The following is a 115,343-nucleotide window of genomic DNA, read 5'->3' as shown; positions in this document are numbered from 1 at the left end:
GCTCGTTTTATTCACATCAATTCTGTTGCGCCATTTAAATCGTTTAGATCGAAAATCAGAAAGTGGAAAAAACTCAACAATCCAGTTTAAAAGTAACTTAATATTAAATATAACTATATAACCTAATAGGATGAATATGGCTTTTTCAGAAACCGAACGCCAGCAATTATTAGAACTAAAATTTGTTGGCACTAAAATTATTGAAAGACTTGAAGAAATGCAACTTGATTCTTTTGATAAATTACGCAATGCTTCTTTGGATGAAATTCTTAACAAGGGTGCATTATTAACAGGCTCAACTTGTTGGAAAAACAGTCATCAAGCAAAAACCGCAATACTCAATATTTTGCATTTAGTCCAACAAAATTAATTCAATTTTTTAACATATTGATATGGTATAAGTTAAAACTAAAATATAACAAATCAGGTGTAATTAATAATTTTAATAATAAAATGGTATAGACTCCTGAATATTTTTTACAAAATAAATTATAACTTACTAATATAATTAATTTTTTAAATAAAACTCGACCCTATTATTTATTCAAACTAAAATCCTATTCACTATCCTATCGATAGGTTAAAAACTATTTTTTATCGTTGTGCAATCAGTTATTTTGTCGAAACATTTCAGATGATGGATATATTTAAGTATAAAACTAAGAAAAAAATTGTTAGAGTTTTTAATTGATTATTTTAATTATTTAATAAGTAGTTATAATTAAATTGTTTCTTATCCCTATATATAGTGATAAATCGATACTATACCAATACAAGCTTATAAACGTTTAGTGTTTCCTATATACATAAAGTTAAATTTGTCTGTTAAGGAGCAAATCAATTTTAGTAACCTTTACTGGTAAATAAATTTATTATTTAAAGGCGATACAGTAATACATATGATTTTTAATACTATTCTTTAATAAATTCATTAAATCTAAAAGTTGACCTATTTATTTTATGGATAGAATATCTATTTTTTTAATCCTCACGCTAATTAGTAATTAAACATATCCCTCATTTTGATAAATTTAATGTGATCAAAAACACAATTTTACTATTATCGGTGAGTTTATACACAAAAAAGGTAATGCGGATAACTTGTTGAGAATGTTAAGATAACTTATAGCAAAAGGTTTTATGACTTTAGCTTTTATATTATGATGTATTTTCAAATTAAAAATTATAGTTTTATATCATGTTATTAACAAAAGAATATTTGTTAAATAACTAAATTGTTGTAAAGTAAGCAGTCTTTTTTAATAGTCAATGGATTAAGGATTTTTATGAAAACATGGCAGAGAGTTTTAGCTTGGTTTTTGGGTGGTTGTTTGATTGTTGGCGCATTTTGGTTTTTTACACAAACTTCATTAAGTGATGGCGATAATCAGATAGACAAAGATAAGAAAGCGCTCATTTCTGAGTTCAATTCAAATAAAGATAATATTTTTTCACAAATTAATCAGTTAATCACAGAAAAAAAATATGATGAAGCAATTTCTTTAGTCAATAAATACCAGGTTACAGAAGACGAAGCATTGTTAAAATTGAAAGATCAGGTTCAAGCCGAGTTGACAAAGACTAACACTCAGAAACAAATTACAGATTTGTCAAATGAGCTTAGTGCAACCCCTGAATCTGAATTACAGAAACGATTTGATTTATATAGTAAACTATTAGAACTTGTTCCTGATAATTCAGAATATAAAACTAAACACGATGAGTTACAGACAATATTAGAAAGACAGCAAATAATTAGCGCTCAATTCTCGGGTGAAGATGGTGCTCACCGTAAACTTGAAAAATTAATAAAATTTAAAATAAAAGATGTAAGTACTTATAAACATCTTGAAACTAAATATGTCGAAAATGACGATAATACGTTAACAATTACCACCACATTTTACGGTAAAAAGAGTAATAGTGGTAAGATTACTAAAAATACTGTCACAGCAATTGTTGATTCAAATGGTAATCCAATTCGTATTGTAAGTTGGAAATAAAAGGAGCAATAGCTCCTTTTTTAAGTTGATTTGATACCGAGCACCACATTATAACAATGCGATCTTTCTTCACTTTCTTGCTTTTTAATTATTTTTTTGCTGCATTTCATCTTTGGTTTAAATCAGTTAATTTTACTGATTATTTAATAGTTAGAGTTTCGATCAATTAGCATAAAAACCTAATAATTTTGAGTAAAAGGATGAAGATTTTCCTTTTTCTAGTAGAACGATGATTGCTTGTGGTCTATGCAGTTGTTGCCTAATTTTTTCTAAACTTATTGGATCAAGTTGTGGAATGGTATTTTTTATTCTTTGCCATTTTGATAGGCTGATTGAAACTCGGCTTTGTTCCCATGCATATTCATTATTAACACTGTAAGGGATTATTTCTTCTTCTTCATTATAAGCTAAATACAGATCGATATTATCTTTAGATAATCGGGTAGATAATTCAACATTCTTATCCCAATAGCTATAGATGTCTCGTCTATAACCATTGTTAATGTTTAGTACACTTTGTTTGGCAATAGAGGATTGACTAAGCGACTTTCCTTTTTCCTTATAGTAAACTTCTGATAATCCTGAAGGAAGCTCAATATGTTCGGTATAAACAGAATCAATCAATAAACGTGCCTCTTGGGGCATTTTGATATATGTTTGCTTGAGTAGGATTTTTTGAGTAAACCATAAATACGCGTGATTAGGGTATACATAACTGGTATTGCGAAAAGCAGGATTATCCAGCCAATCTTTTTGTGGTTCATCATGCCAAGGTGGCGCAAACACAGTAAGAACTGGTGGGGCTCGCTCATCTTTTGGTTGATTCTCTTTATTATACGGTTTGATATTACCATTTTTATCTCGCACATGCCGTTGTAAACGTCCAGCACGTTGTATCAATAGATCGATAGGGGCTATGTCACTTATCATTTCGTCAAAATCAAGATCTAAAGATTGTTCTATGACTTGAGTTGCAATGATCACCTTTGCTTGGCGAATTTCACTATTTGAGGATTTTCCTGCCCATGTTAAGGCTTTTTCTTCAATTTGTAACCGATCACAAAAAGCAAATCGACTATGAAAAAGTAAAATATGATCAGTGTCTATATTTAAGGTAAGTTGTAGTTGCTGATATAAGTCAATGGCATCAATTACACTATTTTTAATCCAACAAATAATTTTACCTTGTTTTATTGATTGTTCAATTTTACTTATACCAGTTTCAATATCGGCAATCCATGCTATTTCAACCTGACGTTTTACTTCTTCTCGGGTATCTATTGGTTGTTCAGTCAGACCATGATAATTAAGTCTCGTTATAAGCGGAAACGGTAATGACTGATTTAAAGATAATGTTTGCTGCTTATTTATTAAGCCATTATTAAATGCATTAAGTAACTTTTCACGTAAAAAAATAGGTAATGTGGCAGTTAGAATAATGGCGCTTCCGCCTTGTGTGGCGTGATAATGAAGTAATGCTTCTAGTAGTTTTACCATGTAGCTGTCATAAGCATGAACTTCATCTAATATAAGTAATTTATGTTGTAAACCTAATAAACGCAATGATTGATGTTTAAATGGCATAACAGCCATTAAAACCTGATCTAGTGTACCTACGCCAACTTCAGCTAATAAGGCTTTTTTACGAGTATCAACAAACCATTCGTTACATTCAGCACTGACAGATTGTTCACCTTTAGAATATTTTTGTTGGCTGATGTGATCTTTCTTTAAAATGGATTGTGTAAAATTTGAATTCATATAGCTAGCGCCGTGTGCCAACACTAATGATGGATGACTGCCTGCTTGATATAATTTTTCGTAGACATTTGCTGTGCGTTGATAAATGGCATTAGCCGTTGCCATAGTTGGTAGACCAATATAAATCCCTTGTGCTTTTTGGGCTGACATTAATCTGTTTGCTAAAATCATTGATGCTTCGGTTTTTCCTGCGCCTGTCACATCTTCCATAATAAACAATTCAGGGTTCTTATCAGATAATTGACAGGATAATGCATACTCTTGTAGTGGTGTTGGTTTTTCAATAAAAGGGAATAGACTTTTGACATTCTTAAACTGAGCAACAGAAGATAATTTGGGTAGAGTTGCTATGGCATTTTCAGCTTGAATGATTGCATGATTTTGCCAATATTCCGATAATGGCATAACTTGCCAATTAAATGAGAATAACTGCTCATTTGATCCTAACCAATCGCTGATAACGGTTAATCCAGCAATCAACCAACTTATTTGGTTCAGTTTTTCTTGATGTGTTTTATCGAAAAAAAATTGCGGATAATGTTGTAATTTATTATCTTTAATAAAAAATTGATTAATTGCTTGAATATAATCGGATGCATTTTTTTTGTCTTGTTGATTAAATGATGAATTACCTTTTATATCTTTTAGTAGTTCAGGAGGCTTTCCATGATGCCCAGTCATAATTAATAACCAAATATCATATAAATTCATAATTCTTTGATTATATTGGGCTAGTTGAATTTCTGGATTGAGCGATAATGATTCATGCCATAACCACCAACCCAGTGAATCATGTCTTGATAAATATTCTTTTGAGGGATCAGGTGCAACAAGTTGAGGGTTATTGTGCCTAAATAGTTTTTGAAATCCATTAGCAAATTTACCAATATCATGCCAAGCTAAAAAATAGGCAAACCAAAGTGCAGCTTGTTCTTTGTCTTTTGATAAAAAGCCTATTTTTTGAAATAATTCAAAAGAATTGAAATAATTGTGTTTGACTATCTGATAACCACATGCCGCTACATCCAAATTGTGATAAGCAAGCAAATGATAGGAAGAATTATTGGCATTTTGTCTACATTTCCCCCAATATTGATAAAAAGATTCCGCCATTATATTCATTGTCCTTTTTCAATTATCCATAGATGGATTCATTCATTCTTCTTTATTGGATAACAAAGCTAAATATATAAAAAACAAATAATTTCATATAATTAATTTTATTATATTCCCTATCGTTGTGCTAAATAGATATTGTGCTAATAAATCGATTTTTTGTCGTTAATTGTTTTGTTAAGGTTGTTTACTAATCTATTTAGATTCTAATGAATAGAAAGCTTAAATTTATTTTGATATTAATATAACTGGTTTAATATAAAAATACAGATAATAACTTAGCATTTTATGCTGAAACGTTATGCTAACCTCAAACTTTTTTACAAAAAACTTAGTTTTTGAAAAGGATAAATGAATTTAGTTTTATGTTTATCTACTCATAAAGACAGCTATTAATGAATGTTATATCTGTATTAATGTTAACGATTGTATTTATTCTTGAATTTATGAATTAGGTTTTGCTCATTTAGTTGAAGTTTGGCAAAATAGATGAACTATTATAGGTGGGATAATTGTATGGAATCATGATGAAAATAATTTCTATGCTACTCACCAAAATTGATATGAGTAATTAAACAGGAATGACATTAGGATGATTAACCAAATCAAACAAAAAATAAACGCAATACTTATAACAAGCTGTATAAGTGGGTTAGTTATTTGTTCTATGACGGTTAATGCTCAAGAAACTCAGCCAGAACAATCACCAACGGCAATAGAGATTAAAACTGATACAGATTTATCAAATCAACCATTAATAAATGATGAAGCTAATTTTGTTGGCCCTGTTCAAATTACTGAAAAAATCTATCATAAAACTATTTTTTCTTTATTAGGTGAGCCTAAATATCCTGAAAATTTTGATCATCTTGATTATGTAAATCCAAAAGCACCAAAAGGTGGAACAATTAAACTCGCCGAAATAGGCACTTTTGATAATTTTAATCGTTATGCAAGTCGAGGTGCGCCAGAAAAAAACTCAGGGTCATTATACGATACCCTTTTTACTAATTTAGCGGATGATATTACCAGTTTTTATCCACTAATTGCGACATCCGTTACTTATTCTGACAATTATCGTTGGGCGGAAGTTGCCATTAATCCCGATGCTCGTTTTCAAGATGGCAAACCGATTACGGCACATGATGTTGAATTTACCTTTCAAAAATTTATGACTGAAGGCGTACCACAATATCGTGTATATAATCAGGGTATTACGGTTAAAGCGCTGGATGATTACCATGTGCGCATCGACTTACCAGAAACGGATAGGGAAAAGTTATTATCTTTTATTGGTAATATGCCTGTTATACCTAAACATTTTTGGCAAAATCATAATTTTGCAGAGCCAATTGCTACACCTCCTGTGGGCAGCGGACCTTATTATATCAGTAATTATAAAATGGGACATTATGTGGTTTATCGACGCAATCCTAACTATTGGGCAAGCGATTTACCCGTTAATAAAGGGATGAATAATTTCGATGAAAAACGCATTGAATACTATATGGATAGTAGTATTTCGCTAGAAGCTTTTAAAGCGGGTGAATATGATCTTCGTGGTGAGGGACAGCCTAAAAACTGGTTTACCCAATATCAAGGCCAATATTTTGATTCAAATAATATTATCAAACAGGAAAAACCGATTCAAACGGCTGTAGATACCAAATGGTTAGCGTTTAATTTTCAAAAAGATTTGTTTAATGATGTTAAAGTTCGTGAGGCAATTACTTTAGCGTTTGATTTTCAATGGTTAAATCATGCATTTTATTATGATAGTTACAAAAGACCTTACAGTTTTTTTGAAAACACTATTTATGCGGCGATAGGTACGCCAAGTGAACAAGAGTTAAAATGGCTTAATCAATATAAAGATATTATTCCTGAACGGGCGTTTGATAATGCTTTTTACATTCCTAAAAGTGATGGCCTTGGATTTAATCGTGATAATTTATTAAAAGCGACTAACTTACTTCAACAAGCTGGATGGATTATTAAAGAAGGTAAACTCGTTAATGCTAAAACCAATCAACCTTTTGAATTTGAACTTGTTACATATCTTGGGGATGATATTAAATATGCGATACCTTTTCAGCAAAACTTAGCTCGTTTAGGTATCACCATGAAAATCGTGTCACTTGATTATGCTCAGTTTACACGTCGTTTGCGTGAGCGTGATTATGATATGATGCCACGTACTTATGGCGCTGAAAATTATCCTTCATCAGACTTAATGATCCTTTGGGGAAGTGAATATCTTAATTCATCATGGAATGCATCAGGATTACATAATCCAGCAATTGATGGAATTATCGCTGAAATTACTAAAAATTTAGATAATCAAGCTCAGCTCATTCCTCTTGGGCGCGCTCTTGATCGCATCTTAACTCAAGAATATCCTATGATTCCAATGTGGTATAACAGCAATACTTACTATGCATATTGGAACAAATTTGGGCAGCCAGCTGTTCAACCCGCTTATGCTATTGGCGTAGATAGTTGGTGGTATGATGCAGATAAAGCAGCTAGCCTGACTAAAAATCGGAAACATTAATATGCTTAATTATCTTATTCGACGATTATTACTCATTATTCCTACGCTGTTTGTTATTTTAACGATTAACTTCTTTATTGTACAAGTAGCGCCAGGTGGCCCAGTTGATCAAGCATTAGCACTGATTGAAAATGGTCCAGAAGCAGGACAAGCTATTTTGCCGGGAGGTGATAATAGCGCTCTAAAATTGCAGCAATCTAAAAATGAGTCAACTTATCGAGGATCGCGCGGGCTTGATCCACAGATTGTGGCTATGATCGAAAAACAGTACGGTTTTGATAAACCAATAATAGAACGTTATTTTGAAACATTAAAAAAATATGTCATGTTCGATTTTGGCAATAGTTTTTTTAAAAGTGAATCTGTAATAGGTTTAATTATTAAAAGTTTACCTGTTTCGATTTCACTCGGCCTTTGGAGTACCCTCATTGTCTATCTTATTTCGATTCCTTTAGGGATCCGCAAAGCGGTTAAAGATGGATCAGCTTTTGATTTTTGGTCAAGTACGTTAATCATTATTGGCTATGCGATACCCGCTTTTTTATTGGCGGTGTTACTCATTGTGCTGTTTGCGGGTGGAAGTTATTGGGATATTTTCCCATTACGAGGATTAGTCTCCAACCATTTTGAGCAGCTCGATTTTTGGGGTAAGGTAAAAGATTATGCTTGGCATATCTGTTTACCGACTATTGCAATGGTGATCAGTGGTTTTGCATCGTTAACCATGCTAACCAAAAATTCATTTTTAGATGAAATCCGTAAACAATATGTTATAACCGCTAGAGCCAAAGGTCTAAGTGAACGACAAATTCTTTATAAACATGTGTTTCGTAATGCGACTCTACTTATTGTATCGGGCTTTCCAGCTGCATTTGTCGGTATCTTATTTACCGGTTCGTTACTGATAGAAATTATTTTTTCACTCAATGGGCTTGGGCTATTGGGGTATGAGGCGATCATTCAACGAGACTATCCAGTTATTTTTGGTTCGTTGTATATTTTTACGTTAATCGGACTAATTGCTAAACTATTATCCGATTTATCTTATATGATAATTGACCCACGCATAGACTTTGAGGCTCGCAATTGATGACTAGTAATTACTCTATTAATCAGCAACGTTGGCAACGATTTAAACACAATCGGCGTGGATACTATTCGCTTTGGTTGTTTATGATTTTTTTTGTAATTAGCCTATTTTCTGATTTTATTGCTAACGATAAACCGATTTTTATTAAATATCAGGATAATTACTATTTACCTATTTTTCATTTTTATCCTGAAAGTGAATTCGGTGGACAATTTGATACTCAAACTAATTTTTTAGATCCGGCTGTGCAGCATAAAATAGAAGCAGATGGTTGGATTTTATGGCCTCTATTTCGTTATAGCTATAATACGTTAATTTATGATACGCCAAGCACTTTTCCTACTTCGCCATCACTTTCTCATTGGTTAGGTACGACCGATGCTGGTTTTGATGTATTGGCAAATATATTATATGGCTTTCGTATCTCTATGTTTTTTGCCATTTTATTAACACTCTTTACCACGATTATCTCAGTTATTATCGGTGCTGTTCAAGGTTATTATGGCGGCAAAGTTGATTTGATTGGACAACGTTTTATCGAAATTTGGTGTGGATTACCTGAGCTATTTGTGATTATTTTACTGGCGAGTATTTTACCCCTTGATTTTTGGTGGTTACTCGGAATAACAGTACTATTTGGTTGGATGGCTTTATCAGGTATTGTGCGTACTGAATTTTTGCGAACCCGTAATTTTGATTATATCCGTGCTGCCAAAGCAATGGGTGTCGGCGACAGCAAAATTATGTTTCGTCATATTTTACCGAATGCAATGGTTGCAACATTAACATTTTTGCCTTTTATTTTATGTGGTTCAATTACGACATTAACTTCTCTGGATTTTCTAGGTTTTGGTTTACCGATTGATTCGCCATCTCTTGGTCGTTTGTTGCTACAAGGTAAAAATAATTTGCAAGCACCTTGGCTTGGTATTAGTTCATTTTTAATTATTGCAACTTTGTTATCATTGCTCATTTTTATTGGTGAAGCAATCAGAGATGCTTTCGATCCAAACAAGGGAGTGTATCGATGAGTTCTACTTTATTATCTGTTGAGGATTTAAGTATTGCTTTCAAACGTGATACACAATCACAATCGCGTGTTGTAAGCAATGTTAGTTTTAATATTGATGAACAAGAAACACTTGCTTTGGTTGGTGAGTCAGGTTCAGGCAAAAGTGTAACTGCGTTATCCATTTTACGTTTATTACGTAAAGAGCAGGTGAGTTACCCAACGGGTGATATTTTATTTGAAGGGCAATCCTTGCTGCATGCACCCGATAAAGAGCTTCGTAAAATTCGTGGTAATCAAATCAGTATGATTTTCCAAGAACCGATGGTATCGCTCAATCCATTACATACCGTTGAAAAACAGCTTTATGAAGTACTTTCGTTGCATCGTGGTATGCGGTCTAATGCTGCCCGTAGCGAAATTTTGCAATATCTCGATCGTGTTGGAATTAAAGAACCAAAAAATAAATTATCTGCTTTTCCTCATCAGCTATCGGGTGGAGAGCGACAGCGAGTTATGATTGCTATGGCAATTCTTACTCATCCTAAATTATTAATTGCTGATGAACCTACTACCGCATTAGATGTATCCGTACAGGCTCAGATTATTCAATTACTTAAAGAGCTTAAAAATGAATTGAATATGAGTATGTTATTTATTTCGCATAACCTTGGTATTGTCAAAAAGTTAGCTGATAAAGTAGCCGTTATGCAACAAGGTAAAATTGTTGAATATAACAGTAAACAACGTATCTTTTTGCGTCCTGAACATGAATATACTCAAACCTTGCTAAATTCCGAACCAAGTGGTGATCCGGTTGTTTTGCCTCAAACGCCAGGAATATTGCTTAGCGTTAACCATCTTAATGTTGATGTAATAACTAAAAAAAGGCTGTTTAGTCACGAACAAAAAAGAATTGTTGATAATATTGGTTTGACGATACACCAAGGTGAAACAGTGGGTATTGTCGGTGAGTCAGGTTCAGGAAAAAGTACGACAGCTTTGGCTATTTTACGATTGATTAAATCTGAAGGTGAAATCTTATTTGATAGCCACCCAATACAGAATTTAAAGGGTAAAAAACTGTTACCATTTAGGAGCCGTATCCAAGTTGTGTTCCAAGATCCGTTTTCGTCACTCAATCCTCGTTTTAATGTTGAGCAAATTATCAGCGAAGGTTTAGTTGCTCATAAAAAACTGAGTAAAAATGAACGTGAAAAAGCGGTAATTGAAATCATGCAAGAAGTCGGTCTCAATCCTGATTTACGTTTTCGCTATCCAACCGAATTTTCTGGGGGGCAACGACAACGTATTGCTATCGCTCGAGCATTAATTTTAAAACCAGAATTATTAATTTTAGATGAACCAACTTCATCTTTAGATCATACTATTCAAAAGCAAATCATTGAGTTACTCAAATTGTTACAGGAAAAACATCGGCTCAGTTATCTCTTTATTAGTCATGATTTAGCACTAATATATTCAATATGTCATCAAGTCATAGTTATGAAAGATGCACAAATTGTTGAGCAAGGTTCACGAGAAAAGATCTTTTATTCTTGCGAACATGAATATACCAAAGCGTTACTGTCATTTTTAGATAAACCTCATCGCAGAGGAAGCCGAACCCTAATTTATGCCGATAAAGCTGAAAAAATAGAAAAGGGTGATCATAAAAATGATAATTCACAAAATCAAAAACAAGAAAAAAAGGTCGATTGGGAAAATGCGTTATTAATGCGCAAAAAATAGTTGTACGTAAAGCTATGGTTTAAGTTAGTTCACTGTTACCAATGGATGAATATTTATCTCTATTTATAGGTTAGTCATGAAAAAACAAACATTACCTTGTTCTATAACACTCTGCACGTTATTACTTTCACCTACTGTAATGGCTTTAAGTTGTAGTGAAAATTCTACTCAAAATAGGGTTCAAGCAAATAATTATATTTTTCAAATTTTGGATTTTATTGATTTACCTGCTCAAGGTATTAAACAAGAAGTTAGAACATCAACAACAATAATTAATAATCGTCAAGAGTCAATGGCTAAACATATCCTCAATTATGATCAAAATGGATTAATTACTCAAAGCCAATACATTTTGTTCTCAGATGATCATAAACGTGTTTATTCCGAAAATTTGCAAAAAACAAACGTCGGTTGGGAAAACTTTATTGAAGATCTGGAGTATAAAACAAGCAGTATCATCCAATTTAAAACTGATGAACAAGGTAAAATCGTTGAATCACAACAAGTAAAAAAAGCGTTAGACTTTATCTTTACTGAAACGGACAGTTATCAATATGATAGTAACAATTGTCTGATCAGCAAACAGGTACAGTGGAAAGTTAAAGGGGTTGATGATGAGGGTAAATTTACCGGTGTTGATCAAAATGGTGCGTCAGCTTATACCTTTAATTATCAACAACAGCAATTAGCTAAAGTTTTATATCAGTTTAGTAATAATACCCAAAATGAAAGTAACTTTTCATATCAATACGATAATCATTTTCGCTTAACTACAATGCAATCAGCTTATTTATCGGCAAGCAAAGATGCAGTGAATTATACCATTCAATTCTTAACCTTTGATGACAAAAATGATTGGCTCACCGCGACTAAAATAAGACAAGATCGAACAAACAAACAAACTAATATTGTTAGAGAAATGACGTATTACTGATGTTTAACATTAATCAGCGTTACCCAACTGGATAACGCTTTTTATCGTTTAATTATATCAAACTCTATTTTCGTTAACTTCGGACAAACAAAATATAAACTGCATGCATAGTCCATGCAAGGGCTAGTGCAACGGTTAGTATTTTTTCCCGTTTTGGATAGATTTTATGATGATGTAAAATCGTGATAATCTTTTGTAATGCGCACCAAATCGGCAATGAAATCATTAAAAATAAAAATAATTTACCAGTTTCTGTATTTGCCACTTTAAGTATATAAGAACGCGTTGTTGCATTACCAAAAGGAATAATGAATGCAATTATTATCATGATGGCTGGCAAAAATATCGCAGCCCATGTGCCACCTAAAACAAATAATCCTTTTGCAAGATTTCCCTTTGAATGTGTAGTTTGAATTTCTTGATTTTTCATCGGATAAATACCATTTATTTTAAAACAAATAACACTAAGCAAATTGAAATAGCGATTGTCACTAACCATAAACCGGCAGTGAATAAATAATCTTGTGCTCTCTTATTTGACTTTGTTGAAAAAATAACTTTAGGGACTAAATTAAACCAACTTATTGAATGATAAATAGCAACTAATAATGCTAGGCAATTGAGTACAACAACAAAAGGACTGCGTAAAAAAAAGATAAAGCGGTAAAACTCATCTTGTCCCATACTGTTGATATACATGCATATTATGCCATACATCAACATTAAACTGCCCCAAATCATCGCAAAGGGGATTAATTTCTGCATAATAGCAATCACTAAAGGACGCTTTGTTTCAGGTTGAAATACATCAAAATGATTAATGTTTATTTGTTTGTCGTTAATGGGATAGTTATTGTGTTTTTTGGGATTCATAAATCTCTCAATATTGCATTTAAACTCATATAATGAATAATACTTATGATGGTTAACTTTAACTGCTCAATTATAAAGGCAAATCTGCTTTATGTCGCTAATTTATGGCTAGCTATGATATAAGCTTTAACTCAGTCAATGCTTGGCATTATGTGCGTCATCAATATCAATGATTTGATAGCACTAATATAAAAAAATATTGATATTTTATAAAAAATTAAATATAGATCTCATTTTATCAAATATTTACTAGAAAAAATCATAAAATTCTGTTTAGATATGTTGTATATGATTAAAAATTCCACAATAGTGGAGTAATTAATTATAGATACTATTTGCTATTTTTTATCATTTTATTTTTAAAATTGGGCCATTATTCAAAATGATAATGCGTCATTCAACAAAATAATAAAAACTTTATCTAATAAATTCTGGAATTATACAATTAATTGAAAAAGAATAATTTTGTTCTTATCTTTCCGTTTTAGGTTAGCAAATATGTATAAAAATGTATAAATAATTTAAGTTAAAACAGATAATCGGTTTGATGTAATTGGCTGATTATTGATGGAATTAGGGAGTATAAATTGTCTTCTTTATCACTGTTAGATCATGAATGGATTCCTGTTGTCTATTTTGATGGTCATATTAGTAAAATTAAACCCAGTCAATTAGTTGATGAAACCATTTCCGACTTAGCCTATTTTAGACCTGACTTTCAAGGTGCTGCATACCAATTTCTTATTGGTTTACTGCAAACCACTTTTTCTCCTAAAGATAATGATGAATGGTTAGACTATTGGCATGAGGGTATACCCCAATCACAGCTTGATAATGCATTTGAACAAGCTAAACCTGCAATGCAATTTGGCGCAGCTAAACCTGCTTTTATGCAAGACTTTACACCATTAAATGGTAATAAAGTGCTAATATCGAGCTTATTGGTTGAGGCACCTGGTGAAAATGCATTAAAGAAAAATACGGATCATTTTATTAAGCGGGATTTTGTTAAAGCTATCTGTCCACATTGTGCAGTTATGGCATTATTTACTTTACAAACTAATGCCCCGTCAGGTGGACAAGGGCATCGAGTCAGTTTACGAGGTGGGGGACCGATTACCACTTTAATAATGCCTAAATTGAATTCATCTACCCCATTATGGAAAAAATTATGGTTAAATATAGTGCCGCTTAATGATGATGAAAAACCGCAACGCTATGATGAAACCGTCTTTCCATGGTTAAACAAAACCATAACCAGTGAACCGCCAAAAAATTTAAGTGTATTTCCTGAACAAGCTAATTTTTGTCAAGCATTTTGGGGCATGCCTCGCAGAATTGAGTTGGATTTTGAAAATATAACGCAAGGTAATTGTGATCTTTGTGGTGAAGCGTCGTCCGAGCTTATTAGCCATTATCAAACTAAAAATTATGGTGTTCAATATCAAAACTGGCAGCATCCTTTATCTCCTTATCGAACGGACAATAAAACGGGTGCACCGATTGCCATCAAAGGTCAACCCGGTGGGTTAATTTATCGAGATTGGTTAGGTATGGTTACTACTAATGGTGAGAATCAGCCAGCTCAAGTTGTCATCGTTCATAATTATCGTAGATTGAGATCATCCGAAAAATATCACCTTTGGTGTTTTGGTTATGATTTTGACAATATGAAGGCTCGCTGCTGGTATGAACATAACTTTCCTGTTTATCCAATATTTGCTGACTCAGATAGCGATATTAAAGAGTTAATAGCACGAGCGCTCGAGTTTAGTCAAGATACTCTATCATTACTGCGTAAAGCATTGACTAGTATCAATAAACAATCATTTTCCGTTGATATTGCTTATTGGAAAGAAACTGAAATATCTTTTTATCAATTTGTGAAACAACTTATTAAAGAAAAAGATAATCCAAATGGTCGTTCTCATTTGTTGTTGGATTGGGCTGATTCGTTATTGAAATATATCATCCAAGTTTTCGATAAAGCTGCTTTTTCAGACCCATATCAACAAATGATCAGTTCCGAAAAAATCAGTACAAGAAAAAAATTACTTAACAATTTTAATAAACTTAAAAATATCAAAAAAAATTAAAAATAACAAACCGTCTTGATAGCATGTAAGGAGAATAACATGTCAGACACTATCCAAAAAAAACTGATAATCCTAAATGATAATCATAAAAAGATTATTGATGAATGGTTTTCTATGTTGCAGCAATGGCAAGGTAAATTCAATGGTATTAGTTACAATGGGCGCAAATTGCGTGCTGAATTACGCCGAGATTCATTATCTGAGTTTATAGTTTTACAAGATGGCTACAGGATTTTAGCTAATAAACTTATTAATAACGACAGTAAATTAGCTCAAACGTATGTACATTATCTTGCATTACAGATATTTGTTAATGTGGCTGCTTTTGCAGAAAAGAATAATGATAAGTCGCCATTTGCAGCACAATTGAGTGAAAAAATAAAAGGCGGCGAACGCAATTATTTATCTGAATTGCGATTTGAACGTCTTCTTACCAGTGAAACCCCAAAAGAATTTTGTCAGCGTTTAATTCGTGCCGTCAAGTTGCGAGGTGAAAAAGGGGTTAATCTAATTTCCATTGCTGATGGCATCTTTTTATGGATGCAAGAGTGGGATGCACGTGAACATAATTGGCCAGCCGATACTAATCCGTTTAAACGCCTTTCTGTTCGTTGGGCAATGGATTACTTTTCAACTAAAAATAATACTAAGGAATAATCATCATGACTACATTTATTCAATTACATCTATTAACCGCTTATGCCCCCTCAAACTTAAACCGTGATGATTTAGGTCGACCAAAAACAGCTAAAATGGGTAATACTGACCGTTTACGTATTTCGTCACAAAGCTTGAAAAGAGCTTGGCGAACCTCTGACTGTTTTTATCAATCATTGAGCGATCATATTGGTGTTCGTTCACGTCGCTTTGCTCGAGATTGGGTATATAAACCAATGATTGATAATGGTATATCTGAAAAAGTAGCTAAAGAGAGTACAATTAAAATTGCGGGTCATTTTGGTAAAGTAAAAGCTGAAAAATCACCAAAAGATCCATTGAGTAATTTAGAAATCGAACAATTAGTACATATTAGTAATAATGAACAACAAGCAATTAAACAATTAGTTGATTTATTAATTACTGAAAAACGCGAGCCTACCGACATTGAAGTTAAATTATTGCGTAAAGAAAATAGTAGTATTGATATTGCATTATTCGGACGAATGTTAGCAGATAGTCCGGCATTTAATATCGAAGCTGCGTGTCAAGTTTCTCATGCATTAGGCGTAAGTACCGTGACTATTGAGGATGATTTTTTTACTGCCGTTGATGATTTAAATAATTATGATGTTGATGCAGGCTCAGCACATTTGGGCGAACGCGGATTTGCCTCTGCATTGTTTTATACTTATGTCTGTATCAGTCGTGATTTATTACTAGAAAATTTAAATGGTGATGAAGTATTGGTTGAAAAAACCTTAAAAGCTTTAACTGAATCAGCCACCAAAGTAGCACCAACAGGTATGCAAAATAGTTTTGCTTCACGGGCATATACTTCCTACTTATTGATAGAAAAAGGTAGTCAACAACCTCGATCTTTAGCGGTAGCTTATTTTAAGCCAATTCATAGTCAAGATCTGGTTAATGATGCCATTACCCGTTTAGAAGATCAACGTGATAAATTTGATAAAGTTTATGGCCAATGCGCCGATAGTCGCTATGTTCTCAATAGTGAAACCGGAGAAGGAACCCTTAGCGCGGCCTTAGATTTTGTTGCACAAAAATAGGAGAGCGGACAAGATGACAGACCATCTTATTTTTCAAGTTTATGCCCCTTTTACCTCTTGGGGCGAACCTGCTGTTGGCGAAGTTCGCCACAGTAATATTATTCCCTCTCGTTCTGCTTTATTGGGATTAGTCTCGGCGGCGCTCGGAATTCGTCGTGATGATAATCAAATTGATCATTTTAATCAGCATTACCATTTTGCGATTCGTCCTTTTATTGCTAATAATAGCTGGTTTAGAGATTTTCATACTGTTCAAGCTCCGAGAGCTAACAAAAAGCAAGTCTGGTATACGCGTTTTGATGAAATCCGACAAACCTCCCATGAGCTGGAAACTTTATTATCACAGCGTGAATATTATAATGATGTTTACTATCAAATTGTAATGTCTGAAACTGAAAATGCACCCTATAGTTTAGCGCAAATACAACTAGCATTACTTAATCCCATTTTTCCATTATACGCCGGAAGGAAAAACTCACCTTTATCGTTGCCGTTATCACCTATCTTGTATCAAGGAACATTGAGTGAGGCTTTTATTTTTGCAGATAAACATTATCAAGAGTGTCATCGTCAAAATCCAGTTATCATTAAATTATTAAAAAGCACTGCTGATGAATATTATTGGGAACAGGCCAATCAAGAAGATCACTTTGATTTAATTAAGATTCAGCTTCGGCAAGATCAACCAATAAGTCGTGAGCGCTGGCAATTTAGTTGTCGTCAGCAGTTTTCCGGCAATTTGAAAGGGAGTGAATAGATGTATTTTTCTCGAGTTACTTTAAAACTAAACCAACTTCCTTATGTTATACAAAAGAAAATGCAAAATTCGGGACCTTATGCAATTCATCAATGGTTATGGCAACTCTTTCCTAATCAAGAAAAACGAACTTTTTTATTTCGTGAAGAGCGAATTAGTAAAGATTATCAATATTATCTATTATCGGAAGTAGCACCACTCTCAAATCATCAACTATTTTTAATAGAAACTAAACCGTATCTACCAAAATTAACAATTGGAATGAGATTGTTTTTTTCACTACGGGCGAATCCAGTGGTGTTTAAAAATGGTAAGCGTAGTGATGTAATGATGAATGCTAAATATCTGATTAAACAACAAGGTTTAAAGACTAATGAGATAAAAATTTGCCAAAATCAAGCTGCAATAAATTGGTTAATTAAACAGAGTGAAACCAGAGGATTTTCACTATCAACAACTAACGATCAACAAGTGAATTGCAGAGTAATTAATTATGCCCAACAGCAATTTATTAAAAAAAGTGATCTTAAACCAATTCATTATAGTAGTGTTGATTATCAAGGCGTGTTAACGGTGACTGATGTTGAATTGTTTTTAGAAACCATCTATCAAGGAATTGGCAAAAGTAAAGGATTTGGTTGTGGTTTATTCTTGATAAAACATTATCAATAGGATAAACGGTTATGGTTTATATTCCACTTAATCCCATTCCTTTAAAAAATAGAACTTCAATGATTTTTTTACAATATGGACAAATTGATGTTCTAGATGGAGCGTTTGTATTAATTGATAAAACAGGCATTAGGACTCATATTCCAGTGGGTTCTATCGCTTGCATAATGTTAGAACCCGGAACTAGAGTTTCTCATGCCGCTATCAAACTAGCGGCAATGGTCGGCACTTTGCTTGTTTGGGTCGGTGAAGCTGGCGTCAGAATGTATTCATCGGGGCAACCAGGTGGAGCAAGATCAGACAAATTACTATATCAAGCTAAATTGGCTTTAGATGATGATTTACGTTTAAAAGTGGTCAAAAAAATGTTCGAGTTACGATTTGGTGAACCTGCACCTAGTCGTCGTTCAATTGAACAGTTACGAGGTATTGAAGGATCGCGCGTACGTGAAACTTATTCATTACTGGCTAAACGTTATCATGTTAAATGGCACGGAAGAAAATACGACCCTAAAGATTGGCAAAAAGGAGATATGGTTAATCAATGTATAAGTGCAGCCACATCTTGCTTATATGGGATCACTGAAGCGGCTGTTTTGGCGGCTGGCTATGCTCCAGCAATCGGATTTGTGCATAGTGGAAAACCACTCTCATTTGTTTATGATATTGCTGACATTATTAAGTTTGATACAGTTGTTCCCAAAGCATTTGAAATAGCTGCAAAAAACAAGATTGATCCCGATCGGGAAGTTCGTGTGGCCTGTCGTGAAATTTTTAGAAGCCAGAGGACATTAGCAATATTAATTCCGCTTATTGAAGAAGTTTTGTCCGCTGGTGGTATCGAACCGCCTCTACCACCTGATGATGCCCTGCCACCCGCTATCCCAGAACCTCAATCTCTAGCCGATAGTGGCTTTAGGAGTCGCTAATATGAGTATGTGTATTGTGGTAACTGAAAATGTTCCACCACGATTACGTGGACGTTTAGCAATTTGGTTACTTGAAATTAGAGCCGGAGTTTATATTGGTGACATATCAAAACCAATAAGAGAAATGATATGGCAACAAATTGTTAAACTAGCAGAAGAAGGCAATGTTGTCCTTGCTTGGGCGACTAATACAGAATCAGGATTTGACTTCCAAACTTATGGCGCTAATAGAAGGGTTCCGGTAGATTTAGATGGACTAAGATTAGTCTCTTTTTTACCTATTGAAAATCAATAGGTTAACGTTCTTTAAAAAATTAAAAAAATTGGTAGATTTTTGGGTCGCCAATAAATCTAAATAAAACAATTATATATATTTAGAGTGTTCCCTGTATACACAGGGATAAACCGCTATTGAGCGTGAATTCGAACTGTGGGCTAACGTGTTCCCTGTATACACAGGGATAAACCGGGCTCGTGCAGTCAATGTCTATGACCCTAAATGTGTTCCCTGTATACACAGGGATAAACCGCACGAAAATCCGCAAACCTAACCCAAAAACAAGTGTTCCCTGTATACACAGGGATAAACCGATTTTAGTCTCGTTGTAGATGAAAGCGAAAATGTGTTCCCTGTATACACAGGGATAAACCGACACGGATATTACCATAGGCGGAGATTTCGGTGTGTTCCCTGTATACACAGGGATAAACCGGCTTGTATCGAGGTTTTGCAGGACATTATCAGGTGTTCCCTGTATACACAGGGATAAACTGGGCGTATAATTGATCGCCCTTAGTTAATAGGTGTGTTCCCTGTATGCATATGGATAAACCAAAAATGAAATCGATTACAGTTTTTGTGAAATCGTGTTCCCTATATACACAGGGATAAACCGCTATAGTAATGGTACGCACAGATAATGCGTACGTGTGTTCCCTGTATAGACAGGGATAAACCGGTTATATATTTGCACTAAATTACGCCCTTCGGCGTGTTCCCTGTATACACAGGGATATATAGTTAGATTAATTAGGTAAAGTAATGAAAGGCTTTTAGCTACAGGGTTATAAGCATATCTTCTCCTTAAAGTCTTAATAACGTTTTAACTTTATTTCTTTACCAATAATAGACATATATTTACTTTTATATTTTCATTAACATAAAAAATCGAATAATATTTATTAAAAATCTTGGATAGCTGTAAAATTCGTTTTAAAACACTAAAAATAAAGGTAACAGTTAACTAACTAAACTAATAATCAAAAATAGCGTACAATAGCGCGATATTAAACATATGATCATCATAAATAGTTTAGGAATTTAGCATGACAGGCAAATTTATTGTCATTGAAGGTATTGAAGGTGCGGGTAAAACGACAGCAGTCAATACCGTTGCTCGTATTTTAAATCAATATCATATTTGCGATTTACAATTTACTCGTGAACCAGGTGGTACACCAATTGCTGAAGCATTACGCAATCTTATTAAAAATGGTTTAGATGATGAACCTTTGACGGATAAAGCTGAATTGCTGATGTTATATGCCGCTCGTATTCAATTGATTGATAATGTGATTAAGCCTGCTCTTAATGCCGGTAAATGGGTTATTGGTGATCGGCATGATTTATCAACGCAAGCTTATCAAGGCGGTGGTCGCCAGTTAGATAAAGTTTTTATCACTACATTAAAAGAGCAAGTTTTAGGTAATTTTAAGCCTGATTTAACTTTATATTTAGATATTGAACCACAAATTGGTTTAATGCGTGCTAGAGCAAGAGGTGAACTCGATCGTATTGAACAACAGTCATTACCCTTTTTTGAGCGAATTCGTCAACGTTATTTAGAGTTGGCAAATCAAGATGAAACCATTTTTACCATTGATGCATCTAAATCAATCAATCAGGTGACAATGCAAATTGAACAGATCCTAACAACATGGTTAACACAACAGGTTACTAATGTATGATTTTAAATGATTATCCTTGGCTGATATCGCCTTATCAACAATTTGCCGAAGGAATTATGCATAAAAAGACTCATCATGCGTTATTGATTAATTACGTGCAAGGAAGTGGTGAAGATGAGTTCATTAATATGGTGGCTAATCGTTTATTATGTTTGTCTGCAGAGCAATTAGAACCTTGTTCAAGTTGCCACAGTTGTAAGTTATTTATATCCCATCATCACCCAGATTTTTACGTCATAACTAATGAACAAGATAAACAATCTATTGGTATTGATCAAATTCGAAAAATTACCACTAAAGTGTACGAGAAATCCCAACAAGGTGGCAATAAAGTTATTTGGATTAAGCGTGCCGCTTTAATGACAGAAGCTGCAGCTAATGCATTACTTAAAACATTAGAAGAGCCACCAGAAAATACCTATTTTATTTTAAGTGATGAACATAATAGCCATTTATTACCAACAATTCATAGTCGTTGTTTTTCTTATTTTTTATCTTTACCTAAATTGGAACAATCCATTGAATGGTTAAAAAAGAGACATTGTCAGCAAAGTAACGATAATGAGCTTGCCTCTGCGCTATTATTGAGCGAAAATGCGCCATTAGCAGCACTAGCTTTATTAAAACCAGAAAAGTGGCAGCAAAGAAAGGCATTTTGTGACGGTTTATTACGCGTTGTATCTCATAATGATTATTGGCAACTTGCAAAAACATTCGATAATGAAGAATTTATTGAATGTATTATTTGGTTTTGTGCTTTATTAAGCGATGCATTAAAGGCAAAGCAAAAAGCTGGTCGTTTTATTGTTAATCGTGATCAAGTACCATTAGTAAGATTATTAGCGACTAAAAGCAATGAAAAAATTTCTGCACTGTATGAATTATGGCTGCAGGCTAGGCGTTTATTATTATCTGTAACAGGGCTAAATAAAGAATTAATTGTTTATAATGTGCTAGCTCAGTCTGAGATAATTAGTGATTAAAACGTTAATATACTTTTAAAGAACTTTCAGGTTCGATATATGTTTATATAAAAAAGGAATGTAGTGAGTTATTTATCTATTGAATTTGGACTAATCTTTATCGTTTTTTTTGCGTTATATTGGCGGTATCGTCTTTTTCCTAAATTACAAAATAAATTACTTTTAGTTTCAAGTTATCTTATTGTGGCCAGTTTTAGCTTGCAGTTTGCGTTAATTCTTTTTATTTACACTTGTGTAATTTATTTTTTCTCAATCATGATTGCCCGATCAGATGAAAATGATAATAAATGGTTAATTTTGGCATTATGTTTATCAATAGTTAATTTGTCGCTGTTTAAATATTTTGATTTCTTCCGTTATGAGTTGCAGGCCTTACTTAATTTCTTTAATTTACCAATCGCTCTACCAGTTGTAACAGTACTTATTCCTATTGGAATATCATTTTATACCCTTCATTCGGTTAGCTATATTGTTTCAGTAAAAAAAAGTGAATTACCAGTAGCTAAATTTTGGGATTTTGCACTGTTTTTATCTTTTTTTCCGAGTGTTATTGCTGGCCCAGTTAATCGCGCTAAAGGTTTTTTACCTCAAATAACAACCCGTCATCCTCGCAAAATTTTACAACCTTTTAGAGCTTTTACTCTAATAATTTTATCTGTAATTAAAGTCTATTGTTTAGGCGGAATCATAAGTGAAAACTGGGTTACGCCAATTTTTGCTAATCCTTTAGAATTTAGTGTTATTGATTTGTTAGTAGGACTTTATGGTTATGCCATTCAAATTTACTTAAATTTTTCAGGCTATACCGATTTAGTTACTGGTATTGCTCTTTTATTAGGTTTCCGTTTACCAAGTAATTTTAACTTCCCTTATTTAGCCTGTAATTTGCGAGAATTTTGGAGCCGTTGGCATATTAGTTTATCGCACTGGATTCGTGATTATATCTATATCCCTCTGGGTGGTAATCGAAAAGGACTTATTCGTACGCAGATTAATGTGATGTTGGCGATGCTAATATCGGGTTTGTGGCATGGAGCTGGAATTAATTTTATTATTTGGGGTGCATGTCACGGAGTTGGTATTATAGTGCTTAATATTAGTGAACATTATTTTGGCCGTGGTTGGATAACTGAGCGTTCTCCTACATTAGCTAGATTTCTGACTTGGCATTATGTGTGTTTTTCATGGCTATTTTTTAACAGTGAAAGTTTGTCTGATGCATTAGATTATTTAACCGCATTAACACATAACTTTTTGATTGAACCAAAATATATTGTTACTTTTTTAAGTATTTACGTAGTATTTTTTATTTATCCGATATTAAAAAATATTCCAGATTGGTTTACTTTACTGATAAGTAGAATAAATCTGAATTACTTACCTATCATTTTTATTTCAGTATTGTGGTTGACAATATATATTGCACCCTCTGGTGTGCCAAACTTTATTTATGCTAACTTTTGATTATGATGATAACTTATTATGGAATATAAAAAATCGGTAACGAAAAATAAGAAAAATACTTACTTGAATCTGAAATGGCAATCTCCTAATGCATTGAATAAAGCTGCTTTCAAGAGATCAAGAAAATTTGTTAAAAATCATATTATTTCTGAAATTGTTAGAAGTACTTTATCCGCTCGTTATATTTGTGTGATTTTGCTTTTGACAGCAATTGTATTGATGTCAATTTATTACAAATCAATACTAATTTATTGGCAACAAACTTATCATTCAGAACTATTGGATTCCGATACGCTTGCTGAAGATACCAACCCAGAAGAGTTGGAAAAAGATATAAGCGAAGACATTACCGCCCCTGAGGATGATTTAATCTCTGAGGAAAAAATGGTTACTGATGAATCTAATCAATCTGATGAACCTGATGAATCTACTGAATCTATAGAAGCTATTGAAGAAAATCGATCTGAATCAAAAGAAATTAAGCTTGAAACAAAAGAAGATATTCTAAGATTATTTACAGAGGATAAATCACTAGAGGAAGAATCATCTGAATTAGAGATTGTTGATCCAAATACTAAGTCAGAAACTACACAACAAACAAAGCAAGAAACAATAAGCAATACTGAAGATAAACTTGGTGCTAAAAAGAAAGTTGAAGCTGAAGATAAAGTTGAAGAGAAAGTTCAACAATTATCTACAGATATTAAAACAATAGAAACGCAAGTGACTCCGATAGATAAAAATGATCAACTAGAGATTTTGCCTGATGATGCGTCATTAATCGATGATCCAATACCAATCGTATTGACTCAAAATGATAAAGTTTTTTTTGCTGGTGACTCTTTAATGCAAGGTGTTGCACCATATGTTAAAAAAATGCTATTCAAACAATATAAAATTGAAAGCATTGATTTAAGCAAACGTAGTACTGGACTAAGTTATCCTAAAGCTTTTGATTGGCCAAAAACGATTAATGATAAACTATCTGAAGATCCTTCAATTAAATTACTTGTCGTTTTTTTAGGAGCTAACGATCCATGGGATTTTCCTGTTAAAGGTTATGCAACAAATGCAAGATTTAAATCTAAACTATGGGAAAAACAATATCGTTTACGTATTGCCAGTATTTTAGATCATGTCCAAAAACATCGTGTACAAGTCCTTTGGCTTGCTCCACCTTGTATGCGTAAGCAAAAACTAAATGATGGTATGGTTTATCTTAATAAATTATATCAGTCAGAGCTTGAAAAAACTCAACAACATTTTCTAACAACTAATGAATTGCTCGGTTGTTCATACGAAAAATTTAATAGTTTTGTTGAGACGAATAAAGAGAAAATCAGGGTAAGGGTTGATGATGGGGTTCACTTTACACCTTCAGGTCAAAAAATTCTGGCAAAAGCTATTATGGAAAAAATAATTTTCAAAAAATTAGAGGATGTCCATAGTGAATAAGTTTTTAAAGTCTTTTCTGACTGTTATTTTTGTTACTTTCACTTTTGGATATAGTGTGGCTGAAAGTGAAGCAACTACGGGGTCTGGAATTATTGATTTTGGTGATCCAAATGCAAAACAATTTGCTACCCGATTGAAATCATTAATGACCAATAAAAGAGCAAATAATGTTGTTAATATCACTCAATTTGGTGATTCGCATACCGCAGCAGATTTTTTTACTGGTGAATTTAGAACATTGATGCAGGGAAAATATGGTGATGCAGGTATTGGCTGGATAACACCAATTGCAATAAAAGGTCAAAGTCATGCAGCAGTTACTTGGAAAAGTAAAAATTGGGATGTGTTAAGTAGTAGAACCTTGAGTAATAGAGATTTTCCTATGGGTGGCTTTATTGCTAGGCCTAACCAAAATTCTGCGGTATTACAGATTCAACCTAAATCAGATTATAATACAGATTGGCGGGTTCAGTTAATTTTTAAACCTCTAAAAAACACGTCTAATTTATTTGGGCTTTATGATAATAATAATAAAAGAATTAAATTTGACTATGTCCCTAAAGCCAATATTTGGCAAAGTGTATCTGTTGTTGCTAAAATGCCACTAAAAATAACAGGACAAAGTACAGTTGAACTTGGGGGTATTTGGTTAACTCGTTACCAGCAACCTGGAGTTATTGTCTCAGCAATTGCCACAAATGGGGCAAGGCAGGCTATATGGCAGAAATGGAGCCCAAGTTGGTTTAAAGAACTATCTTTATCAAAAAGTGATTTAATTATACTCGAGTATGGAACCAATGAAAGTTTTGATGAAACTTTAGATCTCAATGCATACCGAAAAAATTTAATTAATAATATACGGCTCATTCGTAAATCATTACCCAATGCCACTATCTTAATAATGACGCCACCTGATACAATGGTTAATCAAAAAGATATACCTAAATCATTTTCGGCAATAATGAATATTCAAAAACAAGTGGCTAGAAGTGAAAAAACATTATTTTGGGATTGGCAAAAGGCGATGGGTGGTAAATTTGCCATTAAAGAATGGCGTAAACGCGGTTTAGCTCGCCCAGATTTAGTTCATCAAACTTTGAAAGGTTATAAAGAAAGTGCACGAATATTTTATAATGATTTAAATGAATTTGTACAAAAAAGATAGATAAAATTTAAGATAAAAAAGGGATAAATGAGTTATGTCATCACCAATTATTGTTGCTGTTGATTTTGCTGATGTTAAGTCAGCTTGGAATTTTATTGATCGGGTTGAGCCGAAAGATTGTCGTTTAAAAATTGGTAAGGAATTATTTACTCATGCTGGACCTGAATTCATAAAACAGATTATGAATAAAGGCTTTGAAATTTTTTTAGATCTTAAATTCCATGATATTCCAAATACCGTGGCTAAGGCAGTAGCAGCAGCGGCTGATTTAGGTGTTTGGATGACTAATGTTCATGCTAGTGGCGGAATTCGTATGATGGAGGCGGCAAAAGATGCACTTTATCCTTATGGTAAAGATGCACCACTTTTAATTGCTGTAACAGTATTAACGAGTATGGAAGCGGCCGATCTTAAAGATATTGGTATTAATGTTTCACCTTTAGAACAAGCAACCAAATTAGCTATACTCGCGAAAAATTGTGGGCTTGACGGAGTGGTTTGCTCAGCTAAAGAAGTACAAAGTTTTAGAACTAGACTTGGTAGTAATTTTAAATTGATCACACCAGGTATTCGTCCTGTAGATTCAGGACCTGATGATCAGCGCCGTATCATGACTCCACAACGTGCTCAAGCGGCGGGCTCCGATTATTTAGTCATTGGCCGACCAATTACGAGAGCAGAAGACCCTGCTAAAGCATTAAAATCTATTTTATCTACCCTTGATTTAAGTAAGAGTTAATTTAATTATGTCCGATAATCCTCTTGTTTATTCGACTGAACAAGGACGAATTAAACCAATAGAAGTAAAGTTATCTCGTCCTAAAGGTGATGGTATCATACGTATTCAACGACAGACTTCGGGTCGTAAAGGGAAGGGCGTATGTGTTATTTCTGGTTTTGATTTGGATGATAATCAATTGTCTAAATTAGCTGGAGAACTAAAAAAACGTTGTGGATGTGGCGGCTCTATTAAAGATGGAACGATTGAAATTCAAGGCGATAAACGAGATTTGCTAAAGTCGTTGTTAGAAGATAAAGGCTTTAAAGTTAAACTTGCTGGCGGATGATTTAACTGATAAAACATAACTCCCATGTATAACATTATGGGAGTTATATATTCAAAAATTAATTCGAACGATATGTGCGCATTTTTTTGCTGATATCACGACGTTCTTTTGATATTTCAGCATTCTTAATAATATAATCATCAACTCGATCATCATAATCGCTTTTCATATTAGCAATAATTGCTTGAAGTTCTTCATACGTCATATTTGGTTTAATGTATTCACTTAGGTTTTCAAGTAAGAGTACACGTTTTTGGTTATCGCGAATTTTTTTCTCATTATCTGAAATTTCGCGTTTTAATTTATTTAAACGACGTGATAGGCGAATGTATTCTAATACATCTTGAAACGATGGTGCACTTGCTTTTTCCTTGTCCATCTAAAACCCCTTAATTGTAAAAAATTGAAAAATAAACCTTGGCTAATTATATACTAATAATTTTTTAAGATCATATTAATTATATTTTTAAATATCATCAGATTTTGTTGCAAAATTCAATAATTAATTGCCTTTTTATGATTTATTTATCGGCATTTGGCATTATTGTTGAATTTAGTCATTAATTTTATACTTAAACGTATGCTCTTCCTCAGATATTTTTACAAAAAAGAGAAAAATTAAAACAACTATTAAGAATTATTACAAAATATTATACAATAGCCCAATATTTATAAAGAGTATCTAATGAGAGAATCATAATGAGCTGGATTGAAAAAATTCTAAGTAAAAATAATATATCGTCAGATCATAAAAAGGCGAATATTCCTGGTGGTGTTTGGACCAAATGTAGTAATTGTGAACAAATCATTTATCAAGCTGAACTAGATCGTAATTTAGAGGTGTGCCCGAAATGTGATCACCATATGCATATTGCTGCAAGAGTAAGATTATACCGATTTTTAGATGAAGGTTCGGATGTTGAAATCGGTGCAGAACTTGCACCAAAAGATATCTTAAAATTTAAAGATACTAAAAAATATAAAGATCGGTTAACCGCTGCTCAAAAAGATACCCGTGAAAAAGAAGCTATGGTAGTTATGAAAGGAACACTACTTGGCATTCCTGTTGTGGTCGCTTGTTTTGAGTTTGCATTTATTGGTGGATCAATGTCTTCAGTTGTTGGCGCATTATTTACCCGTGCTGCTGAGCAAGCTATTGCCGATAAGTGTCCATTAATTTGTTTTTCAACTAGTGGTGGTGCACGAATGCAAGAAGCGCTCTTTTCATTAATGCAAATGGCAAAAACGAGCGCTATTTTAGCTAAAATGCAAGATGAAGGTTTACCTTATATTTCAGTTATGACTGACCCTACAATGGGTGGTGTATCAGCAAGTTTAGCGATGCTCGGTGATATTAATATCGCTGAACCAAAAGCATTAATAGGTTTCGCAGGTCCTCGGGTTATTCAACAAACAGTTCGAGAAACGTTACCTGAAGGCTTTCAACGTAGTGAGTTTCTGCTAGAGAAAGGCGCACTTGATATGATTATCCATCGCAAAGACATGCGACCAAAAATTGCTGGTTTAATCGCGAAATTAATGAAACTTCCAGCACCTTTTGATGATGCGACCAATAATGAAACAATGTAACTAATCATGCAAGTTGAAAAACCTAATGCCTTGTCTGACTTATCAGCATGGCTTTGTTATCTAGAACAACTACATCCTTCAACAATTGATCTTGGTTTGGAGCGTGTCAAAACTGTTGCTCAGCGCCTTAATTTATTGCAACCAGCACCTTATATATTTACGGTTGCTGGTACTAATGGTAAAGGCACAACTTGTAAAACACTTGAGATGATATTACTTGCAGCCAATTTGCACGTTGGTGTTTATAGTTCTCCTCATTTATTACGTTTTACAGAACGAGTGCGAATTGATAATCAAGAATCAACAGAGCAAGAAACGATAAATGCATTTACACAAATTGAGAATGCGCGCGGTGAAATCTCACTTACCTATTTTGAATATGCTACTCTCGCTGCACTGTATCAATTCAAACAAGCTAAATTGGATGTTGTTATTTTAGAAGTCGGTTTAGGTGGTAGGCTTGATGCAACTAATATTGTCGATGCTGATGTTGCAATTGTGACAACGATTGGTATTGATCATGTTGATTATTTAGGTAATACACGTGAAAGTATAGGTCGAGAAAAGGCAGGTATCTTTAAGTCTAAAAGTATTGCTATCGTGGGAGAACCAGATATCCCTATGTCAATTTTAGATGCAGCTAAGTTAATCAATTGTCCTATTCATTGCATTAATCATGATTGGTCTTATGAGCAAAAGAGTAACGATAAGTGGGATTTTTATTCTAGTCGAAATCAATATCAATCTTTACCAATTCCTAAAGTCCCCTTAGCTAACGCTGCAACAGCAATTGCAGCTTTGAGTTATTCATCGGTGCAAGTTGAAACAAGACAAATAATTGACGGTTTATTGAATTCAAGTCTGGTTGGACGATTTCAGACAATAAATACAGACCCACTTGTAATAATTGATGTCGCCCATAATCCTCATGCGGCTGATTATTTAATAAAGCAATTAGCATTCTTGCGGTCAGAAAAAAAACATTTAGGTAAAGTTAGATTTGTTATTGCTATGCTTAAAGATAAAGACATTAAAAGTACTTTGTCTATATTGAAAGGGGATGCTTGGTATTGTGCCTCACTTTATGGCGAACGAGGATGCCGTAGTGACGTATTAAAAAAACATTTAATAGAGGATAATAAGCATAATGTATCAACATTTGATAACGTTTTCGATGCTTATCAAATGGCTCTACAAGATGCTAAAAAAGATGATATTATAGTAGTATGTGGTTCGTTTTATACGGTATCTGATGTTTTAGCTAATTTAGCGGATTAAGTTTAATTAATCATGATGAAAAATAAAAAAAGTAGCAGCACTAATCAAAATAGAATAAGAAATCAACTCGTTGGTTTTGCAACATTATTGTTAATTTTAGCTATAATAGCACCATGGATCCTAATAGATAAATCTAATCAACGAACTTCAGCTACTCCAATTTTACAACCAGAAATAGTTAATCAACAAAATCAACTCATAAACTCACCTAATGAATCAGGTGATGATTTTGACAATACCAATAATATACCTAACACTTCATATATTTCGGGTGTAGATCAAAATTCAAACCCATTGACGTTACCGGATATTTCCGAAAATGACGAGTCAGATTCGAAAGTTTCAGTTTCAGGACAAGAAACTAAAACATTTATGATTCAACTAACAGCGTTAAAAAATAAACAAAAAATTGAAGAACTCGTTGCATTATTGAGATTAAATAATTATAACGTGAGGCTCGTACCTAAAAATCCAGAACCGAATCAAGTGATTAAATTACAAGTTGGCCCATACGCAAAAAGGGAACAAGCAGAACAAATTATTACTAATTTAAATAACTTGACAAAATTGAAAGGTATTATTGTAGCTGAATAAGAATTATCTCGTTATATCAAAGATAAAATTAATTTATAACTTAATAAGTTTACATATCGTATTATTTATTTACAATAATTAGCGGGATAAAAATATTTTTTAATATAAAATAGCGGATTATTATGATGAATTGGGTTGATATTACAATTATAGGTATTATTGCTTTTTCAGCTTCAGTTAGTATCGTTCGAGGTTTTATACGAGAAGCCTTATCTCTTGTTAGTTGGGGATTAGCTTTTTTTATAGCAGGTCATTTTTATACTTATATCACTCCATACTTGACCTACTTTGATAGCGATATCATTCGTATTGCAGTAGCAATTACTATACTTTTTTTTGCTACATTATTAGTATGCTCTGTTGTTTCTTATGTTATTGGTCAATTAGTTCAAAAAACTGGCTTATCCGGCACTGACCGAGTTTTAGGTATCTGCTTTGGAATCTTGCGCGGTATTTTAGTTGTTGCAGCATTACTCTTTTTCATTGATACCTTTACGCCATTATCAAAATCACCTTATTGGACCAATTCACAGCTTATTCCTCATTTTCATTTTATTATTCGTTGGTTTTTTGATTATATCCAACATTCATCATCTTTTTTAGTTCAGTAAGCTTGAGGTAGTCATTATATGTGTGGTGTTGTAGGTATTGTAGGAAGTAGTACGGTCAACCAATCAATTTATGATGCATTGACTGTGTTGCAACATCGAGGACAAGATGCTGCAGGTATTGTTACAATTGATGATCAAAATCGCTTTCGTATGCGAAAAGCTAATGGTCTAGTTAAAGATGTATTCCAAGAACATCATATGCAGCGTCTACAAGGTAATTTAGGCATTGGTCATATACGTTATCCGACAGCCGGAAGCTCCAGTCCATCGGAAGCACAACCCTTTTATGTCAATTCACCTTATGGTATCGCTCTTGCTCATAATGGTAATTTAACTAATACCGATAAATTGCGTAATAAAGTTTTTGAGTTAGCTAGGCGTCATATCAACACTAATTCCGATTCAGAAGTTTTACTTAACATTTTTGCCAGCGAACTCGATAAATTTCCAACTTACCCTCTTAGCCCAGATAATATTTTTACCGCAATTCATAATGTACATACGATTATTAAGGGCGCCTATGCTTGTGTAGCAATGATTATAGGACATGGTTTGGTTGCTTTTCGAGATCCTTATGGAATCCGTCCGTTAGTTATTGGTAGAAGAGTTTTGGAAAATCAAAAAATTGAATATATGGTTGCCTCAGAAAGTGTGGCATTAGATATTCTTGATTTTGAGTTTATGCGTGATGTTGAACCTGGCGAAGCGATTTATATCACTCAAGATGGGCAATTATATTCACAGCAATGTTCAGATAATCCTCAATATTATCCATGTATTTTTGAATATGTTTATTTTGCAAGACCGGATTCGTTGATGAATGGTGTATCTGTTTATCAATCTCGCATTTTAATGGGACAAAAATTAGGGCAAAAAATAGCAAAAGAATGGAAGGATGTTGATATTGATGTTGTCATACCGATTCCAGAGACATCGTGTGATGCTGCGCTTGAAATTGCAAGAATATTAAATAAGCCTTATCGACAAGGATTTGTTAAAAATCGTTATGTTGGGCGAACATTCATTATGCCCGGACAAACTGCGCGTAAACTTTCCGTTAGAAGAAAACTCAATGCAAATCGTATTGAATTTGAAGGTAAAAATGTTCTTTTAGTTGATGATTCAATCGTCAGAGGCACTACATCTGAAAAGATTCTTGAAATGGTTCGTTCGTGTGGCGCGAAGAAAATTTATTTAGCTTCTGCCGCACCAGAAATCAGGTATCCTAATGTTTACGGTATTGATATGCCCATTGCGAGCGAACTGATTGCTTATAATCGAACAGTTGATGAAATAGCTAAAGATATCGGTGCTGATAAACTTATTTTTCAAAATCTTTCTGATTTAATTGATTCAATTAAAATCCTAAATCCAAGCATAACACATTTGGAGTGTTCTGTTTTTAATGGGAAATATATTACTGACGGTATTGATGATAATTATTTGTCTTCGCTAGAAATAAACAGAAGCGATAAGATTAAGTTAACACCAACTAAAGAATCAGAAAATCTAGAAATTTATAATGAAGGTCAATAAAAAATCATCTAAAATGAAAAAAATGTTAAAAACAGATGAATTATTATACGGTTTGTCTGTTTTTTTCATCCAATCAATTTGTTACACACTCCTAATTATAACAATAAAGTAATTTTAAATTAGTTATTACAATGTTTACTAAGTCGAACAATTAGTTTACTAAAATCATACTATTCTTATTTTTATTTAACTATATGAAAAATAACAAAATTATATTTGTTTACAAAAATTAATCAAAAAAGATGTAAATTTATTTTGATTTATGACAATTTTGTAATATCATCTTTTCTGTATAAAGGGTTTTAAATAATTTTAAAATCCTTAAAAAAAAACATGGAAAGAAAACAAATTTGAAGCATTTTTTATCAGAACAAATTGATAATAAAAATTTAATGATAGATGGCTTCATTAACAAATAAAAAGAACTTGTTACTGCGTAGCATTGTGTCGGTGAAATATAAGGAATAATTAAGATGAGAAATAATCTTAATTTAAAAGTTATCTCTACACTAGTTATCATGGCTTTAGGCTGCCAAATGAGTTGGGCAGTCGATAATACTGTTTCTGAAACAGTAACAGCAGTTGATAGTAATAAAGTGATCGAGTTAAAAAATGGTATGAAGGTTCGTGAAATGGTTAATAACCAACAACGTAGCCTATATCAAATAGCACTTTTAAGTGGCATCTCTGTTTCTGAATTGAGAGAGATGAATGCTGGGCGTTATGACAAAAAAGATATGGTAGAAGTTGGAGAGCGTTTGGTTCTCCCTGAGAATTCTCCAATATTACCTACATTGAAAAAATCAGATTCTGATAGTCAAGATAAATATGCTAATTTGCCTAAGTTAGGTTCTGATGATAATTATGACGTTAAAGCTGATAAAGATGCTTTAGCAAGTCAAGTTGCATCAACTTTACAGACTTTAGCTACTCAAGATTGGAAACAAATCACCTCTTCTGATAATGGTGGCATTGCTGGGCATGTAAAAAATAAAGCAAAAGATTATGCCGAAAATTATGTACGTAATGGTGTAAGAAACCAAGTTGTTGATCCATTAAAAGGTGCAGCACAAGATTTTTTGGGACAGTTTGGTACAGCGCAATTACAGTTTGATTTAAGTGATACTGGTTCATTTAACAATATCAATGCCAAATTATTTAGTCCATGGTACGACACCGAAGATACTTTGATCTTTACTCAATTATCGTTTCAAGAATATGAGCATAATCGACGTATTGGTAACTTTGGTATTGGGCAACGTTGGGATGTAGCTGATAAAACATGGTTATTAGGTTATAACGTATTTTTAGACCACGATTTTCAACGCTCTCATAACCGTTTAGGTATTGGTGCTGAAGCTTGGACAGACTATATGAAGTTTGCCATTAACTATTATCACCCATTATCTGATTGGAAAAATTCAAGAGATTTTGATGATTATTTAGAACGTGCAGCAAGAGGTTTTGATGTTCGTTTTCAAGGATACTTACCACAATATCCACATTTAGGTGGTTCATTGATGTATGAACAATACTATGGTGATAAAGTGGCATTATTTGGTAAAGATAATCTACAAAAGGATCCTAGGGCTGTAACTGCGAGTATTGATTATACGCCAGTCCCTCTATTTACGGTTAAAGCTGAACATAAACGGGGTCAAGATAGTAATAAAGAAACTAAAGCTGAATTGACCATGAACTACCGTATCGGAATGCCTTTAAAAGATCAGTTAGATCCCGATATGGTTCAAGCAGCTCGTTCAGTTAAAGGTAGTCGTTATGATCTTGTTGATCGTAATAATTACATTGTTCTTGAATATAAAGAAAAGAAAATGAGTGTTGATTTAGGGCTTGAATCACTGCAATTATTGGAAGGTGAGACTTATGATGTCAGCATTGGCGTTCATAATGCTAAAGGTATACGCAGTGTCTCATGGTCTGGTGATATGATGGAAATTGATGCGGGGGGAGGATTCTTTTGTTTTGCAACAGGAACATGTAATTCTTCTAACTGGTTAACGCCTCATACCAATATTAACAATTGGAAAATTGTAGCACCTAATTATGTTGATTCTAATGGTCAACGTCGTCCTGTAAGTACGAAGGGTAAATATACGTTGGCCGTAACAGTTACTGACGAAAAAGGTAAATCTGCAACATCTAACTCGATTTCATTTGAAGTATTACCAAATCTAAATACGCGTAAAGTTGGGGTTTGGGTAATAGATGAAAACGGAAATAAGGCTTCAATGGCTAATAGACCTGCGGATGGTCAAAGTGCAATTACTATTTTTGCTACATTAGTTAAACCTAAAGTAGACATCGGTTCTATTACCTCTGAAAACGATGTAGAAGGTTTTAGTGATGAAGAAGTAATGAATAGTATACCTGATAATTTTGCGTCAGTATTAAAAGGATGGTCAGCTACAAGCAATGGTAAAAAAGTAGCTTTAATTGACGGTACGTCGGGTAATGTGAATGCCTGTCCATCGCAAGAACCTTGTGTCATTGTAAAAGGTTTTGAAAAAGTTAAGATGGGACAAAAAGTATCTTCTAATGCTGCAACGGCTGCTAATATTGAAGTAGTAGGTGATAGCTACATTTTGGATGTTGCTTCTAATCTTGCTGGTGCTGTAGATTTTGCAATTACCATTGATAGATTTGGTACTTCTTTTAATAAAGCTACCGTTGATTTTACGGGGGGGCAAGCTAATACCATTAAAGTTTACCAAGAAGGTGGTGTATTAGTAGCTACAAGCACAGGTAACTCACTACAATTTGATCCAAATGCTATTAAAGAATGGAAAGTTGATACTCAATATTATGTGAAGGGCTATGATGTTAATGGTCAGGAACTTAAGGATCCATTTGTTGTTTGGTCACTTGTTGGTTCCAATGAACAAGCTTGTCCTGGTAGTGCCGCAACCTCTCCATTACCAAGTTATGTAGAAAATCCAAATGGTCCATGGTTTAACGTTGCTATGGGGCCTAATGCAGATTACAAGATAAGAAGTAAGAGAACGTTGAGTTATGCAACAGCAGGTAAAGGTATTAATGTTGTTGCCGATGCACCTGCTCATTTGGATTTACAACCTTCGGTTATACCTTCACCATTAGCATGTGCGGGGGATCAAGGCTTTAAATTGCAAGTAACAATTGTAAATTAATATAACTAAGAATTTTAGTTAATGCGTATTGTGTAAGTGATACGAAGATAAAGTTATAGGTTTTAGGCGAACGAATGATTTCGGTAGCCTATATTTGGAAACACCAACAAAAGTGTTGTATTCAAATAAATACAACATATTTAATTTAAAAATAAAAAATAGGAAGTTAAACATGAAAAATTCGACAATCAAAAAAATTGCATTCGGCTTATTATTAGCAGGTTATGCATCAAGTAGCGCATTTGCATTAGTTGCAACAACTAATGGATTAATACAAGGTAATGCACCTGTACTTTCCAAAGTAAATGGTGATGCTAAAGATCATACTGTTAGCGTAACATTTACTAGTGATTCTGCTGGTACCACTGAAATTGGAGCAAATGAAAACGTTAAAGTCGGTGACTATATGAAAATTTCATATAAAGTGCTGGACAAAGATGGTGATACGGATCAAGGACAAGTCCTAAAATCACTTAAAGTTTTTACAAGAACAAAAGATAGTAGTGGTAATTTTGGTGCTTGGCAACCGCTTGACGCTGTTAAAACTACTTTTAATGCTGGTACAAGTGAAAATGGTGTACAATCAAATTCTATTATAATTGAAATTGATGATCAATTCGCTGGTGTAGATCAAATTGGTTTCCAATTACAAGAACGTACCGAATTCGGTTTACCTAACTCAAATGAATGGTTAAGTATATCTGATGTTTGGTCATCAGAACTCCCAGAAGTATCTACAGGTGAAACTGCACCAGATACACTACCTTCTGATCCAAAAGGTCCAGGTGATCAAGCACCAGGTAAAGGTCCAATTGTTAGTGATACCTTTAAAGTTGGTATCTTCAAATACAATGCAGAGGATAAGTTAGATACTACAGTTGACTATGCTAAAGCTGGTGCAACTGAAAGCCCTAAATATGGTGATAAATTCGGTGCTGTAGTATGGAATGATGCTGATAAAAACGGTAGTATTGATGACGGTGAGTTAATTAAGACTTCAGCATATACATATCAATGGACGCTTGACGGTACCTATGAAGAAGTTGCTGCTACTGATGATGTGTTACCATCAACCAAGACAACAGCCGATGGTGATACTGTTTACTTAGGTAGCGAAACAGCAAATCATAACTCAATATATAACACAACCTATAAAGCAGGTGCTCAAGGTTATAAATTAAAAGTTACAGCTAACCAATAAATATAAGTTGGTATTTTTATAAGTAATAGTAATTGCTTAAAATATTGTTAAAACCACTCATATGAGTGGTTTTTCTTTATTACTAAAAAATATTTATTTATGTAGGGTTTATGTAAATAATTTGAATAAAAATAAAACTGCACATTATAATGTTACGAATAATAAAACTTATATTTTTAGTTTTAAGATAGTTTATATAACTTTATTATATGATTTAACCTCACGATTATTAGTCAAATAAAATTAAAAAATGAAATGATTCTTCTTATTTTTAAATGGATGATTTAGAATGCTAATAATTCCAAATAATATTAATTTATCATGATTATTCCTTGGCAAAATCTTGACCCACAAACGTTAAATAACATAATTGAATCCTTTGTGTTACGTGAAGGTACCGATTATGGTTTACAAGAAAAATCCCTCCAAGAAAAGGTTACTCAAGTAAAATCTCAATTAATTGATGGAACAGTGGCAATCTTTTGGTCTGAATTACATCAAACTGTTGATATTAGACTTGTTAAATAATGGCTAAAATCCTTATTGCTTAGTATATGATTTATTGTCCAACTTTGTTATAGTGTGTAGGTTGTAAATTGAATGGAGAGGAAGGAATAATGATTGGTAAACAGCAAACGGATACAACATTAGAGTGGTTTTTATCCCATTGCCATATTCATAAGTATCCAGCTAAAAGTACCCTTATTCATCAAGGTGAGAAAGCAGAAACTCTCTATTATATTGTAAAAGGCTCTGTAGCCGTATTAATTAAAGATGATGAAGGTAATGAAATGATATTATCTTATCTAAATCAGAATCAATTTTTAGGTGAATTAGGTCTTTTTGAAGAAGGAACAGAGCGGAGTGCTTGGGTTAAAGCGAAAACAAGTTGTGAAGTTGCTGAAATATCATACAAGAAATTTAAACAACTTGTTCAAGTCAATCCTGATATTTTAATGAAGCTTGCGAGCCAAATGGCTAGCAGATTACAAGTAACGTCAGAAAAAGTCAGCAATTTAGCTTTTCTTGATGTTGCTGGTCGTATTGCACAAACCTTATTAAATCTGGCTAAACAACCTGATGCTATGACACATCCTGATGGTATGCAAATTAAAATTACTCGTCAGGAAATAGGTCAGATTGTTGGATGTTCTCGTGAGACCGTAGGCCGAATTTTAAAAATGCTTGAAGATCAACATTTAATTTCTGCTCATGGTAAAACCATTGTTGTTTACGGAACCCGCTAAGTGATTAAACAAATATTTAATGACAAGTTGATAAAATGATTTATATGACACGGTATATTTCATGATTCAAGAAAGATACATTCCTAACCATGTAGCGATCATTATGGATGGAAATGGTCGCTGGGCACAGCAACGAAAACAATTACGCGCAGTTGGACATAGAGCCGGTTTAAAAGCCGTACGTAAAATTGTTACCTATGCTGCAACTCTTGGTATAAAAGTTTTGACGTTGTATGCTTTTAGTAGTGAAAATTGGAAACGCCCTGCGAATGAAGTTTCTTCTTTAATTTCTTTGTTTATTTATGCTTTGAATCGTGAAATGAAAAGTTTACACAAAAATAATGTTCGATTAAATATTATTGGTAATATTTCTCAATTTAATGATGATTTGCAAAATATGATTATTAATGCAGAACAATTAACGAAAGATAATTCTGGATTAGTTTTGAATGTTGCCGCTAATTATGGTGGTCGTTGGGATATTTTACAGTCAACTAAAAAAATGGCTAAACAAGTCTTAGATGGTAAAATAACGTTAGATGATATTACTGAAGAACGATTTAATTCGGAAATAAGTATGCATGAGTTTCCTGAAGTAGATTTAGTTATTCGCACAGGCGGTGAATATAGAATCAGTAATTTTTTATTATGGCAGATCGCTTATTCTGAACTTTACTTTACTGATGTTTTATGGCCAGACTTTAATCAAACATTATTTGACAAAGCAATTGACGTCTTTAATGCCAGAGAGCGACGTTTTGGCGGTATACCTATAGAGGAACATTCATGTTAATTCAACGATTACTTGCTGCTATTGTATTAATTCCACTTGTAATTATTCTACTTTTTTTTACACAACTATCGATATTCGCTTCTATCATGATCGCTGTTGTCGGTATAGCTGCATGGGAGTGGTCTCAGTTTTTACATATAACTAAAAAACATTCAAGATTAATATTTGCTTTTTTTATTGCAGTTATATTAGCTTTATTATATTTTATGCCAATCTCTTTTGAACTAAAATCCAGACTGTATAATATTGTTTTATCACTTTCAATTATCTGGTGGTTAGTTGCATTATACTTAGTCATAAGTTATCCCAAAACCATACATTATTGGTCTAATGCTGCTGTAAAATTAATTTTTGCCTTTTTTACGTTAGTTCCATTTTTCCTTAGTATGATAACGTTAAGATCCATTAACTATCATTCAAATTGTTATACAGGCGCAATCTTGCTGTTATATGTATTTGTGCTAGTATGGGCAACAGACACTGGAGCTTACTTTGTTGGACGAACTTTTGGTAAACGAAAATTAGCACCAAAAGTTTCTCCTGGTAAAACTGTAGAAGGTTTTATTGGTGGTGTCAGTGTTGCGCTTTTAATTAGCTTGATTGTTTATTATTCCAATCTGTTCAATATAAAATTTAACGTTTTTTTTATCAGTTCTTTTTTTGCTATCTTAGTCTCAGTATTAGGTGATTTAACTGAAAGTATGTTTAAACGTGAAGCGGGCATTAAAGACAGTGGTAATTTAATACCAGGACATGGCGGTATTTTAGATAGAATTGACAGTTTAACAGCCGCAGTTCCAATTTTTACAGTACTATCTTTATACTTAACATAGAGAGGTAATATATTTTGCTCTGGCCGTTGCTGCTATTTATCATTACTATGGGTATTTTAGTCACTGTACATGAATTTGGGCATTTTTTTATTGCTCGTTTATGTGGAGTTTATGTTGAATGCTTTTCAATTGGTTTTGGTAAAAAAATATGGTCACATAAATTTTCAAGTGGAACTGAATTCGTAATTGCTATGATTCCTCTTGGTGGTTATGTTAGAATGCTCAACGAAGATGCAAAAAAAACTTCAAACCATGATGAAAAATTTGCTTTTAATAGAAAAAAATTTTGGCAAAAAATGGCAATCATATTCGCAGGGCCTTTTGCCAACTTTGGTTTAGCTGCAATAATTTATTGGGTCATTTTTTTAAACGGAGTAATGGTTTATCCCGTAAAAGTAAAAGATACCATTGCCAATACTCCTGCTTCTACTTTGTATATTCCTCACGGAGCAGAGTTAAAGAGTATTGATAATATTAAAATTAAAAGCTGGAATGATGTAAATTTAGCTTTGGTCTCTGTATTAGGTAAAAATAGTGTATCTTTATCTTATATTGATACCGATAATAAAGGTAATCCAATAGAAGTTACAAAAAGTGTTGATATTAGCCATTGGAATTTTGACATAGAGAAAGAATCGTCTATTACGGCATTCGGTCTTCTGCCCAAAACGTTGGAAGTTTATCCAATTGTGAGTAAAATTGTACCAAAATCAGCTGCAGAAAGAGCTGGATTACAAGTAGGTGATGAAATTATTAGTTATAATAATCATCTTTATACAAATTGGAATGATTTTTCTGCTGAAATAAAAAAAGCAAATGCAATGGTATTAAAGATTAAACGGGGTAATAGTGAAATTTATCTTGATTTAATACCAACAGTTCAGAAAAATGGAGAAGGTGTAGCTGGTTTATATCCTTCCTCAGAGGCAGTAGTTAAACAATACGGTTTTTTAGAAGGATTAGGTAAAGGTATCGAACAAACAGTATTAACGACAAAAGTAACTGTAGGTTCACTTTATCAATTAATAACAGGTGTTATTGGCCTTAAACATTTATCAGGGCCTATAACAATAGCAAAAAACGCAGGGCAAACAGCAAGTTATGGTTTCACACCTTACTTATATTTCCTAGCATTTATTAGTATCAGTTTGGGTGTTATCAATCTTGTACCATTACCAATATTAGATGGTGGGCAGCTTGTCTTTTTATTGCTTGAAAAGATAAAAGGGAAAGCCTTATCAGAACAAACCCAAGAACGATTATTTCGCATAGGGTTTTTTTTATTAATATTAATAATGGGAATTGCACTATTTAACGATTTTTTACGATTGTGATGGGATGAGGTTATAAACATTTACAATGAAAATAAATAAATTACTTATAGCATCTTTGCTGTTCAGTGGTACAGCAATGTACAGTTCCAACGCATTTTGTGTTGATGATTTTATAGTAAAAGATATTAAATTTGAAGGTTTGCAAAGAGTTACTCCTGGTGCCGCATTGCTTGAAATGCCTGTTCAAGTTGGCGATTATGTTAATGAAGCTGACTTAGGGCGTATTATCAAATCCCTTTATGCTAGTGGTAATTTTGATAATATCAGTGTTTCCCGCGATGGTAATAAATTGATTGTTCATGTTCAAGAGCGTCCAACTATTGCGAGTATTACTTTTTCTGGTAATAAATCAGTAAAAGATGATATGTTGAAAAAGAATTTAGATAGCTCTGGTATCCGGGAAGGTGAAGCATTAGATCGTACAATGCTTTCGGCAATTGAAAAAGGCTTAGAAGATTTTTACTACAGTGTTGGTAAATATAACGCAAAAGTTAAAGCTGTAGTTACCCCATTATCTCGTAACCGTGCTGATTTAAAATTGGTTATTGCAGAAGGTAAATCGGCATTGATTGATCAAATCAATATTGTTGGGGCTAAAGCATTTTCTTCAGAAGAACTTATTTCACGTTTTTCACTACGTGATGAAGTTCCATGGTGGAATATGCTTGGTGATCGAAAATATCAAAAACAAAAATTGGCTAATGATTTAGATGAATTACAAAGTTTCTATCTAAATCGTGGTTATGCTCGTTTTAACATCGATTCCACACAAGTAAGTTTAACGCCAGATAAAAAAGGAATTTATGTAACGATAAACATCCATGAAGGTGAACAATACAAGTTATCTGGTCTTGATTTTAAAGGAAAATTTGCTGGTCATAAAGATGCGATCGCCAAAATAGCTAATGAGCGCGTATCAGTTGGTGATTTATATAATGGTCAGAAAATAACAGATATCGAAGATAATGTTAAACGCTTACTTGCTAATTTCGGTTATGCTTATCCTAGAGTCGTTATTCAGCCAGAAATTGATGATTCTAAACATACTGTAAAACTAATAGTTATGGTTGATGTCGGACAACGTTATTATGTTCGTAATATTAAAATTGTTGGTAATACAGTAACAAGTGAAAGTGTTATACGCCGTGAGCTTCGTCAAATGGAAGGCGCATGGTTAAGTAACGGGTTAGTTGAATTAGGTAAAGATCGCTTAAATCGATTAGGTTTCTTTGATACTGTTGAAGCGAATACTGAACGAGTGCCTGGAATAGATGATCAAGTTGATATCATTTATAAAGTTTCTGAACGTAACACTGGTAGTATTAAATTTGGTGTGGGAATTGGTTCGGATAGTGGTGTTAGCTTTAATGCAGGTATATCGCAAGATAACTGGTTAGGTACTGGTAATAGTGTTTCATTTGATATTAACACTACTGATACTGATAAGACAGCTTCTGTTTCAATTGTTGATCCCTATTTTACTGTTGATGGTGTAAGTTTAGGTGGTAGTGTCTACTATAATACTTATAAAGCAGATGACGATGATGAAGAGTCAGAATACTCAAGTAAAACATGGGGTGCATCAGCAAATTTAGGATTTCCAATTAGTGAAAATAATTTCATTCGCTTTGGTACTGAATATGCTAATCATAAGTTATCTGATATGAAAGCTCAATATGGAATGTGGCGTTATTTTGAATCTATGGGTGAAAATATGAAGAATAGACGTTCTATTTCTTTTGACACTAATGATTTATTACTAAATGCTTATTGGACGTATAATTCATTAGATCGAGGATTTTTTCCTACTGATGGTTTAAAAGTGACCGCTAGCGCAAAAATAACAGCGCCTGTATTTGATAACCGATTCTACAAAGTAGTCACCGATGCTTCCTATTATTATCCATTTGACTCTGAACACCATTGGGTTTTCTTAACTCGAGGTCGCTTTGGTTATGGTGATGGTTTTGGTGGTAAAGAGTTGCCATTCTATGAAAACTTCTATGCTGGTGGTTCAACTGTACTGCGTGGTTTTAAAGCTAATACCGTTGGTCCTAAAGCGGTTTATTTTAATAATGATAATGGTTGTAGTGGTTTAGATAATACAAGTAAATGTAGAAGATCGAAAGATGCAGTTGGTGGTAATGCTTTAGCATTTGCGAGTACAGAATTGATTGTTCCTACTCCATTTGCTGGAGAAAAATATACAGATAGCATTCGTACCTCCGTATTTTTTGATGCAGGTACAGTATGGGATACTGAGTGGAATTTTAAGAACAAGGATATTCCAGATTATAGTTCACCTTCTGACATAAGAATGTCGGCAGGATTAGCTGTTCAATGGATGTCACCATTAGGTCCATTAGTCTTTTCTTATGCTCAACCTCTTAAGAAATATAATGGTGATTCAGCTCAACAATTCCAATTTAATATCGGTTCGACATGGTAATTTCATATCAAAATTAATAAATAGACATAGGTGAAGAAAGTGAAAAAAATTATATCCGTTCTTAGTATAAGTGCTGCATTACTGTTTACTGGTATAGCAAATGCAGAAGTTAAAATCGGTGTTATTGATGTAATGTCTGTATTACAAAATATGCCTCAACGAGAAGCGGTTGGGCAGGCTTTAAATAAAGAATTCGAAGCCAGAGAGAAATCATTGCGTGAAGAAGAAAAGAAAGCAAGTGATGCAGCAGCTCGTTTAAAGAAAGATGGTTTAACATTATCAGCGTCAGAAAAAACAAAGTTAAATAAAACAATTTCAGATTTTGAAAATAAAGCAAAAGCGTTTACTACAGATTACCGTAAACGTGAATCAGAAGAAGTGGGTAAATTATTAACTAAAATCCAAGAAGCTGTTAAAAGTATTGTTACTACAGAAAAATACGATCTTATTTTAAAAGCAGAAGCTACATTATCAGCATCGGATGCGGTAGATATCACTAATAAAGTATTGGAAAAGGTTAAAAAATAATGTTTGCTTTCCGTTTAGAACAGTTGGCTAAACAACTTGATGCAAAGTTACATGGTGATGGTAATATAACTATCACAGGTATTGCATCAATGAAAAGTGCAGTATCTGGCCAAATTACCTTTTTGTCTGATAAAAAATTGCAGAATAATTTATCAGAATGTAAAGCTTCTGCCGTAGTAATGACAGAAGAAAGTCTTAAGTATTGGCAAGGTGCTGCATTAATTGTAAAAGATCCTTATTTTACTTATGCAAAATTAGCTCAATATCTTGATACAACACCTGCACCAGCTAAAGATATAGCGGCATCAGCAGTAATTGATTCATCTGCTCAGTTAGGTAGTAATATTTCAATTGGAGCTAATGCTGTTATCGAAAGTGGTGTTACATTAGGTGATAATTGTATTATTGGTGCGGGTTGCTTTATTGGTAAAGATACAAAAATAGGTGCAAATACAAAATTATGGGCTAATGTCACGGTTTATCACAACTGTATTATTGGCGATAATTGCTTAGTGCAATCAGGAACGGTAATAGGAGCGGATGGATTTGGTTACGCTAATGATAAAGGAAACTGGATTAAAATCCCTCAATTAGGGCGTGTTGTTATTGGCAATAATGTAGAGATCGGTGCATCAACCACAATAGATAGAGGTGCACTGGATGATACGGTTATAGGTAATGGTGTTATTATTGACAATCAATGCCAAATCGCTCATAACGATATAATTGGTGATCATACCGCAGTTGCGGGAGGCGTTATTATGGCTGGTAGCTTAACTATTGGTCGTCACTGTCTAATCGGTGGAGCAAGTGTTATTAATGGGCATATGGAAATATGTGATCAAGTAACCGTTACTGGCATGGGAATGGTGATGCGTCCTATCACTGAACCTGGTGTATATTCATCTGGGATCCCACTACAAGAAAATAAAGTGTGGCGAAAAACCGCTTCGTTAGTGTTACATATTGATGAAATGAATAAACGTTTGAAAGCGCTTGAGAAGAAACTATTAAATGTCTCGACGTAGACGTTTACGGTCGGTATAATGCTCGCCTATTTTATAAATTTGTTGGCTCAATTATCAATTTAAAATAATCATGAGCAGATATTATTCAATAATTTCGAGGTATAAAGATGCAAGTTTCGGTGGAAACAACAAAAGGTTTAGGTAGACGTTTATCAATTACCATTAAATCAGAGGATATTAAAAAAGCAATTGATAAAGAGCTGATTAATACTGCAAAAAAAGTACGAATTGATGGTTTCCGCAAAGGAAAAGTACCTTTAAAAATTGTTGAACAACGCTATGGTGCGTCTATTTTACAAGATGCATTAAGTGATTTAATGCAACAAAATTTCATTGAAGCGATTGTTCAAGAAAAATTAAATCCAGTAGGTGCACCAACTTATACTCCAACAGAATATAAAGATGGAGAAGATTACACCTTTACTGTTGAATTTGAGGTTTATCCTGAAGTTAAAATCAAAGATCTAGATAAGATCGAAGTTGAAAAACCAGTAGCAGAAGTTGTTGATGCTGATGTTGAAACTATGATTGAAACATTACGTAAACAACAAGGGACTTGGAAAGAAGTTGAACAATCAGCTAAAGAACAAAATCGTGTAACTTTAGATTTTGTTGGTCAGGTTGATGGTGAGGAATTTGAAGGCGGTAAAGCTAATGATTTTGTATTAGTATTAGGTCAAGGTAGAATGATTCCTGGGTTTGAAGATGCTATTTTAGATCATAAAGCTAATGACCAATTTGATATTAACGTAACATTCCCAGAAGATTATCATGCCGAAAATTTAAAAGGTAAGCCTGCAGTATTTTCTGCAACATTGAAAAAAGTGGAAGAGCTTGAACTTCCAGAGCTTACTGAAGATGTTATTAAACGGTTTGGTATCGCAGATGGTACAGTTGAAAGCTTACGTATTGAAGTTCGAAAAAATATGTCGCGCGAACTTAATGCAACTATTCGTAATAAAATTAAAGCACAAGTTATTGATGGTTTAGTTAAGAATAATGAAATTGATGTACCTGCTGCATTAGTAGAACGCGAAATTGATGTACTCCGTCAACAGGCTGTATCACGATTTGGTGGAAATATGAAGCAACCAATCGACCTTCCAAAAGAATTATTCGAAGCTGAAGCTAAACGCCGTGTATCAGTTGGTTTATTATTTAGCGAAATTATTGAAAGCAATAAGATTAAAGCTGATGATGCAAAAGTTAAATCATTAATTGATGAAATTGCCTCTGCTTACGAAGATCCTAAAGAAGTTTTAGAATATTACAGTAAAGATAAGAAAGCGATGGATAACATTCGATCTGTAGCGATTGAAGATCAAGTAGTTGATTTATTATTAGCTAGTGCTAAAGTAACCGATAAAAACTACTCGTTTTCTGAATTAATGAATCAGCAAGTGGCTTAATATCTATACACTGCTTCATTAAATAAAAAGATTACTTTTAAGCCCAAATAAGAATTATCTGTTTGGGCTATTTTGTTTAATTAGGAGATAAAAATGCCTTTAGAACCATATATGGGTGTGATTCCAATGGTTGTTGAGCAAAGCTCTCGTGGAGAAAGAGCTTACGATATATATTCACGGTTATTAAAAGAGCGAATCATCTTTTTAACAGGACAAGTTGAAGATAATATGGCTAACTTAATTATCGCTCAAATGTTATTTCTAGAAGCTGAAAATCCTGAAAAAGATATCCATTTATATATAAATTCACCAGGTGGTGTTGTTACAGCCGGACTGGCCATTTATGATACTATGCAATTTATAAAACCTGATGTTAGCACAATTTGTTTGGGACAAGCATGTTCAATGGGATCATTGCTTTTGACTGCCGGAACAAAAGGTAAACGATATTGCTTACCTAACGCTAGGGTAATGATTCATCAACCATTAGGCGGTTTTCAAGGACAAGCTTCCGATATTCAAATACATGCACAAGAAATCTTACAAGTAAAAAGCCGTTTAAATAATATTTTGGCAATGCATACTGGTCAAGATATTAGTGTAATTGAAAAAGATACAGATCGTGATAACTTTATGTCTGCCGAAAAAGCAGTTGAATATGGTTTAGTGGATGCCATATATAGTAAACGTTCATAATAAATTAGCTAGGTGGTAAAAGTGAATAATGAAAGCTCAGAAAAATTACTCTATTGTACTTTTTGTGGTAAAAGTGAACATGAAGTTCGAAAACTAATTGCAGGACCATCATCTATTTATATTTGTAATGAGTGTATTGGGCTATGCAATGATATTTTAAAAGAAGAGACAAAAAGTTTTCTCTCACATGAAGAATTTAATAGTAAACCATTACCAACTCCTCATGAAATTCGAAACCATCTTGATGAATATGTTATTGGTCAAGAAAAAGCAAAAAAAGTATTATCTGTAGCTGTTTATAATCATTATAAACGTTTACGTAATTATGCAAGTCATAATGATGTCGAATTAGGTAAAAGTAATATTTTATTAATTGGTCCAACTGGTAGTGGTAAAACATTATTAGCCGAAACTTTAGCTCGCTTTTTAGATGTTCCTTTTGCGATGGCAGATGCAACAACATTAACAGAAGCAGGGTATGTCGGTGAAGATGTTGAAAATATCATTCAAAAATTATTACAGAGTTGTGATTATGATATTGAAAAAGCACAACGTGGTATAATTTACATTGATGAAATAGACAAGATTTCAAGAAAATCAGATAATCCTTCAATCACAAGAGATGTGTCTGGAGAAGGTGTACAACAAGCCTTATTAAAAATTATTGAAGGTACTATTGCCTCTGTGCCACCCAAAGGCGGACGTAAACATCCTCAACAAGAATTTTTACAGGTAGATACCTCAAAGATTCTGTTTATTTGTGGTGGGGCGTTTAGTGGCTTGAATAAAGTAGTAGAAAATCGAGTATCTGTTAATACTGGTATTGGCTTTGGAGCTGATGTTAAAAGCAGTAAAAATAAGGCAACGGAGTCTGAGTTACTCGCTCAAGTTGAATCTGAAGATTTAGTAAAATTTGGTTTGATTCCTGAATTTATTGGTCGATTACCCGTTATCGGTACATTATCAGAATTAGACAAAAATGCCTTAATTAGTATTTTAACTGAACCTAAAAACGCTTTAACTAAGCAGTTTGAAGCATTATTTAGGTTAGATGGAGTTGAATTAGAATTTACTGAAGATGCATTAAACGCTATTGCAATAAAAGCGTTGCAACGTAAAACAGGAGCTCGAGGTTTACGTTCTATTGTTGAAAATATTTTATTAGATACAATGTATGATCTACCATCTATGAAGAATATTAAAAAAGTTATTGTTGAACAAGAAACAGTAGAAAAATCACAAGCACCAGCTTTAATTTACCGAGAAGATGTTGAGTTGTCAGCTTAACTATGAAGATGCTTGTTATTGTTGAAACTTTAACAAGCATGATCTAATTTATATTATATCTAATTACATGTAGATATTGTCAAAATGTTTAAGGAATAGTATATATTTGACTCATAACAATAGGCTTGAATATCTAAAATCAATCCCAATATCAACATAATGGGTTTGTACTATTAGAGAGAAAAAAATGAAAACAAAACAAACTAAACAAATGATTATGCCTATTTTACCATTACGTGATGTTGTGGTATTTCCACATATGGTAATTCCTCTCTTTGTTGGTCGAAATAAATCGATACGTTGTCTTGAGAGTGCAATGGAAATGGATAAGCAAGTCTTTCTTGTTACTCAAAAAAATCCATCCCAAGATGATCCTGATGTTGATGATTTATATGAAACTGGGACTGTTGCCAATATTTTACAATTGCTTCAACTTCCAGACGGAACTGTAAAAGTTTTAGTTGAAGGTGTTGAACGAGCTAAAATTGTTGATATTTTAGAACAAAAAGAAGACGACTTTTTTATTGCCAATATCGAAACATTGCATGAAAAAAACAAAAATGATGATTTAAATGAAGCTTTAATGCGAGTTGTACTTTCTAATTTTGATGATTATGCAAAACTGAATAAAAAGGTAACACAAGAAGTTGTTGATTCAATTCGTTTGATTAAAGAGCCTTCACAACTGGCTGATTCTATTGCCGCTACATTATTTTTGAAAGTAGAACAAAAGCAAGAATTACTGGTTACAGCTAATTTGGAAAAACGTTTTGAGTTACTTATTTCATTGATGGAATCTGAAATCGATTTATTGCAAGTTGAAAAAAATATTCGTCAGCGTGTTAAGCAACAAATGGAAAAAGCGCAAAAAGAGTATTATCTTAATGAGCAAATAAAAGCAATTCATAAAGAATTGGGTGATATCGATAATAAATCAGATGAATATGAAGAGTTAAAAAATAAAATTACCAAAGCTAAAATGCCACAAGAGGCAACAGAAAAAGCTTTGGCTGAACTTAATAAACTCAAAATGATGCCTGCAATGTCTGCTGAAGCAACTGTAGTCAGAGGATATATTGATTGGATGATACAAATTCCGTGGCATAAACGTAGCAAAGTTAAAAAAGATATTGAGGGTGCTCAAAAAATTCTAGATAAAGATCATTATGGTTTAGAAAGAGTTAAAGATCGTATATTGGAATATTTAGCTGTTCAAGGTCGAATTAATAAAGTCAAAGGACCTATATTATGTCTAGTTGGACCTCCAGGTGTAGGTAAAACATCTCTTGGTCAGTCTATCGCTAAAGCAACAGGGCGTAAATATGTCCGAATGGCATTAGGTGGTGTTCGTGATGAGGCAGAAATTCGTGGACATAGAAGAACTTATATAGGCTCTATGCCAGGTAAATTGATTCAACGTATGGTAAAAGTTGGTGTCAAAAATCCATTATTTTTATTGGATGAAATTGATAAGATGGCATCGGATATGCGAGGCGATCCTGCTTCTGCTTTGTTAGAAGTACTTGATCCAGAACAAAATAATGCTTTTAGTGATCACTATCTTGAAGTTGATTATGATTTATCTGATGTAATGTTTGTTGCTACTGCTAATTCGATGAATATTCCAGCACCATTGTTAGACCGAATGGAGGTTATTCGTCTTTCAGGCTATACAGAAGATGAAAAATTAAACATTGCTAAACAGCATCTTATTACTAAACAAATAGAGAATAATGGGTTAAAACCAAAAGAAATTAGTATAGATAATTCAGCTATAATTGGAATTATTCGCTATTATACTCGAGAAGCAGGGGTTCGTAGCTTAGAAAGGGAAATAGCAAAAATTTGCCGTAAAGTTGTAAAACAATTAGCTTTAAATAGCAAGTTGAAAAAAGTGACGATAACCCAGGATAATTTAAAAGATTTTCTAGGAGTACAACGATTTGATTATGGTAAAACCGATAATGAAAATCGAATTGGGCAAGTTATTGGTCTTGCTTGGACTGAAGTAGGCGGTGATTTACTTACAATTGAATCAGTTAGTGTACCAGGTAAAGGTAAATTAACTTATACCGGTTCATTGGGTGATGTGATGCAAGAATCTATTCAAACCGCATTGACAGTGGTTCGTTCTCGTGCTGAAAAGTTAGGTATTAATGGTGATTTTTACGAAAAACGTGATATTCATGTCCATGTCCCCGATGGTGCGACACCGAAAGATGGTCCAAGTGCAGGTATCGCTATGTGTACATCATTAATTTCAACTTTAACAGGTAATCCTGTTCGTTCTGATGTTGCTATGACTGGGGAAATTACTTTAAGAGGTGAAGTATTACCTATTGGTGGTCTTAAAGAAAAATTACTTGCAGCACATAGAGGTGGAATTAAAACGGTTGTTATACCGATGGATAATGTGAAAGATCTAGAAGAAATTCCAGATAATGTTAAAGCTGAAATTGATATTTGCCCAGTAAAATGGATTGATGAAGTAATAACAATAGCATTACAAAATAATCCGTTTGGTGTAGAACTTGAAGAAGATAAAATTAGTTTAAAACATGCAACTAAAAAGGCAACTAAACAAATAAAATCTAAAATTCCAGTTCAGACGCAATTAAATTAATTGTATTTAATTTTAAAAAGATCAACATAGTGTTGATCTTTTTTTATCTCTTAGCGTTTCGATAATAGCCAATTTAGGTAAATATGCTATACTTGCCGAATTAATCTTTAGATATATGGAGAATCGCAAGAAATGATGGATACAATCCGCACAGCTGCAAACCATATTGTAGTTAAAATTATTTTTGCAATAATTATTTTATCATTTATATTCACAGGGATAGGTTTTTTTGGATTTGGGGGCGGCAATAATGCGCGTGATGCCCAACAATACATCGCAAAAGTTAATGGAGAAGGGATAAATCGAGCACAATTTGAAGCTCAAGTAAGGGAAGTTACTTCAAATTCAGCAGGTGACCCTGCTTTTATCAAACAACTTCGCCGCAATGTATTATATTCACAAATTACGAATTTTTTATCTTATAAATTTGCCGAGCAGTTAAATGCAAATATAGGTAATGAAAGAGTCAAAGAATTCATCAAGAAACAACAGATGTTTTTTGAAAATGGCAAATTTAGTAATAAAAAATATTTAGAACTCCTTTCAGCAAACGGTTATACACCTGATAGTTATGGTGCAGGCTTGAAAACCTCTTTGCAACAACAACAAGTCATTAATGCTTTAGTAAACTCAAGTTTTGTATTACCTGTAGATTCAGAGTTAGCCAAGTTAAAAGATCAAACAAGAACAGTTTATACATCAACTTTGAGCCCTAAAGTGGTAAATATGGATGATGTTAAAATTACTGTTGAAGATGAAAAGAAATATTATGAAGAACATAAGAGTGAGTTTTATCGGAAAGAAAGAGTTAAGTTTAATTATATTTTAAATAAAAAATCTAATTACATAGATAAAATTCGTATTACTGATGATGAAGTACAACAACAATTCAAAAAAAATAAAGAAGATTATTCTTTCCCTGAAAGACAAGCTTACAGTGTAATTTATGTCACTGATAAAGAACAGGCAGATGATATTATCAAAGATCTATCATCTGGTGGTAATTTTGATACTATTGTTAAAACGGTTAATCAGACCGCTAATACCTCTCCGTATGGAAAGAATGGTTCATTGGGATGGTTTAATATGGATGATTCTTTACCTCAAGCATTTAAAGATGCTAATTTAAAAAAAGTTGGACAAATTTCTAAGCCGATAAAAGTTGATGATGGTTATGTTATCGTTAAATTAGATAATATACAAAAATCTAGAGTTATGGATTTTGATTTTGCAAAACATATGATTACTTCAAAGCTGGAAGATGAAAAACTAAATGCTATATTTTATTCTGTAGAAGATAAAATTCAGGCTGCGGTAAACAAAAACCCTAATTCATTAGAAGCTATTGCAAAAGATTCTGATTTACATATAGTTAATTCAGATTGGTCTTATTACAATGATATCACTACAATTTTACGATATCCTGAAGTTAGGGATGTTGCATTTGGTGATCAAATGATTGTTGATGGTCAAGCAACAGGTAACGTTTCGGAAATGATAACTGTTGGTCAAGGTATTGATATGATTGATTTTGTTATTCAACTTGTTGATTATCGTAAGGAAGGGATAGCACCTTTTGAAGAAGTCCAAGATGAAATTAATAAAAAACTTTATCAAAATATTGCTAATGAACGTTTTACATCGACTGTAGATAATATATTAGCACAATTAAACGAAACGGGTAGTTCGTCAAATGTAAACTTTGCTCAAAGTTATAAACTTACTCGGAACTCAAAAGTGCTGGATAAGAAAATTGTTGATATGGTTTTTGATTTGGTACCATCAGTTACATCTAAACGAGTTTTTGGTATTCAATACTTAGATGATAAAAGTGCTGCTATTGTGGTATTAACTGGTGTAAAAACACCTAATGAACAGAAAGATATTTCGTCTGAATTATTACCATTATATATTAATAATATATATTATTATCTTACTGAAGATATTCGTTCTAAAGCTAAGATTGAAATTATGCCAGATGCTAATTTGTGATCCAAATCATAAATTAATGCAAAATTCAGCAAAAATTAAAAGTCACTTCGGTGACTTTTTTCATTTATAAAATTAATAAACCTTTAGCATTTGATTAAATGAGATAGTTAAAAAGCATATTAATTGCATAACTATTTTTAAGAGGTTAATCAAATGAAACTATTTTCAATTTTGTGTATTTTATTATCAAGTATTACTTTTTCCGGTTTAAGTTTTGCGGATAGCCCACCTAATGAAGTAACTAAAAAAGAACAGCAACAAATTATACAAGTTAATATTAATACAGCTACAGCAGAAGAGTTAGCTAAAGTATTAACAGGTATAGGGATAAGTAAAGCCAAAAAAATTGTTGAATATCGTGAAAAATTTGGGGCGTTTGTTTCTATAGAACAATTGAAAGAAGTTTCCGGTATTGGTCAAGCAACATTGGATAAAAATGTAGGTAAAATAGCGTTATAATTTTATTTTAAGCCGCCGATTTTTAATATCGGTCGGCGATTATCACATATTAATTATTGATAGGATCAATATCAATACTCCATCTTACTTTTGATGTTTCATTCCATTTTTCTATATCAATAACAAGTTTATCTAAAATTAATTGTAATAGCTGTCTATTTGTGTGTTGTAACAAAAGTTGCCAACGGTAATATCCCGCCTTCTTAGGTTGATTTGCCGGCATAGGACCAAGTTGCCATAAAGAACTATCACCATACTCTTTCAATCTGTCATGAATGAGTTGCAAAAACTTTTGTGCATGATGGTTATTGCGATCTGCTGCACGAATTAATGCTTGATAACTAAATGGAGGTAATAACGTTTGTTGACGTTCTTTTAAGGTCTGTTTAGCAAATTCTTGATATCCTTTATTTAATAATACATTTAATAATGGATGCTCAGGATGGTAGGTTTGTAATATTACTTCTCCTGTTTTTGCTTCTCGGCCAGCCCTTCCTGATACTTGAGTATAGATTTGAGCAAATTGCTCTGTTGCTCGAAAATCGCTAGAAAATAATGCCCCATCGACATCTACAATACCAACTAATGTTATATCAGGAAAATGATGACCTTTGGCTAAAATCTGTGTACCAACTAAAATATGTGCACCACCTTGTTGAATACTTTGCAAATAACCATCTAATGCTCCTTTTTTAGCTACTGTATCACGATCAATACGACTTATTTTGGTGTTAGGAAAAAGAAGTTCAAGTTGTTTTTCTAATTGCTCCGTACCAAAACCAATAGGTACTAAATGAGTTGAACCACATTTTGGGCATTGTTTTGGAATTGCTCTTGGTGTATCACAATAATGACAACTAAGTTTTTGCGATTGGTTGTGAAAAGTATATGGACGATCGCAACGAGGACATTCCGCAATCCAACCACAATCATGACAAATTAATAAAGGTGAATAACCACGCCGATTTAAAAATAACATGACTTGATTATTATTGTGTAAATGGATTTTTATTTGTTCAATTAAGGGTTGTGATAAGCCAGCTAAAAGTGTTAAACCTCGAATATCTAAAATAGATTGCTTTACAGGTTTAGCATGACCTGCACGTTTTGTTAATTGTAACAATTGGTATCTATGATTTTTAACATTATTTAAAGTTTCTAATGAAGGTGTTGCAGAACCTAATAAAATAGGGATATTTTTAAGTTTTGCACGAATAATTGCTAAATCACGAGCATTATAACGCCATCCTTCTTGTTGTTTATATGAATTATCATGCTCTTCGTCAACGATAATCATACCTAAATTTTTAAACGGTGTGAAAAGTGATGAACGGGTACCGACAACAATGGCATTTTCTCCATTTTTGCTTCTTAACCAAACGGCTAGTCTTTGTTGATTGGTTAATCCAGAATGTAAAATATCTATTGGAGCATTAAATCGTTCTTTAAAACGTTTAATTGTTTGTGGTGTAAGGCTAATTTCAGGTACCAATACTAATGCTTGTTTACCTGTAGCTAGTACATTAGATATAATATTGAGATAAACCTCAGTTTTTCCTGAGCCCGTGACGCCTTCTAACAGAAATACAGCAAAATTATGGATTTGTTTGTTTACATTATCTATTGCATAAAATTGTTCTTGATTTAATTTAATCAAGTTTGGATTGGCAGAAAAATTCGTTTGCCACATTATATTATCTGCTTGGACATTTACTCGTGTTATTAGTTGTTTTTTTTCTAATTCATTATAGACAGTAGCACTTACGTTGATAGAATCAACAGTATTGTTTCTAAATGATGATAATAATAATTTTTGTTTTGGTGTCCGTGATAATGCGGTCAGATCAATATTCTCACCTAATTCAGTTAATTGCCAATGAGTGATTTGAGCTTTGTTCGCTTCTCGTCCTTGCCTTAATAAAACAGGCATCGCATGAAATAAAACTTCACCAATTGGATAATGATAATAACCTGCCGCCCAATTTAATAATTGCCAGATATCTGGAGTAAAAAGAGGTTCGCTATCAATAATTGTTGTGATATTTTTTAAACTTTTAACATCAATATCGGTTTGTTGATCTATTTTAACAATAATACCTATGGCATTGCGGGTACCGAATGGAACTTTCACCCGCATTCCAATTTGGGCAGGCTTAGTTAAGTTATAATCATAAAGTTGATAAAGTGGTACTGGTAAGGCAACATGAGCAATAAGCATTGAGAATCACAATTATAATTTACAGAAAGTAATATTGTACGCAGTTTTTATTTAACTCGCAAAAACATACCAAATTTATAGATGATTTGAAAGGTTAAAACAAACTAATTTTTTATATATTCTGATAATGATTAATTTAATCAGATGAGTAGCTACTTGTAAAAATTTGCTATCTTGGATATATTCTAAAGAGTTGATAATTTTTTTAGGAATCAAAAATATGCCCGAGTCATTTTCGCATATTAATCAGCGTGGTGATGCTTATATGGTTGATGTTTCAAACAAACAGCTAACAATGCGACAAGCAAGCGCAGAATCATTAGTTTTAATGAATACCAAAACACTTGATATGATTATCGAAGGTAAACATCATAAAGGGGATGTTTTTGCGACAGCAAGAATTGCTGGTATTCAAGCTGCAAAAAAAACTTGGGATATTATTCCTCTATGCCATCCGCTTTTGCTCAGTAAAATTGAAATTAATATTGAAGCAGATCGAATAAAAAGTTGTATTCGAATTCAAGCTAACTGTCGATTAAACGGGCAAACAGGTGTTGAAATGGAGGCTATGGTAGCAGCTTCAGTTGCTGCTTTAACTATTTATGATATGTGTAAGGCTGTACAAAAGGATATGGTTATTACGCAAGTAAGATTATTGAATAAGAGTGGTGGTAAGTCTGGAGACTTTATTGCCAAGGAACTAGATGAATAAAATTATTTTTTTTGCTCAAATTAGAGAGTTAGTTGAAATTGACAGCATTATCTTAGATGCTAATCAAGTTTCTATTTTGGAATTGCTTGAACAACTCAGCAAACGTGGCGATAGGTGGGCTTTAGCATTCAAAGAAAGAGTTATTTTATGTGCTGTGAACCAAGTATTGGTTGATTATGATTATATTATTCAGGCAGGTGATGAAATTGCCTTTTTCCCTCCTGTAACAGGTGGTTGAAATTATGGATATTATTAAAGTAAATCAAGATTTAATTGATAATAATGAGTTAATTAATTGGCTTTCAGCATTACCTCAAGATGGTGCAATTGTCACTTTTATGGGTAAGGTTCGTTGTTTTGAAAAACAGACATTGAGCCTTTATTTAGAACATTATGCAGGAATGACAGAGAAAGTATTAGCTAATATAATCGCTAATGCTCGAAAAAGATGGCGATTAAGTCGAGTTGTGGTTATTCATCGAGTTGGTGAAATTAATGCTAATGAGCAGATCGTATTTGTTGGGGTAAGTAGTGCTCATCGTGCAGATTCATTTGCGGCGGCTGAATTTATTATGGATATCTTAAAAAATGAAGCACCATTTTGGAAGAAAGAACGAACCATTGATGGTGATAACTGGGTTGAAGCAAAAAAAACAGATGTAGATGCATTGAAAAAATGGAATTAATCCTTATTTAATATATAATATGATAGTTTATATGGCATTTTTAGGAGATATAAGGAATGGCAAGTTTTTCGCCGAATGGTTTGATTAATGAACAAGCTGGCAGTCGTGTTCAAACATATATGAGTCATGTATATGGCTGGATGACTGTTGGTTTATTATTAACAGCTTTAGTTGCTTGGTTTGCATCAAGTAATATGGCACTGATACAATTATTATATAAAGGTATGTGGGTATTGTTAATAGCGGAACTGGCATTAGTTTTCGTTATTTCTGGTATGATTAATCGTCTATCTGGCGCTGCCGCAACGACATTATTTATGCTTTATTCGGTTTTAAATGGTTGTACCTTTTCAATCTATTTTCTAGTTTATACTTCATCGTCAATAGCAAGTGTGTTTTTTATTACTGCAGGTATGTTCGCGGCTTTGGCTTTTTACGGCTATACTACTAAGCGAGATTTGTCTAGTTTTGGTCGTTTCTTATTTATGGGGTTAATTGGATTAGTCATTGCGTCATTAGTGAATATGTTTATGCATAGTGAACCATTGATGTGGGCTGTTACCTATATTGGTGTATTTGTTTTTGCAGGATTAACTGCTTACGATACTCAAAAATTGAAAGAATTAGGTGATGGTTTACCTCAAGACGATCAAAATATATTCAGACGTTATGTTATTTTAGGTGCATTACAACTTTATCTTGATTTCATCAATTTATTTATTATGTTATTAAGAATTTTTGCCGATCGACGATAATTGTTTTAATCTAGAAAAAGGGCTCAATTAGAGCCCTTTTTTGTTAATATTTTATTAGTATTTATCTAGATAATGCTAACTTGTTAAAAAGTTTCAGGAAAGCACCACGTTTCAGTATAAAATGCTGTAAGATTTTTTTTGATGTTAAGTGAATGGATGGTCCAATAGTGAGTACTATGAAAAAATTATATTGTTTTGTTTTAATAAATATCTTAATTTCATCTTTTATTGCAGTACGTTTCTTTTTGGTTCCTGATGTATCATTTTCTTGGCTTGGTAGCACATTTTCAGTGTTTGCTGTACTTGGACATTTTTTTTCATTATATATATTGTTTTTTTTAATCTGCATACCAACACTGTGGTTAAGAAAATATTTATGTCATGCCATTCTAGCTATTTTATTTAGTTTTATTCAAATAATATTATATGTTGATACAATTGTTTTTCAGCAATATCGATTCCATATTAATGAATCAGTTTTATCAATGGTATTATCAGGTCAAGTTGTTGATTTTTCTATAACAACGTATTTGTTAATGTTAGTACTTATTGTCATTTCATTTTGTGTTGAATATTTTATTATCTATATTATTGATTTCAAAGTATCTAAACCTCATAGTAAATCGAAGACAATTTTATTATCCACACTGTTATTAATTGCTTCTTTATTTATTAGCCAGTTTGGACATATGGTTGCTTTTTATTATGCTTATTCTCCAATAATGGTGGTGAAAGAATATATTCCGCTTTATCGTCCATTGACTTCAAAAAAAATCATGAATATTTTTGATAAGGAAGGAAAGCGAAAAGTTGTTTATGATAAAGATAACATTAATGCAACTGTAGATTATCCTAAAAATCCGTTAGTGATTAATCCAGAAAACAAAAAACTTAAAAATATAATGTTTATTGTTTTAGATTCATGGCGATATGATACTTTTAGTAATGAAATCTCCCCAAATACTTTTCAGTTTGTTAAGAATAATAATGGAGTGATCTTTAATAATCATTATTCGACAGGTAATGCAACGCGTACGGGGATTTTTGGTCTTTTTTATGGCATTCCAGGTACTTATTGGGATTCATTTTTACGTGGTAGCATTCCGTCTCTATTTATTACAACTTTACAGAAAGAAAACTATAATATTGGTATTTTTACATCCGCTAAAGTTACTGCACCTGAATTTGATCGAACTGCTTTTGTTACTATTGAAAACTTAAGAATCAGTAGTAAAGATGGCTCAGCATCTAAACGGGATAAACAAATTACTGACGATTGGTTAGAATGGTATAAATCGCGAGATATTTCAAGGCCAACATTTTCTTTTTTATTTTATGATGCACCTCATGCGTATGATTTCCCTGATGATTTCTCAGTTAAATTCAAACCTATTGGTGATCTTAACTATATGACATTGAGCAATGATACAGATCCTTTGCCAATTTTTAATCGTTACAAACAAAGTGTCTATTATGATGATTATTTATTACAAAATATTTATGATGAACTTATTAAATCAGACTCTTTAAATGATACATTGTTAATTATAACAGGTGATCATAGTCAAGAAATGAATGATAATAAACTAGGTTTTTGGGGGCATAATGGCAATTATACTGATGCGCAAACTAAGGTACCTTTTATTATTGTTGGTGCGAAAGATTTAGGCGATTTGATAAATAACAGTAATAAATTAACTAACCATGAAGATGTTGTCCCATCTCTAATGAAGCATTATTTATATGTTGAAAATGATATAAGGGATTATTCTACTGGATATGATTTATTTAAACCTATAACTGATCGTAATTGGTTATTAATGTCTAACTACAGTTCTTATGCTGTCAGAACGCTAGATAATATCTATTTTGTTAATAGAATTGGTATTAGTCGTTATATGGATGTACATAATCGTGAGGTTAACGAGGCACCAAATTACCAATATATTCAAGAAGCGATGAAAAATATGAGTTATTTCTTCAGTCAAAGAAAAAATCATTAACATATTAGAACGGAATAATATAGAAACAAATGAAAGTTCTATCCGCCATGAATATGGCGGATAGTTATATGAATTAACGAACATCAGCACAATTTAAGCAATAAATATAACGATTTTGAGTATCGTTAAAATTATTCCATAAAGAAATATGTTGTTTTAGCTGTTTTGCTTCGGGAAGATGTTCAAATAATATCTCAGCTGTTGATTGAGGTAGCATAGCTATCATATCTGAATATAATGCATTAAACCAATTTATTTCAGGTTTTGGCCAGTCAATTTTATAATCAGTTAAATTTGCTAATGTTGCAGCTATTTCAACAGCATCATCAAAATCACCTAATTTATCAATAAGCCCTATTTTGTCTGCTTCTGCTCCTAACCAGACTTGACCTTGTCCAATTTTATCTACTTGTTCTGTTGTCATTTTTCGCGCTTTTGCTACTAGCGAAATAAATGTTTGGTAGCCATTGTTGATGTTCATTTGAATTAATTGGTTTGTTTCTTCAGGCAAGTTTTTAGTAAAATTATTGCCTGCCAATGGTGATGTACTTACTCCATCACTATAAACACCAATATGAGATAAAGAGTTTTCGAATGTTGAAATAATACCGAAGATACCAATAGAGCCTGTAATTGTATTTGGACTTGCAACAATATAATCAGATTCAGTTGAGATCCAGTATCCACCTGATGCAGCCATTCCTCCCATAGAAACAACGACAGGAATTTGATAACTACGTAAAGCTTCTAATTCACTACGAATCGCTTCAGATGCATCAACACTACCCCCAGGGCTATTTACTCGTAACACTACGGCTTGTATATTATGCTTATCTAGGTTATTACGAATTTCTTTTAGTTGCTGAACAATGTCTTCACTTCCTGCTACATCATTACTATTTTCACCATTAGTGATAGTACCATTGACAAATACAACAGCGATTAGTGGCGTATTGCTCTTATTATTATCACCAACTAATTGTTCATCTTCTGATTTGAGTTGATAATCGTAAATACTAATTTCATGTTGATCAGTGAATTCTAATTCATATTGATGACTTGAAGTAATCACATCAACTAAGCCATTAGATAATGCATATTGAGCCATATTACCATTAGCAGCTCTTAATTCTGATAGCATTGTTTCAGGTGTAGGTACTAATTGTGAATTGGCTTTTTTTCGTTGTGTTGAGATATCATTAAGATAATTATCCCACATATGAGTTAACCAACGAGTTGTATTATTTCTCGCGTCTTCCGACATGTTATCACGGATAAATGGCTCAATGGCAGACTTATATGTTCCTACTCTGAAAACATGTGTATTAATTTTTAGATTATCAAGTAGGGTTTTATAGTATAAGTTGTTAGCAGCTAATCCATATACGTTGACTGAGCCAAGCGGTGTTAGATAGATTTTATTAGCATAACTCGCTAAATAATATTGGCTTTGATTATAACTTGTTCCAAAGGCATAAATTGGTTTTTTAGCTTCTTTAAATTTGGTTAAATACTTGCCCACATATTGTAAAGAGCTCAGATCGGCACCAACAAAATTATCTAACTTTAAAATAATGCTTTTAATATTTGGATCGGTGGTTGCTTGGGCAATTTTTTGAGTCAATATGAACAAACTATTTTCGCGGGAAGTATTGATTTTTTTACCATAAATTTTATTTTGTAGAGCATAGATTTCATCACTGTAATTCGTGTTATCAACAATAACACCTTCAAGATCCAAAACCAATGAACCATATTGAGGAACTGTATCTTGTTTTTGAGCTTCATTTATTAAGCCAATACCGCCAAAGATAAGCAAAATAATAACTAAGAATATCAAATTAAGAAACGTTTCTCTTATTACATTAATCACTTTCCAAATAGATTTTATGACAGATAATGCAGACATAATAATAAGTCCTTGTTAATAATAACGTTAGTTTTTCGTTTCAATATTACGTTTTTTGAAATATTTTTTATCTTCAAATCGTAAACATGTTAATTTTCCACCCCAACAACATCCAGTATCAAGTGCATAAACATTTTCTGGTGTACCTTTACCATTTAATGCAGCCCAATGCCCGAAAGCAATACTATATTGTGCGGGTATTTTACTTGGTAATAAAAACCAAGGTTTAAGTTTTATTGGTGCTTGTTCTGGTAATTTTTTAAAATAAAAATCTAACCGGCCATCTTCATAACAAAAACGCATACGTGTAAGTGCATTGGCAATATACCGTAGGCGATCTAATCCTTGTAATTCTGATGACCATTCATCAGGAAAGTTACCATACATTTTATCTAAAAATAAGGGATATGAATCACTAGATAGCATAACATTTAGATCGTGAGCGCATTTTTTCAGTAATTCAAGATCCCATTGTGGGGAAATACCCGCATGGGTCATGATTAATTTTAATGATTCATCAATTTGAACCAATGGCTGTTTACGTAGCCAGTTCATAAGTTCATCATAATCGGGAGCATTGATGATTTCATCTAGATTATCTTTCTTTTTAGCAAGTGTAACACCAGCATATACTGATAATAAGTGCAAATCATGATTACCCAAAACCATACGAATTTTCTTGCTATGTTGCTTCACAAATCGTAAAACATCTAATGATTTAGGTCCTCGGGCAACAAGATCTCCTGTTAACCATAAAGTATCTGAAGATGTGAATTTTGCTTTTTCAAGTAATCGCATAAATTCATCGTAACAACCATGAATATCACCAATGAGTAAATTTGCCATAATATTATTTCCATGCGTTTGCAAGCTGGCAATATTGTTGAACGGTTATATTTTCAGCACGTAAATTTGGATCAATATTGAGTTCAACTAATTGTTCGGCTGTAAACATATTGCCTAAACTGTTACGAATCGTTTTTCGGCGTTGATTAAATGCTTCAGTTGTTACACGAGAAAGTATTTTGACATCATTTACTTGATAAGGTTTTTCTTTATATGGGATCAACTTTACAACCGCAGAGTCAACTTTTGGTGCTGGTTTAAATGATGTTGGAGGTACTTCTAATACTGGAATAATTTGGCAAAAATATTGTGCCATTACACTTAATCTACCATAATCTTTACTATTAGGTGCCGCGACAAGTCGAGTTACTACTTCTTTTTGTAACATAAAATGCATATCAGTAATGATATTGGCATATTCAAATAAATGGAACATCAACGGCGTAGAGATATTATAGGGTAAGTTACCAAATACTCTTAATGGTTTACCTAATTGTTGATTTAATTCATTAAAGTCAAATGTCAGAGCATCTTGTTCGATAACGGTCAGCTTATTATTTAATAGAGGATTATCAATCAATCTACTAACTAAATCTCTATCAATTTCTACAACCGTCAAATGGTCAACGTATTTACTAACTGGAACAGTTAATGCAGCTAGTCCAGGACCAATTTCTACTAGAGCTTGATCTGCTTTAGGCTGTATAGCTGCAACAATGCTTTCAATAATATAGTCATCATGTAAAAAATTTTGTCCGAATCGTTTACGGGCGAAATGCCCTTGGTGTACACGATTATTCATGCTTATCTTCACCTGTAATGTTAATGTAGGCATCGCCTTTTAATTCTTGAATCCACACTTGAGCTTCCTCACTAAATTTACGATTAAATATTAATCGGTAAGCCCGATCTTGTTTAACTGCATTTGTTCCATCAGTTTGTTTGGTATCGAGTAGTTGAATCAAATGCCAACCGAAAGATGATTTAACTGGCTGGCTGATCTCCCCTTTTTTTAATCGAACTAGAGCATTTCTAAATCCACTGTCATAGACATCTGGTCGACTCCAACCTAAATTTCCTCCATTTTCGGCTGAGCCAGGATCTTCTGAATTAGCCTTTGCAGCTGCTTCAAAACTTATTGCACCACTGATTATTGATTTGCGAATATCATTTAATTTTTGTTTAGCTATTTCGTCTGTTACCAATACATTTGTTTTAATTAAAATATGGCGAGCATTCATTTCTTCAATAGTATATTTTTTTGGTGCTTCTGTGCGAGTATCATCTACTTTCAAAATATGTAATCCAACGCCAGAACGAATCGGACCAATAATACTGCCTTTTGGTGCTCTAATAAGCCGTTCTTCAAAGATAGTTGGTAGTTCGTTGAGTTTATTCCAACCCATATTGCCACCTTTTAAAGCGAGATCATCATTTGAATATGTTGCCGCTAATTTTGCAAAATTTTCACCTTTTTGTGCTCGATTAAAAATATCATTAGCTTTGTTAATTGCATTATCAATTTGTTGTTTAGACGCTTTTTCAGGTACAGATATTAGAATATGACTAATTTTGACATCTTTATTGTTGGCTGGTTGTTCAGCAAGATTTTTAGTCAATGTTTCAACTTCTTTTTCTGAGATTTTAATTCTAGGCCTAACCTCATTCATTCTGGTCTGTTCAATTAACATGTCATTATGAATTCGTTCCCGATAACTGCTGTAACTAATACCCATTATCGAAAGTTTACTTCTGAGTTCATCAATCGTCATACCGTTTTGCCCTGCGATTCTAGCAATAGCATTAGTGACTTCATCATCATTGATTGTTATTTTGGCTTTCGCTGCTTTTTGTAAAATTAAATTCTCAATAATTAAGCGATCCAGAATTTGTTCTCTTAATACTTTATCATTAGGTAGATTGCTTGCATCTGTACTGGCCTTAATAGTTTTTAACATGTCGTTAATATCACTTTCTAAAATGACATTATTATTTACTACTGCAGCTACTCGTTCAATAACTTTAGGTGCAGCAACGGTTGATAATGGAGTAAGTAGTCCTATGGTTAAACTTAAACTTAAATTTAAAGTAATCAATAGTTTTGATAGTTTCATATTTGCGCTACTCATGTTGTTTATTACAGTATAAATATTACTGCATTAATTTATTTAGTTATATTAAGTAAAATTAAAATGTTGTTGTGTATGGTAGTTTACCAAAGTTTAACATTTTTGCTTTCGCATCACGGTTACGCCCTAAACCTTGTAATTCAAAATTAACTGAAAGTTTATTTTCGTATTTACTACTACGCGTTATTGAGTCCCAATCTGTTAACTTTCGTCCATATTGTATGGTCATTCCCCAGCAACAATCACTATAATGTAACCCTATTGAGCTATCGACAGTTTGCCCTAAGCCGACGTCGTAATAGTATGAACCAACTGCATTTATCGTTTGTGACAATGGCCACGCCGTAACAAATCCAGCTTGTGATATATCTTGTTTATAATTCTTATATAAAGAATTTGAATCAACCGTATTGATATAATTATGGTTAGCATAACGATAAGAAAGTTGTAATAGTTTTTCACTTGATGGACGATACTCAAATATTGCATTAGCTAGAGATACGGTATCAATTCGAGTATCATACTGTATCCCACTTCTGAAAATCATATCATCAGTAATGCGCCAAAAATTATCTGATGCCCAAGTGATGCTACCAGTATCCGAATTTTTATCTAACTCAGTATTATGTTCGCTTGTTTTTGACTTAGTAAAATAAGTTATCTGCCCAATGGATAAATTAAACTTTTCAACTTTATTATCATCGTAAAAACGAGTTGTTACCCCTGTGGCTATATTATTAGCGGAAGCAATTCGATCTAACCCACTGTATGGTTGATCTCTAAATAGACCTACATAATCAAACTGTAATAAGGTTGAATCATAAGTTCCTATATTAGATTGATTTCGATATGGAATATAGATATATTTTACGCGCGGTTCTAATGTTTGGGTATAGCCATCAATGAAATTGAAGTCACGTTCAAATATAATTTTACCGTCAATACTAAATTTTGGTATAAAGCGGTTAACATTTTTATCTAACTGTTTATATCGATCAATATTTCTTTTTATATTATCTTGACTATAATGGGTTGCCATTATACCTGCTGAAGTAGTTAATATTGTCCAAGAATTAGTTAAAGTATAATTGATTGATGGCTCAATATGGGTACGCCATGCTTTAGGATTATTCTTTCCGGAGCTTATAAAATGAGATACTTGGGAAAATGTTTTAAATTTTAGCGGTCCAAAATCATAATTATAATAATTAATATTTAGTTGTGGTTGGGTTTGATACAACGAATCTTTAACTCCATCCTGAAAGGCTTGAAAGTGTCTATAACCCAAGGTAATATCCCAGTTAGGATCATTATAGCCCAGTTTATAAAACTGAGTAAGATAACCTGCTGTTTGGGATGTATATTTAGAATCTAAATCTGCTAAATATTGATTATCACTTACACGAGTCGAATCAACAGTAAAACGCCAATTGTAATTAATTAATTCATCGTTTTTCCAATAGAATAGCCAACGATGACGATTGTCATCATAGTTATTACCATTTAATAATCTATCCCTATCTTTGCTATATTTAGCATCATGTTGTAACCAATCAAATGCTAGTGTACCCAAACCAAGTTCATTTAAATAACGGAATTCAGTTTGTAATTGTAGACCTCGTCGTTGCAATGCCCTTGGAGTAAATGTGGCATCATAATTAGGTGCAATATTCCAATAAATAGGTAAAGCAAAATCAATACCACTGACACTGTCATAACTTAGATTAGGAATTAATAAACCAGAGCGACGCTTATTGCCTGTGGGTAATTGTAAGTAGGGCGAATAGAGTACAGGTACTTTACCAATACGAAATACCGCATTCCATACTTCAAGTAATTGTTCGTCATTATCGTGAATAATTGTTGAACCTTTAATACTCCACGTACTGTCATCGATAGGACATGAGGTAAAACTGCCATTTTTTAGAATAATCAATCGATTCTTCTCAAGTTTCATCTCATCAGCATCACCGCGACCAAGTCGATTGACAAGATGATACTCACCTGGGCTAATTTGAGTATCGTTATTATTAAGATTCATTGATGCATTATTGCCTTTTATATTGATCAAATTATCTTGATAATTAATGTTGCCTTGTAAAATCGCCATACGGTTATTTTTATTCGTTGAGTCAATTGTGACTTTATTCGCTTGTACTGTGCGGTTTCCTTGTTCTATTGAAACATCACCTTGATAAATGACTGTATTTGGATAAATAGCTTCAAATTGGTTTGCTTCGGCATTAACTGGTAATGTGTTAATATCACCTTTAACTAAAGGCCGATCAAATTTTGGAATATTGGCAAGACATTGTGGATTATTACTTTCAGCTTTAGGTAAACCTATAGCGTAACAGCTATTAGACAATGAAAGGGTAACGGTAATTGCAATAAATGACGGCGTTAATTTTTTCATCAATGATTAAAGGTAGTTATGATTATTATATGCTAAGCATTATAACGATTATTTACAAAAGTGCGAACGAAAAATTAATGTTTGACTCTACGCTTATTTGTTTTACTAAATTGCTTAACCATTGCTATTCTTTTGTCAACAGAAGTATGCTGAAATTCATCCCACCACTTAGCTAGCGCTAAAAGTTCACCTTTTTCGATGGATGCACGCATTTCTAATAAGTCATACGCTGCGCGAAATTTAGGATGTTCCAAAATTGCAAATGCACGTTTGCCTTCACGTTTTTTCATTCGTAATTGTAAACGCCAGATATCTCCCATTATTGTTGTCAATCTTTTAGGTATTGCAATAATTCGGCATTGTTCACTTAGCACATCATTAATAGCCATTGAAAATGCATCATGAAATAATAAACCACTTTCAACGCAAGTTAATTGTGTCTGTTCAATAATTGGATACCAAAAAAAAGCAGCAAATAAAAATGCTGGATTAACACGTTGCTTATTAGTTATGCGGTAATCAGTATTTTTTAAAACTTGCTCAAGCATTTTTTCTAAATAGCTATTATTATTTTGAGTAAATAGCCGTTCAATGACAGGAAATAGCTGCTCAAAAAGATGATATTTTTTTAATAATAAATAAGTGTTATATCCATTGCCTGATTGTAATAATTTCAGAGATTCATCAAAAAGTCTTGCTGCCGGTATATTTTTTAATAAAGGTGCAAGATGTTTAATTGGTTCAGCCGTTGTAGGCTCAATTTGCATATCAAGTTTAGCGGCAAAACGAATCGTTCTTAACATTCTAACAGGATCTTCTCGATAACGAACTTTTGGATCACCAATCAAACGAATGATTCCATTTTGTAAATCTTTTAAGCCACCACAATAATCACGTAATGTAAAATCTTTTATACTATAATAAAAAGCGTTCATCGTGAAATCACGACGAAGGGCATCTTGTTCAATTGTTCCATATACATTATCACGTAGTAGCATTCCCGATTTGGAACGTTTGGCAATATTATTTTGTTCATCTTGGTTGCTGTGTTCACCACGGAAGGTTGCTACTTCAATAATCTCTTTACCAAACATAATGTGCGCCAAACGAAACCTTTTGCCAACTAAACGGCAATTGCGGAATGTTTTTTGCACTTGTTCTGGTGTTGCATTGGTTGCGATATCGAAATCTTTGGGTGTTTTACCAAGTAAAAGATCACGAATACACCCACCAACTAAATAAGCTTCATACCCTTGTTTGTTTAATCTATAAAGAACTTTTAATGCATTTTCACTAATATTTTTACGTGAAATATTGTGTTCATTACGAGAAATGGAAACATATCGAGATTCTTTTTGTTCTTCAATGTGAAACATTTTACGGCAAAAGCGAGAGACATGTTTAAAAATAGTGCACCTCTGAAAGTGTTTTTACTCAAGTGATATTGCGCGCGATTATATCTCAATTGCTTATAACTTTCCATTTTTCTTCATTTATTAACTTTAACTATAGTAAAATTAAATACTTTAGGATTCAAGTTTAATATTGTATTTAAATTTTTAAACATAATTATCAATAATAGCACTTTATATAGTACAATTAGCAATATTGCTCTAGAAAGCAACATTATCTATTTACATGTATTTTATTTGTAATTTTACTATCTAATTTTGATTAACTAACTTATATTCAAAAGATTTTTAATTTATTGTATGAAATAGTTTGTATAAATAACATGATAAATATTTGAGTTATATTTATTATGTTAATTTTTTCAAAATAGAATCAGCCAATAAAAATTGATTGAGTATATACCATTAACTGATAACTTATTTTGGGGACATTATGAATATTCGTGATTTGGAATATTTTGTTTCGTTAGCTGAATTTCGTCATTTTCGTAAAGCTGCTGATGCTTGCAACGTGAGTCAACCAACTTTAAGTGGACAAATCAGAAAATTAGAAGATGAACTAGGCGTAATGTTACTAGAACGTACCAGTCGCAAAGTTTTATTTACTCAAACAGGAATGATGCTTGTTGAGCAAGCGAAAGAGATATTACGCAATATTCAAATCCTTAAAGAGATGGCTAGTCGCCAAGGTGAAGAAATGTCTGGGCCGATGCATATCGGTTTAATACCAACCATTGCTCCTTATTTATTACCACATGTAATAACCGTATTACATGAATCTTTTCCTCAATTAGAGCTTTATTTACATGAAGCTCAGACTGCCAATATTGTCGCTCAACTTGAAAGTGGTAAGTTGGATTGCGCGATAATTGCACAAGTAAAAGAAACAGCGCAATTTATAGAATTACCGTTATTTAATGAGCCAATGTTTTTAGCTGTTCCAGCAAATAATGAATTAGCAAATAAACAAACAGTTAAACTCTCTAATTTAAAAGGTCAAAAATTCTTAATGTTGGAAGATGGACACTGTTTACGTGAACATGCTATGGGATATTGTTTTCAAGTAGGTATTGATGAAGACAAGCAATTTAAAGCAACCAGTTTAGAAACTTTGCGTAGTATGATTTCTGCTGGTCGTGGAATAACCTTGTTTCCTGAGCTAGCGGCTCCAAATGAAAGAATACGAGATAATATTTGCTATATTCCATGTACTGACCCTGTTCCAGTACGTAGTATTGCTTTGATTTATAGACCTGGTTCACCTTTGCGTTCACGTTATGAAACAATTGCAAAAACGATTCGTGAACATATGCCAAAAGTATTTGCTGAAAAAGAACGTTTATTAACATCAACAAATTTAAAATGAAAAATATTAAAACCAGTGGTGTACGCGCACAGCAGAAACAGAGAACTCGTCGGTCATTAATTGATGCAGCTTTTAATCAATTAAATGCAGAGCAGGGGTTTGCTAGTTTGAGTTTGCGTGAAGTTGCTCGAGAAGCAGGCATTGCGGCAACATCTTTCTATCGACATTTCCGTGATATGGATGAATTAGGTTTAGCTATGGTTGATGAAAGTGGTTTAACTCTTCGCCAATTACTGCGCCAAGCACGAAAACGTATTGAAAAAGGTGGTAGCGTGTTGCGTACTTCAGTAACAACGTTTATTGAGTTTATAGATAAAAATCCCAAAGTTTTTTTACTATTACTTCGTGAAAAAGCTGGGACTTCATCGGCCTTTCGGTCAGCCATCGCGCGTGAAATTCAACATTTTATTGAAGAATTGGTTGACTATTTGGATAATGCTAACCAAATGCCTCATCATTATAACGTAGCACAAGCAGAAGCGATGGTAACCATTGCTTTTAATGCAGGAGCAGAAGCGATTGATTTTGATATTATTCAACGTCAAAAATTAATCGAAGATCTTATTTTCCAGCTTCGAATGGTTTCACGTGGTGCCTATTATCTTTATCACAAAGAATTAATTAAAGAAGGAAAATGTTAATTACAAGTTTTTATACTCAAACGTATAGTTAACCTGAAACTTTTTGACAAGAATTAAATTACCATTCTGTTTATTCATTGCGTAGCCTAATAAAATAAACTATTGATTAACAATTTGTTAAATTTATTATATCGTTAATTAAGCGTAATTGTTAAAGTTAAAAATAGTTGCATATTTTAATAGGAATTAATTTAATGGTTAAACTATATTTTTTGCTTAATTTTCTTATTTTGTTTTTACCATTTATCTGTTCTGCATCAGAAAATATAGGTTTTAAGAAAATTCATTATGATAAACAAGATGGTAGGCCTATAGATATTGCCGTCTGGTATCCTACTAACAATAACCATGGCGCTGTTACTATAGCTGAAAATGCTATTTTTTATGGTCATGAAGTTACTCCTGATGCTGAACCGAAAATCAGTACGACTAAATATCCATTAGCTTTGCTTTCACATGGTTATGGTGGAAGTTGGCAAAATCTAAGCTGGCTTGCTAATGAACTTGCTTTAAAAGGTTATATTGTTGCTGCTCCAAATCATCCAGGAACAACAATATTTGATCATAATATTGAACAATCATCTAAATTATGGTTACGTCCACAAGATTTAAGTAAAACAATTGATGCTTTAATTGGCAATCAAACATTTTCAAATATTGTTAATTTTAATCAGATTGCCGCTATAGGACATTCTCTTGGTGGTTGGTCTGTAATAGCGCTTTCTGGCGCTAGATTTTCGACTAATTTATTTAATCAGGATTGTAAGATACATTCTTATTTGAAAGGTTGTCATTTGCTATCTGAACTTGGTTTAGCAAATTCAGATCTGAATAAAAGTATGTTAGACCCAAGAATAAAAGCTTTCACATCTTTAGATGCTGGTTTGACAAGAGGATTTACAATTGAAAGCTTGCAAGAAATTAAAATACCTTCTCTTATTATTGGTGCAGGCGTTGATCTAGATGATACAAATGCTCAACTTGAATCGGGCTACCTTAAACAATTTTTAGCAAAGTCATCTTCCACTTATATTACTATTCCAGATGCAATGCATTTTAGTTTTATCCAAATGTGTAAAACTAATGCAATAGAGATATTAAACCAAGAAAAACAAGGTGAAGGAATTATTTGTAAAGATGGAGGAATTCGCCAAAGAAGTGAAATACATAATGAAATCACTCGTCTTGTAGTTAACTTTTTGTCAGATATATTTTCAAATAATAAAAATTAATGCTCAAAAAACTGCGACAAAAGTCGCAGTTCATTTAATAATTTTATAATAGTTAATTATTATAAATTTTGTAACACTTTTTCAACACTATCTTTGGCATCGCCAAATAACATATAGCTATTTTCTTTAAAGAATAGTGGGTTTTGCACGCCAGCATAGCCGGTATTCATTGAGCGTTTAGAAATAATCACTGTTTTTGCTTTCCAAACTTCAAGAACAGGCATACCTGCTATAGGGCTATTAGGATCTTCTTCAGCTGCTGGATTAACAGTATCATTTGCACCAATAACCCATACAACATCCGTATCAGGGAAGTCGTCATTGATTTCATCCATTTCAAGAACGATGTCATAAGGTACTTTTGCTTCTGCTAATAATACATTCATATGACCCGGTAAACGACCAGCAACAGGATGGATACCAAATCTTACTTCAATACCCATTGCACGTAATTTTTCAGTAATGTTACTTACTGCACCCTGTGCTTGAGCTACAGCCATACCATAGCCAGGAACGATGATAACAGAACGAGCTTCTTTTAATGTTTGTGCAACTTCAGCAGGTTGCATTTCACGATACTCACCTTGTTCTTCATCAGATGAACTCGCTGCACTACCATCGCTCCCAAATCCACCAGCGATAACACTGATAAATGAACGATTCATTGCTTTACACATGATATATGAAAGAATTGCACCAGAAGAACCCACTAACGCACCAGTTACAATTAGAAGATCGTTTTGTAACATAAAGCCTGCCGCTGCTGCCGCCCAACCAGAATAGGAATTAAGCATTGATATAACAACAGGCATATCCGCACCACCAATTGATGCTACAAGGTGGAAACCGAATACTAGCGCAATAATTGTCATTATAAGTAAACAAACTAGGGCGCCTGCACCAGTTTGTGCATTGATAAATGTAAACATCAAGATAACTGATACAACTATTGCCGCTAGATTTAGATAGTGTTTATTTGGGAGAGATAATGGTTTTGAACTAATTTTACCATTTAACTTTCCAAAGGCTACAATTGATCCAGAGAAAGTAACTGCACCGATAAATACACCTACAAAAATTTCAACTAAATGGATTGTTATTTCATTCGCTGCAACTGTGTGTGGATCTAAAAAGCTGTTTATACCAACAAGAACGGCTGCCATACCCACAAAGCTATGTAACAAAGCAACCAATTCAGGCATTTGTGTCATTTCAACATTTTTCGCTAGATACAAACCAATAGCAGCACCGATAATCATGGCAATAATGATCCAGTGTAATCCGCCATTTATGCTGGCAATTGCTGCGATAAGAGCTATTGCCATACCGATCATACCGTAGATGTTTCCTGATTTAGCTGATTCTTGATTGGAAAGACCTCGTAAACTGAATATAAAAAGTAATGCAGCAATAACATAGGCTGCTTGAATAATTCCGTTACTTAACATTATTGATTCTCTCCTTTATTTGCCACGTTGGAACATTTTTAGCATTCTTTGGGTAACAAAGAATCCACCAAAAATATTAATACTAGCAATCAAAATAGCAATAAATGCAATTGCCGTAGTTAAGCCATTATCATCACCGACTTGTAATATAGCCCCAACTAATATGATTCCAGAAATAGCATTGGTTACAGACATAAGTGGTGTATGCAGAGAATGGGTAACATTCCAAACTACGTAATAACCAACAACGCAAGATAGCGCAAATACAGTAAAATGTCCTAAAAAGCTTTCAGGTACTGAGTTTGCTAACCAGAAGTAAGCAATAATGATTAACGCTAAAATCCCATATTTTTTCTGAGGATCCATTGGTTTTGGTTCTGGTTTTGCAATAGGTTCAACTGCTTTTTTCTGAGGCTGAGCCGATACTTGAATTGGTGGTGCAGGCCAAGTGATTTCTTTATCTTTGACTACTGTTACGCCACGGATAACCACATCTTCAAAGTTAATATCAATGCTGCCATCTTTTTCTTTAGTAAGCAGTTTTAATAAATTAACGATGTTAGTCCCATAAAGTTGAGATGCCTGAGCTGGCATACGATTAGCTAAATCAGTATAACCAACAATTTTTACATTATTATCTGTTTCAAATACTTCACCTGGTTTTGTTAACTCGCAGTTACCTCCCGTTAAGGCTGCTAAATCAACGATAACACTACCTGGTTTCATTGATTCAACCATTTCTTTCGAAATAAGTTTTGGTGCTGGTTTTCCAGGGATTAATGCTGTAGTAATAATGATATCTACGTCTTTTGCTTGTTCAGCAAATAATGCCATTTCAGCTTCAATAAAGGCAGCAGACATTTGTTTTGCATAGCCGTCACCAGAACCTGCTTCTTCTTCGAAATCTAACTCTAAGAAGTCAGCACCCATACTATTAATTTGTTCTGCAACTTCTGGGCGTGTATCAAATGCACGAACAATCGCACCTAAACTAACTGCTGCGCCAATTGCTGCAAGGCCTGCAACACCTGCACCAATTACCAAAACTTTTGCTGGCGGTACTTTACCTGCAGCCGTTACTTGACCAGTAAAGAATCGACCGAATTGATTTGCTGCTTCAATAACAGAACGATAGCCTGCAATATTAGACATTGAGCTTAATGCATCAAGGGACTGAGCGCGCGAGATACGTGGAACACAGTCCATAGCCATTACAGTTATATTTTTAGTTGCAAGCTTTTCTAAAAGTTCTTGATGTTGGGCTGGATAAATATAGCTAATGAGAGTTAATCCCTCTTTCATTAGTAAAATTTCTTCATCTGTTGGTGCATGAAATTTTAAAATAAGGTCATTTTGCCAAATATCATGATTATTTTGAATTGTTGCTCCAGCATCAATAAATGCTTGATCTTCAAAATGAGCAGCGTGTCCTGCACCTTGTTCTACAGAAACTGTAAATCCAAGTTTTAACAGTTGTCCAACTGTTTGGGGAGTTGCTGCAACTCTAGCTTCATTGGCTAACCGTTCTTTGGGTATACCGATATGCATTGCATTTCATCCTTATGTTAAAGTGAGTTGGTAATAGTGTTTTGATTCTAGCATAAAATAGCGTCAGAGCGAGTAAGTAATTTATTTTTTATCATTCAATCCACATTATTATTTTTTATAATATTATATGATTATTTTGATAAATACGTTAAATAGTAAAAAAGCAATTGCAGATATAAAATATCTGTTTGTTTATTTTTAAGTCAAAATTGTTGCTTTTTTAAGATGTTTTTCTATTTTTAAAGCAATTGACCATATTTAAGCTTTGTTCTGTTTGCTTCTGTTTTACTTCATAAGATATGATAATTAATACTCTTTTAATGATTCAATTCAGATCTAATCCAAATTAGATATTCAGAAGAAAATCAAAAAACGAAATGAAAATGTAAATAACAGCATGTGTGTTTTGAGGCATTTAATATTAGCATTGTCGCTCTAATATTTAGAGCCATTAAAAGGTAGTAAAGTAATGTTAGTTAAATAAATATGACAAACCAAGCTGGTAAAGCATACTAATCTATCTTTTGTTATTAGTTATGTTAAAGAGAAAGTTTATTTTGTCATCTAAATTGAAACAATTTAATTTATTTAATTTGGACATAATCTTCTCATACTAGCAAAAATTAATACGTTTAATTTATATCAATCTAAGAAAGAATCGATAAGTAATGCAGTTATTTATGTTTCAGATGAAAGTATTATTGCCATTTATCTTAGGGGAATTTAACAATTACTAATAAAAAAATTGTAATCTTAGAACCTTATTTAAAAAAATCTGATATTTTATTAGTTCAACTTGAAAATATTATTAATACTGTTTTTAATGCAATGAAATTACCTAAATCTGTAGGAGAAAAAGTTGTATTTAATCCTACTCCACACTCTAAAAATATCATTCAACTATTATCCCAAAACAGCACCGAGGCGAGTTTAATGTGACTAATTTAGATACAGCAAAACTTGTTGCTTAAAAAATATATTCAGTAGGTATTCAACCCATTATTTTTACTTTAGTTAGTAAAGATTCACTGATTTTTAATGGTAAAGATCATCAATACATTAACGCTTTTTAGCCATAACTTTAGATATAACAGGTGCAAAAGATACTTTTTATGGAGCGCTTTGTGTCTCACTAGCAAAAGGCGAATCACTTTACTACTCAGCAAGTTATGCTTCTGTTTTTGCTTCTTTGACAATAAATAGTGAAGAAGCTCTCAATATGCCGTTTCATCAAAGTTTACTTCAAAAAATGGCTAATAAATAAATTTACTAGAGGAAACGATTTATGACAAATCAGCCGAAAAAAATTATTTTAGATTGTGATCCCAGTCATCATGATACTAACGCGATTTTATTGGCACAGGGTAATCCTAATATTGAATTAATTGCTGTTAAACCCTTTGTCAGAAAAGTCGACAGAACACTAAATATTAATAGTGATTCAGTATTAGATGTTCAAGTACGACCAGAAGCATCTATACAATTAGGCTCAAAATATTCAATCGATTTAATTCTTGATTCTTTAGAACGCTCCTGTGAGGTAAATGTATGTTAGATCAAAGTAAGGAAAAGAAAAATATTATAACATTAATGGTTGCGTTACTTGCAGCTTGTGTTGCATTTCAACTTAATGCAAGCATGTTAAGTCCAGTATTAGTAACAATAGCTAAAGAGTTAGGAACCAATGATGCAGCTGTTGGTTTATCGCAAACCTCTTTTTTTACTGCTGCCGCTTTATTTTCACTATTCTTACCTCGTTTGAGTGATATAAAAGGTCGTAAAAAAGTATTAACCTTTATGTTGCTTATTATGACATTAGGTACCATACTTGCAGCATTAGCACCCAATATAGAAGTATTGTATGCAGCCCGAATCATACAAGGTGTATCAGGTCCTGTTGTACCACTCTGTTTATTAATGCTTAGTTATGAAGTTAAAGATGCCAAACAATATGGTATGTTAATGGGAATTATTACAGCTGTAAATGGTGGTATTGCTGGTGTTGATGCAATTGCAGGTGGCTTACTTGCTACATATTTTGGTTTCCGTTCAGTATTTTGGGTTATTGCTGTCGTTGCTGCTATTTCTACCTATTTTGTCTATCGTTTTGCTCCAGAATCAAAACCGTCAGCTGGAACTAAAATGGATTGGATAGGTGTTCTATTCATTGTCCTTACTATTGCAGCTTTGCTATTAGCACTTAATGAGGCTGGTAATATTGGCAATGCCAATTGGCTTTATGTCACTGGACTCACATTGTTTGCTATTGTTTGTTTTATGTTATTTTGGCGTACCGAAAAACGCAATAAACAACCTTTGGTTACAATCGAACATTTAAAAAGAAGAGCGACGTGGGCTTTATTATTAACCACAACATTAACCATGACAGGTATTTTTGCGATAGTAAATGGTTTAGTTATGTCAATAGCACAAAATCATGAAATAGGTTTTGGACTTGATCCTGATTGGGCTTCACTTATTCTTCTTACTCCATATGCATTAATTGGTTGGTTTATTGGCCCATTCTCAGGTCGTTTAGCTCCAACGATGGGATATAATAAAGTATTAAAACTAGGTTTATTGGGTTGTATTATTGGTATTTTAGTAATCATGTTTTATGGTATTCATTCCTTAACAATTTTATCTATTTGCGTTATAGCATTAGGTATTTTTTATGCAGGAATGGCTAATATTATCTTAAATGGATTAGGTATCGTTTTATCGCCATCAAATAATCCAGGGTTTTTACCGGGCATGAATGCAGGTGCATTTAATTTAGGTGCAGGATTAAGTTTTGCATTGTTACCCGCTATACAAATGATAAACGCCAATACATTAACGGGTTATTTCAACGGTATGTTATTGGGATTAATTATTACCATTTTAGCTTTACTTTCTAGCTTTCTAATTCCTAGACCTATTAATGCAGAGTTATAAAAAATATTAAACTTTCAGCGAATCCTAGATAATACTATCTAGGATTTTTAACTCCGAGTGCATTTAATAAATAGTCTCTTTATTGGTTTACTGCTGTTTAATGTTTTTCGAAAACTTATATTCTACTCTTCTGGTATTAAAGTAAAAACTAATGTTGTGAAGAATTTATCTTGGGTAGCTAACTTGCTATTTTTAATTGGAAAACCAATTTCAACACCAATGACATTTAAACCTTGGTTAGGAACAATAATATCAACTTCTCCGTTATTATCGGTTTTTATAGTTTGATCTAAATTATTTACTACATCAATAATTACAGGAACATTTGCAAGAGGTTGACCGTCTTTATAAACAGTAATAGGTAATGTGTCCCCACGTTTTAATTTAGTTGGATCAATTTTAGGTACGATTTGTAATGGAATATCTTTAATGATTTTAGGGTTAGTAACAGATGATAAATAATTTACACTATATTTTATGGCATGAGTACCAGTAGTGGCGCCTTGGACTTGATTCATGGGTAAATTGACATATTTTCCATGTGCATTTTGCGTCCAGTATCCGTAATCAAAATCAATCGTTACCACTGATATTTTATCGGATGGCTCAACGGTCACATAATTACTGTGATCTTTTTTTATGATAGATGATGGCACCCAATCATTTGTGTAGGCATGAATTTGTTTTACCGTATCTGGGTTGTAACCGTTATCCAATGGGCCTTCACCTAAAATAATCTGTTTTTGATCAACACGATTGGCAATCCAGATACCATGAGCAGAGACCGCCTGAGTTATAAAGCAAGTAACAAATCCCGATAGAGTTAAAAAAAATATTTTATGCATACAAACCTCCTTTATTTTTAAATATAAATGATAATTATTCTCATTATCATTTTGATGTTTGGTAATGTCAAGCTGAGCATAGGTAATAGATAGGATAAATTTGATAAAAGCAATATAGAATCTAAAATGAAGCTAGATAAATAAATGTTCACTTACTGTTTATATTCAATCACCTAATGATAAATCTTAAGTTTGGTTATTTTTAACTATTACAAATTGTTATATAATCGGTAATATTTTGTCTTTAAAACTATATATTGCGTTTATTAAACTTTTTAAGGTACTTTTACATAAAACGATACGTTAATCTAAGGAAACCTCTATGATGGATTTTTCCCAATCAGTACCTGAACTGGTCTCTTGGGCAAAAAAGAATGATTTTTCAATTGCTTTACCTGTTGAAAGGTTAGCTTTTTTATTGGCTATTGCTGTATTAAATAGCGAGCGCTTTGATGGTGAAATGACGGAATCGGAATTAATTGATGCTTTTCGACATGTTTCACAGATTTTTGAGCAAAGCGAAGATACTATCACTGTAAGAGCTAATAATGCCATTAATGATTTAGTGCGTCAGCGTTTAATTACACGTTTTGCAAGTGAAATGACTGATGGTTATTCGATTTATCGTTTAACTCCTCTTGGAATAGGGATCTCTGATTATTATATTCGACAGCGTGAGTTTTCGTCACTCCGTTTATCCATTCAATTATCTATTGTGGCACAAGAATTGAAACGTGCTGCAGATGCAGCAGTCGAGGGAGGGGATGATTTACATTGGCATCGAAATGTCTTTGCCCCTTTAAAATATTCTGTTGCTGAAATTTTTGATAGTATTGATATAACACAACGAGTTATGGATGAGCAACAAGCTGAAGTTAAGCAAAATATATCTGCTTTATTAAGCCAAGATTGGCAAGCAGCAATTAGTAGTTGCGAAGGATTGTTAACAGAGACATCACAAACACTTCGTGAGTTGCAAGATACTTTAGCTGCAGCAGGCGATAAACTACAAGCCAGTTTGTTATTAATTCAAGATGCAACGCTTGATAATCCTGAACTTGATAAAATTAACAATGTAGTACTAGATTTACAAAGTAAATTAGATCGAATTATTGGTTGGGGGCAAAAAGCGATAGACCTTTGGATAGGTTATGATAGACATGTTCATAAATTTATTAGAACAGCGATTGATTTAGATAAAAACCGTGTATTTTCTCAACGGTTACGTAAATCAATTCAGAGTTATTTTGATTTACCATGGTCTCTTACGTTTGCAAATGCTGATCGTTTGCTCGATATGCGTGATGAAGAACTTGCATTACACGACGCAGAAGTTACTGGTGAATTACCTTCAGAACTTGAATTTGAAATGATTGAAGAGATTCAAGAACATATTATTAGACATATTGAACAAAATTTATTGATTTTTAAACAAGAAAATAAACCACTTGATATTGGTATTGCAATTTGTAGCTATTTAGCACAATTTCCACGCGAACAACATTTTGATATAGCAAGGTTATTTATCGATCAGGCTATTCGACTTGGTATTGCCGAAGATGATTTGCTCGGTATACCTAGCGAATGGAAACCTATTAACGATTATGGAGCTAAGGTACAAGCACATGTCATCAACAGATACTAACGATTTTGAAACACGACAAACAGCACATCATCTTGATGAAGTTATGGAACGCATAGCGGCAAGTTCACAAGCATCCATTGATAAATATATGCCAGTTAAATTGGCGCAAGCAATTGCAAATCCAATTTTTCCTGAGCTTGATAGTACTTTACGTTCTGGGCGTCATATTGGCATTGATGAGCTTGATCATCATGCCTTTTTAATGGACTTTCAACTAGAACTTGAACAATTTTACCAACGGTATAACGTTGAATTAATAAGAGCACCAGAAGGATTTTTTTATCTTCGACCTCGCTCAACAACGTTAATTCCTCGTTCAATATTATCTGAATTAGAAATGCTAGTTGGTAAAGTGCTTTGTTATCTTTATTTAAGCCCTGAACGATTAGCACATGAAGGGATCTTTACGTTGCAAGAGTTGTTTGAAGAACTAATTTCATTAGCTGATGAAAATAAATTGCTTAAATTAGTTAATCAGCGTTCTACTGGTTCTGATTTAGATCGTCAAAAATTATTTGATAAAGTTAAAACAGCTTTAAATCGATTACGTAGACTTGGCATGATTTACTTCATTGTTGGTAATGATAGTAGTCGTTTTCGCATTAATGAATCAATTTTTCGTTTTGGTGCTGAAGTCCGTAGTAGTGATGATGCGCAAGAAGCTCAATTGCGTTTAATCCGTGATGGCGAAGCAATCAAGATAGAGTCATCACTTATCTTAGATGATAATAATGAAGACCAAGATGTTAATGAGGAGATAGAATAATTATGATTGGACATGGTAAGTTTCACTCATTGACACTAATAAACTGGAATGGTTTTTTTGCTCGAACCTTTGATTTGGATAAATTAGTTACTACACTTTCTGGTGGAAATGGTGCAGGTAAATCAACCACAATGGCAGCTTTTGTTACTGCTTTAATTCCTGATTTAACTTTATTACATTTTAGAAACACAACCGAAGCAGGGGCAACATCTGGTTCACGAGATAAAGGTTTACACGGAAAATTAAAACCTGGTGTCTGCTATTCTATGCTTGATGTAATTAATTCTCGTAATCAACGTATAATTTGTGGAGTACGTTTACAGCAAGTAGCTGGTCGAGATAAGAAAGTCGATATTAAACCTTTTTTGATACAAGGTTTATCTGTTGGTATTACTCCAACAGAATTAGTCACTGAACGTTTAAACGATAAACAAGCACGAATCCTTTCATTACCTGAGTTAAAAGAAAAAATTGAAGGAATGGATGGTGTAATTTTTAAACAATTTAATTCAATTACTGACTATCATTCGGTGATGTTTGACTTTGGTATATTACCAAAGCGTCTGCGTACATCATCCGATCGTAGTAAATATTATCGCCTGATCGAAGCTTCTCTTTATGGTGGTATTTCAAGCGCTATTACCCGCTCACTACGTGATTATCTATTGCCCGAAAATAGCGGTGTACGTAAAGCTTTCCAAGATATGGAGGCCGCACTACGTGAAAATCGAATGACATTAGAAGCTATTAGAGTTACGCAATCTGATCGAGATTTGTTTAAACATCTTATTACCGAATCGACTAACTATGTAGCTGCTGACTACATGCGTCATGCTAATGAGCGTCGTATACATATTGAATCCATGCTAGGCTTACGCCGAGATATGTTTAAAACACAAGATCTGCTTTTAAGTAATCAATTCCGCCAAGTTGAAATGGCGAAAGAGTTGAAAGAATATCAAGAAGCACAAAGCGATTTGGAAACCGATTTACAAGCAGCTAATGATCATCTAAATCTTGTACAAACGGCGTTACGTCAACAAGAAAAGATTGATCGCTATCAAGCAGATTTAGATGATTTAAATGTAAAGCTTGAAGAACAAAATGAAGTAGTACTTGAAGCTAAGGAACAATATCAAGCTTATCGAGACCAATTTGAACATTCAGAACAAGAAGTTGATGAAATAAAAACACAACTGGCTGATTACCAGCAAGCGCTTGATGTTCAACAAACCCGAGCTATTCAATATCAACAAGCACTGCAAGCTCTTAAAAATGCGCAGTCTTTATGCCAATTACCTAAATTAGGTCTTAATAATATTGAAAATCACTTTGAAGAGTTTGATGAAAAACAAAAAGAGATAACAGAACAGGTATTAGAACTTGAGCAAAGACTCAGTGTTTCTGATGCTGCGATCAATCAATTTGATAGAGCTTATCAACTTGTTGTTAAATTAGTGGGTGATGTGGTTCGCAGTGATGCATTTATTGCTGCCAAAGAAGCATTAAGGATATGGCCGTCACAATGTTATCAAGCTGATCAAGCTGAACATTTACAATTACAACTAGATGAATTAGAACAACGTTTTTTTGAACAAAAAGAAGCTGAATCATTATTAACCCAATTTTGTAAACGTATTGGTCGTCAAGTTAATTACGATGATCTAGATGAGTTAAAACAAGAGTTTGAAGTACAATTAGACGAAAGTGCTGAGCTGGCTAATGAATCGAGCGAAAAACGTATTGAATTCAGACAAGAACTGGAACAAATACAAGCTAAGATTACCGAATATCGACAAAAAGCACCTATATGGTTAAAAGCGCAAGATGTCTTAATTTCTTTGCAAGAACAAACTGGTCAAACATTTACTAATAGCCAAGCGGTCACGCAACATATGCAATACTTGCTTGAACAGGAGCGAGTACTTGTTACTGAACGTGATCAAATCAATTTTAGACGTAATCAGCTAGATATTCAAATTGAACAACTTAATCAACCTAGTGGGGTTGATGATGGGCGATTATCGGCATTGGCAGAACGATTCAATGGTGTATTACTATCTGAAATTTATGAAGATGTTACTATTGATGATGCACCTTACTTTTCAGCGGTATATGGTCCATCAAGGCAAGCTATTGTGGTGCCTGATTTATCCTTAGTAAAAACACAACTTGAAACTCTTACTGCAAGTGAAGAAGATTACCCTGAAGATATCTATTTTATTGAGGGTGACCCATCATCATTTGATGATAGCGTATTTGACTGTGAAGAAATGGATAAAGCAGTATTGGTTAAAACGGGTGAGCGTCAGTGGCGTTTTTCTAGCTTTCCTAAAGTACCATTATTTGGCCGGGCTGCACGCGAGGTTCATCTTGAAAAATTATCAGTAGAACGAGACCAACTACATGAACGTTATGCAACTGTCTCATTTGACTTACAAAAGTTACAACGAATTGAGCAAAATGTTGGGCAATTTATTGGTCAATATTTAGCGGTAGCTTTTGATATCGATCCTGAAGCTGAAGCACAGAAATTAGCAACTAGGCGTACGGAAATTGAACGTCAATTATCATCTCAAGAAAGTATTGATAAACAAAATCAGCAACAAGTATTAAGTTTAAAAGAACAATTAACTACCGTTAATCGACTTGTTGCACAAATGCATTTATTGGTTGATGACGATCTCGCTGATCGAGTTGATGACTTGCGTGAACAAGTAGCAGAAGCACAAGAAGCAGTACAATATGTCAGTCGGAACCGTAATACAGTTTCAGATCTGGAGCCAATTGTCGCAGTTTTACAAAGCGATCCTGAACAAAATGAAGCTTTACGCGAACAATACAACACCGTAAAAGCGCAACAACAAACTATTCGCCAACAAATATTTGCGTTAACTGAAGTGATGCAGCGTCGATCTCACTTTAGTTATGAAGACTCGGCTGGTATGTTAGGTGAAAATACTGATTTAAATGAAAAATTGCGTTCTCGATTGGAAGTGGTTGAAGCACAAAGAACTGAATCCCGTCGTCAAATGCAGCAATATCAAGATAAATATAATCAGTATAATCAGACACTTGCCTCATTAAAAAGTGCTTTTGAAACTAAGCGAGATATGCTTAATGAACTACAGAATGAGATAGAACAAATTGGTGTAAAAGCCGATGCGATTACCGAAGAGCGTGCCAGAATACGACGTGATGAAATTCATCAAAAACTTAATAATAATCGTCAGCAATGTACCTCACTTGAAAAACAATTGATTGTTTGTGAAGGCGAAATGACACAAATGCAAAAACGTTTGACCCAAACATTGCGTGATTACAAGCAATTACGTGAACAAGTGGTACAAGCTAAAGCTGGGTGGTGTTTAGTATTAAGATTAGTCAGAGATAATAGTGTTGAACGTCGATTACATCGCCGGGAACTTGCTTATCTAAGTGCTGATGAGCTACGTTCTATGTCGGATAAGGCATTAGGTTCACTACGTTTGGCTGTGAATGATAATGAACATCTGCGTGATGTATTAAGGCTATCCGAAGATCCAAAACGGCCTGAACGTAAAATTCAATTTTATATTGCAGTTTATAAACATCTGCGAGAACGAATTCGTCAAGATATAGTGAAAACGGATGATCCAATTGAAGCTATTGAACAAATGGAAATCGAATTATCTCGCTTAACTGAAGAACTTACTTCGCGTGAGCAGCAATTAGCGATAAGTTCCAAAAGCGTGGCAAATATTATACGTAAAACTATTCAACGTGAACAAAATCGTATCCGCATGTTAAATCAAGGCTTACAAGCAGTGGCATTTGGTCAAGTTAATGGTGTACGTTTAAACGTAAATGTTCGTGAGGCCCATTCTTCATTATTAGCTGCTTTGTCTGATGAGCAAAGTGAACATCAAGATCTGTTTAGCAACAATAGAATCACTTTCTCTGAAGCTTTAGCTAAACTATATCAACGCTTAAATCCACATATAGATATGGGACAACGCACTGCGCAGAATATCGGTGAGGAGTTACTTGACTATCGAAACTATCTAGAGATGGATGTTGAAGTTAATCGTGGTGCTGATGGGTGGTTACGTGCCGAAAGTGGTGCGTTATCAACTGGTGAAGCGATTGGTACTGGTATGTCGATTCTCTTAATGGTAATTCAAAGCTGGGAAGAAGAATCTAAACGCCTGCGTAATAAAGATATTTCACCATGCCGATTATTATTTTTAGATGAAGCCGCTCGTCTTGATGCTAAATCAATTGCAACGCTTTTTGAGCTATGTGAACGATTAGAAATGCAGCTCATTATTGCAGCACCTGAAAATATCAGCCCAGAAAAAGGGACTACATACAAATTAGTTCGTAAAGTTATTAATAATCAAGAGCATGTTCATGTTGTTGGATTAAAAGGCTTTGCTTAATAATATTGCTGGTGATTGCCAGCAATATTTTATTTTTTTAAGAAATTTAGTCGTATATGATGTATGCTAAAGTAGAAAAATATTTTATCGTTTAATTTTGTATTTATGCAAAAAATAGTTCTATTTTTGTCAAAAAATATATTTTTTTTATTTAAAAAAGTTAAGCTTAAGTAAAAAAAATATCAATTTATTTAAAATATATTTTATTAATCAAAGCGTTATCTATTTAAAAGTGAAAATTAACTGTAATCATAATTGACTTGATTCAAATTTTATTTTCTGTTTAAATATTTATGAGTTTAGACGGTACCATGTATTTATGGTATTTTTTAGATTCTAACATTGAAAATAACTATTGTGGAAAAAGGAACACATTATGAAAGAATTAAATATAGTAGAAGTTGAACAAGTTTCTGGTGCTGGCTGGATCGCTGAGGCTGGTGCTGCTTTAGGTGCTGGTATTGGTGCTGTTGTTGATGCGGCTCATCATAACGTAAGCACTGCAGGACAAGATTCAGGTAGATTATTAGGTCAAGGTATCGGTCAAGTTGTTGAAGCTATTATCGGCTTACCTTTCCCAACACTTCGTCCTTAATTAATGTCTTAAACGGGAAGCAATGATTTGCTTCTCGTTTTATTGTTAAAAATCATATAGGAAATTGAAATATATACCTTAAGGTAAAATTTAGTATTTTTATTTTGAAATCATTAATAATTGTTAAATTAAAATATCAACTAACATGTTAAATGGTTTTATCTCTATATGGATTTTATTAGATATAAATTATCCATGAATATGAAAGTAAAAATGTTGTCATTATTGCCTTATTTATCATCAATTAATTTGAAAAGGGAAACATATATATGAAATTATTTTTCTTGTTTACCCTCATACTATCAAAAAAAATAACAACCTCCTTTTGCTTATCTAACATTAATTTTTTATCTATAAAAAGTTAATATTAAGTAAAAATAATCATTAATTTTAAAACATTTATGTTCAATTAAACATTCATTTTTTTCATGTGAAAATTATGCGTAATAATAATTGACTTGATCGATATTTTATTTTCTGTTTAAATGAACATGAATTTAATTGATACCATGTAATAATTGGTGTTTTTTAATTCAAATTTGCAAAAAATTATTATGGAAAAAAGGAACATATTATGAAAGAATTAAATTTAATTGAAGTTGAACAAGTTTCTGGTGCTGGTGCTATTATAGATGCAGCGGGTGCTTTAGGTGCTGGCATTGGTTCTGTAATTGATGCAATAAATCATGATTCAACTCAATCTTCTCAAAATGCTGGTCATATACTAGGCTCAAATATTGGTAAAATTATTGAAGATCATTTACGTACACATCATTTTCCAGTTTCTGTTCGTCCACTTAATTGATATTGTTTAATATAAGTTAAACGAGAAGCGGTTGTTCGCTTCTCGTTTTGTTTTAAAAAAGATCTAGAGATTTGAAATTAAACACTTAAAACTAAAAATTAGTATTTTTATTTTAAAATAATAAATGATCGATTAATTAAATAATTAGATAATAAATAAATTAAGAATTTATTTTATTTGATTGGTCATATATTATGAAATGGATCTGACACTTTAAGTAAATTATTATTTAGTAATAGACTTATAAGTATATTTTAAACCTAATTTCTTTATTAAAAATTAAAATTCACATAGTTGAATAATTTATTGAAATAATTAAATAATAAAAATAATTATAAACAGCTAAGTATAAGTACAAACAGGTAAAATATTTTATGGAAAATAATGGATTGTTTCGTCAAGAAGCTATTAATTACCAGAAAGCAAAATGGATGGGAAAAGCATTATTAATAAAAGGGTATTCTGCATGGTTTGTCTTTTTATTATCGATTGTTTTTATTATCGTTTTAGTACTTGCTGTCATATTCGGTACTTATACTAGACGAATTAATGTACCTGGTGAAATAACTACACAACCAAGAGCGATTAATTTATTTTCAACGCAGCAAGGTTTTATTATTAACTCTCATGTAAAAGTTGGTGATAAAGTTAAAAAAGGCGATCCAATTTATGAATTAGATGTTAGCCAAACTACACAGCTAGGTAATGTCACTCAAAAAACAATCGAATCAATTAATAATCAAATCAGAAATATATCTGAAATTATTGAAACTCTAAAAGAAAATAAACAAATCACATTAAAAGCATTGAAACAACAAATAGATGAATACAACACATTTCATCAAGATTCATTATTACTCGTCAAAAATGCAGAAAAAGGTATGAGTGAAATGTATGAAAGCATGCAAAACTATGCTGATTACCAAAAAAAGGGACTTATTAATAATGAACAATTCAATAATCAAAGATATTTATATTATCAACAACAAAATTCTTATCAATTTTTACAAAATCAAATAATACAAGAGAACTTAAGTATTATACAACTTAATAGTGAATTAGTTACAAAGATAGCTGATTTTGATAACAAAATATCTGAATACCAATTTCAGTTAAATGCTCTACAACGCCAATTAACAGAAGTAAATGCTAAAGGAACATTAATTATTAGTGCCCCTAGTGATGGACGTATTGAATCACTTAGTGTAACAGATGGTCAGATGGTAAAAACAGATGATAGTCTAGCACAACTTATTCCCGCTAATACTGATAGTTATTATTTAGTTCTTTGGGCACCTAATGAAAGTGTCCCTTATATTTCAGTTAATGATAAGATTAATATTCGTTATGAAGCTTATCCCTATCAAAAATTTGGGCAGTTTTCAGGTAAAATTATGTCAATATCTAAGGTACCTGCTTCTAGCCAAGAAATGTCAACGTATAGTAGTTCGCCACTATCTCAAAACAATGTTAACTATCAAGCTTATTACAAAGTAATGGTTTCGCTTGATAAACAACAAATGGCCAAATTTAATAATAAAATTAAATTAACAAATGGAATGAAAGCTGACATTACTCTGTTTTTAGAAAAAAGACCTATTTATCAATGGATGCTATCACCTTTTTATGATATTCAGAAAAGTATTACAGGACCAGTCAATGAATAGAAATCAGTTTCAGCATATACTTCAAAGTTTACATTTTGGTTGGAAAAGAAAAATACCACAAATTTTACAGACAGAAGCAGCTGAATGTGGTCTTGCATGTTTAACTATGATTTGCCGTTATTATGGGATGAACGTAGATTTATTTAGCCTAAGGAATCAAATTGGCGTGTCATCACATGGTATAACTCTTGCCACGTTAATTAATATGTCAGCTTCTGTACATTTAATAAGCCGTCCACTTTCCTTAGATTTAAATGAGATAAAACAGCTAAAAACTCCTTGTATTTTACATTGGGACCTCAATCATTTTGTTGTATTAGTTGCGGTAAAAAGAAGTAAATTTATTTTACATGACCCTGCATTTGGTCGACGTGAAGTAGGTCTTAATGAAATGTCAAAACATTTCAGTGGAATAGCGCTTGAGTTGTGGCCTGATAAAGAGTTCAAACCTCGCACAGAACGTAGTCAACTTAGTTTGATTAAAATGCTCTTTCAAATTGATGGTTTAAAAGGGTTTTTAGTTAAAATTTTATCACTATCTCTTATTATTGAATCCATTAATTTATTGCTACCTGTTGGAACTCAATTGGTCATGGACCATGTAATTATGGCAAAGGATCATAGTTTACTTGGATTAATCTGTGTAGGGTTACTGTTTTTTATATTATTTAGAACGTTTATTGCTATGTTACGTTCTTGGTCATCATTAATTATGGGATCTTTAGTCGATATTCAATGGAAAGCAGGTCTTTTTGGTCATTTAATGAAGTTACCATTAGCTTATTTTGAAAAAAGAAAACTTGGTGATATTCAGTCTCGTTTTTCATCCTTAGAAATAATTTGTAAAACACTAACTAATAATATAGTAAAAAGTATTATTAATATTTTGATGTCAATTGGTGTTTTTATCATGATGTTTTTGTATGGGGGCTGGTTGGTTTGGATTGTCTGTGGTTTTACTCTAATATATATAATATTACGTGTAGCAACCTACCAGCGTTATCGACAAGCATCAGAAGAAAAAATAGTGAAAGAGGCAAAAGCTAATTCCCATTTTATGGAAAGTTTATATGGTATTGATACCTTAAAATCACTAAAACTCACTGAGTCAAGGGCTCAATATTGGCTCAATATGAATATTGATACAACTAACGCAAATATTCGTCTTACTAAATTAGAAATGATATTTAGTGGTGTTAACACATTAATTATGATGATAGAGCAAACATCAATATTGTGGATTGGTGCTGCACTTGTTATGGATGATAAGATGACGCTAGGTATGTTTATCGCATTTACTGCTTATCGAGCTCAATTCTCAGAACAGGCTGCAAATTTGATAAATATGGTATTAGATTTGAAAATGCTAAATTTACATACTGAACGACTAACCGATATTGTGTTAACCGATACTGAAAATGATATTGAATCAAAATATTCATTTCCTAAAGATATTCCTGTTGAATTTGAATTGCGCGATATAGCTTATCAATACGATAATCTTTCTAAACCTATTTTTACTAATATAAACATGAAAATTCAAGCAGGTGAAAGTGTTGCAATTATTGGTCCGTCAGGTTCAGGTAAAACAACATTGATGAAAGTTATGAATGGATTGCTTACACCTACACATGGTGAAGTTCTTATAAATGGAATTGATATTTATAAATTTGGTGTCAATAATTATAGAGATATTATTGGTAGTGTATTACAAAATGATAAACTTTTTGCTGGTTCTATATCTGATAATATTTCAAGTTTCGATACTGAAAAAAATTATGAATGGCTTGTTGAATGTGCAAAATATTGCAATATTCATAACGAAATTATGAGTATGCCTATGGGATACGAAACGTTAGTGAGTGAGTTAGGAAATAGCTTATCTGGTGGGCAAAAACAACGGTTGCTAATTGCAAGAGCATTGTATCGTAAACCTTGTTTATTATTTCTTGACGAAGCAACAAGTCATCTAGATGAAGATAATGAATTTACAATTAATAAGGCGATATCTTCATTAAAAATAACGCGTATTATTATTGCTCATCGAAAATCAACAATAGAAAGTGCTGATCGTATTGTTGATATTGGTTCAGTAAACCGTTAAAAATTAGCAAGTAAAATAGACAAAAATAAATAATGAGAAGCAAAAATTTTCACCTATAAATAGGTAATAAAGTTTTTTGAAGTTAAAGAAGTAATTTGAGATGATAAAATACTTCAATTTATTAACAATAAGATGTGATTTATAATTTTGGCAGACAAAAGTTTTAAAGTTACTATAAACATTGTTACTATCATGTTTAACTAGCAAATTTTCTGCAATAGTAATATTTCTGATATTTTTCGCTTCTCATTTTCACTTCTCGATTTGCAGAAAGTTGTACATCAAAATTAAGAGCAAAAAGATTATTTAACTTAGTTTATTCTGAATACTGAAATTCAATAATAAAAAAATAGTTATTTAATTTTTTTGTTTTAATTCTGTTCAGAATACTAAGCCTACAGAATATGACAATTATCTAAATAAAAATATAAAGATATGGTAAGAACACAGTGGCTAATACCACAGGTATATAATGTCGTCATTGATTTCAGCTATAGAGAACTTGATATTATTGGGTTAAATGAGATTACTAAAAAATAATTCATATTATGTACGATAAAAAGTTTTGCCAACGATAGTCAGCAAAACTTTCTTTATCTGGTTTGTTAGAAAATAATAAGATATTAAATTATATGCATTTAAGACAGTGGCCATTAATGTTATCAATGAATATCCAATACCGCATGAAATGCTTCTTGTGGGATATCAACACCGCCAAACTTACGTTGCCTAATTTTATTTTCCTTAATATTTTTAGCTATCTTTTTCTTTTTCGATGCAGATCCTGAATAGCCACGTCCAGTTACACTTTTACGTAATGGTGGAATATCTTCCCTTGCAATGACTTTATTTTCAACTACCGATTGTACTGGCATTGGGTAAAGTTTGCGAGGTATAACATGTTTCATTTTCTGAACTATTTGTTTACCGCGTTCAAAGCTTTTATCTCGTGGTAAAATAAAGGAAAAGGCATCGACAATTTCATCATTCAGCCAAATATCCATTTTAACCAAATCAGTTACAATATAACTTCGGTCTCGATAATCTATTGATGCATATCCATGCGTAATTGATTTAAGTGAATCATAAAAATTATAAGCAATTTCTGAAATTGGCAGTTTAAATGTCAATTCGGCCATTTTATTATTCAGATAAATCATATCGACATAAATACCGCGTTTTTCCTGACAGAGTTCCATAATCTCGCCAATATTTTCCATAGGAATAATAATTGCTGCATCAATAAATGGTTCTTCAATATATTCGATCTTTTCAAAACTAGGCAGTAACATAGGGTTGTTAACGCTAATAATTTCACCATTTTTTAACGTTACACGATATTCAACGCTAGGAAATGTAGATAGAATTTCGATTCCATATTCTCTTTCAAGCCTTTCTTGAATAATTTCCATATGCAAAATACCTAGAAATCCACATCGAAATCCTGCTCCAAGTGCCATTGAATTTTCTTGTTTATAAATGAATGCTGAATCGTTAAGCGATAATTTTTCAACGGCATCTTTCAGTTTTTCTTGATCTTCATTTTTTATTGGAAATAGGCCAGCATAAACCATTGGTTTAACCTCTTTATAACCAGGCACTGCATTAGTATCAGGTTTATTGGGGTTAATTAATGTATCACCGACTTTTACATTTGACACAATTTTAATATTTGTAGAAATAAATCCTACTTCACCAGCCATAAGTTCTTCGACTGATTTCATGGCAGGTAAAAATACCCCTACTTGTAACGCTTCAAATTCAAGTTCGCTTTTGAGCATTTTAATTTTCATTCCAGTACGAATTGAACCATTAAAAATGCGAACATGTAGCACAACACCTCGGTAGACATCATAGTGAGAATCAAATATTAATGCCTGAAGTGGTTTATCTTTGTTGCCTTCAGGTGCAGGAATATTTTCAATGATGGATTCTAAAATTTTGTCAACTCCAATCCCAGTTTTAGCCGAAGCTAAAATAGCCTTGTCTAAATTTATACCTTCAAGTTCTTCAAGTTCCTTAATTACACTTTTAGTATCAGCATTTGGCATATCAATTTTATTAATAACAGGAATGATAGTTAAATGTTGTTCTTGAGCTAATTTCAAATTTGCAATAGTTTGTGCCTGTACGCCTTGGGTTGCATCAACAAGTAACAATGCACCTTCACAAGCCGCTAAACTACGTGAAACTTCATAATTGAAATCTGTATGGCCAGGAGTATCAATTAGATTTAATTCATATTCAATACCATCAGATGCTTTATAATACATACGAACAGTTTGAAGCTTAATAGTAATACCACGTTCTCTTTCAAGATCCATGTTATCTAATAATTGCTCTTTCATATCACGTTCAGAGACCGTATTTGTCATCTCAATTAATCTATCAGCTAAAGTCGATTTACCGTGATCGATATGGGCAATTATACAAAAATTTCTTATATTATTTGGGTTCATTTTAATTTCTCCCATACTTTTATTAAATATTGGCGTGAACTATAATGGTTAGAGTAACTCTAAGTCAAGTTTATCAAATTATTATGACTAATAGGCTATTTAATTGATTTTTATGAATACATGGGTATAAATATGGTAAATATAAATGACTGTATTGCATCAATAGCTCAAAATGGTGAACTAAACCAAACACCTAAATATACAGTGACTAAAGCAGCTAAAATGTTAGGCCTATCAGTGCATACACTAAGGTATTATGATTCATTGAAATTGTTTCCATTTCTACAACGCGATCAGAACGAAAAGCGACTTTTCTCTGATGCAGATTTGCAATGGGCAAAATTGATTGAATGCTTACGTAATGCGAATATGTCAATTAAAGAGGTACAACATTATGTTAAGTTATGCTTACAAGGTGATGAAACATTGGATGAACGTCTAACTATCATTAATCAACAAGAAAAGATTTTAATTGATACCATAACTGAACTAAATGAGCAATTAGCATTATTAAGGTTCAAGAAAAGTTATTACAAAAAGAGTAATAATCTTAAATAAAAAAATAAGTTATTTTTGATAAAATTTATAACTAAAAAGAGGCGAGATCTTTTATATTGCATTTTTAAGTATAACTGGTTAAAAATAAATAATTTTTAGTTATTTCAAAAGGTATAAGTTAATATAATTGATAAAATCTGCTTAGAACTCAGTCATTATCTCAATTATATTAACTTATTTATCTTATTCAAGAGTCATAAGGTAATTTTAGAAATTACTTAAGTCAGATTGCCAAAGAATATAAGGATCATAGTCGTCATCACCATTTGGTAAAGCCCCTGTTTTCGGAGGAAGCATAAAATCAGTAGTAACTAATTGATTGTTATAAATATAGTCTATTTTCCATTCTAATAAATCTTTTTTATTTTCTGGTTTATCAAAGTTAAAGGTAATTTTGGAAAGTGAATTATGATAAAGGAATTGTCGCCAACATTCATCAGAATCTTTAACACAAAATTCAACACTCAACGGTTGATATTTTTTACCATCTTTAAATAATACTGGTATTGCCTTTTGCTCTTGGTTATCGACAAAAAATGATAAAAAAACATTATCAGCCAACTGAGCTTTATACTCTGTGTATTGGTTATTATTTTGTGACTTAGGTTGTTTTTGAAAACTACTTTGGTTTTCATTAGCATAACTATGACTGCAAAATAAACTACTTAACAATAATATTGATATTAATTTTTTCATAATATATTCCATTGATGAGTTTAGTAATTATTTTGATGAAAAAAGAGAATAAAGATTAACAGAAAAACTATTAAATGAACTTTTATAGCATAGCCGAAAATAGAGGTGATATATACTTTTTTATATTTTTCTTTCGCTTTTTTAATAATAATTGATTTCTTATGATTTAAACAAAAAAATAAACCTTTATAAATAGTATCATCAATTTATATCTAAAAATAAGGGTAGGTCATATTTCAAAAATTTACTAATGGTGGTTTATATTCTAAAAATTAATTATTCTAAATAAAATAATTTTTAGATATTATGTTTTATTAGTGAGAATTGCTAAGTAAAAAATATAATATTATGTTTAATAACATGATTAATTTAGTATTATATATTTTTATTTGTTGACAAAATAACGTTTTGATTTGGATATTAATTAACGAGATGGTTATACTACCATAGTTACACGATTTTTAGTTATATTGCATCTGTATAACTATTCATATATCTAAAAAATTTGGTTGTAAATGTATCTTACTGGTGCTTAATGAATAATAAATTAGACTTTAAGCATTGTGTTTGTTAGTTTTGATATGTTTTAAAGAATTTAAAAGAATATTACTGATTATTGAATTGGTGCGTGGGCGGGACTTGAAAAGCATGTATTAAATCTTTTTAGTACAAGTGTTTTATCTATTTAAAATTTACTTTATATACCTAAACGTATACCTAAAACGAAAAGTGACCCCTAAGATTGGGTATTTTTTATGCTCCCTTATTTTTGATTTAAAGTTAATTTTTCGCGGATGTAAAAATCTGGTCAAAGAGACAGTACCCAAATTTATGTGTTAAAAAAATTGACTACCCCCATTAAAATAAAATTTTATAAAAATCTATGCATACTATACATGATTTCTTGTAAGCCTTATTTTATAAGGGTTTGTGATATGTATGGTCTACATTTTAACCCTACATGACTCTACATTTTTACTGTACATAATTTAGTGATGTAAAAATTTATTACTAGATTAGCTAAATAATGGGCTATTTATTTTTTATGATTTTGATTATTACAAGCCCAAAAAATACTTTTATTTCGCGGTTTTGCACAGAAATGAGTAAAGGCGGTGTTTTAGCTATTGAGTGTAGATATTTACTACTCTATAACTGTTATGATAATACAACGAAAGGAATACTAATTAGATAATATTTTAATTGATTAGTGATGATAGATAGTTATTAAAGTTTAATCTATTCTATAATATCATGACAGTTTTAATAACATTTTATGAAAATAGGTTATATCTTCGCCCAAACAAGAAAAGAATTGATTATCAATTTTTTCTACTAATGGAGTAGTTTTATTTACCATAATATACCCATTATCTGTTAATTGAATAGATTTAGCTCTACTATCTTTTACTGATGTAATTCTTTTAACTAATATTTTTTTTTCTAAATTATCTAAAATTTGCGATACTGTAACAACATCAATATTAGCATGTTGAGATAAAGTTACTTGTGTAACTTCATCAAAATGTTCTGAAAGATATGCCAACGTGGTAAGAATAATAAATTGCGGATGAGTTATTGAATACTGTTTCAAACTATTTTTTATTAAACTATTCCAAGTTGCATAGGTTTTCATAAATACAAAACCTATAGATTCTGACGAATCATGCTTAAATTGAGAAGAAAACCTATTGTCTTTGGACATACTTATTTTTCTACCAGATCTTTCAATAAAAATGCTTTATCTATAATATCATTTGAAATATTCTTCATAAAATCATAACAAACTTTATTTGATAATTCTACTTTCGGTTCTAATTCAATTACAGCTTTTATCGCATAATTATTATCTGAATATTCGATTATTTGATGAGAAAAAAATAAAATCCCAATATCTGGAATATCAAATCTTTCAGTAAATTCTCTATTAATCAATACGGTAGATAATATAACTTTCATGGCTGGCATGTTTTCCAGTTTAAATAAACCATTAACTCCACTTTTTATTTCACCTGTTATCGTAAATTCTTCAAGATCAGTTTCCCAAAGTTTTCTTAATGAAAAGTCAACAAAATATGGCCAAATTTTATGAGGCATAGACACAGTCGGAATTTCAAAAGAAATAGAAATTTTTTTCATATATAATCCTTATTTATTTAATTAATATGCTTATAATAAGTATACTTATAATAAGCATGCTAAATAAATGCGTCAACTAAATTTTATCGGGCTTGTTACAAATTTACTGATATTTAATGGGCAATAAAATAGCCTTTAAAACTTGTTATTACTGGGTTTGGTGTGCTTTGTTGAGTTTAAAAGAATGTTACTGATTATTGAATTGGTGCCGTGGGCGGGACTTGAACCCGCATGCCCTTAGAGCACTACCCCCTCAAGATAGCGTGTCTACCAATTTCACCACCACGGCGCCGTTTTTATTCAGGAATATCTGATGTTGGATTTATTTGTTCAGGTTGAACAACGGGATCTGCTGTCGGAGTAATGCCACTCTCGCTTTGCTGAGTTGTTACCGGAGCAGTATCTTCGAGATTATCAAATTCACCAGTTGAGGTGATGTGAGCGCGACTACCTAAATTAGATAAAATAATACTTATCACAAAAAATAATATACCTAATAAAGTTGTTGTGCGAGTCAAAAAGTTTCCACTTCCTGATGAACCAAATAAAGTTGCTGACGCACCCGCACCAAAAGAAGACCCCATATCGGCGCCTTTTCCTCGTTGAATTAAAACTAATACGATTATTGCTAGTGCAATGATCAAATAACTTATAATTAAAAGTCCGTACATTTCAACCTGTCAATTTTATGTTTTATACAACAGAATTTATTGAAGCGAAATATTAACGAAAGACAGACCAACAAGCAAGTAAAATTTAAGGTATTGTTGGCATAATTTGGGTTTTGACGCTTTAAAACTATTATCAATATTAATTTTTATACAAAAAAATTATATTCGTTTATTGTTTTTACTCGGTAGGATAGTTGATTTATAGAAATTCTTTATTTTTAGATACGAAATAGAACTTTATTACACTATTTATGATCAAGTTACAATAATAAATATCATTTTAAATTAACATGTTCAAAGGAATTGATTTAGCAAATTGTTTTTATAATCCATTTTAGATTCAATATTTGTTGGATTAAATTGTATGTTTTTTTAGAAAAACAGTATAATGATCACTATTTTTATTTAGATCACACCTTAGTTTTATGAAATTTATTGTTAAACTCTTTCCTGAAATCACGATTAAAAGTGATTCCGTCCGTTTACGTTTTATCAAAATATTAACTAGCAATATTCGTAATATATTAAAACATCATATAGAAGATGTTGCTGTTATTCGTCATTGGGATTTTATTGAAGTTCGTCCAAAAATAGCAAATAGTGAAACCTTGATTCTAGAACTACTAACCCGAATACCCGGTATTCATCACATTCTGGCTGTCGATGAACTAACTTATGTCGATATGCATGATATTTTTGAAAAAGCTTTAAATTACTATGCCCCATTAATTGAAAATAAAACTTTTTGTGTTAGGGTTAAACGCAGAGGAAAGCATGACTTTACTTCAATTGATGTTGAACGTTACGTTGGTGGTGGACTTAATAAATATGTGCCTTCAGCTAAGGTAAAGCTAACACGCCCTGAGGTTACGGTTAATTTAGAAATTGACAATGATAAGTTATTACTTGTTAAAGGTCGACATGATGGTATTGGTGGTTTTCCGACTGGTACTCAAGAAGATGTTATCTCACTTATTTCTGGTGGATTTGACTCAGGTGTATCAAGTTATATGTTGATGCGACGAGGTAGTCGAGTTCATTATTGCTTTTTTAATCTTGGCGGAAAAACTCACGAAATTGGTGTAAAACAGATGGCTCACTATTTATGGGAACGTTTTGGAAGTTCACATAAAGTACGTTTTATTGCTATCAATTTTTCAGATGTTGTTGGTGAGATTTTGGAAAAAATTGATGATGGACAAATGGGTGTAATCTTAAAAAGAATGATGATCCGTGCCGCATCTAAAATAGCTCAGCGTTATAATGTGCAAGCTCTTGTGACTGGTGAAGCTCTTGGTCAAGTATCAAGTCAAACATTAACTAATTTACGCTTAATTGATAATGTTAGTGATACATTGATTTTACGTCCACTAATCACTCACGATAAAGAAACCATTATCAATCTTGCTAGACAAATTGGCACCGAAGATATTGCTAAAACCATGCCTGAATTTTGTGGTGTAATCTCTAAAAGCCCTACAGTCAAAGCCATTAAAGAGAAAATTGAAGCAGAAGAGTTGAATTTTGATTTTTCAATACTTAATAAAGCTATAGAAGATGCAGAAAACATTGATATTCGTGAAATAGCTAAACAATCAGACACAACAATTCAACAGGTTGAAACTGTATCTACTCTTAATAATGATCATATTATTATTGATATTCGCCCTTCAGATGAACAAGAGGATGATCCTTTAATATTAGACGATAATGTTGAAATTAAATTAATTCCTTTTTATAAATTAGCTTCTCAATTTAGTGATTTGGATCAAAGTAAGCAGTATTTGCTTTATTGCAACCGTGGAGTGATGAGTAAATTACAAGCACTTTATCTTATTGATCAAGGTTTTACTAATGTTAAAGTATTAAAATTGTAGAACTTAACAATTATTTACTATATTGTTAGTATTGATAGTATTTTTTGCATATATAATAACTTGGCAAAGTGTGAAATCTTGATGTAATTCGATAAAAATAAATATGATATATGAGTAAACAGAGGATTGTAATGAACAAATTACTTGTAGTGGATGATGATCCAGAAATCGCCTCGTTGTTATCCGAGCTTCTTGAACTAGAAGGATTTGAAGTTGAAACGGCGAATAATGGTGTGCAAGCTTTAGAAAAGTTTGATATGTCATTTGATTTGATTCTGCTCGATATAATGATGCCTGAAATGAATGGATTAAATGTATTATCTCAGCTTAGAAGCAAATTTACTGTCCCTGTTATTTTTTTAACGGCTAAAGATAATGAATATGATAAAATTATTGGACTTGAACTTGGTGCTGATGATTATATTCTAAAACCTTTCAACGATAGAGAACTTATAGCTAGAATCAACGCACTATTACGTAGAACGCGCTGGGATAATTTAGTTAATGAAACAGATGATCTTCCTCAACAGTATACAGTTGATAAGTTGGTATTAAATCGAAAACAGCAGTCAGTTTATTATGATAGTAAATATATAGAATTAACTGGTACGGAATTTCAAGTATTACTTAAATTTCTCGAAAATGGTGGTAAAATCATATCTAGAGATACGTTAAGCGAAACAGTTTTAGGTAAGGAATTTATTCCACTTGCTCGCTCAATTGATGTACATGTATCTAATTTAAGAAAAAAACTTCCTCCTCGTAGTGATGGTTTACCGTGGATTAAAACCTTACGTTCTAAAGGATATTTATTTGTTATTGATAGCAGTAATGATGTATAACAACATCAATATAGTTTTAAATTAGGTGTGATGATATGTGGATTTTTGATCGTTTAACTGTTCGAATTTTCACTATCTTCCTTCTAACGATAGCCTTTTTTTTGGCATTAATCATTTTATTACCAAATTTAGATTCTAGAAACTTAACTTACATTGCAAATAAAGAGCGTGAAACAGGCAATGAATTAGCTAAACAAATAGAAAAAGATCTATCTAATGTACCTAAAGATAGCTTTCGATGGTGGATGCGTTTTATTGTTGTAATGGATACTTACCAAAAATCTGGTCAATTTTTATTTATTGTAACTCCAAGTGGGCAATACATTACTGCAGATACCAAGAATATTGATTTAGTTAAAAACTTTAGCGAAATATCACATAATATTTCAGATCCAGCTAAAAAAATTTATGATTCTCAAGAGATTATAGGACCATTTCTGGTTCATTATGCTGATGAACCATATCAATTATACGTTTTACAACCAGCATCCGATGTTCAATCTCAATTTGTTAATTTACTTTTTGATCATCCTCTATTGTTATTAACACTAATGATGTTAATCAGTTCCCCTTTTTTATTATGGTTGTCATGGAGTATTGCTAAACCTGCACGAAGATTAAAAAAAGCAGCAGATCAAGTTGCTAAAGGTAATTTACAAGAGTGGCCAGAGCTAGAAAAAATAGGTTCTACTGAATATAAAGCAACAGGCGCTAGCTTTAACCATATGTTAAGAGAACTTAAGCGAATGCAAGAAGTACAACAACGCCTATTTTCTGATATTTCTCATGAACTACGTACTCCTTTAACACGTTTACAACTTGCAACTTCTTTATTACGACATAAACAAGGTGAAAGTAATGAAGTTATAAGGATCAATAATGAAGCATTAAAGCTTGATTCTATGATTGGTGATTTATTGTTATTAGCAAGACAACAATATGATAATAATGAAATTCGTCAATTTAAGAAAATTAGTTTACTATTTAAACAAGTACTTGATAATGCGACATTTGAAGCAGAACAAATAGGGAAAAAGTTTTTAGTGACTAATCCTCCAACTAGTCATACTATTTTATGTTATCCTATGGCTTTATGTAGTGCTCTTGAAAATGTTATACGTAATGCATTCCGTTATTCTAATCATAAAATCGTTGTTAACTTTATTGCGCAGCAAAATCAGATAATAATTAGTATTGACGATGATGGGATTGGTGTCGCTGACAAGGAGCTTGAGCAAATCTTTAGACCATTTTATCGTACTAGTGAAGCGCGAGATCGTCAATCCGGAGGAACAGGTTTAGGGCTGGCTATTGTTGCTAATGCTATCATGCGAGATCATGGCAATGTTAAAGCAGAGAAAAGTCATCTTGGTGGACTTAGAATTGTGATAGTATTACCAATTCAGAAATATAAACAATAGAAGAGAAAGTATTGTGTCAAATATTGCCTTAAATATCGTTTTATTTGAGCCAGAAATTCCAGCTAATACAGGTAACATTATCCGTCTTTGTGCTAATACAGGTTTTAATTTGCATATTATAGAACCAATGGGATTCTTTTGGGATGATAAAAAGCTGAGAAGAGCAGGTCTTGATTATCAAGAATTTGTCAACGTAACGCGTTATAAAAATCTTACTCATTTTTTAGAGGTAAACCAACTTGACCTAATTACGCAAGTTTATGCATTAACGACTAAAGGTCAAAAATCTCATAGTGAAGCGAATTTTAAGTATAATGATTTTTTGATGTTTGGCCCCGAAACTAGAGGTTTACCAGCATCAGTTCTTGATGCATTACCACAAGATAAAAAGATTCGTATTCCTATGTTAGCTAATAGTCGAAGTATGAATTTATCTAACTCTGTTGCGGTTGTAGTTTATGAATCATGGCGCCAATTAAATTATTTTGGTGCAAAACAATTTAATTAATTCATTATTAACAATTAAGTTATCACGATTAATATAATTAATATAAATGTTGAATCTGTTATCATTGAATTAAATATATGCCATTTGAAAACTAATTAAAACAAAAAAGAGGTTAATGTAACCTCTTTTTTTGTTTAATAATATATAGGTATAAAACGTCCATAATTATTTAACACGTGATACATATTCACCTGAACGAGTATCCACTTTAAGCACTTCACCAATTTGCACGAATAATGGTACACGAACAACCGCACCTGTTGATAAAGTTGCTGGTTTTCCGCCTGTTCCTGCTGTATCACCTTTTAAGCCCGGATCGGTTTCAATAACTTCTAGTTCAACAAAATTTGGAGGTGTAACAGCGATAGGTTGACCATTCCACAATGTTAAGATACATTCAGCTTGATCAACTAACCATTTTGCATTATCACCAACGGCTTTAGCATCGGCAGATAGTTGTTCAAAAGTATCATTATTCATAAAATGCCAGAATTCACCATCAGTGTATAAATATGTTAAATTCATATCAACAACATCAGCGGCTTCAACTGATTCACCTGACTTAAAAGTTTTATCAACTGTTTTGCCTGAAAGTAGTTTTTTAATTTTTACTCGGTTAATTGCTTGTCCTTTGCCAGGCTTATAAAATTCATTTTCAACAATTACACAAGGCTCGCCATCTTGCATTATTTTAAGACCAGCTTTAAACTCATTTGTACTAAAAGATGCCATAAAAGCTCCAACTATCATTCTGAATTACAAAAATGAGCCATATTATACAGCAAAAAATTGAACTACCAAATAATAAAGATGAATGGATATTAGATCTAAACAATGTCGTGACAGATGTTAAGGAACTTTATTCTTATTTAGAATTAGATACTAATTCCATTTCAATTCCTATGTTACAAGCGAAAAAACAATTTCCGCTTCGTGTTCCTATGGCTTTTATAAATCGAATGAAAAAGGGGGATTATAAAGATCCATTGTTATTACAAGTTCTTTGTGATGAGCATGAAATGATTCATGTAGATGGATATAGTAATGATCCTTTGGATGAACAACAAAATACTATTCCAGGATTACTACATAAATATCATAATCGTGCTTTATTAATTACTAAAACGGCTTGTGCTATAAATTGTCGTTATTGTTTTAGGCGACATTTTCCTTACCATGAAAACCAAGGAAATAAAAAGAATCTTAGTATTGCGCTTAATTATATTGCCAATCATCCAGAACTTGATGAAATTATTCTTTCTGGAGGAGATCCTTTAATGGCTAAAGATCATGAGATTGAATTTTTGATAAAAGAATTAGAAAAGATACCTTACATAAAACGGTTACGAATTCATACTCGTTTAGCCGTTGTGATACCATCACGAATTACATCAACACTTTGTCAGCTATTTGCTAAAAGTCGATTACAAATTATCATGGTTACTCATATCAATCATCCAAATGAGATTGATGAAAATGTAGCTAAAGCTATTTCACTATTAAAACATCAGGGTGTAACTGTGCTTAATCAAAGCGTTTTATTAAAAAATGTTAACGATAAAGCCGAAACACTAGCACAATTAAGTAATAAGATATTTGATATCGGCATTTTGCCTTATTACATCCATTTACTTGATAAGGTGCAAGGAGCTGCTCACTTTATGGTAAATGATGAAAAAGCCAAACAAATAATGAAACAACTAGCAGCTCAAGTTTCAGGGTATTTGGTGCCTAAACTAGCGCGTGAAATAGGTGGTGAAAAAAGTAAGCGTGTCATTACATTTAGTGATTAAGAAATCTAATTTTCGTATCCATTTTTTTGAAGCTGTTTTTGATACATTATATGAATCTATAAAGAAGATAAATTAATCTCATAAACTATTATTTTGCTGATTATTTATTGACAACATGGATTAAAATACATGCTTAAATTAATAGTGTATATATCGGTTTTTTATATAATTGTATCTTAATTAGGTGTTAATGGATTTCTTGAAAATTTATCTGTTAAAATCTCATTGACGACAAAGGAAATAAACACTATAATTTCGACCTCTTTAATTAATGCTGTGGAGTTTACACTCTACAACCTTGTTGATAAATTAGATTTGGATATAAATCGTCATGAAACGCACATTTCAACCATCAGTATTAAAACGCAATAGAACTCACGGTTTCCGTGCTCGTATGGCAACAAAAAACGGTCGTCAAGTTCTTGCTCGCCGTCGTGCTAAAGGCCGTGTTCGTTTAACTGTTGCTAGCTGATTTAAAGTTGAGTGATTAAATTCACTTATCCTCGGGAGTTGCGATTGTTAACTCCCTTTGATTTCAGTTATGTTTTCCAAGAATCCATCAGAGCTGGATCACCTTTTCTTACGCTTGTTTCACGTAAAAATAATTTAACACATGCTCGTTTGGGATTTGCCATAGCTAAAAAGCAGGTAAAACGTGCCCATGAACGTAACCGTATCAAACGGCTTGTGAAAGAATATTTTCGTTATCATCAACATCAATTCCCTAATATTGATTTTATTCTGATGGCTAAATCTCCTGTTATTGACTTAAATAATCAACAAATAGTCGAGATATTTGATAAACTATGCCAACGAATCATAGCCAAGCAAAAAATTTAAATAAAATAAAATTAACGATAAAAAGGCATGTTTTTGCATTTAATTTATTGATAATTAATTTTTTTATTTTTTTTATTCGTATATATCAACGTATCCTTAGTCCTTTATTTGGTCCAAAGTGCCGTTTTACGCCGTCATGTTCACAATATGCTGTAATTGCATTAAGACGCTTTGGATTAATAAAAGGTAGTTGGCTAATGGTTAAACGTGTATTAAAATGTCACCCCTTACATGAAGGAGGTGAAGATTTTGTTCCTCCAAAAATTAAAACCAATAGAGAAAAACACTAATGGGATCTCAACGTAATATTTTAGTCATTGCTTTACTTTTTGTATCTTTTTTTATTTGGAAAGCATGGGAAGAAGATCATGCTCCTAAGCCGCCTGTGATTAACCAGTTAACACAACAGGCAGGTGAAGATAGTACTGAGGTTGGTAAAACAATTACTGTAAAATCAGATGTATTATCACTTACTATCAATACTTATGGTGGCGATGTGCAATCTGCTCAATTATTAAAATATGATCAGACGCTTCATTCAGGTACACCTTTCCAATTATTAACATCAACTCCTGATTTTGTTTATATTGCTGAAAGCGGTCTAACTGGTAAAGATGGCCCTGATAATGCAATTCAAGGATCAAAACGACCAGTATATCAAACAGAACAAACCGAATACGTATTAGCTGATGGACAAGATGAATTGCGTGTACCATTGACATATCAGGTTAATGGTGTTAGCTATACTAAATATTATATATTGCATCGTGGTAATTATGCTATTGATGTTCAATATGACATAAATAACCAAAGTGGAAGTCCTATTGATGTTTCGATGTATGGTCAGTTAAAACAAACTATAGAGTTACCTAAAGGTACTGTGACTGAAGGTGGCGGAGGATTAGGCCTAAATGTTTTTCGTGGTGCAGCTTATTCTAGTTCTAACACTAACTATAGCAAATATAGTTTTGATGATATAAAAGATAAAGCTTTAGATGTGAGTACCAAAACAGGTTGGGTTGCAATGCTACAACACTATTTTGTTACAGCATGGGTGCCAGCTCAGGATCAAAATAATTTATTTTATTCTCGATCTACAGCTAACAAATCTCAAGCAACGATCGGTTTTAAAGGTGAATCAACTATTATTCAACCAGGTAATAGTCAAACTATTAGTGCAAAATTATGGTTGGGACCAGAAATTCAAAACCAATTGAAAGAGACTGCCAATCATCTTGATTTAACCGTTGACTATGGTTGGTTATGGTTCTTATCACAACCACTATTTTATTTATTAAAATTTATTCATAGTTTTGTTGGTAACTGGGGCTTTGCAATTATTATTATTACTTTTATTGTCCGTGGTATTTTATTCCCATTAACACGTGCACAATATCGTTCAATGGCAAAAATGAAGTTATTACAACCTCGTATAGAAGCATTGAAAGAACGTTATGGTGATGATAAGCAAAAAATGAGTGTGGAAACCATGGCGATTTATAAACAAGAAAAAGTAAATCCAATAGGTGGTTGTTTGCCAATATTCATTCAAATGCCAATTTTCTTATCACTATTCTATATGTTAGGTAATGCTGTAGAGCTACGTCATGCTCCATTTGCATTTTGGATTTATGACTTATCTGCACAAGATCCTTATTATATTTTTCCTTTATTAATGGGCGGTACAATGTTCTTAATTCAGATGATGTCTCCAACACCAGCGGCTGACCCATTACAAAAAAGGTTAATGACTTATATGCCATTAATCTTTACGGTATTCTTCTTATGGTTTCCAGCAGGTTTAGTTTTATACTATATCGTAAGTAACTTATTTACAATTGCCCAGCAACGTATCATTTATTGGGAACTTGAGAAAAAAGGACTACACGAGAAGAAAAAGAAATAATATTGATAATAAAGGAGGTTAAAACCCTCCTTTTTCGTTGTTTTTGGTGTAAATTGATATGAACATACAGCAACAAATAAATTTGAATGGTAATGAAGTAGGTTATTGGTTTGTCAGTAAAAATGGACGACTATGGTTACCAAATGGTGAAGTTCCTGTTGGTAATGCCAGCCAATTGGGTTTTACAAATCTACTTGCCCAACCTATTGGTGAGTGGAATGGACAAACAGCTTGGCTTATTTGTCGTGAAATGAAAACAGCAATGAGTTCAATTCGATCTTTGCTTGGTAATAATGAACAATCATTATTTTATATGGCTGGACGAGCCGTTCAATTATCAGAGTTCTATCGTTCTCATAAATATTGTGGTTATTGTGGTCACGAAATGCATATTAGTACAACAGAATGGTGTTGTATGTGTCACAACTGTAATGAACGCTATTATCCACAAATTTCGCCATCTATCATTGTCGCTATTCGCAATAAAAATAAAATATTATTGGCAAAACATGTTAGACATAATCAAGATAGTTTATACACTGTGTTAGCTGGTTTTACTGAAATTGGTGAAACTATGGAAATGGCTGTTAAGAGAGAGGTATTTGAAGAAGCAAAAATAAAAATTAAAAATATTCGTTATATAGGATCGCAGCCTTGGCCGTTTCCTAATTCATTAATGATGGCTTATTTGGCAGATTATGAAAGTGGTGAAATTCAAGTAGATACTAGCGAATTAGTTGAAGCAAATTGGTATCATTATTCTCAGTTACCTAAAATTCCCGAATATGGGACTATTGCTCGGCGTTTAATTGAAGATACCATTGTACTTTGCCGAGAATATGATGAGTACGGTAATGATTAATCATATTCTCTTTGGTATTAAAAGGTAATAAATAAATCTATTGATATTCAATGGTTCTTATTAAATTAATGGTTTTTGACTTATCGCCATTCGTTACACAGATTGCTTTTGTCCAATCTCGGTTTTCATTATAATCAGAATAAGTACAAGTCTCAGTTATTTCAACTTCTTGTTCATTTTGGTCATTAATTATGATGTCACCATTTGATGATAGTTTAAATGACTTAGTGATAGTTTTTTCTAATTGATTATTATCATTGTAAATAATATCTTTTTCTTGTACTAATACAGGAAATTTGGTTTTTTCATCAACTGGAATATAAGCGTTATATAAAACCATCTCAACTCGATCTTGTTCATAAATTATTTTGCTATTAAAAATAATATTATTTTCTGCAAAGTGAGATAAAGTTGTTTCAACTAAATGGCCTTGCTCGTCAAATTCGGAAATAGCAACGATATCTCCATTACTATTTTTCATGCCAAGAATGTTTTTTGCATTGTCAAAAGTAATTCCATATTCATTTCTAGTTTCTTTCATTCCGTAAATGTATTTAGCTTTATCATAATTGATTTCACCATATAATCCTTCTAAATTATAATTAGCTACATAACCTAGATTATTGTAGTTAATTAGTTTATTCGATGAACCTTCAATTTTTTGCTGTTTAAATAGTTTATTATTTGGTAATAATTCTGGTTCTGTATGAAAAAGATAACTGTTAATAATCGCAATTTGAGTTAAGTTTTTATTAATTGGTTTTTTGTCATCACAACCACTGATTAATAATATACTACAGCCTAAACTTATGTATAAAAGAGAAATATATTTTTTCATAACATTATCTTCCATTATTAATATTATTGTTTAAAAATATTTACAGTAAAACATGAGACTATAATTAGTCATGCTATGTTTACTGTTTTAATGACCTTTACACCAAATAGATAGGGCTTCACAATTCCATTTTATCATCATTTCACACCATACCGCTCGCCATCGCCTTACGGTATTGCTCGTCAGTTTTAGTTTTTTTTCTATTTGTGTATTGCCTTCTCCAGCTATAAGTAAATCAACAAAGCTCAACCATAATTCAGGTTTGGGTAAACGGTTTAATTTAGTATTACTTAAAACATTAAAACTATGTCGACATCGTTTACATCGGTAACATGTTCGTTTGCCTATTTTGACTGTTTCTGTTGAGTTACAGTGTAAACAAATGGGTGTTTGCGTATTAAGTAAAGTATTTATTTTTGATTTGATATAATTATATTGTTGGATTAAGATTGGATTTAAGGTTGTCTGCTGTCTATTAATATACCATTGATATAATGATAAATAATATAGCTTTAAGTAATTAATTATAGCATGGTCACGACGCATTATTTTTTCAGTTGAACAGTCAAATATATTTGCTATTGCTTGATAAGTGTAATTTTTTATACGGCAAACAAAAATGGTTTCTAACCAATTAAAAGGCGTTAGACGGTTAAAAGGTGTATTAGTTGCTGCCGTAAAATATTTATAGCAAGCTTTACAACGGTAAGTAGTAGTTGGATTTGAACGGATTAAATAAAACTCCTTTTTGTCACAAAAAGGACAAACTTCAACATGTTGTGAAGCTATTCTCTCTAAATCATTACGAAAATCATTAAGCTCTTTATGTAATTCTATCGGTATGAGTTCATAAATCATTTTTCATTCCCTTGTCACTAATATGATGAAATATTAACATATTTTTACATAAACACATAGTTTTCCTGAAACTTTTTTACACGCCTTACTAAATACGGGGCGTTAATTTTATATTGGCATTAAATAATTTTAATTATTAATATTTCACAATTGATAGACAATATAAATATGAAAAGAGTGATGCTATAAAATCAAATCATTATAATAAAATTAGAATACCGTTAGTCACTTGGGGGAAGCTTGAAAAGTTTTTACACTTAATAGCTAATTTTACAAAAAAACAGAATGAATAAATCCGATAAAATAAATGAATTCTTTTACTTTTTTGATAAATATCCCCACTATATAAATATGGGGACTTTATTGTGAGTTCATTAAATCTTATTGTTTTTGAACTAACCATTCAGCTACTTGTTTAGCGAAATAAGTTAATATTCCATCTGCACCAGCGCGTTTAAAGCAAAGTAAGGATTCCATAATTACGGACTGTTTATCTAACCAACCGTTTTCAATTGCTGCGCACAGCATAGCATATTCTCCAGAAACTTGATAAGCAAACGTTGGAACGGCAAAGGTCTCTTTTACTCTTCTAACCATATCAAGATAAGGCATACCTGGTTTAACCATGACCATATCAGCACCTTCGCTAAGGTCTTGATAAATTTCTTGCAAAGCTTCATTGCTGTTGGCGGGATCGAGTTGGTAACTTTTTTTATTTCCGCCTTTTATATTTGGAGCTGATCCAACGGCGTCACGAAACGGACCATAAAAACTTGAAGCATATTTAGCTGAATACGCCATGATTTGTGTATTAACAAAATTATGATTTTCTAACTCATCACGAATTGCGCCGATGCGTCCATCCATCATATCACTTGGCGCGATAATATCTGCACCAGCTTGGGCTTGAATTAAAGCTTGTTTAACAAGAATTTCGACAGATATATCATTTTGCACATAACCATGTTCATCAATAATGCCATCTTGTCCGTGTGTTGTGTAAGGGTCAAGGGCTACGTCAGTTAGAATACCTAACTCAGGAATCTCTTTTTTCAATGCTCGAATCGCTTTGGGTACTAATCCATTTTCATTATAAGCTTCCTGTGCGAGTAATGATTTTTTTGCTGGTTCAATGGCTGGAAATAATGAAAGAACAGGGATACCTAGTTTCGCTACATATTCAGCTTCTTTTAATAGTATATCAATACTCATTCGATTAACGTTTGGCATGGATGAAACAGGTTCAGTGATATTGTTTCCTTCAACGATAAAAACAGGATAAATTAGATCATTAATCGTTAGCTGATTTTCTGCAACTAAACGGCGACTAAAATCATAAACACGATTGCGGCGTAAGCGGCGCTTGGGGTACTGACCGGTAATAAACGATGACATAAAAATACCTATCTATATTAATAAAAATGGTTTTATTATCTAATTGAGTAGGGAGATTAGCAAATTAATTTGTTATGATACAATAATTGGATATTTTACTTTACAACATATATCTATTAGAGGTAAAATTGCGCACTAATTTTTAGTCCTTTGTGATATTAAACAAATTTGAGGTGAGAGGCACATGCCAGTAATTAAAGTACGTGAAAATGAACCTTTCGATGTAGCATTACGTCGTTTTAAACGTTCTTGCGAAAAAGCAGGAGTTTTAGCTGAAGTTCGTAATCGTGAATTTTACGAAAAACCAACTACTATTCGTAAACGCGCAAAAGCAGCTGCTGTTAAACGTCATGCTAAAAAATTAGAAAGAGAAAACGCTCGTCGCACTCGTCTATATTAATATTTATACTAAAAGTTTAAATTGATATAAAATTCAATTTTATCTATTTTTTATAAAAAATTTTTACAAGCCGTACATATACATACGGCTTGTTGTCTTTGCGTATAGTGCCAATATCGGTTGAATTATCATGAAAGGTCTTATTCCTCGCGATTTTATTTTAGACTTGATTGCTCGCACAAGTATACTTGATGTGATAAGCAAACGTGTCAAAATGAAAAAAAAGGGGAATAATTACTTTGGTTGTTGTCCTTTCCATGATGAGAAAACTGCCTCTTTTTCATTGAATGAAAAAAAACAGATCTATTATTGTTTTGGTTGTGGGGCATCTGGTTCGGTTGTAAATTTTTTAATGCAATATGAACGTTTGTCTTTTCCCGAAGCTATTGAAGAATTAGCTAGTATGCAAGGAATTCGAGTTCCTTATACGGATAATGAGAATAACCAAATAGATCAATCAAAACAGATTGAATCTCGAAATATTCGCCGTGATCTGTATACGTTAATGGCTAAAATAACCAATTTTTACCAACAGCAATTAGCATTATCAACCTCGATTGATGCACATAAATATCTAGAACAACGTGGACTAAATACGGAAATTATAGCTAGGTATAAAATTGGTTACGCACCTAATTCAAGCCAATTAGCTTTTCAAACTATTGTAAAGACAAAAAACGAAGCAGAGTTATATGATAAAGCAGGGATGTCAGTTAATAATGATAGAAGTAATCGATTTGATCGCTTTCGCGGGCGAATCATGTTCCCAATTCGTGATAGACAAGGTAATGTGATCGCCTTTGGGGGAAGAACTATCATTAATGACTCGGCAAAATATTTAAACTCACCAGAAACGCCTATTTTTCATAAAGGTTTTCAGTTATATGGACTTTATGAAGCTTTGGAAGCCAATCGTAACCCGAAACAATTAATAATTGTAGAGGGTTATATGGATGTTGTATCTCTGGCCCAATATAGTATTGATTATGCGGTAGCAGCTCTAGGGACAGCAACATCAGAAGAACATATTAAACTTCTATTTAGAGCTACAGATTCTGTTATCTTTTGTTATGATGGAGATAATGCAGGAAGGAATGCTGCTTGGCGAGCACTAAATGTTTTATTACCCTGCTTGATTGATGGTAAAGAGATAAGCTTTGCCTTTTTACCTCAAGATGAAGACCCAGATAGTTTTGTACGTAAAGTCGGTAAAACAGGTTTTGAAGATTACCTGAAAACCGCCCCAAATTTGTCTAAATTTTTATTTGATGAATTACTAAAACAAGTTGATTTGAAAACACCGGAAGGGAAAGCTAAATTAAGTTCATTGGCGCTTCCTTTACTTGATCAAATAAAAGCAAAGGCTTTCCGATTAAATTTATTACAACAACTTGGGCGTTATTTAGGATTGCTTGATTTGTCTCAAATAGAGCAATTGATGCAATCTAATCGCCAAAAATATGAAAGTAAGGTCCCAGAAACTGTACCAATAGCACAAATGAAGTTAACAACAATGCGTATTTTGATTGGTTTATTGCTTCAATATCCTAATCTTGCGCAGCTTGTTTCCGATATTAATGCTATTGGTCAAGTGAAAATGGCTGGTATTGATATTTTTATTGAACTACTTGAATTATGCCAGCGCTATCCTAATATAACTACTGCACAAATATTAACTGAGTGTTTAGAAAGGCCGTTTTATAAGCAAATTAGTCGTTTATCAACCTGGGAGTTTCATTACCAAGATGATGATATAGAATCTATTTTTAAACATACTTTAAAAGAGTTATATGATAATATACTCGCCCAAAGACAAGATGAACTAATCGCAAAAGAGAGAGTCTCCGGCTTAAGTACCGCAGAGAAAAAAGAATTAGCGACATTAATACTTGTTTTATCAAAAAAAGACTAAATATATAGGGTATACGTAGATAACAGCTAATGTTCTACATATATAATATACACATGACCAAATAACTAAAAGTGGATACCTTTTATGGAGCAAAATTCTCAATCACAGCTAAAACTCCTAATTATTCGTGGTAAGGAGCTAGGATACCTAACCTATGCTGATGTCAACGATCACTTGCCTGAAGAGATTATTGATTCAGATCAGATTGAAGATATTATCCAAATGATTAATGATATGGGGATTCAAGTTCTTGAAGAAGCCCCTGATTCTGATGAGTTATTACTTTCAGATAATGTCCCTGATGAAGAAGCCGTTGAAGCAGCAACAGCATTAGTATTATCTAATGTTGAGTCAGAAATAGGTCGAACAACCGATCCTGTTCGTATGTATATGCGAGAAATGGGAGCGGTAGAACTTTTAACTCGTGAAGGTGAAATTGATATTGCCAAACGTATTGAAGATGGCATTAATCAGGTTCAAACTTCAGTGTCTGAATACCCAGAGGCGATTACTTACCTACTTGAGCAATATAACTTAGTCGAAAGTGGAGAAGTTCGTTTATCTGATTTAATTACTGGTTTTGTTGATCCAAATGCGGAAGAAGTAACAGAAGAATTACCTGAAGATTTAGAAGATAGTGAAACCGAGATCGAAATCGACGATAGTGACGATGAAAATGAAGATGAGGATGGTGATTCATCTGCAGATGAAGATGTTTCGATTGATCCTGAAGTAGCTAGAGCAAAATTTGCTGAATTACAAGAACAGCATAATAAAACTTCTGAAGCTATTAAAAAATATGGAAGAGGTCACAAAAAAGCACAAAAAGAGATCGAAAATTTATCAGAGATTTTCAAACAATTTCGTTTAGTAGCTAAACAGTTCGATATACTTGTCAACAATATGAGAAGTATGATGGATCGTGTAAGAGCACACGAACGTGTAATTATGAAGATCTGCGTTGAACAATGTAAGATGCCGAAAAAACAATTTATGAATTATTTCACTGGAAATGAAAATAACATGGATTGGTATAATAAAGCATTAACTTCGAAAAGTGCTTTTGCGGCTAATTTAAAAGATTTCGAGGAGCAAATTGCTGCACAAGTTAACTTGTTGCAACAAATTGAAACGGAAACTAATCTTTCTATTGAGCAAATTAAAGATATTAATCGTCGTATGTCTATTGGTGAAGCAAAAGCACGACGCGCTAAGAAAGAAATGGTTGAAGCAAACTTACGTTTAGTTATTTCTATAGCAAAAAAATACACTAACCGTGGATTACAGTTCTTAGATCTGATTCAAGAAGGTAATATCGGTCTAATGAAAGCTGTAGATAAGTTTGAATACCGTCGAGGTTATAAATTCTCAACTTATGCAACTTGGTGGATTAGACAAGCTATCACACGTTCAATTGCCGACCAAGCAAGAACAATTCGTATTCCAGTACATATGATTGAGACGATCAATAAGTTAAATCGTATTTCACGCCAAATGTTACAAGAAATTGGTCGCGAACCGACACCAGAAGAGTTATCTGAACGTATGCAAATGCCAGAAGATAAAATTCGTAAAGTGTTGAAGATTGCTAAAGAACCAATTTCAATGGAAACACCAGTTGGTGATGATGAAGATTCACATTTAGGTGACTTTATTGAAGATACCGCACTAGAGCAACCATTAGATGCAGCAACATCTGAAAGCTTGCGCAGTGCAACACGTGATATCTTATCTGGTTTAACGCCACGCGAAGCAAAAGTATTACGTATGCGATTTGGTATTGATATGAATACTGATCATACGCTTGAAGAAGTTGGTAAACAATTTGATGTAACACGTGAACGTATTCGTCAAATTGAAGCTAAAGCGTTACGTAAATTACGTCATCCAAGTCGTTCGGATGTTCTTCGTAGCTTCTTAGAATAAGTATTTTTACACGTAAACTATATCGCCACTATTGTGGCGATTTTTTTAGCAAAAAAGATTGGTAACTATGAATATACTCCAACGTTTGAAGATTGATCCATTCTTATTGACTTTAATTTGTGTTGTTATTACTGCAAGTATTTTGCCTTGTAAGGGACAAACTAAAATATTCTTTGAGCACCTTACAACTTTTGCCATTGGATTGTTATTTTTTATGCATGGCGCTAAACTTTCTTTTCAATCCATTATCATTGGCATAAAAAATTGGCGATTACATTTGTTAATATTTGCAACGACTTTTGTGGT

At 32.7% G+C, this 115,343-nt stretch carries 98 protein-coding genes, 1 tRNA gene and 1 pseudogene (2 of these 100 only partly in view); 76 read left to right on the top strand and 24 right to left on the bottom strand.

The genetic code is table 11. The features are described 5' to 3' along the window. The 3 genes from A9G17_RS05220 to A9G17_RS05210 form a co-directional block, all read left to right on the top strand. Positions 1-90: the end of a ClbS/DfsB family four-helix bundle protein gene (locus tag A9G17_RS05220; protein WP_065737807.1), read on the top strand. The gene continues 426 nt to the left of window position 1, outside the view; 90 of the gene's 516 nt are visible here — the last part of the coding sequence; its start codon lies off the left edge, out of view; its stop codon occupies positions 88-90. 46 nt (positions 91-136) lie between these two features. Further along, on the top strand, positions 137-370 hold the full coding sequence (locus A9G17_RS05215; RefSeq protein WP_065737806.1) for a hypothetical protein: 234 nt from the start codon (positions 137-139) through the stop codon (positions 368-370). 916 nt (positions 371-1,286) lie between these two features. Next, entirely contained in the window at positions 1,287-2,003 is a 717-nt protein-coding gene (locus A9G17_RS05210; protein WP_065737805.1) for a hypothetical protein, read from the top strand. 162 nt (positions 2,004-2,165) lie between these two features. On the opposite strand, the gene cas3 is transcribed toward A9G17_RS05210, so the two are convergent. Then, entirely contained in the window at positions 2,166-4,877 is a 2,712-nt protein-coding gene (gene cas3, locus A9G17_RS05205) for a CRISPR-associated helicase Cas3' (RefSeq protein WP_218059761.1), read from the bottom strand. 670 nt (positions 4,878-5,547) lie between these two features. Between cas3 and A9G17_RS05200 the strand changes: the two genes are divergently transcribed. The 5 genes and pseudogenes from A9G17_RS05200 (at position 5,548) to A9G17_RS05180 (ending at position 12,219) form a co-directional block, all read left to right on the top strand. After that, the gene (locus A9G17_RS05200; RefSeq protein ID WP_081301789.1) at positions 5,548-7,434 is read left to right on the top strand and encodes an extracellular solute-binding protein; all 1,887 of its coding nucleotides are present in this window, start codon (positions 5,548-5,550) and stop codon (positions 7,432-7,434) included. A gap of 1 nt (position 7,435) precedes the next feature. Further along, complete coding sequence (locus tag A9G17_RS05195; RefSeq protein WP_065737803.1) at positions 7,436-8,524, top strand: microcin C ABC transporter permease YejB; 1,089 nt, start codon at positions 7,436-7,438, stop codon at positions 8,522-8,524. Beyond that, positions 8,524-9,555 (top strand): ABC transporter permease, encoded by a 1,032-nt coding sequence (locus A9G17_RS05190; RefSeq protein ID WP_065737802.1) that lies wholly within the window; start codon positions 8,524-8,526, stop codon positions 9,553-9,555. The genes A9G17_RS05195 and A9G17_RS05190 overlap by 1 nt, the downstream gene beginning before the upstream one ends. Beyond that, positions 9,552-11,126 (top strand): annotated as a pseudogene (yejF, locus tag A9G17_RS05185) (microcin C ABC transporter ATP-binding protein YejF); the annotation flags it as partial. The gene A9G17_RS05190 and the pseudogene yejF, both read left to right, overlap by 4 nt. Before the next feature lie 235 nt (positions 11,127-11,361). Continuing rightward, positions 11,362-12,219 (top strand): hypothetical protein, encoded by an 858-nt coding sequence (locus tag A9G17_RS05180; RefSeq protein WP_065737800.1) that lies wholly within the window; start codon positions 11,362-11,364, stop codon positions 12,217-12,219. Positions 12,220-12,292: 73 nt separating this feature from the next. Here the strand turns inward: A9G17_RS05180 and frdD are convergent, their stop codons facing one another. Further along, the gene (gene frdD, locus A9G17_RS05175; RefSeq protein ID WP_065737799.1) at positions 12,293-12,649 is read right to left on the bottom strand and encodes a fumarate reductase subunit FrdD; all 357 of its coding nucleotides are present in this window, start codon (positions 12,647-12,649) and stop codon (positions 12,293-12,295) included. A gap of 14 nt (positions 12,650-12,663) precedes the next feature. Then, complete coding sequence (locus A9G17_RS05170) at positions 12,664-13,092, bottom strand: succinate dehydrogenase/fumarate reductase transmembrane subunit (RefSeq protein ID WP_065737798.1); 429 nt, start codon at positions 13,090-13,092, stop codon at positions 12,664-12,666. Between the two features lie 587 nt (positions 13,093-13,679). Between A9G17_RS05170 and casA the strand changes: the two genes are divergently transcribed. The 14 genes from casA (at position 13,680) to yciH (ending at position 27,375) form a co-directional block, all read left to right on the top strand. Then, a complete protein-coding gene (gene casA / locus A9G17_RS05165) occupies positions 13,680-15,188 on the top strand; it encodes a type I-E CRISPR-associated protein Cse1/CasA (RefSeq protein ID WP_081301685.1) in 1,509 nt (502 codons plus the stop codon). 39 nt (positions 15,189-15,227) lie between these two features. Next, positions 15,228-15,845 (top strand): type I-E CRISPR-associated protein Cse2/CasB, encoded by a 618-nt coding sequence (gene casB, locus A9G17_RS05160; RefSeq protein WP_065737797.1) that lies wholly within the window; start codon positions 15,228-15,230, stop codon positions 15,843-15,845. Positions 15,846-15,850: 5 nt separating this feature from the next. Continuing rightward, on the top strand, positions 15,851-16,915 hold the full coding sequence (gene cas7e / locus A9G17_RS05155; RefSeq protein ID WP_065737796.1) for a type I-E CRISPR-associated protein Cas7/Cse4/CasC: 1,065 nt from the start codon (positions 15,851-15,853) through the stop codon (positions 16,913-16,915). Between the two features lie 13 nt (positions 16,916-16,928). Then, positions 16,929-17,672 carry a type I-E CRISPR-associated protein Cas5/CasD gene (gene cas5e / locus A9G17_RS05150; RefSeq protein ID WP_065737795.1) on the top strand — a complete coding sequence of 248 codons (744 nt, stop codon included), beginning with the start codon at positions 16,929-16,931 and terminating at the stop codon, positions 17,670-17,672. After that, positions 17,673-18,344 carry a type I-E CRISPR-associated protein Cas6/Cse3/CasE gene (cas6e, locus tag A9G17_RS05145; protein ID WP_065737794.1) on the top strand — a complete coding sequence of 224 codons (672 nt, stop codon included), beginning with the start codon at positions 17,673-17,675 and terminating at the stop codon, positions 18,342-18,344. It begins immediately after the preceding gene. Positions 18,345-18,355: 11 nt separating this feature from the next. Then, entirely contained in the window at positions 18,356-19,273 is a 918-nt protein-coding gene (gene cas1e, locus A9G17_RS05140; protein ID WP_065737793.1) for a type I-E CRISPR-associated endonuclease Cas1e, read from the top strand. A gap of 1 nt (position 19,274) precedes the next feature. After that, positions 19,275-19,568, top strand: a complete 294-nt coding sequence (gene cas2e / locus A9G17_RS05135) for a type I-E CRISPR-associated endoribonuclease Cas2e (RefSeq protein ID WP_065737792.1) — start codon at positions 19,275-19,277, stop codon at positions 19,566-19,568. A 1,031-nt stretch (positions 19,569-20,599) separates the two neighbouring features. Continuing rightward, entirely contained in the window at positions 20,600-21,241 is a 642-nt protein-coding gene (gene tmk, locus A9G17_RS05130; RefSeq protein WP_065737791.1) for a dTMP kinase, read from the top strand. Next, on the top strand, positions 21,238-22,224 hold the full coding sequence (gene holB / locus A9G17_RS05125; protein ID WP_065737790.1) for a DNA polymerase III subunit delta': 987 nt from the start codon (positions 21,238-21,240) through the stop codon (positions 22,222-22,224). The genes tmk and holB overlap by 4 nt, the downstream gene beginning before the upstream one ends. Before the next feature lie 63 nt (positions 22,225-22,287). Beyond that, on the top strand, positions 22,288-23,688 hold the full coding sequence (locus tag A9G17_RS05120; protein ID WP_065737789.1) for an MBOAT family O-acyltransferase: 1,401 nt from the start codon (positions 22,288-22,290) through the stop codon (positions 23,686-23,688). A gap of 18 nt (positions 23,689-23,706) precedes the next feature. Next, positions 23,707-25,143: an SGNH/GDSL hydrolase family protein gene (locus tag A9G17_RS05115; RefSeq protein WP_065737788.1), complete on the top strand. Its 1,437-nt coding sequence runs from the start codon at positions 23,707-23,709 to the stop codon at positions 25,141-25,143. Further along, positions 25,136-26,308, top strand: coding sequence for a GDSL-type esterase/lipase family protein (locus tag A9G17_RS05110; protein WP_065737787.1), 1,173 nt, complete (start codon positions 25,136-25,138; stop codon positions 26,306-26,308). The genes A9G17_RS05115 and A9G17_RS05110 overlap by 8 nt, the downstream gene beginning before the upstream one ends. Positions 26,309-26,342: 34 nt before the next feature. Continuing rightward, positions 26,343-27,047 (top strand): orotidine-5'-phosphate decarboxylase, encoded by a 705-nt coding sequence (gene pyrF / locus A9G17_RS05105; RefSeq protein ID WP_065737786.1) that lies wholly within the window; start codon positions 26,343-26,345, stop codon positions 27,045-27,047. Positions 27,048-27,051: 4 nt separating this feature from the next. Next, positions 27,052-27,375: a stress response translation initiation inhibitor YciH gene (gene yciH, locus A9G17_RS05100; RefSeq protein WP_367301842.1), complete on the top strand. Its 324-nt coding sequence runs from the start codon at positions 27,052-27,054 to the stop codon at positions 27,373-27,375. Positions 27,376-27,433: 58 nt separating this feature from the next. Here the strand turns inward: yciH and tmaR are convergent, their stop codons facing one another. Then, positions 27,434-27,754 carry a PTS system regulator TmaR gene (tmaR, locus tag A9G17_RS05095; protein WP_025316420.1) on the bottom strand — a complete coding sequence of 107 codons (321 nt, stop codon included), beginning with the start codon at positions 27,752-27,754 and terminating at the stop codon, positions 27,434-27,436. Positions 27,755-28,074: 320 nt separating this feature from the next. Between tmaR and accD the strand changes: the two genes are divergently transcribed. The 21 genes from accD (at position 28,075) to A9G17_RS04990 (ending at position 54,030) form a co-directional block, all read left to right on the top strand. Further along, a complete protein-coding gene (gene accD / locus A9G17_RS05090; protein WP_065737784.1) occupies positions 28,075-28,965 on the top strand; it encodes an acetyl-CoA carboxylase, carboxyltransferase subunit beta in 891 nt (296 codons plus the stop codon). A 3-nt stretch (positions 28,966-28,968) separates the two neighbouring features. Further along, a complete protein-coding gene (gene folC, locus A9G17_RS05085; protein WP_141677564.1) occupies positions 28,969-30,243 on the top strand; it encodes a bifunctional tetrahydrofolate synthase/dihydrofolate synthase in 1,275 nt (424 codons plus the stop codon). Between the two features lie 12 nt (positions 30,244-30,255). After that, the gene (locus tag A9G17_RS05080) at positions 30,256-30,837 is read left to right on the top strand and encodes an SPOR domain-containing protein (RefSeq protein ID WP_065737782.1); all 582 of its coding nucleotides are present in this window, start codon (positions 30,256-30,258) and stop codon (positions 30,835-30,837) included. Positions 30,838-30,962: 125 nt separating this feature from the next. Beyond that, the gene (locus A9G17_RS05075) at positions 30,963-31,448 is read left to right on the top strand and encodes a CvpA family protein (RefSeq protein WP_065737781.1); all 486 of its coding nucleotides are present in this window, start codon (positions 30,963-30,965) and stop codon (positions 31,446-31,448) included. An 18-nt stretch (positions 31,449-31,466) separates the two neighbouring features. Then, positions 31,467-32,984: an amidophosphoribosyltransferase gene (purF, locus tag A9G17_RS05070; protein WP_065737780.1), complete on the top strand. Its 1,518-nt coding sequence runs from the start codon at positions 31,467-31,469 to the stop codon at positions 32,982-32,984. A 473-nt stretch (positions 32,985-33,457) separates the two neighbouring features. After that, positions 33,458-36,151, top strand: coding sequence for an inverse autotransporter beta domain-containing protein (locus tag A9G17_RS05065; protein WP_065737779.1), 2,694 nt, complete (start codon positions 33,458-33,460; stop codon positions 36,149-36,151). Positions 36,152-36,323: 172 nt separating this feature from the next. Then, the gene (locus tag A9G17_RS05060) at positions 36,324-37,352 is read left to right on the top strand and encodes a hypothetical protein (protein ID WP_065737778.1); all 1,029 of its coding nucleotides are present in this window, start codon (positions 36,324-36,326) and stop codon (positions 37,350-37,352) included. 321 nt (positions 37,353-37,673) lie between these two features. Continuing rightward, on the top strand, positions 37,674-37,880 hold the full coding sequence (locus tag A9G17_RS05055; protein ID WP_065737777.1) for a YheU family protein: 207 nt from the start codon (positions 37,674-37,676) through the stop codon (positions 37,878-37,880). An 86-nt stretch (positions 37,881-37,966) separates the two neighbouring features. Further along, positions 37,967-38,599, top strand: a complete 633-nt coding sequence (gene crp, locus A9G17_RS05050; protein WP_025316411.1) for a cAMP-activated global transcriptional regulator CRP — start codon at positions 37,967-37,969, stop codon at positions 38,597-38,599. A gap of 61 nt (positions 38,600-38,660) precedes the next feature. After that, a complete protein-coding gene (locus tag A9G17_RS05045) occupies positions 38,661-39,392 on the top strand; it encodes an isoprenyl transferase (RefSeq protein ID WP_065737776.1) in 732 nt (243 codons plus the stop codon). Continuing rightward, complete coding sequence (locus A9G17_RS05040; RefSeq protein ID WP_065737775.1) at positions 39,386-40,225, top strand: phosphatidate cytidylyltransferase; 840 nt, start codon at positions 39,386-39,388, stop codon at positions 40,223-40,225. Before A9G17_RS05045 ends, A9G17_RS05040 begins: the two co-directional genes overlap by 7 nt. 14 nt (positions 40,226-40,239) lie before the next feature. Continuing rightward, entirely contained in the window at positions 40,240-41,559 is a 1,320-nt protein-coding gene (gene rseP / locus A9G17_RS05035; protein WP_081301683.1) for an RIP metalloprotease RseP, read from the top strand. Between the two features lie 25 nt (positions 41,560-41,584). Next, a complete protein-coding gene (gene bamA, locus A9G17_RS05030) occupies positions 41,585-44,008 on the top strand; it encodes an outer membrane protein assembly factor BamA (RefSeq protein WP_065737774.1) in 2,424 nt (807 codons plus the stop codon). Between the two features lie 39 nt (positions 44,009-44,047). Beyond that, the gene (locus tag A9G17_RS05025; RefSeq protein ID WP_065737773.1) at positions 44,048-44,536 is read left to right on the top strand and encodes an OmpH/Skp family outer membrane protein; all 489 of its coding nucleotides are present in this window, start codon (positions 44,048-44,050) and stop codon (positions 44,534-44,536) included. Next, positions 44,536-45,564 carry a UDP-3-O-(3-hydroxymyristoyl)glucosamine N-acyltransferase gene (lpxD, locus tag A9G17_RS05020; RefSeq protein WP_065737772.1) on the top strand — a complete coding sequence of 343 codons (1,029 nt, stop codon included), beginning with the start codon at positions 44,536-44,538 and terminating at the stop codon, positions 45,562-45,564. The genes A9G17_RS05025 and lpxD overlap by 1 nt, the downstream gene beginning before the upstream one ends. Before the next feature lie 107 nt (positions 45,565-45,671). Further along, on the top strand, positions 45,672-46,973 hold the full coding sequence (tig, locus tag A9G17_RS05015) for a trigger factor (RefSeq protein WP_065737771.1): 1,302 nt from the start codon (positions 45,672-45,674) through the stop codon (positions 46,971-46,973). 93 nt (positions 46,974-47,066) lie between these two features. Continuing rightward, positions 47,067-47,669, top strand: coding sequence for an ATP-dependent Clp endopeptidase proteolytic subunit ClpP (gene clpP, locus A9G17_RS05010; RefSeq protein ID WP_065737770.1), 603 nt, complete (start codon positions 47,067-47,069; stop codon positions 47,667-47,669). A gap of 12 nt (positions 47,670-47,681) precedes the next feature. After that, complete coding sequence (gene clpX / locus A9G17_RS05005; protein ID WP_065737769.1) at positions 47,682-48,956, top strand: ATP-dependent protease ATP-binding subunit ClpX; 1,275 nt, start codon at positions 47,682-47,684, stop codon at positions 48,954-48,956. A 187-nt stretch (positions 48,957-49,143) separates the two neighbouring features. Beyond that, positions 49,144-51,579, top strand: a complete 2,436-nt coding sequence (gene lon / locus A9G17_RS05000; RefSeq protein ID WP_081301681.1) for an endopeptidase La — start codon at positions 49,144-49,146, stop codon at positions 51,577-51,579. Positions 51,580-51,711: 132 nt separating this feature from the next. Beyond that, entirely contained in the window at positions 51,712-53,571 is a 1,860-nt protein-coding gene (locus A9G17_RS04995) for a SurA N-terminal domain-containing protein (RefSeq protein WP_065737768.1), read from the top strand. Positions 53,572-53,724: 153 nt separating this feature from the next. Beyond that, positions 53,725-54,030: a ComEA family DNA-binding protein gene (locus tag A9G17_RS04990; RefSeq protein WP_065737767.1), complete on the top strand. Its 306-nt coding sequence runs from the start codon at positions 53,725-53,727 to the stop codon at positions 54,028-54,030. A gap of 49 nt (positions 54,031-54,079) precedes the next feature. Here the strand turns inward: A9G17_RS04990 and priA are convergent, their stop codons facing one another. Next, positions 54,080-56,248, bottom strand: a complete 2,169-nt coding sequence (gene priA / locus A9G17_RS04985; RefSeq protein ID WP_065737766.1) for a primosomal protein N' — start codon at positions 56,246-56,248, stop codon at positions 54,080-54,082. A gap of 220 nt (positions 56,249-56,468) precedes the next feature. On the opposite strand from priA, the gene moaC reads away from it, so the two are divergent. From moaC to A9G17_RS04960, 5 genes are all read left to right on the top strand, one after another. Continuing rightward, positions 56,469-56,960, top strand: a complete 492-nt coding sequence (gene moaC, locus A9G17_RS04980) for a cyclic pyranopterin monophosphate synthase MoaC (protein WP_065737765.1) — start codon at positions 56,469-56,471, stop codon at positions 56,958-56,960. Continuing rightward, entirely contained in the window at positions 56,953-57,198 is a 246-nt protein-coding gene (moaD, locus tag A9G17_RS04975) for a molybdopterin synthase sulfur carrier subunit (RefSeq protein WP_065737764.1), read from the top strand. Before moaC ends, moaD begins: the two co-directional genes overlap by 8 nt. Before the next feature lie 4 nt (positions 57,199-57,202). Next, complete coding sequence (gene moaE, locus A9G17_RS04970) at positions 57,203-57,646, top strand: molybdopterin synthase catalytic subunit MoaE (RefSeq protein ID WP_065737763.1); 444 nt, start codon at positions 57,203-57,205, stop codon at positions 57,644-57,646. Positions 57,647-57,702: 56 nt separating this feature from the next. After that, positions 57,703-58,401, top strand: coding sequence for a Bax inhibitor-1/YccA family protein (locus tag A9G17_RS04965; RefSeq protein ID WP_065737762.1), 699 nt, complete (start codon positions 57,703-57,705; stop codon positions 58,399-58,401). 176 nt (positions 58,402-58,577) lie between these two features. Further along, positions 58,578-60,404: a sulfatase-like hydrolase/transferase gene (locus A9G17_RS04960; protein WP_065739093.1), complete on the top strand. Its 1,827-nt coding sequence runs from the start codon at positions 58,578-58,580 to the stop codon at positions 60,402-60,404. Positions 60,405-60,477: 73 nt separating this feature from the next. On the opposite strand, the gene sppA is transcribed toward A9G17_RS04960, so the two are convergent. The 6 genes from sppA to pcnB all read right to left on the bottom strand — a co-directional run bounded on the left by sppA (position 60,478) and on the right by pcnB (position 69,080). After that, positions 60,478-62,313: a signal peptide peptidase SppA gene (gene sppA / locus A9G17_RS04955; RefSeq protein WP_065737761.1), complete on the bottom strand. Its 1,836-nt coding sequence runs from the start codon at positions 62,311-62,313 to the stop codon at positions 60,478-60,480. 27 nt (positions 62,314-62,340) lie between these two features. After that, positions 62,341-63,159, bottom strand: a complete 819-nt coding sequence (apaH, locus tag A9G17_RS04950) for a bis(5'-nucleosyl)-tetraphosphatase (symmetrical) ApaH (protein WP_065737760.1) — start codon at positions 63,157-63,159, stop codon at positions 62,341-62,343. A gap of 4 nt (positions 63,160-63,163) precedes the next feature. Next, on the bottom strand, positions 63,164-63,961 hold the full coding sequence (rsmA, locus tag A9G17_RS04945) for a 16S rRNA (adenine(1518)-N(6)/adenine(1519)-N(6))-dimethyltransferase RsmA (RefSeq protein WP_065737759.1): 798 nt from the start codon (positions 63,959-63,961) through the stop codon (positions 63,164-63,166). Next, positions 63,954-65,273, bottom strand: a complete 1,320-nt coding sequence (gene surA / locus A9G17_RS04940; protein ID WP_065737758.1) for a peptidylprolyl isomerase SurA — start codon at positions 65,271-65,273, stop codon at positions 63,954-63,956. Before surA ends, rsmA begins: the two co-directional genes overlap by 8 nt. A gap of 73 nt (positions 65,274-65,346) precedes the next feature. Further along, on the bottom strand, positions 65,347-67,704 hold the full coding sequence (gene lptD / locus A9G17_RS04935; protein ID WP_065737757.1) for an LPS assembly protein LptD: 2,358 nt from the start codon (positions 67,702-67,704) through the stop codon (positions 65,347-65,349). 74 nt (positions 67,705-67,778) lie between these two features. Then, entirely contained in the window at positions 67,779-69,080 is a 1,302-nt protein-coding gene (gene pcnB / locus A9G17_RS04930; protein ID WP_065737756.1) for a polynucleotide adenylyltransferase PcnB, read from the bottom strand. 469 nt (positions 69,081-69,549) lie between these two features. On the opposite strand from pcnB, the gene oxyR reads away from it, so the two are divergent. From oxyR to A9G17_RS04915, 3 genes are all read left to right on the top strand, one after another. Next, entirely contained in the window at positions 69,550-70,482 is a 933-nt protein-coding gene (gene oxyR / locus A9G17_RS04925) for a DNA-binding transcriptional regulator OxyR (RefSeq protein WP_065737755.1), read from the top strand. After that, on the top strand, positions 70,479-71,123 hold the full coding sequence (fabR, locus tag A9G17_RS04920; RefSeq protein ID WP_065737754.1) for an HTH-type transcriptional repressor FabR: 645 nt from the start codon (positions 70,479-70,481) through the stop codon (positions 71,121-71,123). The genes oxyR and fabR overlap by 4 nt, the downstream gene beginning before the upstream one ends. Positions 71,124-71,317: 194 nt before the next feature. After that, positions 71,318-72,355: an alpha/beta hydrolase family protein gene (locus A9G17_RS04915; RefSeq protein ID WP_065737753.1), complete on the top strand. Its 1,038-nt coding sequence runs from the start codon at positions 71,318-71,320 to the stop codon at positions 72,353-72,355. A gap of 59 nt (positions 72,356-72,414) precedes the next feature. Here the strand turns inward: A9G17_RS04915 and pntB are convergent, their stop codons facing one another. Next, positions 72,415-73,803 (bottom strand): Re/Si-specific NAD(P)(+) transhydrogenase subunit beta, encoded by a 1,389-nt coding sequence (pntB, locus tag A9G17_RS04910; protein WP_065737752.1) that lies wholly within the window; start codon positions 73,801-73,803, stop codon positions 72,415-72,417. Between the two features lie 15 nt (positions 73,804-73,818). After that, complete coding sequence (gene pntA / locus A9G17_RS04905; RefSeq protein WP_065737751.1) at positions 73,819-75,351, bottom strand: Re/Si-specific NAD(P)(+) transhydrogenase subunit alpha; 1,533 nt, start codon at positions 75,349-75,351, stop codon at positions 73,819-73,821. Positions 75,352-76,426: 1,075 nt separating this feature from the next. Between pntA and A9G17_RS13400 the strand changes: the two genes are divergently transcribed. The 3 genes from A9G17_RS13400 to uriT are packed head-to-tail and all read left to right on the top strand — an operon-like array spanning position 76,427 to position 78,288. Further along, positions 76,427-76,615, top strand: coding sequence for a PfkB family carbohydrate kinase (locus A9G17_RS13400; protein ID WP_141677608.1), 189 nt, complete (start codon positions 76,427-76,429; stop codon positions 76,613-76,615). Between the two features lie 21 nt (positions 76,616-76,636). Then, positions 76,637-76,906 carry a nucleoside hydrolase gene (locus A9G17_RS04900; protein WP_065737750.1) on the top strand — a complete coding sequence of 90 codons (270 nt, stop codon included), beginning with the start codon at positions 76,637-76,639 and terminating at the stop codon, positions 76,904-76,906. After that, positions 76,900-78,288, top strand: coding sequence for a uridine transporter UriT (gene uriT, locus A9G17_RS04895; RefSeq protein ID WP_065737749.1), 1,389 nt, complete (start codon positions 76,900-76,902; stop codon positions 78,286-78,288). The genes A9G17_RS04900 and uriT overlap by 7 nt, the downstream gene beginning before the upstream one ends. Positions 78,289-78,410: 122 nt before the next feature. Here the strand turns inward: uriT and A9G17_RS04890 are convergent, their stop codons facing one another. Then, entirely contained in the window at positions 78,411-79,133 is a 723-nt protein-coding gene (locus A9G17_RS04890) for a DUF4198 domain-containing protein (protein WP_065737748.1), read from the bottom strand. Between the two features lie 322 nt (positions 79,134-79,455). Here A9G17_RS04890 and mukF point away from each other — a divergent pair, with 322 nt between their 5' ends. The 7 genes from mukF (at position 79,456) to A9G17_RS04855 (ending at position 91,136) form a co-directional block, all read left to right on the top strand. Continuing rightward, positions 79,456-80,778 (top strand): chromosome partition protein MukF, encoded by a 1,323-nt coding sequence (mukF, locus tag A9G17_RS04885; protein WP_025316379.1) that lies wholly within the window; start codon positions 79,456-79,458, stop codon positions 80,776-80,778. A 43-nt stretch (positions 80,779-80,821) separates the two neighbouring features. Then, positions 80,822-81,544 (top strand): chromosome partition protein MukE, encoded by a 723-nt coding sequence (gene mukE, locus A9G17_RS04880; RefSeq protein WP_081301788.1) that lies wholly within the window; start codon positions 80,822-80,824, stop codon positions 81,542-81,544. Between the two features lie 2 nt (positions 81,545-81,546). Beyond that, positions 81,547-85,965: a chromosome partition protein MukB gene (gene mukB, locus A9G17_RS04875; RefSeq protein ID WP_065737747.1), complete on the top strand. Its 4,419-nt coding sequence runs from the start codon at positions 81,547-81,549 to the stop codon at positions 85,963-85,965. 376 nt (positions 85,966-86,341) lie between these two features. Beyond that, positions 86,342-86,560, top strand: coding sequence for a hypothetical protein (locus tag A9G17_RS04870; protein WP_065737746.1), 219 nt, complete (start codon positions 86,342-86,344; stop codon positions 86,558-86,560). A 574-nt stretch (positions 86,561-87,134) separates the two neighbouring features. Continuing rightward, positions 87,135-87,365 (top strand): hypothetical protein, encoded by a 231-nt coding sequence (locus A9G17_RS04865; protein ID WP_065737745.1) that lies wholly within the window; start codon positions 87,135-87,137, stop codon positions 87,363-87,365. A gap of 374 nt (positions 87,366-87,739) precedes the next feature. Then, the gene (locus A9G17_RS04860; protein WP_065737744.1) at positions 87,740-89,032 is read left to right on the top strand and encodes an HlyD family secretion protein; all 1,293 of its coding nucleotides are present in this window, start codon (positions 87,740-87,742) and stop codon (positions 89,030-89,032) included. Continuing rightward, positions 89,025-91,136, top strand: a complete 2,112-nt coding sequence (locus A9G17_RS04855; RefSeq protein WP_065737743.1) for a peptidase domain-containing ABC transporter — start codon at positions 89,025-89,027, stop codon at positions 91,134-91,136. Before A9G17_RS04860 ends, A9G17_RS04855 begins: the two co-directional genes overlap by 8 nt. Positions 91,137-91,798: 662 nt before the next feature. On the opposite strand, the gene lepA is transcribed toward A9G17_RS04855, so the two are convergent. Further along, positions 91,799-93,595 carry a translation elongation factor 4 gene (gene lepA / locus A9G17_RS04850; RefSeq protein ID WP_256114231.1) on the bottom strand — a complete coding sequence of 599 codons (1,797 nt, stop codon included), beginning with the start codon at positions 93,593-93,595 and terminating at the stop codon, positions 91,799-91,801. Between the two features lie 132 nt (positions 93,596-93,727). Here lepA and A9G17_RS04845 point away from each other — a divergent pair, with 132 nt between their 5' ends. Then, the gene (locus A9G17_RS04845) at positions 93,728-94,153 is read left to right on the top strand and encodes a MerR family transcriptional regulator (RefSeq protein ID WP_172397822.1); all 426 of its coding nucleotides are present in this window, start codon (positions 93,728-93,730) and stop codon (positions 94,151-94,153) included. Positions 94,154-94,360: 207 nt separating this feature from the next. Here A9G17_RS04845 and A9G17_RS04840 read toward each other — a convergent pair whose 3' ends face one another. From A9G17_RS04840 to secG, 5 genes are all read right to left on the bottom strand, one after another. Continuing rightward, positions 94,361-94,849, bottom strand: a complete 489-nt coding sequence (locus A9G17_RS04840; RefSeq protein WP_065737742.1) for a hypothetical protein — start codon at positions 94,847-94,849, stop codon at positions 94,361-94,363. Positions 94,850-96,101: 1,252 nt separating this feature from the next. Continuing rightward, positions 96,102-96,485 carry a MarR family winged helix-turn-helix transcriptional regulator gene (locus tag A9G17_RS04835; RefSeq protein ID WP_218059759.1) on the bottom strand — a complete coding sequence of 128 codons (384 nt, stop codon included), beginning with the start codon at positions 96,483-96,485 and terminating at the stop codon, positions 96,102-96,104. 71 nt (positions 96,486-96,556) lie between these two features. Then, positions 96,557-96,988 (bottom strand): hypothetical protein, encoded by a 432-nt coding sequence (locus A9G17_RS04830; RefSeq protein WP_065737740.1) that lies wholly within the window; start codon positions 96,986-96,988, stop codon positions 96,557-96,559. A 203-nt stretch (positions 96,989-97,191) separates the two neighbouring features. Next, positions 97,192-97,277, bottom strand: a tRNA-Leu gene (locus A9G17_RS04825). Positions 97,278-97,284: 7 nt separating this feature from the next. Beyond that, complete coding sequence (gene secG / locus A9G17_RS04820) at positions 97,285-97,659, bottom strand: preprotein translocase subunit SecG (RefSeq protein ID WP_065737739.1); 375 nt, start codon at positions 97,657-97,659, stop codon at positions 97,285-97,287. Positions 97,660-98,084: 425 nt separating this feature from the next. Here secG and thiI point away from each other — a divergent pair, with 425 nt between their 5' ends. From thiI to trmL, 4 genes are all read left to right on the top strand, one after another. Beyond that, complete coding sequence (gene thiI, locus A9G17_RS04815; RefSeq protein ID WP_065737738.1) at positions 98,085-99,536, top strand: tRNA uracil 4-sulfurtransferase ThiI; 1,452 nt, start codon at positions 98,085-98,087, stop codon at positions 99,534-99,536. Between the two features lie 131 nt (positions 99,537-99,667). Next, a complete protein-coding gene (locus A9G17_RS04810; RefSeq protein WP_065737737.1) occupies positions 99,668-100,378 on the top strand; it encodes a response regulator in 711 nt (236 codons plus the stop codon). 41 nt (positions 100,379-100,419) lie between these two features. Further along, positions 100,420-101,799, top strand: a complete 1,380-nt coding sequence (cpxA, locus tag A9G17_RS04805; RefSeq protein ID WP_065739089.1) for an envelope stress sensor histidine kinase CpxA — start codon at positions 100,420-100,422, stop codon at positions 101,797-101,799. A gap of 22 nt (positions 101,800-101,821) precedes the next feature. Further along, a complete protein-coding gene (trmL, locus tag A9G17_RS04800) occupies positions 101,822-102,307 on the top strand; it encodes a tRNA (uridine(34)/cytosine(34)/5-carboxymethylaminomethyluridine(34)-2'-O)-methyltransferase TrmL (protein ID WP_065739088.1) in 486 nt (161 codons plus the stop codon). Positions 102,308-102,472: 165 nt separating this feature from the next. Here the strand turns inward: trmL and efp are convergent, their stop codons facing one another. Then, the gene (efp, locus tag A9G17_RS04795; RefSeq protein WP_034901106.1) at positions 102,473-103,039 is read right to left on the bottom strand and encodes an elongation factor P; all 567 of its coding nucleotides are present in this window, start codon (positions 103,037-103,039) and stop codon (positions 102,473-102,475) included. Between the two features lie 32 nt (positions 103,040-103,071). Between efp and epmB the strand changes: the two genes are divergently transcribed. From epmB to nudC, 6 genes are all read left to right on the top strand, one after another. Further along, positions 103,072-104,100 (top strand): EF-P beta-lysylation protein EpmB, encoded by a 1,029-nt coding sequence (gene epmB / locus A9G17_RS04790; protein WP_065737736.1) that lies wholly within the window; start codon positions 103,072-103,074, stop codon positions 104,098-104,100. Positions 104,101-104,431: 331 nt separating this feature from the next. Beyond that, on the top strand, positions 104,432-104,572 hold the full coding sequence (rpmH, locus tag A9G17_RS04785; protein ID WP_025314679.1) for a 50S ribosomal protein L34: 141 nt from the start codon (positions 104,432-104,434) through the stop codon (positions 104,570-104,572). Positions 104,573-104,583: 11 nt separating this feature from the next. Further along, positions 104,584-104,940: a ribonuclease P protein component gene (gene rnpA, locus A9G17_RS04780; RefSeq protein ID WP_081301678.1), complete on the top strand. Its 357-nt coding sequence runs from the start codon at positions 104,584-104,586 to the stop codon at positions 104,938-104,940. A 47-nt stretch (positions 104,941-104,987) separates the two neighbouring features. Next, positions 104,988-105,230: a membrane protein insertion efficiency factor YidD gene (yidD, locus tag A9G17_RS04775; protein WP_065739087.1), complete on the top strand. Its 243-nt coding sequence runs from the start codon at positions 104,988-104,990 to the stop codon at positions 105,228-105,230. Further along, on the top strand, positions 105,230-106,846 hold the full coding sequence (gene yidC, locus A9G17_RS04770) for a membrane protein insertase YidC (RefSeq protein ID WP_065737734.1): 1,617 nt from the start codon (positions 105,230-105,232) through the stop codon (positions 106,844-106,846). Before yidD ends, yidC begins: the two co-directional genes overlap by 1 nt. A gap of 58 nt (positions 106,847-106,904) precedes the next feature. After that, positions 106,905-107,708, top strand: coding sequence for an NAD(+) diphosphatase (gene nudC, locus A9G17_RS04765; protein ID WP_065737733.1), 804 nt, complete (start codon positions 106,905-106,907; stop codon positions 107,706-107,708). A 37-nt stretch (positions 107,709-107,745) separates the two neighbouring features. Here nudC and A9G17_RS04760 read toward each other — a convergent pair whose 3' ends face one another. From A9G17_RS04760 to hemB, 3 genes are all read right to left on the bottom strand, one after another. Then, positions 107,746-108,546 carry a hypothetical protein gene (locus A9G17_RS04760; protein WP_065737732.1) on the bottom strand — a complete coding sequence of 267 codons (801 nt, stop codon included), beginning with the start codon at positions 108,544-108,546 and terminating at the stop codon, positions 107,746-107,748. 87 nt (positions 108,547-108,633) lie between these two features. Then, a complete protein-coding gene (locus tag A9G17_RS04755) occupies positions 108,634-109,404 on the bottom strand; it encodes a hypothetical protein (protein ID WP_065737731.1) in 771 nt (256 codons plus the stop codon). Positions 109,405-109,785: 381 nt separating this feature from the next. Further along, entirely contained in the window at positions 109,786-110,799 is a 1,014-nt protein-coding gene (hemB, locus tag A9G17_RS04750) for a porphobilinogen synthase (protein ID WP_065737730.1), read from the bottom strand. 184 nt (positions 110,800-110,983) lie between these two features. Here hemB and rpsU point away from each other — a divergent pair, with 184 nt between their 5' ends. The 4 genes from rpsU to A9G17_RS04730 form a co-directional block, all read left to right on the top strand. Further along, complete coding sequence (gene rpsU, locus A9G17_RS04745) at positions 110,984-111,199, top strand: 30S ribosomal protein S21 (RefSeq protein WP_034882800.1); 216 nt, start codon at positions 110,984-110,986, stop codon at positions 111,197-111,199. 130 nt (positions 111,200-111,329) lie between these two features. Next, positions 111,330-113,111, top strand: a complete 1,782-nt coding sequence (gene dnaG, locus A9G17_RS04740; protein WP_065737729.1) for a DNA primase — start codon at positions 111,330-111,332, stop codon at positions 113,109-113,111. A gap of 84 nt (positions 113,112-113,195) precedes the next feature. Next, complete coding sequence (gene rpoD, locus A9G17_RS04735; protein ID WP_065737728.1) at positions 113,196-115,037, top strand: RNA polymerase sigma factor RpoD; 1,842 nt, start codon at positions 113,196-113,198, stop codon at positions 115,035-115,037. Between the two features lie 67 nt (positions 115,038-115,104). Continuing rightward, on the top strand, positions 115,105-115,343 hold the 5' portion of the coding sequence (locus A9G17_RS04730; protein ID WP_065737727.1) for a bile acid:sodium symporter family protein. The gene runs 733 nt beyond the window's last position; 239 of the gene's 972 nt are visible here — the first part of the coding sequence; the start codon lies at positions 115,105-115,107; its stop codon lies off the right edge, out of view.

Source organism: Gilliamella sp. wkB7 (genome assembly GCF_001693435.1).
Classification (GTDB): domain Bacteria; phylum Pseudomonadota; class Gammaproteobacteria; order Enterobacterales; family Orbaceae; genus Gilliamella; species Gilliamella apicola_N.
The sequence above is the reverse complement of the archived record's forward strand: the minus strand, read 5'-3'. Positions and strand labels throughout refer to the sequence as shown.

Bases quoted from the DNA above. Each gene is read 5' to 3' on its own strand.
- A9G17_RS05215 (WP_065737806.1), top strand. From the start codon at position 137: ATGGCTTTTTCAGAAACCGAACGCCAGCAATTATTAGAACTAAAATTT.
- A9G17_RS05210 (WP_065737805.1), top strand. From the start codon at position 1,287: ATGAAAACATGGCAGAGAGTTTTAGCTTGGTTTTTGGGTGGTTGTTTG.
- cas3 (WP_218059761.1), bottom strand. From the start codon at position 4,877: ATGGCGGAATCTTTTTATCAATATTGGGGGAAATGTAGACAAAATGCC.
- A9G17_RS05200 (WP_081301789.1), top strand. From the start codon at position 5,548: ATGACGGTTAATGCTCAAGAAACTCAGCCAGAACAATCACCAACGGCA.
- A9G17_RS05195 (WP_065737803.1), top strand. From the start codon at position 7,436: ATGCTTAATTATCTTATTCGACGATTATTACTCATTATTCCTACGCTG.
- A9G17_RS05190 (WP_065737802.1), top strand. From the start codon at position 8,524: ATGACTAGTAATTACTCTATTAATCAGCAACGTTGGCAACGATTTAAA.
- A9G17_RS05180 (WP_065737800.1), top strand. From the start codon at position 11,362: ATGAAAAAACAAACATTACCTTGTTCTATAACACTCTGCACGTTATTA.
- frdD (WP_065737799.1), bottom strand. From the start codon at position 12,649: ATGAAAAATCAAGAAATTCAAACTACACATTCAAAGGGAAATCTTGCA.
- A9G17_RS05170 (WP_065737798.1), bottom strand. From the start codon at position 13,092: ATGAATCCCAAAAAACACAATAACTATCCCATTAACGACAAACAAATA.
- casB (WP_065737797.1), top strand. From the start codon at position 15,228: ATGTCAGACACTATCCAAAAAAAACTGATAATCCTAAATGATAATCAT.
- cas7e (WP_065737796.1), top strand. From the start codon at position 15,851: ATGACTACATTTATTCAATTACATCTATTAACCGCTTATGCCCCCTCA.
- cas5e (WP_065737795.1), top strand. From the start codon at position 16,929: ATGACAGACCATCTTATTTTTCAAGTTTATGCCCCTTTTACCTCTTGG.
- cas6e (WP_065737794.1), top strand. From the start codon at position 17,673: ATGTATTTTTCTCGAGTTACTTTAAAACTAAACCAACTTCCTTATGTT.
- cas1e (WP_065737793.1), top strand. From the start codon at position 18,356: ATGGTTTATATTCCACTTAATCCCATTCCTTTAAAAAATAGAACTTCA.
- cas2e (WP_065737792.1), top strand. From the start codon at position 19,275: ATGAGTATGTGTATTGTGGTAACTGAAAATGTTCCACCACGATTACGT.
- tmk (WP_065737791.1), top strand. From the start codon at position 20,600: ATGACAGGCAAATTTATTGTCATTGAAGGTATTGAAGGTGCGGGTAAA.
- holB (WP_065737790.1), top strand. From the start codon at position 21,238: ATGATTTTAAATGATTATCCTTGGCTGATATCGCCTTATCAACAATTT.
- A9G17_RS05115 (WP_065737788.1), top strand. From the start codon at position 23,707: ATGGAATATAAAAAATCGGTAACGAAAAATAAGAAAAATACTTACTTG.
- pyrF (WP_065737786.1), top strand. From the start codon at position 26,343: ATGTCATCACCAATTATTGTTGCTGTTGATTTTGCTGATGTTAAGTCA.
- tmaR (WP_025316420.1), bottom strand. From the start codon at position 27,754: ATGGACAAGGAAAAAGCAAGTGCACCATCGTTTCAAGATGTATTAGAA.
- accD (WP_065737784.1), top strand. From the start codon at position 28,075: ATGAGCTGGATTGAAAAAATTCTAAGTAAAAATAATATATCGTCAGAT.
- A9G17_RS05080 (WP_065737782.1), top strand. From the start codon at position 30,256: ATGATGAAAAATAAAAAAAGTAGCAGCACTAATCAAAATAGAATAAGA.
- A9G17_RS05075 (WP_065737781.1), top strand. From the start codon at position 30,963: ATGAATTGGGTTGATATTACAATTATAGGTATTATTGCTTTTTCAGCT.
- purF (WP_065737780.1), top strand. From the start codon at position 31,467: ATGTGTGGTGTTGTAGGTATTGTAGGAAGTAGTACGGTCAACCAATCA.
- A9G17_RS05065 (WP_065737779.1), top strand. From the start codon at position 33,458: ATGAGAAATAATCTTAATTTAAAAGTTATCTCTACACTAGTTATCATG.
- A9G17_RS05060 (WP_065737778.1), top strand. From the start codon at position 36,324: ATGAAAAATTCGACAATCAAAAAAATTGCATTCGGCTTATTATTAGCA.
- A9G17_RS05055 (WP_065737777.1), top strand. From the start codon at position 37,674: ATGATTATTCCTTGGCAAAATCTTGACCCACAAACGTTAAATAACATA.
- A9G17_RS05045 (WP_065737776.1), top strand. From the start codon at position 38,661: ATGATTCAAGAAAGATACATTCCTAACCATGTAGCGATCATTATGGAT.
- A9G17_RS05040 (WP_065737775.1), top strand. From the start codon at position 39,386: ATGTTAATTCAACGATTACTTGCTGCTATTGTATTAATTCCACTTGTA.
- bamA (WP_065737774.1), top strand. From the start codon at position 41,585: ATGAAAATAAATAAATTACTTATAGCATCTTTGCTGTTCAGTGGTACA.
- lpxD (WP_065737772.1), top strand. From the start codon at position 44,536: ATGTTTGCTTTCCGTTTAGAACAGTTGGCTAAACAACTTGATGCAAAG.
- tig (WP_065737771.1), top strand. From the start codon at position 45,672: ATGCAAGTTTCGGTGGAAACAACAAAAGGTTTAGGTAGACGTTTATCA.
- clpP (WP_065737770.1), top strand. From the start codon at position 47,067: ATGCCTTTAGAACCATATATGGGTGTGATTCCAATGGTTGTTGAGCAA.
- lon (WP_081301681.1), top strand. From the start codon at position 49,144: ATGAAAACAAAACAAACTAAACAAATGATTATGCCTATTTTACCATTA.
- A9G17_RS04995 (WP_065737768.1), top strand. From the start codon at position 51,712: ATGATGGATACAATCCGCACAGCTGCAAACCATATTGTAGTTAAAATT.
- A9G17_RS04990 (WP_065737767.1), top strand. From the start codon at position 53,725: ATGAAACTATTTTCAATTTTGTGTATTTTATTATCAAGTATTACTTTT.
- priA (WP_065737766.1), bottom strand. From the start codon at position 56,248: ATGCTTATTGCTCATGTTGCCTTACCAGTACCACTTTATCAACTTTAT.
- moaC (WP_065737765.1), top strand. From the start codon at position 56,469: ATGCCCGAGTCATTTTCGCATATTAATCAGCGTGGTGATGCTTATATG.
- moaD (WP_065737764.1), top strand. From the start codon at position 56,953: ATGAATAAAATTATTTTTTTTGCTCAAATTAGAGAGTTAGTTGAAATT.
- moaE (WP_065737763.1), top strand. From the start codon at position 57,203: ATGGATATTATTAAAGTAAATCAAGATTTAATTGATAATAATGAGTTA.
- A9G17_RS04965 (WP_065737762.1), top strand. From the start codon at position 57,703: ATGGCAAGTTTTTCGCCGAATGGTTTGATTAATGAACAAGCTGGCAGT.
- A9G17_RS04960 (WP_065739093.1), top strand. From the start codon at position 58,578: ATGAAAAAATTATATTGTTTTGTTTTAATAAATATCTTAATTTCATCT.
- sppA (WP_065737761.1), bottom strand. From the start codon at position 62,313: ATGTCTGCATTATCTGTCATAAAATCTATTTGGAAAGTGATTAATGTA.
- apaH (WP_065737760.1), bottom strand. From the start codon at position 63,159: ATGGCAAATTTACTCATTGGTGATATTCATGGTTGTTACGATGAATTT.
- rsmA (WP_065737759.1), bottom strand. From the start codon at position 63,961: ATGAATAATCGTGTACACCAAGGGCATTTCGCCCGTAAACGATTCGGA.
- surA (WP_065737758.1), bottom strand. From the start codon at position 65,273: ATGAAACTATCAAAACTATTGATTACTTTAAATTTAAGTTTAAGTTTA.
- lptD (WP_065737757.1), bottom strand. From the start codon at position 67,704: ATGAAAAAATTAACGCCGTCATTTATTGCAATTACCGTTACCCTTTCA.
- pcnB (WP_065737756.1), bottom strand. From the start codon at position 69,080: ATGTTTCACATTGAAGAACAAAAAGAATCTCGATATGTTTCCATTTCT.
- oxyR (WP_065737755.1), top strand. From the start codon at position 69,550: ATGAATATTCGTGATTTGGAATATTTTGTTTCGTTAGCTGAATTTCGT.
- fabR (WP_065737754.1), top strand. From the start codon at position 70,479: ATGAAAAATATTAAAACCAGTGGTGTACGCGCACAGCAGAAACAGAGA.
- A9G17_RS04915 (WP_065737753.1), top strand. From the start codon at position 71,318: ATGGTTAAACTATATTTTTTGCTTAATTTTCTTATTTTGTTTTTACCA.
- pntB (WP_065737752.1), bottom strand. From the start codon at position 73,803: ATGTTAAGTAACGGAATTATTCAAGCAGCCTATGTTATTGCTGCATTA.
- pntA (WP_065737751.1), bottom strand. From the start codon at position 75,351: ATGCATATCGGTATACCCAAAGAACGGTTAGCCAATGAAGCTAGAGTT.
- A9G17_RS04900 (WP_065737750.1), top strand. From the start codon at position 76,637: ATGACAAATCAGCCGAAAAAAATTATTTTAGATTGTGATCCCAGTCAT.
- uriT (WP_065737749.1), top strand. From the start codon at position 76,900: ATGTTAGATCAAAGTAAGGAAAAGAAAAATATTATAACATTAATGGTT.
- A9G17_RS04890 (WP_065737748.1), bottom strand. From the start codon at position 79,133: ATGCATAAAATATTTTTTTTAACTCTATCGGGATTTGTTACTTGCTTT.
- mukF (WP_025316379.1), top strand. From the start codon at position 79,456: ATGATGGATTTTTCCCAATCAGTACCTGAACTGGTCTCTTGGGCAAAA.
- mukE (WP_081301788.1), top strand. From the start codon at position 80,822: ATGGAACGCATAGCGGCAAGTTCACAAGCATCCATTGATAAATATATG.
- mukB (WP_065737747.1), top strand. From the start codon at position 81,547: ATGATTGGACATGGTAAGTTTCACTCATTGACACTAATAAACTGGAAT.
- A9G17_RS04870 (WP_065737746.1), top strand. From the start codon at position 86,342: ATGAAAGAATTAAATATAGTAGAAGTTGAACAAGTTTCTGGTGCTGGC.
- A9G17_RS04865 (WP_065737745.1), top strand. From the start codon at position 87,135: ATGAAAGAATTAAATTTAATTGAAGTTGAACAAGTTTCTGGTGCTGGT.
- A9G17_RS04860 (WP_065737744.1), top strand. From the start codon at position 87,740: ATGGAAAATAATGGATTGTTTCGTCAAGAAGCTATTAATTACCAGAAA.
- A9G17_RS04855 (WP_065737743.1), top strand. From the start codon at position 89,025: ATGAATAGAAATCAGTTTCAGCATATACTTCAAAGTTTACATTTTGGT.
- lepA (WP_256114231.1), bottom strand. From the start codon at position 93,595: ATGAACCCAAATAATATAAGAAATTTTTGTATAATTGCCCATATCGAT.
- A9G17_RS04845 (WP_172397822.1), top strand. From the start codon at position 93,728: ATGGTAAATATAAATGACTGTATTGCATCAATAGCTCAAAATGGTGAA.
- A9G17_RS04840 (WP_065737742.1), bottom strand. From the start codon at position 94,849: ATGAAAAAATTAATATCAATATTATTGTTAAGTAGTTTATTTTGCAGT.
- A9G17_RS04835 (WP_218059759.1), bottom strand. From the start codon at position 96,485: ATGAAAACCTATGCAACTTGGAATAGTTTAATAAAAAATAGTTTGAAA.
- A9G17_RS04830 (WP_065737740.1), bottom strand. From the start codon at position 96,988: ATGAAAAAAATTTCTATTTCTTTTGAAATTCCGACTGTGTCTATGCCT.
- secG (WP_065737739.1), bottom strand. From the start codon at position 97,659: ATGTACGGACTTTTAATTATAAGTTATTTGATCATTGCACTAGCAATA.
- thiI (WP_065737738.1), top strand. From the start codon at position 98,085: ATGAAATTTATTGTTAAACTCTTTCCTGAAATCACGATTAAAAGTGAT.
- A9G17_RS04810 (WP_065737737.1), top strand. From the start codon at position 99,668: ATGAACAAATTACTTGTAGTGGATGATGATCCAGAAATCGCCTCGTTG.
- efp (WP_034901106.1), bottom strand. From the start codon at position 103,039: ATGGCATCTTTTAGTACAAATGAGTTTAAAGCTGGTCTTAAAATAATG.
- epmB (WP_065737736.1), top strand. From the start codon at position 103,072: ATGAGCCATATTATACAGCAAAAAATTGAACTACCAAATAATAAAGAT.
- rpmH (WP_025314679.1), top strand. From the start codon at position 104,432: ATGAAACGCACATTTCAACCATCAGTATTAAAACGCAATAGAACTCAC.
- yidC (WP_065737734.1), top strand. From the start codon at position 105,230: ATGGGATCTCAACGTAATATTTTAGTCATTGCTTTACTTTTTGTATCT.
- nudC (WP_065737733.1), top strand. From the start codon at position 106,905: ATGAACATACAGCAACAAATAAATTTGAATGGTAATGAAGTAGGTTAT.
- A9G17_RS04760 (WP_065737732.1), bottom strand. From the start codon at position 108,546: ATGAAAAAATATATTTCTCTTTTATACATAAGTTTAGGCTGTAGTATA.
- A9G17_RS04755 (WP_065737731.1), bottom strand. From the start codon at position 109,404: ATGATTTATGAACTCATACCGATAGAATTACATAAAGAGCTTAATGAT.
- hemB (WP_065737730.1), bottom strand. From the start codon at position 110,799: ATGTCATCGTTTATTACCGGTCAGTACCCCAAGCGCCGCTTACGCCGC.
- rpsU (WP_034882800.1), top strand. From the start codon at position 110,984: ATGCCAGTAATTAAAGTACGTGAAAATGAACCTTTCGATGTAGCATTA.
- dnaG (WP_065737729.1), top strand. From the start codon at position 111,330: ATGAAAGGTCTTATTCCTCGCGATTTTATTTTAGACTTGATTGCTCGC.
- rpoD (WP_065737728.1), top strand. From the start codon at position 113,196: ATGGAGCAAAATTCTCAATCACAGCTAAAACTCCTAATTATTCGTGGT.